The 115,343-nt window shown below is 47.3% G+C and carries 110 protein-coding genes and 5 pseudogenes (2 of these 115 running past the window's edge); 20 read left to right on the top strand and 95 right to left on the bottom strand.

Features of this window, described 5'->3' with window-relative positions; all coding sequences use genetic code 11:
* The 3 genes in view from L0M14_RS05985 to L0M14_RS05975 are tightly spaced (at most 6 nt apart) and all read left to right on the top strand, a layout consistent with a single transcriptional unit that may run on beyond the window.
* On the top strand, positions 1-462 hold the end of the coding sequence (locus L0M14_RS05985; RefSeq protein WP_235121290.1) for a YheC/YheD family endospore coat-associated protein. Its footprint begins 906 nt before the window's first position; only the last 462 of its 1,368 coding nucleotides appear in the window; its start codon lies beyond the left edge, outside the window; the stop codon is at positions 460-462.
* On the top strand, positions 462-1,592 hold the full coding sequence (locus tag L0M14_RS05980; RefSeq protein ID WP_235121289.1) for a YheC/YheD family endospore coat-associated protein: 1,131 nt from the start codon (positions 462-464) through the stop codon (positions 1,590-1,592). Before L0M14_RS05985 ends, L0M14_RS05980 begins: the two co-directional genes overlap by 1 nt.
* A 6-nt stretch (positions 1,593-1,598) precedes the next feature.
* Positions 1,599-2,720 carry a YheC/YheD family endospore coat-associated protein gene (locus tag L0M14_RS05975; RefSeq protein ID WP_235121288.1) on the top strand — a complete coding sequence of 374 codons (1,122 nt, stop codon included), beginning with the start codon at positions 1,599-1,601 and terminating at the stop codon, positions 2,718-2,720.
* A 102-nt stretch (positions 2,721-2,822) separates the two neighbouring features.
* Here L0M14_RS05975 and L0M14_RS05970 read toward each other — a convergent pair whose 3' ends face one another.
* From L0M14_RS05970 to L0M14_RS05955, 4 genes are all read right to left on the bottom strand, one after another.
* The gene (locus tag L0M14_RS05970) at positions 2,823-3,188 is read right to left on the bottom strand and encodes an ArsR/SmtB family transcription factor (RefSeq protein ID WP_235121287.1); all 366 of its coding nucleotides are present in this window, start codon (positions 3,186-3,188) and stop codon (positions 2,823-2,825) included.
* Positions 3,189-3,203: 15 nt separating this feature from the next.
* A complete protein-coding gene (locus L0M14_RS05965) occupies positions 3,204-4,301 on the bottom strand; it encodes a cation diffusion facilitator family transporter (protein WP_235121286.1) in 1,098 nt (365 codons plus the stop codon).
* A gap of 154 nt (positions 4,302-4,455) precedes the next feature.
* On the bottom strand, positions 4,456-4,680 hold the full coding sequence (locus tag L0M14_RS05960; RefSeq protein ID WP_235121285.1) for a spore germination protein: 225 nt from the start codon (positions 4,678-4,680) through the stop codon (positions 4,456-4,458).
* An 83-nt stretch (positions 4,681-4,763) separates the two neighbouring features.
* A complete protein-coding gene (locus L0M14_RS05955) occupies positions 4,764-5,432 on the bottom strand; it encodes an HAD family hydrolase (protein ID WP_235121284.1) in 669 nt (222 codons plus the stop codon).
* Positions 5,433-5,667: 235 nt separating this feature from the next.
* Here L0M14_RS05955 and nagA point away from each other — a divergent pair.
* A pseudogene (gene nagA, locus L0M14_RS05945) lies at positions 5,668-7,565 on the top strand (N-acetylglucosamine-6-phosphate deacetylase).
* 569 nt (positions 7,566-8,134) lie between these two features.
* Positions 8,135-8,884, top strand: coding sequence for a YdcF family protein (locus tag L0M14_RS05940; RefSeq protein ID WP_235121282.1), 750 nt, complete (start codon positions 8,135-8,137; stop codon positions 8,882-8,884).
* Positions 8,885-9,125: 241 nt separating this feature from the next.
* Here L0M14_RS05940 and L0M14_RS05935 read toward each other — a convergent pair whose 3' ends face one another.
* The 3 genes and pseudogenes from L0M14_RS05935 to L0M14_RS05925 form a co-directional block, all read right to left on the bottom strand.
* On the bottom strand, positions 9,126-9,695 hold the full coding sequence (locus L0M14_RS05935; RefSeq protein ID WP_235121281.1) for a manganese catalase family protein: 570 nt from the start codon (positions 9,693-9,695) through the stop codon (positions 9,126-9,128).
* A gap of 18 nt (positions 9,696-9,713) precedes the next feature.
* Positions 9,714-9,978 (bottom strand): annotated as a pseudogene (locus tag L0M14_RS05930) (spore coat protein CotJB).
* Positions 9,975-10,202, bottom strand: a complete 228-nt coding sequence (locus L0M14_RS05925) for a spore coat associated protein CotJA (RefSeq protein ID WP_235121280.1) — start codon at positions 10,200-10,202, stop codon at positions 9,975-9,977. Before L0M14_RS05925 ends, L0M14_RS05930 begins: the two are co-directional and overlap by 4 nt.
* A 194-nt stretch (positions 10,203-10,396) precedes the next feature.
* Here L0M14_RS05925 and L0M14_RS05920 point away from each other — a divergent pair, with 194 nt between their 5' ends.
* Positions 10,397-11,080 carry a C40 family peptidase gene (locus tag L0M14_RS05920; RefSeq protein ID WP_235121279.1) on the top strand — a complete coding sequence of 228 codons (684 nt, stop codon included), beginning with the start codon at positions 10,397-10,399 and terminating at the stop codon, positions 11,078-11,080.
* A gap of 76 nt (positions 11,081-11,156) precedes the next feature.
* Here the strand turns inward: L0M14_RS05920 and L0M14_RS05915 are convergent, their stop codons facing one another.
* From L0M14_RS05915 to yfkAB, 4 genes are all read right to left on the bottom strand, one after another.
* Positions 11,157-11,855 carry an HAD family hydrolase gene (locus L0M14_RS05915; RefSeq protein WP_235121278.1) on the bottom strand — a complete coding sequence of 233 codons (699 nt, stop codon included), beginning with the start codon at positions 11,853-11,855 and terminating at the stop codon, positions 11,157-11,159.
* A gap of 25 nt (positions 11,856-11,880) precedes the next feature.
* A complete protein-coding gene (gene ytvI, locus L0M14_RS05910; RefSeq protein WP_235121277.1) occupies positions 11,881-12,927 on the bottom strand; it encodes a sporulation integral membrane protein YtvI in 1,047 nt (348 codons plus the stop codon).
* 27 nt (positions 12,928-12,954) lie between these two features.
* Complete coding sequence (locus tag L0M14_RS05905) at positions 12,955-14,232, bottom strand: hemolysin family protein (RefSeq protein ID WP_235122827.1); 1,278 nt, start codon at positions 14,230-14,232, stop codon at positions 12,955-12,957.
* 68 nt (positions 14,233-14,300) lie between these two features.
* The gene (gene yfkAB, locus L0M14_RS05900) at positions 14,301-15,434 is read right to left on the bottom strand and encodes a radical SAM/CxCxxxxC motif protein YfkAB (protein ID WP_235121276.1); all 1,134 of its coding nucleotides are present in this window, start codon (positions 15,432-15,434) and stop codon (positions 14,301-14,303) included.
* Between the two features lie 170 nt (positions 15,435-15,604).
* On the opposite strand from yfkAB, the gene L0M14_RS30905 reads away from it, so the two are divergent.
* Positions 15,605-15,730: a hypothetical protein gene (locus L0M14_RS30905; protein ID WP_260115442.1), complete on the top strand. Its 126-nt coding sequence runs from the start codon at positions 15,605-15,607 to the stop codon at positions 15,728-15,730.
* Positions 15,731-15,740: 10 nt separating this feature from the next.
* Here L0M14_RS30905 and L0M14_RS30900 read toward each other — a convergent pair whose 3' ends face one another.
* The 7 genes and pseudogenes from L0M14_RS30900 to L0M14_RS05875 all read right to left on the bottom strand — a co-directional run bounded on the left by L0M14_RS30900 (position 15,741) and on the right by L0M14_RS05875 (position 22,388).
* On the bottom strand, positions 15,741-15,866 hold the full coding sequence (locus L0M14_RS30900) for a hypothetical protein (RefSeq protein ID WP_260115441.1): 126 nt from the start codon (positions 15,864-15,866) through the stop codon (positions 15,741-15,743).
* 48 nt (positions 15,867-15,914) lie between these two features.
* Positions 15,915-18,119 (bottom strand): MMPL family transporter, encoded by a 2,205-nt coding sequence (locus L0M14_RS05895; RefSeq protein ID WP_235121275.1) that lies wholly within the window; start codon positions 18,117-18,119, stop codon positions 15,915-15,917.
* Between the two features lie 87 nt (positions 18,120-18,206).
* Positions 18,207-19,340 carry an HD-GYP domain-containing protein gene (locus L0M14_RS05890; RefSeq protein ID WP_235121274.1) on the bottom strand — a complete coding sequence of 378 codons (1,134 nt, stop codon included), beginning with the start codon at positions 19,338-19,340 and terminating at the stop codon, positions 18,207-18,209.
* 131 nt (positions 19,341-19,471) lie between these two features.
* Positions 19,472-20,284: an undecaprenyl-diphosphate phosphatase gene (locus tag L0M14_RS05885; RefSeq protein WP_235121273.1), complete on the bottom strand. Its 813-nt coding sequence runs from the start codon at positions 20,282-20,284 to the stop codon at positions 19,472-19,474.
* A 114-nt stretch (positions 20,285-20,398) separates the two neighbouring features.
* Positions 20,399-21,016: a 5'-nucleotidase C-terminal domain-containing protein gene (locus L0M14_RS31430; RefSeq protein WP_311198842.1), complete on the bottom strand. Its 618-nt coding sequence runs from the start codon at positions 21,014-21,016 to the stop codon at positions 20,399-20,401.
* A 274-nt stretch (positions 21,017-21,290) separates the two neighbouring features.
* Positions 21,291-21,791: pseudogene (locus L0M14_RS31425) on the bottom strand (bifunctional metallophosphatase/5'-nucleotidase); the annotation flags it as partial.
* 120 nt (positions 21,792-21,911) lie between these two features.
* The gene (locus L0M14_RS05875; protein WP_235121272.1) at positions 21,912-22,388 is read right to left on the bottom strand and encodes a molybdopterin-dependent oxidoreductase; all 477 of its coding nucleotides are present in this window, start codon (positions 22,386-22,388) and stop codon (positions 21,912-21,914) included.
* A 121-nt stretch (positions 22,389-22,509) separates the two neighbouring features.
* Between L0M14_RS05875 and L0M14_RS05865 the strand changes: the two genes are divergently transcribed.
* The 3 genes from L0M14_RS05865 to L0M14_RS05855 all read left to right on the top strand — a co-directional run bounded on the left by L0M14_RS05865 (position 22,510) and on the right by L0M14_RS05855 (position 25,446).
* A complete protein-coding gene (locus L0M14_RS05865) occupies positions 22,510-23,205 on the top strand; it encodes a molybdenum cofactor biosynthesis protein MoaE (RefSeq protein WP_311198841.1) in 696 nt (231 codons plus the stop codon).
* Positions 23,206-23,220: 15 nt separating this feature from the next.
* The gene (locus L0M14_RS05860; protein WP_235121271.1) at positions 23,221-24,300 is read left to right on the top strand and encodes a ThiF family adenylyltransferase; all 1,080 of its coding nucleotides are present in this window, start codon (positions 23,221-23,223) and stop codon (positions 24,298-24,300) included.
* 99 nt (positions 24,301-24,399) lie between these two features.
* Positions 24,400-25,446, top strand: coding sequence for an HD-GYP domain-containing protein (locus tag L0M14_RS05855; RefSeq protein ID WP_235121270.1), 1,047 nt, complete (start codon positions 24,400-24,402; stop codon positions 25,444-25,446).
* Positions 25,447-25,615: 169 nt separating this feature from the next.
* Here L0M14_RS05855 and L0M14_RS05850 read toward each other — a convergent pair whose 3' ends face one another.
* The 13 genes from L0M14_RS05850 to L0M14_RS05790 all read right to left on the bottom strand — a co-directional run bounded on the left by L0M14_RS05850 (position 25,616) and on the right by L0M14_RS05790 (position 37,076).
* Positions 25,616-26,005 carry a DUF350 domain-containing protein gene (locus L0M14_RS05850; RefSeq protein ID WP_235121269.1) on the bottom strand — a complete coding sequence of 130 codons (390 nt, stop codon included), beginning with the start codon at positions 26,003-26,005 and terminating at the stop codon, positions 25,616-25,618.
* Positions 26,002-26,670 (bottom strand): hypothetical protein, encoded by a 669-nt coding sequence (locus tag L0M14_RS05845; RefSeq protein ID WP_235121268.1) that lies wholly within the window; start codon positions 26,668-26,670, stop codon positions 26,002-26,004. Before L0M14_RS05845 ends, L0M14_RS05850 begins: the two co-directional genes overlap by 4 nt.
* Positions 26,667-27,863, bottom strand: coding sequence for a glutathionylspermidine synthase family protein (locus tag L0M14_RS05840; RefSeq protein ID WP_235121267.1), 1,197 nt, complete (start codon positions 27,861-27,863; stop codon positions 26,667-26,669). The genes L0M14_RS05845 and L0M14_RS05840 overlap by 4 nt, the downstream gene beginning before the upstream one ends.
* A gap of 8 nt (positions 27,864-27,871) precedes the next feature.
* Positions 27,872-28,528, bottom strand: a complete 657-nt coding sequence (locus L0M14_RS05835; RefSeq protein ID WP_235121266.1) for a hypothetical protein — start codon at positions 28,526-28,528, stop codon at positions 27,872-27,874.
* Positions 28,525-28,746: a hypothetical protein gene (locus L0M14_RS05830; RefSeq protein ID WP_235121265.1), complete on the bottom strand. Its 222-nt coding sequence runs from the start codon at positions 28,744-28,746 to the stop codon at positions 28,525-28,527. Before L0M14_RS05830 ends, L0M14_RS05835 begins: the two co-directional genes overlap by 4 nt.
* 106 nt (positions 28,747-28,852) lie before the next feature.
* A complete protein-coding gene (locus tag L0M14_RS05825; protein ID WP_235121264.1) occupies positions 28,853-29,998 on the bottom strand; it encodes a C40 family peptidase in 1,146 nt (381 codons plus the stop codon).
* Between the two features lie 475 nt (positions 29,999-30,473).
* On the bottom strand, positions 30,474-30,986 hold the full coding sequence (locus L0M14_RS05820) for a hypothetical protein (protein WP_235121263.1): 513 nt from the start codon (positions 30,984-30,986) through the stop codon (positions 30,474-30,476).
* Positions 30,987-31,142: 156 nt separating this feature from the next.
* Entirely contained in the window at positions 31,143-32,540 is a 1,398-nt protein-coding gene (gene sufB, locus L0M14_RS05815; RefSeq protein WP_235121262.1) for a Fe-S cluster assembly protein SufB, read from the bottom strand.
* Between the two features lie 20 nt (positions 32,541-32,560).
* Positions 32,561-32,992, bottom strand: a complete 432-nt coding sequence (sufU, locus tag L0M14_RS05810) for a Fe-S cluster assembly sulfur transfer protein SufU (RefSeq protein ID WP_235121261.1) — start codon at positions 32,990-32,992, stop codon at positions 32,561-32,563.
* Positions 32,979-34,205 carry a cysteine desulfurase gene (locus L0M14_RS05805; protein ID WP_235121260.1) on the bottom strand — a complete coding sequence of 409 codons (1,227 nt, stop codon included), beginning with the start codon at positions 34,203-34,205 and terminating at the stop codon, positions 32,979-32,981. The genes sufU and L0M14_RS05805 overlap by 14 nt, the downstream gene beginning before the upstream one ends.
* Positions 34,202-35,497, bottom strand: coding sequence for a Fe-S cluster assembly protein SufD (gene sufD / locus L0M14_RS05800; RefSeq protein WP_235121259.1), 1,296 nt, complete (start codon positions 35,495-35,497; stop codon positions 34,202-34,204). Before sufD ends, L0M14_RS05805 begins: the two co-directional genes overlap by 4 nt.
* Before the next feature lie 14 nt (positions 35,498-35,511).
* A complete protein-coding gene (sufC, locus tag L0M14_RS05795; protein ID WP_235121258.1) occupies positions 35,512-36,342 on the bottom strand; it encodes a Fe-S cluster assembly ATPase SufC in 831 nt (276 codons plus the stop codon).
* 158 nt (positions 36,343-36,500) lie between these two features.
* On the bottom strand, positions 36,501-37,076 hold the full coding sequence (locus tag L0M14_RS05790) for a DUF1802 family protein (RefSeq protein WP_235121257.1): 576 nt from the start codon (positions 37,074-37,076) through the stop codon (positions 36,501-36,503).
* Positions 37,077-37,238: 162 nt separating this feature from the next.
* On the opposite strand from L0M14_RS05790, the gene L0M14_RS05785 reads away from it, so the two are divergent.
* Positions 37,239-37,415 carry an asparagine synthase gene (locus L0M14_RS05785; protein ID WP_235121256.1) on the top strand — a complete coding sequence of 59 codons (177 nt, stop codon included), beginning with the start codon at positions 37,239-37,241 and terminating at the stop codon, positions 37,413-37,415.
* 39 nt (positions 37,416-37,454) lie between these two features.
* Here L0M14_RS05785 and L0M14_RS30895 read toward each other — a convergent pair whose 3' ends face one another.
* Positions 37,455-37,580, bottom strand: a complete 126-nt coding sequence (locus L0M14_RS30895) for a hypothetical protein (protein WP_260115440.1) — start codon at positions 37,578-37,580, stop codon at positions 37,455-37,457.
* Between the two features lie 92 nt (positions 37,581-37,672).
* The gene (locus L0M14_RS05780) at positions 37,673-38,122 is read right to left on the bottom strand and encodes a Dps family protein (protein ID WP_235121255.1); all 450 of its coding nucleotides are present in this window, start codon (positions 38,120-38,122) and stop codon (positions 37,673-37,675) included.
* A 204-nt stretch (positions 38,123-38,326) separates the two neighbouring features.
* Between L0M14_RS05780 and mtnK the strand changes: the two genes are divergently transcribed.
* Both mtnK and mtnA read left to right on the top strand, forming a co-directional pair.
* Positions 38,327-39,532, top strand: coding sequence for an S-methyl-5-thioribose kinase (gene mtnK / locus L0M14_RS05775; RefSeq protein WP_235121254.1), 1,206 nt, complete (start codon positions 38,327-38,329; stop codon positions 39,530-39,532).
* Between the two features lie 14 nt (positions 39,533-39,546).
* A pseudogene (gene mtnA, locus L0M14_RS05770) lies at positions 39,547-40,625 on the top strand (S-methyl-5-thioribose-1-phosphate isomerase).
* A 305-nt stretch (positions 40,626-40,930) separates the two neighbouring features.
* Here mtnA and L0M14_RS05765 read toward each other — a convergent pair.
* The 5 genes from L0M14_RS05765 to L0M14_RS05745 form a co-directional block, all read right to left on the bottom strand.
* Entirely contained in the window at positions 40,931-41,818 is an 888-nt protein-coding gene (locus tag L0M14_RS05765; RefSeq protein WP_235121253.1) for a M15 family metallopeptidase, read from the bottom strand.
* Between the two features lie 151 nt (positions 41,819-41,969).
* Complete coding sequence (locus L0M14_RS05760; protein WP_235122825.1) at positions 41,970-42,695, bottom strand: amino acid ABC transporter ATP-binding protein; 726 nt, start codon at positions 42,693-42,695, stop codon at positions 41,970-41,972.
* A 12-nt stretch (positions 42,696-42,707) separates the two neighbouring features.
* Positions 42,708-43,355 carry an amino acid ABC transporter permease gene (locus L0M14_RS05755; protein WP_235121252.1) on the bottom strand — a complete coding sequence of 216 codons (648 nt, stop codon included), beginning with the start codon at positions 43,353-43,355 and terminating at the stop codon, positions 42,708-42,710.
* Positions 43,356-43,440: 85 nt separating this feature from the next.
* Positions 43,441-44,244, bottom strand: a complete 804-nt coding sequence (locus L0M14_RS05750) for a basic amino acid ABC transporter substrate-binding protein (RefSeq protein WP_405030822.1) — start codon at positions 44,242-44,244, stop codon at positions 43,441-43,443.
* A 217-nt stretch (positions 44,245-44,461) separates the two neighbouring features.
* Entirely contained in the window at positions 44,462-44,764 is a 303-nt protein-coding gene (locus L0M14_RS05745; RefSeq protein ID WP_235121251.1) for a YunC family protein, read from the bottom strand.
* 186 nt (positions 44,765-44,950) lie between these two features.
* Here L0M14_RS05745 and L0M14_RS05740 point away from each other — a divergent pair, with 186 nt between their 5' ends.
* On the top strand, positions 44,951-45,463 hold the full coding sequence (locus L0M14_RS05740; protein ID WP_235121250.1) for a hypothetical protein: 513 nt from the start codon (positions 44,951-44,953) through the stop codon (positions 45,461-45,463).
* A 43-nt stretch (positions 45,464-45,506) separates the two neighbouring features.
* Here L0M14_RS05740 and L0M14_RS05735 read toward each other — a convergent pair whose 3' ends face one another.
* The 49 genes and pseudogenes from L0M14_RS05735 to L0M14_RS05500 form a co-directional block, all read right to left on the bottom strand.
* Positions 45,507-47,351, bottom strand: coding sequence for a putative bifunctional diguanylate cyclase/phosphodiesterase (locus L0M14_RS05735; RefSeq protein WP_235121249.1), 1,845 nt, complete (start codon positions 47,349-47,351; stop codon positions 45,507-45,509).
* A 22-nt stretch (positions 47,352-47,373) separates the two neighbouring features.
* A complete protein-coding gene (locus tag L0M14_RS05730; RefSeq protein ID WP_235121248.1) occupies positions 47,374-49,248 on the bottom strand; it encodes a PAS domain S-box protein in 1,875 nt (624 codons plus the stop codon).
* Between the two features lie 123 nt (positions 49,249-49,371).
* Complete coding sequence (locus L0M14_RS05725; protein ID WP_235122823.1) at positions 49,372-49,737, bottom strand: DUF423 domain-containing protein; 366 nt, start codon at positions 49,735-49,737, stop codon at positions 49,372-49,374.
* 103 nt (positions 49,738-49,840) lie between these two features.
* Positions 49,841-50,143 (bottom strand): hypothetical protein, encoded by a 303-nt coding sequence (locus L0M14_RS05720; protein WP_235121247.1) that lies wholly within the window; start codon positions 50,141-50,143, stop codon positions 49,841-49,843.
* A gap of 92 nt (positions 50,144-50,235) precedes the next feature.
* Positions 50,236-51,156: an AEC family transporter gene (locus L0M14_RS05715; RefSeq protein ID WP_235121246.1), complete on the bottom strand. Its 921-nt coding sequence runs from the start codon at positions 51,154-51,156 to the stop codon at positions 50,236-50,238.
* Between the two features lie 91 nt (positions 51,157-51,247).
* A complete protein-coding gene (locus L0M14_RS05710) occupies positions 51,248-51,577 on the bottom strand; it encodes a DUF1904 family protein (RefSeq protein WP_235121245.1) in 330 nt (109 codons plus the stop codon).
* Positions 51,550-53,220, bottom strand: a complete 1,671-nt coding sequence (locus L0M14_RS05705; protein ID WP_235121244.1) for a bifunctional diguanylate cyclase/phosphohydrolase — start codon at positions 53,218-53,220, stop codon at positions 51,550-51,552. The genes L0M14_RS05710 and L0M14_RS05705 overlap by 28 nt, the downstream gene beginning before the upstream one ends.
* A gap of 24 nt (positions 53,221-53,244) precedes the next feature.
* Positions 53,245-53,952: a SpoIIE family protein phosphatase gene (locus L0M14_RS05700; RefSeq protein WP_235121243.1), complete on the bottom strand. Its 708-nt coding sequence runs from the start codon at positions 53,950-53,952 to the stop codon at positions 53,245-53,247.
* Between the two features lie 155 nt (positions 53,953-54,107).
* Positions 54,108-55,112: a cache domain-containing protein gene (locus L0M14_RS05695; protein WP_235121242.1), complete on the bottom strand. Its 1,005-nt coding sequence runs from the start codon at positions 55,110-55,112 to the stop codon at positions 54,108-54,110.
* A 3-nt stretch (positions 55,113-55,115) separates the two neighbouring features.
* On the bottom strand, positions 55,116-55,517 hold the full coding sequence (locus tag L0M14_RS05690) for a DUF1987 domain-containing protein (RefSeq protein ID WP_235121241.1): 402 nt from the start codon (positions 55,515-55,517) through the stop codon (positions 55,116-55,118).
* A complete protein-coding gene (locus L0M14_RS05685) occupies positions 55,517-56,065 on the bottom strand; it encodes a SiaB family protein kinase (RefSeq protein ID WP_235121240.1) in 549 nt (182 codons plus the stop codon). The genes L0M14_RS05690 and L0M14_RS05685 overlap by 1 nt, the downstream gene beginning before the upstream one ends.
* A gap of 149 nt (positions 56,066-56,214) precedes the next feature.
* The gene (locus tag L0M14_RS05680; protein WP_235121239.1) at positions 56,215-56,655 is read right to left on the bottom strand and encodes a MarR family winged helix-turn-helix transcriptional regulator; all 441 of its coding nucleotides are present in this window, start codon (positions 56,653-56,655) and stop codon (positions 56,215-56,217) included.
* Positions 56,656-56,807: 152 nt separating this feature from the next.
* Positions 56,808-57,687, bottom strand: a pseudogene (locus L0M14_RS05675) (carbohydrate ABC transporter permease).
* 16 nt (positions 57,688-57,703) lie between these two features.
* Entirely contained in the window at positions 57,704-58,585 is an 882-nt protein-coding gene (locus L0M14_RS05670; protein WP_235121238.1) for a carbohydrate ABC transporter permease, read from the bottom strand.
* A gap of 27 nt (positions 58,586-58,612) precedes the next feature.
* Complete coding sequence (locus tag L0M14_RS05665; RefSeq protein ID WP_235121237.1) at positions 58,613-59,965, bottom strand: extracellular solute-binding protein; 1,353 nt, start codon at positions 59,963-59,965, stop codon at positions 58,613-58,615.
* A gap of 103 nt (positions 59,966-60,068) precedes the next feature.
* Positions 60,069-60,866 carry a response regulator transcription factor gene (locus L0M14_RS05660; RefSeq protein ID WP_235121236.1) on the bottom strand — a complete coding sequence of 266 codons (798 nt, stop codon included), beginning with the start codon at positions 60,864-60,866 and terminating at the stop codon, positions 60,069-60,071.
* Positions 60,863-62,623, bottom strand: coding sequence for a sensor histidine kinase (locus L0M14_RS05655; protein WP_235121235.1), 1,761 nt, complete (start codon positions 62,621-62,623; stop codon positions 60,863-60,865). The genes L0M14_RS05660 and L0M14_RS05655 overlap by 4 nt, the downstream gene beginning before the upstream one ends.
* A gap of 100 nt (positions 62,624-62,723) precedes the next feature.
* Complete coding sequence (locus L0M14_RS05650) at positions 62,724-63,206, bottom strand: hypothetical protein (RefSeq protein WP_235121234.1); 483 nt, start codon at positions 63,204-63,206, stop codon at positions 62,724-62,726.
* Complete coding sequence (locus L0M14_RS05645) at positions 63,175-66,609, bottom strand: coiled-coil domain-containing protein (RefSeq protein ID WP_235121233.1); 3,435 nt, start codon at positions 66,607-66,609, stop codon at positions 63,175-63,177. The genes L0M14_RS05650 and L0M14_RS05645 overlap by 32 nt, the downstream gene beginning before the upstream one ends.
* Positions 66,563-67,159, bottom strand: coding sequence for a hypothetical protein (locus tag L0M14_RS05640; RefSeq protein WP_235121232.1), 597 nt, complete (start codon positions 67,157-67,159; stop codon positions 66,563-66,565). Before L0M14_RS05640 ends, L0M14_RS05645 begins: the two co-directional genes overlap by 47 nt.
* The gene (locus tag L0M14_RS05635) at positions 67,143-67,898 is read right to left on the bottom strand and encodes a DUF6063 family protein (RefSeq protein WP_235121231.1); all 756 of its coding nucleotides are present in this window, start codon (positions 67,896-67,898) and stop codon (positions 67,143-67,145) included. Before L0M14_RS05635 ends, L0M14_RS05640 begins: the two co-directional genes overlap by 17 nt.
* Positions 67,888-69,411 carry a replicative DNA helicase gene (locus L0M14_RS05630; RefSeq protein ID WP_235121230.1) on the bottom strand — a complete coding sequence of 508 codons (1,524 nt, stop codon included), beginning with the start codon at positions 69,409-69,411 and terminating at the stop codon, positions 67,888-67,890. Before L0M14_RS05630 ends, L0M14_RS05635 begins: the two co-directional genes overlap by 11 nt.
* Before the next feature lie 127 nt (positions 69,412-69,538).
* Entirely contained in the window at positions 69,539-70,447 is a 909-nt protein-coding gene (locus tag L0M14_RS05625; RefSeq protein ID WP_235121229.1) for a Wadjet anti-phage system protein JetD domain-containing protein, read from the bottom strand.
* Positions 70,448-70,732: 285 nt separating this feature from the next.
* A complete protein-coding gene (locus tag L0M14_RS05620) occupies positions 70,733-71,578 on the bottom strand; it encodes a helix-turn-helix transcriptional regulator (RefSeq protein WP_235121228.1) in 846 nt (281 codons plus the stop codon).
* Between the two features lie 89 nt (positions 71,579-71,667).
* Positions 71,668-72,267 carry a response regulator gene (locus L0M14_RS05615; protein ID WP_235121227.1) on the bottom strand — a complete coding sequence of 200 codons (600 nt, stop codon included), beginning with the start codon at positions 72,265-72,267 and terminating at the stop codon, positions 71,668-71,670.
* A gap of 27 nt (positions 72,268-72,294) precedes the next feature.
* Complete coding sequence (locus L0M14_RS05610; RefSeq protein WP_235121226.1) at positions 72,295-74,031, bottom strand: sensor histidine kinase; 1,737 nt, start codon at positions 74,029-74,031, stop codon at positions 72,295-72,297.
* Between the two features lie 75 nt (positions 74,032-74,106).
* Entirely contained in the window at positions 74,107-74,940 is an 834-nt protein-coding gene (locus tag L0M14_RS05605; RefSeq protein ID WP_235121225.1) for a carbohydrate ABC transporter permease, read from the bottom strand.
* 13 nt (positions 74,941-74,953) lie between these two features.
* On the bottom strand, positions 74,954-75,832 hold the full coding sequence (locus L0M14_RS05600; protein WP_235121224.1) for a carbohydrate ABC transporter permease: 879 nt from the start codon (positions 75,830-75,832) through the stop codon (positions 74,954-74,956).
* Positions 75,833-75,904: 72 nt separating this feature from the next.
* The gene (locus tag L0M14_RS05595; protein ID WP_235121223.1) at positions 75,905-77,272 is read right to left on the bottom strand and encodes an ABC transporter substrate-binding protein; all 1,368 of its coding nucleotides are present in this window, start codon (positions 77,270-77,272) and stop codon (positions 75,905-75,907) included.
* Positions 77,269-78,747 (bottom strand): glycoside hydrolase family 32 protein, encoded by a 1,479-nt coding sequence (locus L0M14_RS05590; protein WP_235121222.1) that lies wholly within the window; start codon positions 78,745-78,747, stop codon positions 77,269-77,271. The genes L0M14_RS05595 and L0M14_RS05590 overlap by 4 nt, the downstream gene beginning before the upstream one ends.
* Before the next feature lie 239 nt (positions 78,748-78,986).
* Positions 78,987-81,971, bottom strand: coding sequence for a GH32 C-terminal domain-containing protein (locus L0M14_RS05585; protein WP_405030821.1), 2,985 nt, complete (start codon positions 81,969-81,971; stop codon positions 78,987-78,989).
* A gap of 108 nt (positions 81,972-82,079) precedes the next feature.
* Positions 82,080-83,039: a PfkB family carbohydrate kinase gene (locus L0M14_RS05580; RefSeq protein ID WP_235121221.1), complete on the bottom strand. Its 960-nt coding sequence runs from the start codon at positions 83,037-83,039 to the stop codon at positions 82,080-82,082.
* 5 nt (positions 83,040-83,044) lie between these two features.
* Positions 83,045-85,120 (bottom strand): methyl-accepting chemotaxis protein, encoded by a 2,076-nt coding sequence (locus tag L0M14_RS05575; RefSeq protein ID WP_235121220.1) that lies wholly within the window; start codon positions 85,118-85,120, stop codon positions 83,045-83,047.
* A 17-nt stretch (positions 85,121-85,137) separates the two neighbouring features.
* A complete protein-coding gene (locus L0M14_RS05570; protein ID WP_311198840.1) occupies positions 85,138-85,779 on the bottom strand; it encodes an ABC transporter permease in 642 nt (213 codons plus the stop codon).
* Positions 85,780-85,811: 32 nt separating this feature from the next.
* Positions 85,812-86,114: a hypothetical protein gene (locus L0M14_RS31420; protein WP_311198839.1), complete on the bottom strand. Its 303-nt coding sequence runs from the start codon at positions 86,112-86,114 to the stop codon at positions 85,812-85,814.
* Positions 86,111-87,034 carry a sugar ABC transporter ATP-binding protein gene (locus tag L0M14_RS05565; protein ID WP_235121219.1) on the bottom strand — a complete coding sequence of 308 codons (924 nt, stop codon included), beginning with the start codon at positions 87,032-87,034 and terminating at the stop codon, positions 86,111-86,113. Before L0M14_RS05565 ends, L0M14_RS31420 begins: the two co-directional genes overlap by 4 nt.
* Positions 87,009-87,668: an ATP-binding cassette domain-containing protein gene (locus L0M14_RS05560; RefSeq protein WP_235121218.1), complete on the bottom strand. Its 660-nt coding sequence runs from the start codon at positions 87,666-87,668 to the stop codon at positions 87,009-87,011. Before L0M14_RS05560 ends, L0M14_RS05565 begins: the two co-directional genes overlap by 26 nt.
* Before the next feature lie 109 nt (positions 87,669-87,777).
* Complete coding sequence (locus tag L0M14_RS05555) at positions 87,778-88,782, bottom strand: substrate-binding domain-containing protein (RefSeq protein WP_235121217.1); 1,005 nt, start codon at positions 88,780-88,782, stop codon at positions 87,778-87,780.
* Between the two features lie 568 nt (positions 88,783-89,350).
* The gene (locus L0M14_RS05550; protein WP_235121216.1) at positions 89,351-91,129 is read right to left on the bottom strand and encodes a sensor histidine kinase; all 1,779 of its coding nucleotides are present in this window, start codon (positions 91,127-91,129) and stop codon (positions 89,351-89,353) included.
* Positions 91,130-91,141: 12 nt separating this feature from the next.
* The gene (locus L0M14_RS05545; protein ID WP_235121215.1) at positions 91,142-92,746 is read right to left on the bottom strand and encodes a response regulator; all 1,605 of its coding nucleotides are present in this window, start codon (positions 92,744-92,746) and stop codon (positions 91,142-91,144) included.
* A gap of 37 nt (positions 92,747-92,783) precedes the next feature.
* Positions 92,784-93,578, bottom strand: coding sequence for a substrate-binding domain-containing protein (locus tag L0M14_RS05540; RefSeq protein WP_235121214.1), 795 nt, complete (start codon positions 93,576-93,578; stop codon positions 92,784-92,786).
* A gap of 2 nt (positions 93,579-93,580) precedes the next feature.
* Positions 93,581-93,781, bottom strand: coding sequence for a YajG family lipoprotein (locus tag L0M14_RS05535; protein WP_235121213.1), 201 nt, complete (start codon positions 93,779-93,781; stop codon positions 93,581-93,583).
* A gap of 159 nt (positions 93,782-93,940) precedes the next feature.
* Positions 93,941-97,582, bottom strand: coding sequence for an S-layer homology domain-containing protein (locus L0M14_RS05530; RefSeq protein WP_235121212.1), 3,642 nt, complete (start codon positions 97,580-97,582; stop codon positions 93,941-93,943).
* Complete coding sequence (locus tag L0M14_RS05525) at positions 97,573-99,114, bottom strand: choice-of-anchor I family protein (protein ID WP_235121211.1); 1,542 nt, start codon at positions 99,112-99,114, stop codon at positions 97,573-97,575. Before L0M14_RS05525 ends, L0M14_RS05530 begins: the two co-directional genes overlap by 10 nt.
* Positions 99,111-99,365 carry a hypothetical protein gene (locus L0M14_RS05520; RefSeq protein WP_235121210.1) on the bottom strand — a complete coding sequence of 85 codons (255 nt, stop codon included), beginning with the start codon at positions 99,363-99,365 and terminating at the stop codon, positions 99,111-99,113. The genes L0M14_RS05525 and L0M14_RS05520 overlap by 4 nt, the downstream gene beginning before the upstream one ends.
* Positions 99,366-99,442: 77 nt before the next feature.
* On the bottom strand, positions 99,443-100,333 hold the full coding sequence (locus tag L0M14_RS05515) for an NUDIX hydrolase (RefSeq protein WP_235121209.1): 891 nt from the start codon (positions 100,331-100,333) through the stop codon (positions 99,443-99,445).
* A 32-nt stretch (positions 100,334-100,365) separates the two neighbouring features.
* The gene (locus tag L0M14_RS05510) at positions 100,366-101,376 is read right to left on the bottom strand and encodes an AAA family ATPase (protein ID WP_235121208.1); all 1,011 of its coding nucleotides are present in this window, start codon (positions 101,374-101,376) and stop codon (positions 100,366-100,368) included.
* The gene (gene pnuC / locus L0M14_RS05505; protein WP_235121207.1) at positions 101,373-102,050 is read right to left on the bottom strand and encodes a nicotinamide riboside transporter PnuC; all 678 of its coding nucleotides are present in this window, start codon (positions 102,048-102,050) and stop codon (positions 101,373-101,375) included. The genes L0M14_RS05510 and pnuC overlap by 4 nt, the downstream gene beginning before the upstream one ends.
* Before the next feature lie 229 nt (positions 102,051-102,279).
* Positions 102,280-102,993, bottom strand: a complete 714-nt coding sequence (locus L0M14_RS05500; protein WP_235121206.1) for a TetR/AcrR family transcriptional regulator C-terminal domain-containing protein — start codon at positions 102,991-102,993, stop codon at positions 102,280-102,282.
* 107 nt (positions 102,994-103,100) lie between these two features.
* Here L0M14_RS05500 and L0M14_RS05495 point away from each other — a divergent pair, with 107 nt between their 5' ends.
* Positions 103,101-103,469, top strand: a complete 369-nt coding sequence (locus L0M14_RS05495; protein ID WP_235121205.1) for a VOC family protein — start codon at positions 103,101-103,103, stop codon at positions 103,467-103,469.
* A 123-nt stretch (positions 103,470-103,592) separates the two neighbouring features.
* Here the strand turns inward: L0M14_RS05495 and L0M14_RS05490 are convergent, their stop codons facing one another.
* Positions 103,593-103,988 carry a hypothetical protein gene (locus tag L0M14_RS05490; RefSeq protein WP_235121204.1) on the bottom strand — a complete coding sequence of 132 codons (396 nt, stop codon included), beginning with the start codon at positions 103,986-103,988 and terminating at the stop codon, positions 103,593-103,595.
* Between the two features lie 284 nt (positions 103,989-104,272).
* A complete protein-coding gene (locus L0M14_RS05485; protein ID WP_235121203.1) occupies positions 104,273-104,998 on the bottom strand; it encodes a Fic family protein in 726 nt (241 codons plus the stop codon).
* A 243-nt stretch (positions 104,999-105,241) separates the two neighbouring features.
* Here L0M14_RS05485 and yhbH point away from each other — a divergent pair, with 243 nt between their 5' ends.
* Positions 105,242-106,399, top strand: coding sequence for a sporulation protein YhbH (gene yhbH / locus L0M14_RS05480; RefSeq protein ID WP_235121202.1), 1,158 nt, complete (start codon positions 105,242-105,244; stop codon positions 106,397-106,399).
* A complete protein-coding gene (locus L0M14_RS05475; protein WP_235121201.1) occupies positions 106,396-107,823 on the top strand; it encodes a SpoVR family protein in 1,428 nt (475 codons plus the stop codon). Before yhbH ends, L0M14_RS05475 begins: the two co-directional genes overlap by 4 nt.
* 377 nt (positions 107,824-108,200) lie before the next feature.
* On the opposite strand, the gene L0M14_RS05470 is transcribed toward L0M14_RS05475, so the two are convergent.
* The 3 genes from L0M14_RS05470 to L0M14_RS05460 form a co-directional block, all read right to left on the bottom strand.
* Positions 108,201-108,434 carry a hypothetical protein gene (locus L0M14_RS05470; protein ID WP_235121200.1) on the bottom strand — a complete coding sequence of 78 codons (234 nt, stop codon included), beginning with the start codon at positions 108,432-108,434 and terminating at the stop codon, positions 108,201-108,203.
* A 540-nt stretch (positions 108,435-108,974) separates the two neighbouring features.
* Entirely contained in the window at positions 108,975-109,379 is a 405-nt protein-coding gene (locus L0M14_RS05465) for a GNAT family N-acetyltransferase (protein WP_235121199.1), read from the bottom strand.
* Between the two features lie 110 nt (positions 109,380-109,489).
* Positions 109,490-110,704, bottom strand: coding sequence for an HD-GYP domain-containing protein (locus tag L0M14_RS05460; RefSeq protein ID WP_235121198.1), 1,215 nt, complete (start codon positions 110,702-110,704; stop codon positions 109,490-109,492).
* A gap of 183 nt (positions 110,705-110,887) precedes the next feature.
* Between L0M14_RS05460 and L0M14_RS05455 the strand changes: the two genes are divergently transcribed.
* Positions 110,888-111,499, top strand: coding sequence for an N-acyl amino acid synthase FeeM domain-containing protein (locus L0M14_RS05455; protein ID WP_235121197.1), 612 nt, complete (start codon positions 110,888-110,890; stop codon positions 111,497-111,499).
* Positions 111,496-112,254 carry a ThiF family adenylyltransferase gene (locus L0M14_RS05450; protein ID WP_235121196.1) on the top strand — a complete coding sequence of 253 codons (759 nt, stop codon included), beginning with the start codon at positions 111,496-111,498 and terminating at the stop codon, positions 112,252-112,254. The genes L0M14_RS05455 and L0M14_RS05450 overlap by 4 nt, the downstream gene beginning before the upstream one ends.
* A gap of 84 nt (positions 112,255-112,338) precedes the next feature.
* Here the strand turns inward: L0M14_RS05450 and L0M14_RS05445 are convergent, their stop codons facing one another.
* The 3 genes from L0M14_RS05445 to L0M14_RS05435 all read right to left on the bottom strand — a co-directional run bounded on the left by L0M14_RS05445 (position 112,339) and on the right by L0M14_RS05435 (position 115,002).
* On the bottom strand, positions 112,339-113,757 hold the full coding sequence (locus tag L0M14_RS05445) for an RtcB family protein (RefSeq protein WP_235121195.1): 1,419 nt from the start codon (positions 113,755-113,757) through the stop codon (positions 112,339-112,341).
* 16 nt (positions 113,758-113,773) lie between these two features.
* Positions 113,774-114,556, bottom strand: coding sequence for a nucleotidyltransferase domain-containing protein (locus tag L0M14_RS05440; protein WP_235121194.1), 783 nt, complete (start codon positions 114,554-114,556; stop codon positions 113,774-113,776).
* Positions 114,557-114,822: 266 nt separating this feature from the next.
* Positions 114,823-115,002 (bottom strand): hypothetical protein, encoded by a 180-nt coding sequence (locus L0M14_RS05435; RefSeq protein ID WP_235121193.1) that lies wholly within the window; start codon positions 115,000-115,002, stop codon positions 114,823-114,825.
* A gap of 164 nt (positions 115,003-115,166) precedes the next feature.
* On the opposite strand from L0M14_RS05435, the gene L0M14_RS05430 reads away from it, so the two are divergent.
* Positions 115,167-115,343: the beginning of a hypothetical protein gene (locus L0M14_RS05430; RefSeq protein ID WP_235121192.1), read on the top strand. The gene runs 609 nt beyond the window's last position; 177 of the gene's 786 nt are visible here — the first part of the coding sequence; it begins with the start codon at positions 115,167-115,169; its stop codon lies off the right edge, out of view.

Genomic DNA, 115,343 nt, shown 5'->3' with positions numbered 1-115,343 from the left:
GGAATCCGCCTGATTGAGATTGACAGTTGTCCCATCGACTTCCGATTCCATATGACCAAGAATGGTACCAATAACTGGGTTGTTGCTGCAATTGGCGCTAAGAAAGCAGGGAAGGGCAGCGTAACCACCCATATCCGAAACGGCGGTCAATTGATGACCATCGAGCAGGTACTCCGGCAAGTCTATGGAAGCCGGGCCGAGCAAGTGCTTTCGAATGCCAAGGAAACGGCTATCAAGCTGGCTGAAGGGATTGAGAATAACTACGATCATTTACTAGGTGAGCTCGGCTTCGATATCGGTATTGATCAGAACGAGAAAATATGGATGTTTGAAGCCAATGCCAAACCCGGAAGATCGATCTTCAAGCACCCTTCCTTAAAAGAAGGGGATAAAGCTTCACTCAATAACGTGTACGAACATTGCTTGTATTTGAGCCGTTTCCGCCCAAGGAGGGAAAGTTAATGGCCTATATCCTTCAAGAGCGGAATCAGCCTCCTACGCTCGCCATCTTGACCGTCAAGGACAACAAACGACGAATCTTTCGCGGCAACCTGGATAATTTCATCGACCTCATTCGAACCGGAAATGAAATGGGCGTTGACGCTTACGTGGTAACAACATCCGACTTCTCGCTCTCAAGTTCTCGCATGATGGGCTATCGGTACGACTTTGAGAAAAAGAAATGGAGCAGGGAACTTGTTCCCGCTCCCCACGTTGTCTACAACCGAATCCCCTATCGGAAAATGGAGCTGAAGCCTGACGTGCAGCAGGTCCTTCAAACGTGCATGCGCAGCGGTCAAGTAGAAATATTCAATCCATCCTTCTTCAATAAACTGACGCTATTCGAATGGTTGAACAAGTCCAAAGAAGGCAAACCGTTCATTCCGGAAACCCTGCAATTAAATGCCGTCGGCGATTTAAACCAATTGCTTAGACGCCATACGGTCCTCTATCTGAAACCGGCTAAGGGTAAAGCCGGCAAAGGAATCATGCGGCTGGAACGTATCTCCGCCAAGAACAAGCAGGCCGAATACCGATTAAGCAGGCAGGAAAACAAGAATATGGAGATTTCGACCCACCAGTCCATCGAATCCCTTTGGCAAGCGTTTAATAAATATCGCGGCTATAAGGAATATATTGCCCAGCAAGGAATCACATTAACGAGATTTAAGCAGCGTGCTTACGATCTTCGGGCTTTGATCCAAAAATCGTCCAAAGGAACCTGGCTTGTATCCGGTATCGGCGCCCGGGTTGCCGGCAAAGCAAGCATCACCACTCACGTACCTCGCGGCGGTTCCATTGACAACCCTCTCAAGCTGCTGACTCAGGCATTTGGAGCTAAGGAAGCCGGGCGTATACTGAAACGTGCCAAGTCTGCCGCTGTTACACTGGCAAAGGCCATTGAGAAATCATCCGGCAGCCACTTAGGAGAAATGTCAATGGACTTAGGCGTAGATACTTCCGGACGTATCTGGTTCTTTGAAGCAAATTCGAAGCCGATGAAATTCGATGAACCTGAGATTCGCCGTAAGTCCTTAGAACGTATCATAGGATACAGTCTCTATTTAACTAACTCAGGTAAAAGAAGGTGAATCCGTTTGGCTCCACAACGACTGGGCATACTCGCCGTTTATTTAAGCAAGGCTCGGCTGGAGGAGCTGTCTTTTTTCCGAAAGCTAAGTCATGAAGGAAAGAAGTTGGGACTTCAAGTCGAGGTTTTTACTCCTGATGATGTTGATAGCAGCAATCAAGTGCGAACTCTGGTTTATGATGCCGAGCAAAAGAAATGGATTCGCAGAAAAGCATCCTTCCCGCCTATCATCTATGACCGTGCTCGCTACCAAGGCTCAGGCAAGTATCAGATTTTGAAAGCCTTTCGAAAAAAGCATTCCGATCTCATCTATTTAAGCAGACCGCTTGCGAACAAATGGTTCATGCACCAAACCCTCTCCGAAGACGAAGAAATTCGTAAGTACATTCCTGCTACCGTTCGTTTCAGCACAACTCTTGAGCTGATGAAGTTTTTAAAGAAGCATAAACTGATCTATGTGAAGCCAAAGAACGGTACAGGAGGAAGAGGCATCCTGCGAATTGAGCAGATCGGCCACGACTTGTACCTGCTCCAGGGCCGCAGCCAACAGCGCACCATTTTGACTCCCTACCGTTCCAATGAAAAACAGCTGATGATCAAGCTAAATACGATGAAGCTCACCCCGGATTATGTCGTCCAGCAAGGTATTCCTCTTACGCTGAAGGACGGGCGTGTACACGACTATCGCCTTCTGATTCAGAAGAACGGCAGTGGAGAGTGGGAGGTTACCGGCTGCGCAGGCCGGATTGGTCCTCACCGCAGTATCACCTCCAATCTTCACGGCGGTGGGAGCGCTGTAGCACTCAACAAACTGCTTACCAAGCGTTTTTCCTCAGCTGAGAAAATTGAAAAAATCAAAGAAGATTTGGATAGCTTTGCCCATAAGCTGGCCAAATTCCTGGAAGGCAAATTCGGCAAGCTGTGCGAGCTTGGACTGGATATTGCCATTGACCCGAAGGGAGAAATTTGGCTGCTTGAGGTGAATCCTAAGCCATCCCGTGAAATCTTTCGGCGTACAGGGCAAACCTTAGCGTATCAGAAGGCGATTATACGTCCCCTGGAATATGCGTTATGGGTGCTCAAACAGAAAGAGAATCAGTCCAAACAACCCAATAAAGTGGAGCCTTAGCTTCGAAGCTGATTCAGTACTTTGCGGAGAGCCCCGAAATAATAAATTCTAACATCACAAAAAAAACGGAACGAAGGCTGAATCAGCCCCCATCCGTTCCGTCTACATATGCTGCAAGTGCTGCAGCGTCTGCAAGAAAATTTGTTCAATATGACTATCATCCAGCGAATAATAAACTGTTTTCCCTTCCTTTCGCCTCTTGACGATCTGTAAGTTGCGCAAATATCTCAATTGATGGGATACCGCCGATTGCCCCATTCCCAGAACAACGGATAGATCATGTACGCACAGCTCACGGTTGAGTAGTGCATATATCATTTTGATTCTCGTAGCATCTCCTAATGCCTTAAATAGTTCAGCCATTCCGGCAGCCTGGGCCTCGTCAATTTGCTTGCGACCCGATAACTGCTCTGCAGCCCCGGTCCCCGAACACGATGCATCGCAAAGCTCCTGAATCAGATGTTCCATGAATGAAGCGCCCCCCTACACTTTCAATTCCGCATGTCTTGTTTGAGATGATTCAATCTGTATGGTGGCATGCTGGATGTGGAATCGCTCCTCCAGCACATGTATGGCTTTCTGCAGGACAACCTGGCTGTCCGCCGTATCCTCAATAAGAAGATGGCAGCTTAACGAATCAAGACCGGAGGTTATCGTCCAAATATGAAGGTCATGTACATTAATGACATGATCAATGCCCTGAAGCGATTGTTCAACATGCCTTGCATCGATGGATAGCGGAGCACCTTCAAGTAAAATGTGCGTCGAATGCTTGAGAACCGACCATGCTCCCTTAAGGATCAGCAGCGCAACTAGCACGCTGATGATCGGATCAGCTGCATACCAACCAAACAGCAGCATCAGCGCTCCAGCAGCTATAGCACCTACGGAACCCAATGCATCGCCTAGAATATGCAGATAGGCGCTTCGAAGATTCATATTGCCATGAACGTCTCCTTTGCGCATTAATGACCATGCGCTAAGCAAATTGGCCAGCAAGCCGACTGCGGCAATGATCATCATCGAGCCGCTCGCTACCTTGGGCGGATCCATGAACCGTCCTATCGCTTCCCAAATGACAATTCCGGCAATAATAAATAAGGTTGCCCCATTGAACAAAGCTGTGAGAATTTCCACACGGTGAAATCCATAGGTCTTCCTGCTTGAAGGAGGCTTCATAGCGAACCAAACTGCAACCAAGCTGAGAACGAGTGAAGCCGTATCGCTAAGCATATGCCCGGAATCGGAGAGCAGCGCAAGACTGTTCGTCGCCAGACCGCCGAAAAATTCAAGCAGCATGATACCGGCTGTAATGCAAAGCGCTATGAGCAGACCTTGCTTGTTCCCGGCATGGGAATGACCATGCCCATGGTGATGGTGGTGGTGACCCAGGCCATGATGATGGTGATGACCGGGACCATGGTGTTGATGACCGTGATCATCGGTATGATTGTGAGTGTGATCATGGTTGCTGTCACATCCGTGGTTATGAAGTGGGACATGAATGTTCTTGTCATGGTGGTCATGACTTTGACCTTGATTGTGCTGACACTTGCTATGGTCATGCTGATGATCGCTCATTTACGTATCCTCCCACCAATTGCAAATTCAACTTATATTGTGCAAACATATGAGCACATATTCATATGTTTATGATAAATAAAGGCAGCCCCCACTGTCAATGGATAGCTGCACAGAATATCCTGTCGCAACAAGCCGTTCCTCTTTCTGTATACTATGTCCCTGTAGCCACTTTGTCCGCCCCTGCATCAATTCCGTCGGGATCAAATGTCACGGTCGCGCTAAATACCGAATTGGACAATGTAAAATTTCCTGTAATGCCCCCGCCCGCTCCCGAGTAGGTTTTGCTTGCGCTCGTCGGAGCGACAACCGCCGTATCTCCGTTGATTAGGTTCCCTTCGACACTATTAATATTGAAAACTCCAACAAAAGAAGGCATCCTTATCAGCACCCTTATTATGAATTGTGCTATAGTGTATGCTCTGCGCCTAGATCCTGCGACAACTATTTTGTGAAAGCTCTCTATTCAAGATGATCCAGCAGTTCGGAAAAACGGCTTACTCTGATGTGTGCCCCGTCCAATTCTCCCGGTTCGCGAAAGCCTGCGTAATCGCAAGCGGCAACAACCAATCCGTTCTTAAGTCCAGCCTCCACATCGGAGGAACGATCTCCTACCATCCAAGCATGCTCGATGCCATATCTATGCAGCAATTGCTTCACCAGATCCACTTTGGATCTCGTTTGATACTGACCCGCACTATAAAGGTCTTCAAACAGCTCTCCTATGCCCATTGCCTGTACGACGCCTCTCACATAGCCCTCTAAGCCATTGCTCGCCACAAACAATCGAATTCCTCGTTCGTGCAGACTGGTAAGCGTATCTGCAACTTCCTCGTATAAGAGACCTTGTCCCTGCTCCAAGCCTTCCGTCTGATAGTGCAGAAGCAAACGATCTGCTTCAAGCCTTGCTTCGGCGGAAGCTTCCGGCATAACTCGCTGCCAGATATGCTCGAGCAGCATCCCCAAGGAGCTTAGTATCCGTTCTTCCGGAGGTGTTTCTCCTGAATAAAGGCCAAGTCTTCTTAATTCATCAAAAGTAGCATGGTATGCGGGCAATAGCAGCGTTTCCGTTTGAAACAGCGTCCCATCCAAATCGAATAGCATGGCCTCAGGCTGCTTTCTTTGATTCATCGTACGTAACTCCTCTCCAAGCCTAATTATAGTAAGTATGTATGTATGGTCTCAGTTAAGAATGTCAAACTTATCCATACAAGTCAATGAGCATAATTGGAAAAATGACTGTTGCCGATTGTTTTCATTTCAGTTATGATTGAATTAGATATAAAACAATCAATAAAATGATCTTTTTGATCAATTTTAAATAAATTTTCGAGTATTCACGTTAGGAAAGTGAGGAATTGATGCAATGAACCTTCATATTTTTCAAAACCAACAAGAATTGAATGAGGCGGGGGCGGGAATCATTACAAGTCTTGTCCAAATGCAGCCCCGCGCCGTACTTGGTCTGGCCACAGGTGGTACGCCGGTCGGCATCTACAAGGAAATCGTCAAAGCCTATCAAAAAGGACATATTAGCTTCAAAGGTATCACCACCTTTAACCTGGATGAATACGTAGGTCTCCCTGAGAATCATCCGGAAAGCTACCGCACTTACATGAAAAACCATCTATTCGACCACATTGATCTCCCCCTGAGCAAGCTCATATTCCTAACGGTAATGCGGCTGACCCGGAAGCGGAATGTATCCGATACAATGAAGAGCTTGAGAAAGCCAAGCTGATCGATCTTCAGATTCTTGGACTTGGCCACAACGGACATATCGGCTTCAATGAACCCGATCATTCTTTAATTAGCGGAACGCATCTCGTTGAATTGAAGCAGGAGACGAGAGCCGCCAACGCCCGCTTCTTCGCCTCCATTGATGACGTGCCGAGAGAAGCTTTAACCATGGGGGTTGGCACGATATTAAAGGCCAAGACCATTCTGCTCGTCGTGCGAGGCGCTGATAAGGCTGAAATCGTTCATCAAGCCTTGACGGGGCCAATTACTACCGAGCTGCCGGCCAGTCTGCTTCAGACCCATCCTCATCTAGTTGTGTTGATGGACGCAGAGGCGGGGAGGTTTTTTTCAATGAACAGCCTCGTCATTCAGAACGCTCAAGTAGTAACGGAACAGAGGACCCTTCATCGAGGTACCGTATACGTGCAAAACGGGCTGATTCAATCGATTTCATCAGATCGCGTGGCTAAATCGGATTTCGCCGAAGCCGTTGTCATTGATGCCGACGGAAGCTGGCTGCTCCCCGGCTTCATTGATGTTCACGTGCACGGCGGCTACGGCGCGGATTTCATGGATGCGAGCTCTGATTCGCTCGACACCATTACCCGCTTCCATGCGGCCAGCGGCACTACATCGATGCTCGCAACGACGATGACTGCGCCTCATGGAGACATTGAGCGCGTGCTCCAGACCGTGCAGCGCTACATGAGCGGTCCCATGCCGTATGCACAGCTTCTGGGCGTGCATCTCGAAGGGCCGTTCATCTCGCCCCGCTGGCCGGGCGCGCAGAACGTGAACCATATCACGCTGCCCCAGCGTGCATGGCTCGAAGACTGGCACGAGCGCTATCCGCAGCTCGTGCGGCAATTGACCCTAGCCCCCGAACGCGAGGGGGCCCTGGAGCTGATCGCGTGGCTGCGCGATCACGGCATCGTTGCCGCATGCGGCCATACGGACGCGAACTACGCCGACATCCAGTCGGCGGTTCGCGAGGGGCTCTCGCATGCGGTGCACACCTTCAACGCGATGAAGGGGCTCCATCATCGCGAACCGGGCACTGTCGGCGCCGTGCTCGCCGACTCGCGCATCAGCGGCGAGGTGATCGCCGATGGGCAGCATGTCCACCCGGCAGCAATCCGCCTGCTGGAGATGGCGAAGCAGCCGCACGGCCTGCTGCTGATCACGGACGCGATGTCCGCCGCCGGGCTCGGCGACGGCGCGTACGAGCTCGGCGGGCAAGCCGTCACCGTGCAGGCCGGCGTCGCCCGGCTCACGGAGGGCGGCGCCCTCGCGGGCAGCACGCTGACGATGATCGGCGCGCTCCGGTACATGGTGCGCGAGGTGGGCGTCAGCGTAGAGGACGCGAGCCGCTATGCGAGCGGCAATCCGGCTCGGCTGCTCAGACTGGACGAGCGGCTGGGCTCCATCGCGCCCGGCAAACAGGCCGACCTGCTGCTCGTCAGCCCGGAGCTGGAGCTCCAGCAGGTCTGGGTGCAGGGCAAAGCGATGCAGATGCAGCTTTGACCTACTGCTCTAGCTCTAGCTATCCTTGCAGGGCAAAGCGATGCAGATGCAGCTTTGACCTACAGCTCTAGCTCCAGCTATCCTTGCAGGGCAAAGCAATGCAGATGCAGCTTTGACCTACAGTTCTAGCTCTAGCTATCCTTGCAGAGCAAAGCGATGCAGATGCAGCTCTAGTTTCGCAAGGCTACGCCCCAGCTATCCTTACGAAACTGGAGCTGCTGTGAGCTGGATTCATACACATAAGCTTCAATAAGCCAGCTTATGATATGCCCCTTCATTTGATCCATTCACATTGCATATTGCAAATACAATTACACCCATTAAGACGCTTCCAACCACGCTTAATCGTGATGTTGGAAGCGTCTTTGCATAAGAGTAGCTCTTCCCTCACTTTGCATAGTCCATTAGTCGCAGCAGGAGGACAATGCCAGCATTTGGCGAACTTAAGTGAAGATGCGCGAAACTGAAGCGTTCAAATTACCAGGATTCGCATCTTCCACTGCATCTTACGCAGTCATCGTCGTACACGCTCATTCTTCTTCAGCTCAACAGAAAGGAACCACACAACCATGATTTATGTCATTAAAATCGTATATACCCTGCTGTTTCCGCCAGGTGTCTTTGTCCTGCTTCTGGTCATCCTCGCCGCTTGGCTGCTGCAGAAGAAGGAGTTCTTCAGCTCTTTCATCGTGATCCTCACCGCTCTACTGCTGTATGTCTCCTCAGCTCCTTACATGGGTTACACACTGCTGCACAGCCTGGAAGCCAGATATTCGCCTCCTGCGGATGTCAAGGGCGATGTGCTGGTCATGCTCACCGGAGGCGCCGTATTGGGCACACCCGATCCTTTGACGCAAGGTGAAGGACACCTGAGTCCTAACACGGCTGCCCGCGTGCTGACGATAGCAGAGCTCTACCGCCGTACCCAGCTGCCGATTGTATTGTCGGGCGGACAAGTGTTTGCCGACACAGGCAATGAATCGCAAATCGCCAAACGGCATCTGCTCGCTTTGGGAGTGCCAGAATCCAGCATCACGATGGACGATTCAAGCCGTAATACAAAAGAAAACGCAGCGAATACCAAAGCGATTCTGGAGCAGCACCAGTGGAAGCACCCGGTTCTGGTTACCTCCGCTTTCCATATGCCGCGTTCGGTTAAGCTATTTCGTGCCAATCACGTGGAAGTGCAGCCGTATCCCACAGACTATCAAGTCAGCAGCCGTCTGCAGACTTACACCTTCACCTTCATTCCTTCCTACTCAGGGCTTATGGCAACAGCTATGGCACTGAAAGAATACGTGGGGATGTTAGCCGGTTAGGAGCCCTGCCACTTCTCTTGCATTCGAGTCTAAACTCGCTCCACAAAGTGGAGCTTTGACTTCCAGACTGACGTCAGGTGCTTTTGCGAGGAACACCGAATTTATATAAAGCAAGGATAACCGAGTTCGTCGTACTTCAAGGACGAGCGTGTTTGTCAAGGTTGATGCGAAGAAAAGGATACAACTTAAAATTTCTCTAGTAAAACAAGCCAACCGGCATATGACTCCGGTTGGCTTTCGTTTAAAATACTTTCTTCGTCTGCCGATCGTCCTTCAAAATTTCCACAGCTTCCCGGAAGCGCATAGAGTGAACGATTTCTCTCTCCCTCAGGAATTTCAAGCCGTCCTGCAGATCCACGTCATCTGTCATATCAATCAGCCACTGGTACGTTGCTCTAGCCTTCTCTTCCGCTGCAATATCCTCATAGAGATCCGCAATAGGGTCACCCTTTGCTTGTATGTAGGCGGCCGTCCACGGCACACCTGCTGCATTCTGGTAAAACAAGGCGCTGTCATGACTTACATAATGATCGCTCAGACCTGCCGCCCTCAGTTGATCGGGCGTTGCGTCTTTCGTCAATTTGTAAACCATCGTAGCAATCATTTCTAAATGGGCGAATTCTTCCGTGCCAATATCGGTTAGTAATCCAATTACCTTATCCGGAATCGAATACCGCTGATTCAAGTATCGCAGAGCAGCTGCCAGCTCGCCGTCCGCACCTCCGTATTGCTCCAGAAGCAGCTTTGCCATATAAGGATCGCATTTACTAACGCGAACTGGATACTGAAGTTTCTTTTCGTAAATCCACATTCGGGTTTAGGCCTCCTCTCACACTTGCCATGGCCATGGCCCTTCGGCCCACTGCCACGGGTATTTCGTAAAGCTTTGACCGAAATGCTTTAACGGACCGAACTCCAATTCAAATTGATGGCACAGCTGCATCCTTTTTTTGAGCGAATTGATTATACTGCTCGATTGCCGCCAGATCGTCCGGGTGGGTGTCCAGATAGAGGGTGAGCTCAACAAGAACAAAATCCACAGCCTGCAAATCATGGAGCTGCTTGTAATATTCATCGGAACAGATCGTATTCATGAAGATGACCTCCCTCCGAAAGCGGCTTTAGGCTCATAAGGACCAAAGAGAGCAGGCCATAGCGTACCGATCTTCAGAGCCTCGTACGGGCTAAATTGCGGCAATCCCGGTGGCTGAAAGCCCATATACAGCTGGGGCGGCGTGTTATAGTACTTACAACCTATGGGTGGACACGGGTCAAAGGGCCCTGCAAAAATCGGAAATTCCTTGAATTGCGAATGCATAGTGTTCCTCCTTCTCGCAAGCATGCTTATAGCTCTGGCAGTATGTCAGAGGCCTATGTAAAGGTTATATGCCGCATAACTTGGCCAAAATCACACGGTTTCCAATATTTCTGCATTGTCCATCCGTCATCTTCGAAGATACAATGTAGCCAACCATTCCTTATTCTAACTACCATACTTGGGAGGAAATACCGATGATTAAACGCAACTGGTTACTCGCTGCAGCCGCCATGTTACTGACCGTTTCCGCGGGGAGTGTCACATACACCTCACCTGCAGTCGCAGCAACTTCAACGACCGCCGCTTCTCTTGCTATCGGCACTTCCAGCAGTTCCGTCACTCTGCTTCAACAAAATCTGAAGACTCTCGGCTACTTTACATACCCAACGGCTACCGGCTATTTCGGCACGATCACCGAAGCCTCCGTAAAAGCTTACCAGACCGCATACGGACTGCCCATCACCGGCATCGCTGACAGCACAACCCAGACGAGCATTGCCCACGCATTGACCAAGAAGACGATGATGGAAGACGCTATGAATTATTTGCATGTTCCTTATCTGTGGGGCGGGACTACGCCGCAAGGCTTTGACTGCTCCGGGTTCGTCTATTACTTGTTTAAAACAAACGGCGTCTCCACAACCCGGACGACCTCGAGTGCGCTGTACGGGCAGGGAATCTCTATATCCAAAACAAAGCTCATGCCGGGAGATCTTGTCTTCTTTAGCATCGCTCAGACCGGTGTCGTCGATCATGTCGGCTTCTACTTAGGAAATAATCAATTCATTTCCGCGACCCGTTCCGCCGGCATATATCCTCAAAACATGGACAGCTCGTATTGGGGACCTAGATATGTAGGAGCAAAACGAGTCTACTAATCGGCTGCAAGAAAGACCAAAAGACCGCTCCTCCCCAGCTGCAGTTCACATGCAGTTCAGAGAAAAGCGGTCTTTTTTATGATAATAAATCAATAAGTTCATGAAGCTCTTTGATGATAGCCCGTGGCACAGCATTCCGTCCAGGTTCTTTGCCATATTTGTTCAACCAAACCGCCTGCATACCGATCCGAATCGGACCGGCCACATCCGCCGGCCAGGAATCTCCCACAAAGAGGGCATCCTCCGGAGATACGCCAAAATGATCCAAAGCCATTTGGTAAATTCGAGGATCAGGCTTGGCCACACCGACTGCATTCGATATCCATACACGGTCAGCCTGGAAAAATCTCTTCAATCCCAGCTTTTCCAGCTTAGCCTCCTGCATATCATGCGGACCATTCGTAATAATGCCAAGCAAGTAGCTCTCCTCCAGCTTATGCAGCAAGTCTTGCACCTTCTTGTCGGGCTCTAAGCTATCTAGATATTGCCGGACAAATTCGAGATTAAATGCCATGGCTTGGCTCGTGCTCATCTCGCAGCCATAGTCCTTTAGTGTCTCTATCAATCTGCGGCAGCGGTATTCCTCAATGGTACAAATTCTCTGCTCATACAAAGCATACAATTCATCGCTCTTGCGCTGGAATGCCTCGAAGAAGGCTTCCGTTTCGTAAACTCGAGTCACGGTATGCTCAGCGAACATTCGTTTTAATACGATATCCCATGTCCGGCTGAAATCAAACAGTGTGTCGTCCAAATCGAATAATACAAGCTTCATACAGGAAGTCCCTGCTCCTTTATGTTCAATCTAATTTGATATTAAGCTTAAGCAGCCCCGCTTTTCGCATCGCTTGATAGATAATGACTACGAGCGGTCCGAGGAACAATCCCATAAGCCCCATCAGCTCAAACCCCACATACAGGCTGATTAATGCAGCCAGAGCATTGATGCCGACAGCATCGCTCAGTACCTTAGGCTCGACGATACGGCGGAAAATGGTAAGAATAAGGAATAGAACGAGCAAGCTGATTCCCATCGTTGTATGCCCCACGAGAAGCTGATACGAAAACCAAGGAATAAAGACGAGCCCTGTTCCGACAACAGGTACAAATTCCATCACCATAACCAGAATCGATATGGCTAGCGGATACTCCGTACGCAGAATCAATAGACCGACGAAGGTAACCAGATACGTGAACAGCGCCATGATTAGCTGAGCTCGGATAAAACCGAAGACCGCGAGCCGCAGGTTGAGCAGTACATGGTTCATTTTCCCTTTGGAACGCTCTTCGAACATAGATAGGAACGCTGCTTTAAGTGCGGGTAAGCTAAACGTAAACAGATAAAGAGCAATCAGATAGACAACCAGCCACATCAAGACGTTCGGGATTTTCCCCGCCACATTGATAAAATAACCTGATATGCCTGTAAGCACTTTCGTTAACGTTTCAGTCAGAGACGCCGTGCTGCTTTCCAGCCACGACTGCAGCTGATCGGCCATATCCGGCGATAACGACTCATAAAAAATCTGCGTCTGCTTGACGGCCTGGTCCGCATACCGATTCACTTCGTCCATATAATTCGGTGCCTTGCGTCCAAGCTCGATCAGCTCCGTTACTACATTCAGACCGATGAAATAAATCAGGGTCAGCGCCAGCAGCGTAAAAAGTGTGCTTACGATTGTAGCCGAAGCAACCCGATTCATTCTGGAAGTGCGCATAACAAGACGCGTAATCGGATCTAAAAAAATCGCAGTAACAAGCGCAGTGAGAAAAGGCAGTCCGATCGTAAACAATCCATACAAGAGCAGCAGTCCAAGAACCATAATAACCACGGTTTTCAAAGACATAGGAGTCCTCAACCTCTTTCGTTTCCTTTACTGAGCTGACTTGCTAATATGAACCCTTACAATTCGCAGTCGATCGACTTCGGAAACTTCGAAGATATGCTCTCCGAACTCGACTTTCTTTCCTTTGACCGGTGCGCCTTCAAGCTTCTTGAACAGCCACCCGCCAATCGAATCAACCTCATCGTCCTCAATTTCCAGTCCCAGCGTATCATTAACATCCTCGATCAGCATTCGACCATCTACCGAAGTGTACGTGTCCTTTACCTCTATGCCAGGTCGCTCATCAATATCAAATTCATCGTGCAGCTCGCCGACAATCTCTTCCAAAATGTCTTCCAGTGTTAACAGACCTGCAGTACCGCCATACTCGTCGATGACAACAGCCAGCTGCGAATGCTTCTTCTGCATCAGCTTAAGCACCCGGCTAACCTCCATGGATTCCGGCACGTTTAGAATCGGTCGAATGAATGTCTGCAAATCCTGCTCCTCATCGGGGTCAGCCGTCAGTAAATCGGCAATATGAACAAAGCCGACAATCTGGTCCTTATCCTCGACTCCGACCGGGTACCGAGTATGCTTGGTCTCATGCACCATTTGCAAATTTTCCAAAAACGATAAATCCAGGAATAAGCAGTCCATATCGGTCCGCGGCAGCATAACCTCTCTAGCAATGCGTTCGGAGAACTCAAATATGTTGTCGAACAGCACCATCTCATCTTGATCGATATGACCGCTCTTAACGCTTTCATCCATCAAGATGCGGATCTCTTCCTCTGTGTGCGCCGCTTCGTGCTCACTTGCAGGCTCTACACCGATCCATCTTAGAAATGCGTTGGCTGCTACGTTTAACATCCAAATTATCGGTCTAAAGATTTTATAGAAAAAAAGCAGCGGCGCAGACAGCCATAAGGAGGTGGTTTCCGCCTTTTGAATGGCAAACGATTTTGGCGCCAGTTCGCCAAGGACAATGTGCATAAACGTAATAAAGGCAAACGATACGACAAACGAAAGCGTATTGGTATACACGGAGGGTTCAATATGCAGGGTATGCAGCAGCGGCTCCATAATCAGCTCGGAGACGGCCGGCTCCCCGACCCAGCCAAGTCCAAGCGAAGCGAGCGTAATACCAAGCTGCGTCGCGGATAGGTAGGTATCCAGCTGCGAGGTTACCGTCATGGCATATTGAGCTTTTCCGCTGCCTTCATTGACCAGCTGCTGAAGCCGGGACTGGCGCACCTTCACCAGAGCAAACTCCGCAGCAACAAAGAAGCCGTTTAGCAGCACCAAAAAAATCACTAAGGCCATATTAAGAAATATTAGGTCGAATTCAAACGATGTATGTTCCAACGAAAAGGATCTCCTTCAGAAAAAGATTAGATGATTGCTTTTCGACTTTTGAAATCCACATTTCGATAGTAGGAATCCGCCACCAGCAGATTAGGACCGCAGCACGAGGCTGCACTGCAATAACAATTCACACGCTGATTCAACGGATTGCTGTCCCATCTGGCAAAAATCGTATCCAGGTCATCCTGAAGCACATTGCCCAGTGGAGGTTCATTGGCAAAATCGGTTACATACACTTCCCCGGTAAACAAGTTCAGATTCAACCGATTTCGTCCGTCCGGATCATTCCTCGTTGTCACATTGCGTTCATCCCGCATTCTTTTTACAAGCTCACGGTCCTTGATGTTGTCATTGCATGCAAAGAACGGGAGTGTACCGAACAGCATCCAGATGTCTTGATTTCGGTCATCAAGCAGACGATGTATAGCCGCACGCAGCTCATCCAGAGAGAGCATAGGCAGATGAGCGGCAAACGAGCTCGGGTACATCGGATGAACTTCATGGCGCAAACAGCCCATCTCTACTATTAGCTTATGTATATCGACAAGCTTCTCATGCGTGCGAGTATTAATCATGGACTCTGCGGATACGAATAGACCGCCCTTACTGAGCGCAATCGTATTTTCAACCATCTTCTCGTACATTCGCGATGCCGTCTCCAGTCCGACGGGATGTCCGCTGTTCACGAAACCGACCCGGTGAAAATCCTCTGCATTCAAATAATTAAACGAGATGTGCATCACATCTAAATACGGTGCGATTATTTCATATCGGTTTAAGCCTAACGTCAAATTGGAATTGATTTGAGAGCGAATACCGCGTTCCCGCGCATATCGGAGAACAGGCAGAATGTACTCTTTAACGGTTTTCTCCTGATAAGACGGCTCTCCGCCTGTAATGCTGATCGTCTCCAGATGCTCCACTTGATCAAGCCTCCGAAGCAGCTCGGTCACGGGAATCCGCGGCCCTTCGGACATCGTTAATGAATCTCCGACAGCACAATGCTCACAACGCATATTGCACAGATTCGTGATTGTTAATTCCACACTGGTTAGCACGTGCTTCCCATACTTTTGATACGACCGCAAGGGATCCCACGGATCGAATGCCGGTGACAATTCCGGCAGCGGCAAGCTGGCCGCTTTGGCATTTATGTTCATGCTGTTTACACCTGACCTAACATTTCCTGATTTAGCCGGCTACTTATTGTGCCTCATTCTATGTCCTTTATTGTAACTTATGCTTATAAAAAAGTGAAACCTGCTATCCTGCAGCCGGCGGCATCTCCGAAAGTCACGTGTCCCTCCATGACCCCAAGAGTTTTCTACACGTGCTGTTTGCTGATGCCCGCTACTCTGATTTGCCATTGCTTACTGCTGCTTGCTGCTCTGATTACCACTGCTTACTGCTGCTTGCTGTTCTGATTGTCTCTGCTTACTGCTGCTTGCTGTTCTGATCGTCTCTGCTTACTGCTGCTTGCTGTTCTGATCGTCTCTGCTTACTGCTGCTTGCTGCTCTGATTGCCACTGCTTACTGCTGCTCGCTGCTCTGATTTGCCATTGCTTACTGCTGCTTGCTGCTCTGATTGCCACTGCTTACTGCTGCTCGCTGCAACTGCTACAGCTTGCTGCTGCTTACTCCTACTTGCCGCCGCTGCGCCGAACGTTCCAAGTCAGCCATGCAGGAGCCCACCAGTTGGCTTTGCCAAGAAGCTTCATCAGGGCGGGAACTAACATGACTCGAATCACAGTCGCATCGATCAGTACCGCAAATCCAAGACCGAGGCCCAAAGCTTTCATAATTTCTATATCTGTAAAAATAAAAGATCCCACTACAACAACCAAGATGAATGCCGCACTTGTAATCAAGCTCCCTGTTTTCGTTAATCCACGTGCTGTACTCATCTCGTTATCGCCGCTCACTTCGTACTCCTCCATAATGCGCGATATGAGGAAGACCTCATAGTCCATGGAAATGCCGAATACGACACAGAAAATAATAACGGGCAGCGTTGCGCTCACATATCCGATTGAAGTGATACGAAGCAGATCCGCCATCCAGCCGTATTGGAAAACCAAAACAACGGTGCCCATACTTGCGCCTAGACTCAGCACATTCATCAGAACCGCCTTAAGCGGGAGCAGCACCGAACGGAATGCAATCAGCAGCACGATGTAAGTGACACCCATGACAAACGCAAACACCTCGAAGATTTTGCTTTGAATCCGGTCCATCATATCGAGTCGATAAGCGGGTCCTCCAGTCACAGCTGCAGTCAGCTCTCCTGTATCTACACGCCGAAGTTCCTTCACGAGTGAATCCGTTACCGGGTCATCCGGGTCCTGGGTGGGGGAGACCAGCAGCAATACTGTATTCCCTTTGGCCATACCTTTCAACTGTAGCTGAACGGCCGGGTCAGATAGCCTTGCCGACAGCTCTTCATCGGAAAGCTGACCCATGCTGCTTAGGTAGCTCCGGACCTTCTTCACTCCCGCTAGGCTGGCAATCTTACTTTCATATTCACGAATCTGTCGGATCGACGCTTGGGATCCCATGTCCGATTTGGTTTGAACGACGACTTGGATCGGATTCATTTCTCTGGTGTCATACGCTTGCTTCATGACATCTGAGCCATAACGTGATTCGTATCCCGGCGGGAGCACTTCCGCATTCGGGACGTTTAGCTTTATCTCACCAAACGGGATTAAAAACAGGATTAGCGCAGTCCCTACTAGTACTACTAAGAGAATGGAGCGTTTCATTACCCAATAGGCGATCTTTTCCCAAAATAGAGACTCATGCTGCTCCTGCTTCCGAAAGCGTGCAGGCAGCACCCGAAGCGAATTAATACGATGACCCAACAGGCCCAGCAGGGATAGCAGCATCGTATTCGCTGCAATAACAGAGATCGATACGACGATCGCACCGCCGAGACAAAGTGAACGGAAAAAGGTAAGATCAACGAACAGCATGCCTAATAACCCGATCAATACGGCTATGCCCGAGAACAAAATCGACTTGCCTGCCGTCTGACAGGTCATTGCCACTGCATCTGCTACGGTGGACTGTTTGATTAATTCCTCTCGAAACCGACTGACCAAAAAGAGGGCATAATCCGTGCCGACAGCAAGTCCCAGCATCGTCACCATATTGGGCAGGAAGTTCGATAACGAATGATGCTGGGCAATAAAATAGGTGATCCCTAGTGTTACTGTTACACTGATTAACCCGACAATCAAAGGCAGCATAGCAGCTACCAGGGTTCCGAATACAATCAACAGAACGAGCAGCGCAATCGGAAGTCCGATTGCCTCTGCCTTGGCGATATCCCGTTTGCTCGCTTCCTGCACATCATACAGAATAGCAGGTCCTCCGGTGATATAGACATTCATACCATCAGGAGCTTTGACTTGCTGTTGGATTGCCGAATATCGCTCTAAAGCTGCATCCGTAGGCAAATGCAGCGCAACCGTGACAGCCATTACGTCAGAATGTCCCGCAAGCCGCGGAGCATCGACAGGAGTGATGAAATCAACGTCAGGCAGGCTCTTCACACTTTCAAGAGAATCCATTACCCGCTTCTGATTGCTTGGCTCAGTCAAATCAATATGATTAGCCGTATACACAAGCTGAAGGGTTGATGGAGGATGACCTAACTCATTCTGCAGCTGAATCGAGCCATAATCGGCTTCGCTTCCCTTGGGCGTAAAACCATTATCCTTCAGCAAATCCGGGGCTTGATACGCGAATGGCGCAAAAGCCAGCAGCAGACCTAGCGAAGTCAAGGCCACCAACCATCTGAATCGATACATCCATATCCCCCACCACCAACATGCACCTTGCATCGTCGTCTCCCGCATAAGTCACCCCAACCACCAGAAATAACAAAGAACCCAGTTTCCCAGGTTCTTGGCGTTTAGGTATATTGTGCCTCAAAATATCATCGGTATGCCTTCGTCGGCAACAACGTCACCAATCCGGGCATCCCCGACTTCCGAAATCAGCACATTTAATCTCGTAGACAGGTCGATTTCATCCGGTTCCTTCAAGTCCTTGCCGGAAGCATCCTGCATGATCCGAACGATCGGTCGATGCGGAATCGTAATGTTCAGCTTGGAAACAATACCGGATTCCCCTGTACTGAGTTTTACCGGTATTCCGAGAGGATAAATCGCAATCTTATCACGGAACAAAGCGATCTTGCTCTGATCATACATCGTCCCCGAGCCTGCAAATAGTTGCTCCATCGCTTGATGTGGCAGAAGCGGACTTCGGTATACCCGTGTCGTTGTCATTGCATCATAGGAATCTACAAGCCCAATCCAACGGGCGAATTCGTGAATTTCATTGCCTTTAAGTCCCCTTGGATACCCGCTTCCATCCAATCGTTCATGGTGCTGGAATGCACAATGGGCCGTCACAAGCGGTATGTTCGGCTCTTGCTTCAAAATTTGGAAGCCATATGTCGTGTGATGCTTCATTTCGGTAAACTCATCATGTGTCAGTTGAGATGGCTTTTTCAGAATATCGACAGAAATCTTCGTTTTACCGATGTCGTGGAGAAGCGCGCCAAGTCCAAGGGCTACAAGATTCTCCCTGTCGTACCCGTAGCTGATCCCGAGCATGGTCGCATAGATACTGACGTTTAACGAATGCTGAAACAAATAGTTGTCCGTCACATTCATGGTGTTGAGCATGACCATGGCGTCTTGATGTCCGCTGACATCGTCGATAATCATCGTCATCAAATCTCTGAATTTTCTGCCTAGATCATAGTAACTCACTGCACTTCGTTTATTGGTGTCTTCCATCATCGTACGGAATGTATTTCGAATTTCTTTAATCGCTCTAGTTCTTGTTTCTTGTTGAATGTAATCCGGCAGAACGATATCCTCCGTTCGCGGATCAGCAATGTATACATAGTCAATGCCGTAAGAGAAGAGTCTTTCAATAAGTCTGCTTGTCAGCTCTACATCTGTCGCAAGCAGCACCATTCCCTCTTCATTATATATGTTCTTGGCAAGCCGCATACCCGGTTGACACATATGGATCGGCATCAAACGCATTTCTTTTCCTCCGCTAAGTGAGCATTCTTTTGACAAAGTAATCTTCTCATAAATGTAATAGATTTCACAGAAAAGAGCAATAGAAAAACCGCATCCTTCGACGCGGTCCGCAAGATTTCTACAAATTAAGCTTAGAATAGTAAATACAAGAGAAAGATAGCAGCGACGATAAAGCGATAGTAAGCAAAATAGGTCAGCTTCATCCTTTGAACGAATTTGATAAAGGAGACGACCGCAAGCAAAGCTACGATAAAGGAAACAAAGAAGCCGACAAGGAAAAAACCGAGATCGTTCATGGATAGAGCGTCGTAGTTTTTCAACATGTACACGCCGGAAGCTCCGAACATAACTGGAATGGCCATAATGAACGTGAAATCGGCTGCAGCCGCTCTGCTGACACCTGCCAGCATGCCGCCCGCTATTGTCGAGCCGGATCTTGAGAAGCCAGGCCAGATGGAAAGCAGCTGCCAGATACCAATGAGGAATGCCTGTTTGTAGGTCAGGTCATCCATTACTTCCGTTGTAGGACGTTCCTTCTGCTTTTCGGCAACAATCAGCAGGATGCCCCCCAGAACCAGTCCGATCAATACAGTCGCAGCTGAGAACAGCTTCTCATCGACAAAGTCATTGAACAGCACGCCGATAATCCCGGCCGGCAGGATACCGATCAAGATATGAAGCAGGTTCAGCTTTCTTCCTGTCTTGCTGTCACTCTTTCTGCGGATGAGTCCGAACAAGGATAAAATCCGCTTCCAATAGATAAGCACGACGGCCATGATTGCGCCAAGCTGGATAAAGAAATTGAACGTCTGAATAATCGGATCCTTGTCGTTGATGTTCATCAGATTTTGCGCTAGGATCATATGTCCGGTCGAGGATACCGGTAAAAACTCTGTAAGTCCCTCAATAATACCAATAATAATGGCCTGCCAAATGTGGTACATAGCTTCCCCCTCAGAATGGTTTACTCGTTATTCAAGATCTCCTGTCCAATTTCTCATTTTACCTTTCCCACTATGTATCTGACAATATCTTCGACAAACGTCGTCACGATCCGCCTATTCTTCTCTTCTGCTTATCCGACTCCGATCGGAGTACCGGGACTCCATGCAGCTTGCGACGGCGTCCTCGTCCTGCAGCTGGGAAGCAAGCACGTCCCGAAGAAATTCGGGAAGCATGTATTCAATGTGGGTGCCTTGACCAAGTGTCAAGTAACCCGAGCCGAAGGTAAACATGTCAATGGTGCCGACCAGATATTCGCGGTCGACCTGAAGCGGCTCACCGGCTACCGTAGCGGTGAGTATCCGGTGGTAAGGCGCGCGGGAGCTGTCTACTTCAATCTGCATCCCGTCCACGCAAAGCGCGCCCAGCACTTCCCCGCGGAAGCCGAAGCCCCGGATCGGCTTCTCCATGAACTCGCCAAGCAGCGACTCTTCGAGCGCTTGCAGCAGTTTAGCCCCGCTGAGCCGCAGGCGGCAGGGGTTAATCGGCCCCGGGCAGATTTCGAGCAATCGCCCGCGGGTAATGCAGCCCTCCTTCAAGCCTTGAAGGAGCTGCCCGCTGTTGACCAGCCCGATCTCGGCGCTGGTCCATCGGCGAAGCCCCTCCGCAAGCAGGTTGCCCAGCGGGGATTCGCCATACCAATCCAGGCGCAGCGGCTGACGCAGCCGCGCCACCGCTTGCCAGCGCGGCTGCGCCCGCGCTGCGGAAGTGCTCCAGCAGCGCCGCGACGCTGCTGTCCTCCGGCGCGCCGTCCATCGGCACGACGCACCCTTCAAGCCGTGCGATCCGCCGCTGCGCCGGATCGTAGGCAAGATCGATGCGGCCGGCGTAGGCGCCGAACTTGCCGGCCGCAGCTACGTAGGTGCCGCGTATCAAGAGCGGCTCCTCCAGCAAGTGATGGGTATGACCTCCCAGTATGAGGTCAATTCCATCCAGCTCTTCCGCCATCTGCTGGTCGCTCCGCAGCCCCAGATGGGACATCACAATGACGATATCCGCTTGGTCCCTAAGCCTTCTAACCGTATCGGCCACGGCCTGCAGCGGATCAGTCACGTGCCAGCCCAGCAGCTCGTAATAGTCGTTGTAAGCAGCCGTCACGCCAATCAAGGCAATATGCAGCCCGGATTTCGTCACGATCGCATAAGGAAGCATCCAATCCGGCGTTTCACCGGTTGTCTTGTCCAGTATATTGCTGGCGATAACCGGAAACCTCGCCCTGCCTTCAAACACACTTCGGAGCGCTTCGGGCGTATATGTGAGTCCTTCATTATTGCCCACAACCATCGCTTCGTACCCGGTCGCATTCATAATATCCACGTTGGCCAGACCGCCCGTCCCTTCCGTTTCAGGTCGCATCCGGTCCATGTGGTCTCCGATGTCCAGAGTAAGCACTTGATCCGCGGGCAGCGATTCCCGCACCTGACGAAAATAGGCGCTGATCTTCGGCATCTGCTCAAAATGGCTATGAATGTCATTCGTGTGTAAAATAACTAGCTCTCGCAGCTCGTCGGACAAATCCTTCACCTCCAAGATCGAAGCATGTCTAATCCTATGCGGACAGCAGCAGACTCATTTCTTAAATTTCATTTCTTCTACGGTAACCGCATTTTTATAACCATATGTAGCTTCATTTCCCAAATTTTGATCATAGAGAAAGCTGATCTTGATTACGCTTTTCACATTCAAGCATTCACTGCTCCCATTTGGAACGTACAACCGAATCGGAAATCCCTTTTGCAGCGGCTCGCCATTCTGCGCATATAGGATGAGCGCCTGATCCAGCTCCGCCCAGGGGATGAGCGCCTGAAATTCATCAACGGCCTCAACTTTAAGATGAGTAGGCTCCTCCTGGGTTTCTACGGTACTACGGCTGTCTCGCCAATGTCGGTACCAGGATTTCAAATCAAAGCCTTCTCCTTTCACCTCCGGCACACGTTCTGCCAATGAAAGCTTCCACGGAGCTGTTTCTGCCATTTGATGTACCGTAACTATTTCACTGCTTCCTCTATGTTGGTCCATAACTTGTATGTGTGCTTGTTTGTTCATCTATCGATTCTCCCCTTCCATCTCCCAGGCAAGCCTGGCTCGCCTCACTCATTATACCATTTTCCTTTCAAAATATGATATGCTGATGGAATGAACATACCGCTTTAAGAGGTGAGCCGTCATGAAATTATCGATCCAGCTCTTTGCAGGTCTTGTCGACCTGCTAGAGTCTTCTGTACTTACTATTCAAGTCGAACAAACTTCCGTTACGGCCGGCCAACTCAAACAAATCATCGCTGAGCTGCATCCCGCCGCTTCCGATCAGATATTCACCTGCTTTGTCGCCAAAAACCAGGCCTACGCCGGTGACCATGAAACTGTTGGCGAGGAGGATGAGATCGCCTTGATTCCGCCCGTATCCGGAGGGCAGCCTAGCAGATGCAGCATCACCTATGACAAAATTGACACCGAGCGCGTTGCGTCTCTAGTCAATCATCCTAATCACGGCGCTTCCCTTGTATTTATCGGAACCACCCGCGAAATGACTCACGGTCAAAGAACCGTACTCCTTGAATATGAGGCTTATGTGCCTATGGCGCTGAAGACAATGGAAACGATAGGGGAAGAGATCGATCGGAAATGGCCGGGGACTCTGTGCGCCATCACCCATCGGCTTGGTAAAGTTGAGATCGCCGAAGCAAGTGTGGTTATTGCGGTCTCCTCTCCTCATAGAGCCGACTGTTACGAAGCAAGCCGCTATGCAATCGAACGTCTCAAACAAATCGTCCCAATTTGGAAAAAAGAAATCTGGGAAGACGGGTCCGAGTGGAAAGGCAGTCAAACCGGCCCATGGAACCCGTTAGAATCGCAAGGATAAGGAAGTGATGACTAGATGGAACAATTACATACGGGGCTTGTACCTGAAACAAGCGATCAACCAAACGTGGATCCACGCTATTCCAGGCAGATTCTATTTGCTCCGATTGGTGCAGCAGGTCAAGCAAAATTAACGAAAAGCAAAGTAGCTGTCGTAGGTATGGGCGCGCTGGGAACGGTCCTCGCCAATCATATGGTTCGAGCAGGTGTCGGCTTCGTTCGCATCATAGACAGAGACTTCGTCGAGGTGAGCAATCTGCAAAGGCAAATGCTGTACGATGAAGACGATGCCTCCTCTATGATGCCAAAAGCGATTGCTGCAGCTAAAAGGTTAAGAAGCGTCAACTCTTTAGTCGAGATTGATCCCCACGTCACTGATTTGAATGCACTTAATGCGGATGAGCTGCTTCAGGATGTCGATCTCATTCTTGATGGTTCGGACAACTTTGCCGTCCGTTTTCTGATTAACGATGTCAGCAGCAAGCACAGCATACCTTGGATCTATGGAGGCGCCGTTGCGTCAAGAGGCGTTGCCCTCGCCATACTTCCAGGACAATCTCCATGCCTGCGCTGCTTATTTGCGCAAGCGCCAAAAGCGGGCACAGCCGATACGTGCGATACGGCCGGCGTCATCGGCGGAATTATTCACGTTGTCGCCTCGTTCCAAGCCACGGAAGCGATTAAATACTTGATCGGCGACCTGGAGCGTATGAACAAGGGCATGCAACAGTGGGACCTTTGGTATAACCAGCACTCCTCTATTCAAGTTGCAAACGCGCGAAAATCGAACTGCCCAGCCTGCGGACTGCATCAATATGAATATCTGGATGCCGAGCAGGACAGTGATGTGATTCAATCCATGTGCGGGAGAAATTCGGTTCAAATCCTTCCAGTCACTCCAACAGCTCTATCCTTAGAGCAATGGGAAGATCGCTTTAAGCCCCTAGGCCATACCGAAAGAAACCGTTTTTTACTCAAATTTCAGCCCAATTCCGAAGTTACTATGGTACTCTTTCCTGACGGCAGAGTCCTCGTACAAGGTACGGATGACCTTACTGCAGCCAAATCGCTCTACAGCCGATTCATAGGTATGTAAGTCCCCAAAAAATCTAAATAGCCCTTATTGCCAACTAATAGGAATAGCGATACTATTACATTGTATCCACATCTATTCAGGCTTGGGAAAGGACTTGCTATGCGCATACACGTGTTGCAGCTTTTTGTTGGCGACAAATTAATCAGTGATACCTACAATTCGTCAGGACTGCACCTTCTTTCGGCGGGGACTGTTCTTGATTCAAGTGATATCCTCATGCTAAATCGGCATCATGTTGAGTATGTCAGCATCGAACCGAGGCAGGATGAGGCTATACCGCAAAATGTAAACGCTGACATTAAAGCCAGTCCAGCTCAATCCCTTGCTTTCGAAAGTGCAATTCAAGGGATTAAGAGCTTATTTAGCAATGCAGGAGCCGGGGATACGATCGTAAATGAAGTGATTGAAAAAGCTTTTAACCCGCTTATTGATTCATTTCAAGGGGAAAAGGACGTCGTATCTCTGCTTCTCTCTTTAAATAGTAAGGACGATTACACCTATCAGCACAGCGTGCAGGTTGGTATGCTTTCTTATTACATCGCTAAATGGATGGGGAAATCTGAGCTTGAAGCTCTTCATCTAGGCAAATCAGGTTATCTCCATGATATCGGCAAAAGCAGAATTGATCAGAACATTCTTCAAAAACCAGGCAAGCTTACTTCCAAGGAATACGATGAAATAAAAAAGCATACCATCTACGGCTACGAAATCTTACGCAGCTCTTTGCAAGATACTGCCATGGCTTTAGCGGCCTTGCAGCACCATGAACGTATGGACGGCAGCGGCTACCCGCTGCGCAAAAAGGACAAAGAGATTCATCCCTTTGCCCAAATTGTTGCCGTTGCCGATGTATACAGCGCTATGATATGTCATAGAGTTTACCAGCAAAAGCGGGACCTGCTGATCGTCTTGAAAGAACTTAACCGGATGAGCTTTGGCGAGCTGGACCCCCAGATCACACAAGTGTTCATCCGGCAGATGATACCGAACTTTATAGGAAAAAAAGTATCACTCAGCGACGGAAGAACCGGTACGATCGTCATGACGAATCCTTCGGATTTTTTCAAGCCGCTTATCCGCATCAATCAGGAATTTTTCGATTTATCGCAAATTGGTCATGTAGAAATTACAAATATCGCCATGTAGCTTGTAGCTTGTAGCTTGTTACACGTAGCACGTAGCTTGTAGCTTGTAGCTTGTAGCTTGTAACATTTAACATTTAACATTTAACATTTAACACATAACACGTATCATGTAACATGCAGCTAGTATCTAGAATAACATGTAACTTTGCAGCCAACTGTGAAGCTGGCAGCTACACAATCAAGCTTCCCACGGTTAAGGCCATTCCGACATATACCGAAGCCAGCAGCGTTCCAACAGCCACATTTCCCTTCTGGAGCTGCTCAGACAAACGAAAGCCCGGCGTCAGCCAGTCGAATACCCAGTACGCGGCAATTAAGCATACGTAACCTACCGCGAACCATAAACTCATGTGCCATATCGAGGAATTGGTATAGGCTGCGATCGCAAGTACGATCGCTGTAGCTATAAATTTGCCACCCATTGTGATGCCGACAGCTACATTGCCGTTCTTGATCTCCTCCATATCGCGGTAGGGCGTCATCATGCTGAATATGAACATTCCCGCGAACTGCAGCACGACAATCACCAATAAGCTGATTAACAAGTTTCCAATAATCAATTTGCCCACCCCCTGAATTTCGCCATCACCTGGTCATAATTACTGTAATCGTGCACCTCTTCCAAAATTACCTCCACTTGCTGCTTATCCTTGAAGGAGGCATACCGCTCCTCGCTAATCGGCTGCTTGACCTTCTGTCCTGTTGGCATATCAACTACCGCAAAGTAACGGAATTTCCCATTCAACTCCGTTTTATAAACGCCGACCAGATTGACTTCTGTGGTCAGCTGCTTTTTCAGCTCCGATATGTCTTTATCCGCTTCTTCTTTGGTCTTAAAGGTTTTGATTGCTTTCCACTGGGACAATGTCACATCATTGCGTCCTTGACTGTCTGTTTGCATATTCGCGCTCATGGAAGTAAGCACCCAGACCTTATCGCCGGTTGCGAAGTTCTGATCGTTAGATATTCGCTCGTTGTTCGGAAGTAGCACCATATCCCCGTCGAGCAAATCGCCCACAGTGCTTTCTACAACCTGATAATCCCATGGTAGCTCATTGCTTCCGCTTGATGTACTCGTATTGCCTTCGGTCACTGATCCTGTCGCATAACCATTATTGGGACTTAACACGGATGGTTTACTGTTAAAAGCCGAGCTTATTCCCCAAATGATAAGTATGACGCCGACGACACATAAAGACATGATCCAAAATCTCTGTTGTTTCAAGCCCTCCCCACTCCTATCGCTACAAAATGACTTGTATTTCCTGTAATTATGCCGCCAGCACGGCCTAATAACCCGCACGGCGTTCCGTTTAACATAAACAACCCGGTAAGCAGATGTCGTTCTCCCTCAGCCAATTTCACTACAGGCAGATCCGCTCTTTGCTGATATACTCTTTGAAAAAATACGCTCGTGTCAAAGCCATCCTCGTCTTTGTGCTCAATCTGACCGCCCGCATCGTATAATTCCACAGAACCGCCTTCCCGGCCGAACATCGACTTGGATACATATTCACCTTCCCATACTGGCATCGTATAAGTAGGCAGCATATAGGCCCTAATTGCGTTATGTTCCTCTTCTGAGAATAGATCGGCTCTGAGCTCGTGCAGCCCCCATATCACAGCCTGTAAGCCTTTGGATTGTAAAATCACCGCATGCAAGGAATTCACAAGATGAAGATAACCTTCTTCCAAGGAGTAAGCTAACGCTTCGCCTCCATCATCTACTCCCATCCATTCCTTCGGATATAAGGCAAACATCCGCTTAATGGTATGGTCCTCACCGGCATGAACAACACCCTCATCAATCCACAAATCAAGGCAATCTACGCATGTCATCTTCCTGCCGCTGTGTGCCACTAAAGCCTCGATAGTTCCGGAATCCTCTACATGTGTGCCATATCCGATACACGCGGCGAAATCAGGCTGCTCCACTTCCCAAGCTGCTCTTATCAAATCTTTCATATGGATATTCGATGTATCCACGTCATATTGCTCACACATCCACGGAGTAACTACCGCTGCTTCCACATAGCCAGTGGGCGTATCCGCATTTAGTTCCAATAGCTTAATCTCTCCACTGTGCTGAACAGTAAAGTCAAATCGGGCATAACGGCTCAAGCAACCCGGCTGTCCAGGCTCCAACCCGTCGAGTCCATCCCAGAGCACTTCGGGAATCGATAACGCCTCATAAAGGTCTCTACGACCGATTACGAACCTTGCTGCCTTGTCAAATACCATCCAAAGCATACTAGCTGCTTGATGCAGCTCCTCACACACGGCTGCGTCCATTACAACGAGCTGATCGACCCAGTAAGCTTCTCCATCGATATCAGCCCACTTAAAACCAAGCTCCGACAGCTGGCTGACTCGACGCTCACGATCGGGATGCGGAGTTCCTATTACTTCAAAGATCATGAACCTGCCTAGCTTCCCGAGCTCGAGCTGGAGCCGGAGCTAAAGCCGCCCGATCTGCCACCTATGCTGCCGGAAGAGGTGGAGCTGGATTTGGAAGATGAAGACGTCGATGATCTGCTCGTCGTAGAGGCGCCGGATTTATTGGTTGTAAAAGATCCTGTACTGCTAGATGTCGTCGGCGTTTTGGTTTTGGAGCGATTTGCAAAGGTGTCCGCTGTATATGTTTTCGCCACATAGGGCTGTTTCGTTCTATAGTCATAGGATGGATGGCTGCTTACCCACCGGCTCGATGAATACGGGCTTCCAGAATTTAATATTAGATGGTACAACAATAGGTCATCCCACCCAAAGCCCCCTCCATAATGATTGACGATGACCGGGGAAGAGCTTCCTCCAACACCTGAGCTCTGACCGGACGAATCAGTTGGCGTGGGACTTGGAGATGCAGTTGCCCCTAAATCTGCAGGAACCGGCAAATTCCAATCCACATTTGCATCAAAATACTGCTTTACTGCGTCTGTTGACCATTCCACCAGCTTCGCGGAGCCCACCTGACCATTTTGCTCCGGTACTGCGGTCTCAGCTTGCCCGGATTGGGCGAGAAGCATATGTCCTACTAGCATAAGTCCTAATGATGTCGATAGTACCTTTAGAGGCTGCTTCACTGTAGTCCTCCTTCCTCTTGCCCTCCTACTCCCGTCAGCAGCAGCTCAAATACATTGCCGTCTAGGTTTAGCCTTCCTTCGATCATTTCATACTCTTTGCCACCGGCAAGTAAGTAATTAGCGGCATCCAGGGCTTGCATAAATTTCTCATCCCAAGGGCGTTCGCTTAATTTTTCGAGTTCACCGCTTGCTTTCTTTTCATACAAAATGATGTTCATCGTACTCCTCCTCTTTCATTCGTCTATAAAGTAAAACGCAGCGAACACGAATATGTTTCAAAAAATAACAAAAAAGGCCTGTCCATGGGACAGAACCTTATCCATTTTAATATGCCACACGTCTTGCACGTAAGAAGGTTTCTTTCCAATACGCTTTATTAATACTTGATATTTGAACGCCGTTTTTAGGTTCCGGAGATGCGTGCAGCATTTGCATGTTTCCGATATAGATGCCCACATGACCTACGGTCTTGTTGCTTTTGAATCGACCCGGCACGTAATAAAACATAAGATCGCCTTTTCTTAAATTTTTTCGGCTAACCAATGTTCCATGATTGGACTGCTGACGAGCTAATCGCGGAAGTTTAACGCCATACTTGCCGAAAACATACTGCGTGAAGGTTGAACAATCAAATCTACCGGAAACGGAGTAAGGTTTAGCTCCGAATTTATATTTGACTCCGAGATATTGGCGTCCTTTGCGAATCAACCCATTAATATCGATATTTTTTAGTACAGGTACGTCTTGAGTGTCGCCTTCTGCGGCCCAGACCTCCAGGTCTACAGGCTGTCCTGTTCCATCTTCCACGGATGCAGGATTGACACCAACATCTCCGCCTTTAAATGGATCATTCGGATCTTCCCCGAAGTCTAACTCTGCACCGGCTGCTTTTGGACTTGGATCATCTTCATGCTCAATAGTCGGTTCAGAAGAAGGATGTACTAGAAGGTTGCCGTCCTTCACCTCATAGGACATATCTTCTTGGAACAAATCGCCAAGCGCTGCGATTGGGATATAAGGTGTGCCTCCCTCTTTCACGAAGGGCTGACTAACATGTATTTCGCTGCCGTCTTTCATAGCTTTTGTACTATTCATGGTAATTTCATAATTCGCATCATTGTCACCAATCAGAAAACGGTCTGCATTTGCTTCGTCCCAGTCCGTCTGAAATCTAACTGTCTTGGCGAGATCGATTGCGGATACATAGTTTGCATTCCCAATAGCTTTAATCGGAACGCTTGCATCGCTTGCTCCCAGCATGGTCATACCTTGATTATTTTGCGCTAAACTCCGCGGTCCTAGGGATGTATCTGCATTCATTTGCGCCGAAGGGGTTTGGGTAACGGAAGCTCCGTTCGGGTTGTTCGGGTTGTTCGATTTCGGTGAGGCTTGATTGCTCCCGCATGCAGTCGTTGTTGCCAATATGACGATCATACTTCCAATTGCCGTTGACCTCAGCTTATTCCACATTCGCTCTCTTCTCCTTTGAGGTTACAATGTAATCCCTCATAGGTTGAGGCAAGCGGGAAGCAAATATGCATAGATTGAAGGCATCCTGGCTTGTATACTCTTGGAATTTAACTGATAGCCGCCGCGTATGCTACAATGAATTTAATTAAGTGCTTCTTTATAGATTTCGTAGAAAGGTCGGGGATTTTAGCGTGGATAGAACCGCTTCACTTAACCTATACAGTGTGATTTTCGGCTTGATTGCCCTATTCCTTAATATTTTCCTGTTGACTGCTCCTATTGGTTTCCTATTAGGAATTCCTGCGTTGATCTGCGGATTTATGTCTAGATCTAAGGAAGGTAGGAATGGAGGTCTATATATCTCGCTGCTTTCATATCTTGTTTTCATTTTTTGGGTGGTTAGCATACTAATTCCTTTGGTAGCAGATCCTACCTTACAGTTCTCTCTACACGGCTCATAACTAAAATATACCGCTTACAGCCCTCCAAATAATCGCCTTACAAATTTGATAAAGTCAGCCGTGATTGGGATTAAGCCAAACCCATGACTTCCGACGACAACGATACCGTAAACCGTTTCTCCAATTCCGATCACCCCTAAAGCAGTTTGCGCTATCGAAACAGCACCTATTGCGTATCGGCCAATCGCCACCGCTCCAAACGCCAGCCACGATGATATGGCGACAGCTCCGCCTGCGAGGTCGGCCGATATGGCCACTGCTCCCAAAGAAAGCAACCAACTAATTGCCACGGCTCCAAATGAGAAGATTCCCACACTCACTGCACCAAGTGAAATAGCCCCAATTGCAACATCTCCTACAGCTATTAGCCCGATTGCAATCCGCTGTTTTCGCTTGCCATTCCGCGGCCCGCCTATACGGATATTAATCAACGGCAAACCTCGGGATGGCCATTGATAATCGATTTCGCGGTCTCCCCAGCCTCTGCTTTCCCACATTCCATCATACCAGCGTTTTGGGTTCATCATCTTCCTCCGGCTCCGCGCTCAGCGCTTTCATTAGTATTAGAATATCACGCGATATCCGAGTATAGAACAGGCTTAGGATGGATCGGGATTAAGTCTGTAGTCTGATATAAAAAGATAAAGAAAAAGAAGACCCATAGGGGTCTTCTGAGTAAAGATTTAACCGATCGAACCTTCCATTTCAAACTTGATTAATCGGTTCATTTCAACCGCATATTCCATTGGCAGTTCTTTTGTAAACGGCTCGATAAAGCCCATAACGATCATTTGTGTAGCTTCCGCTTCCGTTAATCCACGGCTCATCAGATAGAACAGCTGATCCTCAGAAACCTTGGATACTGTAGCTTCATGCTCAAGCACAATATTGTCATTCATGATTTCGTTGTATGGAATTGTATCCGATGTGGATTCATTATCCAGAATCAACGTATCACATTTGATGTTGGCTTTGGAGCCTTGGGAATTACGTCCGAAGGATGCCAAGCCGCGATACGTCACTTTACCGCCGTGCTTCGAGATGGACTTCGAGACAATTGTCGAAGTTGTATCCGGAGCAAGATGAGTCATTTTAGCGCCTGCATCTTGATGCTGACCTTTACCGGCTACAGCGATGGAAAGAACCATACCTTTTGCGCCGCGGCCTTTCAGTACAACTGCTGGGTATTTCATCGTCAGCTTGGAGCCGATATTTCCGTCAACCCACTCCATCGTCGCGTTTTCTTCAGCAACCGCACGCTTGGTAACCAGGTTGTAAATGTTCGGAGCCCAGTTCTGAATCGTTGTGTAACGAGCACGGGAATTCTTTTTACATACGATCTCAACAACCGCGCTGTGCAGGGAGTTCGTGCTGTAAATTGGAGCTGTACAGCCTTCTACGTAGTGTACGAAGCTGTCCTCGTCCGTAATGATGAGCGTGCGCTCAAATTGACCCATGTTCTCGGAGTTGATGCGGAAGTATGCCTGAAGAGGCACTTCGCACTTCACACCTTTTGGTACATAGATAAAGGAACCGCCAGACCATACGGCACTGTTCAGTGCTGCAAATTTATTATCACTAGGAGGAATAACTGTTCCGAAATATTCTTTAAACAGCTCAGGATATTCACGAAGAGCCGTATCGGTATCCGTAAAGATAACGCCTTGATCTTCCAATTCCTTTTGCATGCTGTGGTAGACAACCTCTGATTCATACTGCGCGGATACACCGGCAAGGAACTTTTGCTCAGCTTCAGGAATCCCCAGCTTGTCAAAAGTTTCCTTAATTTCAGTAGGAACTTCTTCCCATGTTTTACCTTGCTTCTCCGAAGGCTTGACATAGTACTGGATATCATTGAAATCCAGATCATCCAAGTTGCCGCCCCAACGAGGCATCGGCATTGCAAAGAATTGCTCCAAAGACTTCAAGCGGAACTGGAGCATCCAGTCCGGCTCGCCCTTCATCTTGGAAATTTCTGCTACGATCTCACGAGTTAAGCCTTTTCCCGATTGGAAAACGGCTTTATGCTCGTCTCTAAAGCCATATTTATACTCATCGAGTTCGGGCATTTGTTTCGCCATTGTAGTTACCTCCCTTTCAGTTAACCGTTCTGTTTCGTGTGCTCAATGCCCTTACGCAGCGCGTTCCAGGCGAGCGTAGCACATTTAATTCTAGCTGGAAATTTATTAACTCCCGACAATGCTTCAATGTCTTCATATTCAAACTCTACCGCTTCGCCCTTCATGAGTCCAGAGAATTTCTCTGCCATATCGAGCGCTTCTTCCAGTGTCTTGCCTTTTACAGCATCCGTCATCATTGAGGCGGAAGAAAGAGAGATGGAGCAGCCTTCGCCGATAAACTTGGCATCGCTGACCATTCCGTCCTCAACCTTCATCTGAAGCGATATTTTATCCCCGCAAGTAGGGTTATTCAAGTCGATGGTAACGGCTTCGTCAGCATCAAACTTACCGCGATTGCGGGGGTTCTTATAGTGATCCATAATGACTCTGCGATATAAATCATCCAATTGCATGACCGAAGTACTCCTTTGTTTTTAGTAAGGCTGCTACAAGTCGGTCAATATCGGCTTCGGTATTGTATAAATAAAAGCTGGCGCGCGCCGTAGCTGATACTTCGAGCCATCTCATCAGAGGCTGGCAGCAGTGGTGACCGGCACGAACAGCCACTCCTTCCGCATCAAGTACAGTCGCCACATCATGAGGGTGTACGTCCCCAAGATTAAAAGTGACTAGACCGGCACGGTCTTTCAGAGGGCCATAAATCGTAAGGTCTTCTATGTCCGACATCCGCTCAACAGCGTAATTGGTTAGGTGCAAGTCATGCTTATAAACTGCATCCATTCCAATTTGCTGCAAGAAATCGATAGCAGCTCCTAATCCTACCGCTCCTGCGATAATCGGAGTTCCGCCTTCAAATTTCCAAGGGAGATCTTTCCATGTAGACTCATAAAGTCCCACATGGTCAATCATCTCGCCCCCGAATTCAACAGGTTCCATCTGCTCGAGCAAAGCCTTCTTCCCATAAAGTGCCCCGATCCCAGTAGGGCCACACATTTTGTGTCCCGAAAGGGCATAGAAATCGCAGTCCAAATCCTGCACATCCACTTTCATATGAGGGGTACTTTGAGCACCGTCCACAACCATCTTAGCTCCATGTTTATGCGCGATAGCAGCGATTTGTTTCACCGGATTGACAACGCCGAGAACATTGGACACATAGACAACGGAGACAATCTTCGTCCGATCTGTAACCGTAGCTTCAACATCGGACAGCGATATCGAGCCATCCGGCTGAAGCGGAATATATTTCAAAACCGCTCCAGTAGCCTTAGCCGCTTGCTGCCATGGTATTAAGTTCGCATGATGCTCCATCGGAGTAATGACAATTTCGTCGCCTTCCTGCAGTACCGATCTTGCATAGCTGCTTGCTACAATATTCAGAGCTGTTGTTGTACCGCGGGTAAAGATAATCTCCTGCTCACTGGACGCATTGATAAACTTGGCAACCTTCTCCCGTGCGCCTTCATAGGCGTCGGTAGCACGTGATCCAAGCGTATGAACTCCACGATGAACGTTAGCATTATCCCACTCGTAGTACCGCTTGACGGCGTCAATTACACTTGCAGGCTTCTGCGAGGTCGCTGCGCTGTCCAGATAAATCAACGGATGGCCGTTGATCTCCTGCTTCAGAATGGGAAAAAGTTCACGTATCTCCGCGGTATTCATTGTCCCAGCTTCCTCTCTACAAAGCTTTGCAATTGATCTTCGACGCTCTTGATCGGGATTTCGGAAACGACCGGCGCAAGGAAGCCGTAGATGATCAGGCGCTGCGCTTCTTCCTTCGAAATGCCGCGAGACATCAAATAGTACACTTGCTCAGCGTTTACTTGACCTACGCTCGCCGCGTGTCCGGCTTTTACATCATCTTCGTCAATGAGAAGAATAGGGTTAGCATCTCCGCGTGCTTTCGGACTCAGCATGAGAACCTTCTCCGTTTGCTGGCCGTTACAGCCGGTTGCGCCCTTCTCAATCTTCGTAATGCCGTTAATGATAGCTGTAGCACCGTCTCTCATTACTGCACGCGTAATCATATCACTGGTGGAAACTTTACCGAAATGAACCGCACGAGTCGTGATGTTCAGCTTTTGCACATCCGTACCTACGCAGATGACCTTTGCGTCGGAATCAGAGCCGTTTCCTTTAAGAATGGATGTCGTGTCGGACATCGAGTTACCGTAGTTCAATTCACCGACAACCCATTGTACAGAGCCGTCATTCTCTACAATCGCACGGCGGTAAGTCAGGTCTGTTACAGACTCACCCATATTGTGAATAGAAGCGTAATTTACTTTAGCTCCTGCTTTCACGAATACTTCAACAACACCGTTTTGCACCAATTGACCGCCAGTATGCGATGACACGAAGTTATCGACATAGGTTACCTTGCTGTTCGTATCAGCAACGATCAGTACGTGAGGAGCAAAGCTTGCATCCGCATCGTCGGTTACAAATAGTGCTTGAAGCGGAATATCTACTTGAACGTTCTTCGGCACATAGATGAAAATACCGCCATTCCAAAGTGCTGTGTGCAGAGCTGTCAGTTGGTTTTCATTAACTTCAACAGCCTTCATGAAATATTGTTTAACAAGATCTCCATGCTGCTGTAGAGCCGTTTCCAAATCTTTAAAAATAACACCCTGCTGCTTCAATTCTTCAGCAACCTTAGCAAAGACAATCCCGGAGTTTCTTTGAACAATCAAGTTATCGGGATTGGATAACCCTTGTGCGGCTGCAGGCAGCTCCTCCAAAGATGCTAATGCTGCTTGTGCTTTATAGGAACCGTGCGAGCTAATGCTCCAACGGTCGATTCTCGTTTTTTCCAGTTTCGGCAGTTCCAGTGATTCCGCCGTTTGGAGCGCCTCGCTGCGAAGTGCCGTCATCCATTCTGGCTCTTGCTTGCTGCGGGACAGCTCGGCTACTGCGCCGGGATCTATGGAAAGTATGGTTTGTGTACTCATGGTATTCCTCCTGATTAGTACTTCGGAGCAGTCGTGTTCATAGGAACTTTGAATTCTTCCGTATCTTGACCAACGGTTTCATCCACGATGCCCAATTCTTCTTTGACCCAGTCGTAACCTTCTGCTTCCAAACGCTCAGCGAGCTCTGGACCGCCGGATTTCACGATACGACCTTGCATCATAACATGTACAAAATCAGGCTTGATATAGTTCAGCAAACGCTGATAGTGAGTGATGATCAAAAAGCCGCGATCTTCATTACGCATAGCGTTAACACCTTCAGCTACAATGCGAAGCGCATCGATGTCAAGACCGGAGTCGATTTCGTCCAGAATCACGATCTTAGGCTCGAGAAGCAGCATCTGCAGGATCTCGTTACGCTTTTTCTCACCGCCGGAGAAGCCTTCGTTCAGGTAACGGTGCATGAATTCCGGATTCATCTCCAGCTCTTTCATTTTCGCTTCCATTTGACGAATGAATTTGATTAAGGAGATCTCGTTGCCTTCGCCGCGGCGAGCATTAATCGCACTGCGCAGGAAGTCAGCGTTTGTTACACCTGTAATTTCGCTTGGGTATTGCATAGCGAGGAACAGTCCGGCACGGGCTCTTTCGTCAACAGCCATGTCTAATACGTCTTCGCCGTCCAATGTTACAGCGCCTTCTGTTACTTCATATTTAGGATGACCCATTAGCGCGGAAGCCAGCGTACTTTTACCCGTACCGTTCGGACCCATGATCGCGTGAACTTCGCCGCCTTTAATTTCAAGGTTCAATCCTTTGAGGATTTCCTTTCCTTCGACGTTTGCCTTCAGCCCGTCTATTGTGAACTTTGGTGAATTTGCCATCTCATAAGCCTCCATGATTTGAAATTAACTTGTATATGAAAATCATTATTAAATGATTCTCACTGATTCTCATTAGAATAATTCTATTATAACTTACCATCTGAAATCAATAAAGGGCATTTCCCCGAAAAGAACGCCAATTCGTGAAAATAGTTCCTTTAATTTTCAAGCTTTTGTCGAATTTGCGACAAGCGTGCTGTGAATTCCTCATCACTTAGAACGGGCTTCATTGACGGCTCAGCGGGTGCGTCAAGAAGCTGAATCCATGATTTACAGCCTAGATAAGCATCTTGTATAGATACCTGCATAGGCTTATCCAATTTGTAAACTCTTAGCACCATCAAATGAAGCGGATTTTTGCGTTTCCATTTCAGCCGTTCTTCCGTAAAGTTCTCCGTCCAGATATGATCAGTAAGCAAAGCCTGAAGCTGTGCCTGCTCCATAATTTCAAAATCATGAACCAGTTTGGCATAGGTACGGATATCTACGGTGGAATCCTGTATACTCCAGCTTTCCAAAGACTTATCAATCATAGGCTGAAATTCTTCTTTTAATAATGCCTTGCGCTGGTGCTCATAGGTAGGATAAAGATAAAAGGCATCAGCCTCCACCTGAAAATCCCGTGTTTCTTCTACGATACCGCCTTTTCTCATTATGAAGATCTGTGTTCCATTTTCCAAAGCTTTAATTGCCGAAGCCCACTCCTTCAATGCAATTGGCTTGTCGACGGCCATCTTTTGTGCACCTCTATTCCTGCAAGTTCATGCTCTCCATTATAAGGAATGTCGACAGGCAAAACAATGCAGCCGCGTTTCGGATGATTTTGCACCTTCCGGTCCATCCTAATGAGGTAATACCGCTAACTTCATTACAAATTCTGCGAAGAGGTGACTATCATGCGCGAAGGTTTAATTCCTACAGTTCTTGGTACGGCCGTTACAGCGACTGGCGTTGCTCTGCGCGGAAAAAGCCGCTATAAGACTGCGGCCACAGCAGCAATTGGCTTTGGTCTGGCACATGTTGTGCTCGGAGCTATTGACCTTGTGGAACACCGCAATCAAAAGTGGGGATAATGAGGAAGCAGGAAAGGGATGGCCTAAGCGCCATCCCTTTCACTTATTTAGATTGATTTTCATCGGGTTAGGCTGCCAATCCGGACCTGCCGGCTCAGCATAATAAGCGCAGAGAAGTAAAATCGAACAAGCAGCGACAAGCAGAAGCAGTTGAACGACCTTCATGAAGGATCCCTCCGGGTTATTCTTACTGCTTCTAAGTGTAACTGAGAATTGTTAAACCAACGTGCATTCGAGTTAAAGCATTTGTAAATCAGTCAGCCAACAAATGATTGAAGCATCCAGCGGTGCTTCTCAAGTGAAGTATGGATGGCAAGCAGCATATCGGAGGTTGTTTCATCCTTTTGCTCCTCACAAACCGCCATACCATCCTTCAGTTCATTGATTAAAATGCTGAAATCTTCAATCACAGACTCTACCATCTTCGTAGAGGTTTCCGTTCCTGAAGCTTCTTTCAAGCTGGAGAGCTCCAGATAGGCCTTCATGGTTGCAGCAGGCTTGCCTCCAATGGCTAACATCCTCTCAGCAAGCTCGTCGATATGAGCTGCCGCTTCGTTATATAGCTCTTCGAACTTTTCATGCAGTGTAAAAAACTGATTACCTTTCACAAACCAATGAAAATTATGAAGCTTCACAAACAGTAAACTCCAGTTAGCAATTTGTTGATTGAGTACCGTTTGCACAGATGCAGCAGTCGCTATAACCATTCCTACATAATCCTCCTCTAACAAATCAAAGTTAAGATTAGACTCCTGCTAATTTGTACAAAAACTGCATTTCTTATGTAAATCACAGGGGATTTCGAAGATAGCTATTTCATAGCCGTACAATTTGTCTTATACTAGGGAATGATGTATGAATACATAGTAAATAGGTTGGAATTAAACCTGTACCTTATAGGAGGCTTGGACATGTCAAACTATCGTCCGCTTAGCGAAGCAGAAGCCATCGAGTATGCCCGCCAAATTCCCGAGCTTTTCTCGCCTGGAGCTGAGCTTGTAAGCAGAGAAATCGGAGATGGCAATTTAAACCTGGTATTTCACATTTCGGAACCCTCCACGGGTAAAAGCATTATTCTCAAGCAAGCGCTGCCTTACGCTAAAGTAGTCGGTGAATCTTGGCCGCTTACGTTGGACAGGGCCCGAATTGAGAGCGAAGCCTTGCAAATCGAGGAGTCCTTGTGTCCGGATCTTGTGCCGCATGTCTATGCGTACGAAAAAGATCTAGCACTTACCGTCATGGAAGACTTGAGCGATCATGTGATTATGCGCCGTGGCTTGATTGAGGGCAATCGGTATCCGCTGTTCGCTGAACATATCAGCCGTTTCCTCGCAAACACGCTATTCTTCACCTCCGACCTAGGTATGAATCAGCAGGCGAAAAAGCTTCAGCAAGGCCGCTTCATTAACCCGGAATTGTGCAAAATAACGGAAGATCTGATTTTCTCCGATCCTTATCGTGATGCAGATACAAACAATATTGAAGCGCACATTCGCGACGCCGCTGAACAGATTTGGACGGACAACGAGCTTCAATTGGAAGTCTCTCTGCTACGAGAGAAGTTCTTGACGAAATCGCAAGCGCTCCTTCACGGTGATTTGCATACCGGCAGTATCTTTATTAAACCGGACTCTACAAAAGTAATTGACCCCGAATTCGCTTACTATGGTCCAATGGGCTTTGATATCGGTGCAGTTTTAGCTAATCTGCTATTGAACTTTGCTGCACAAGAGGGCTGGAGTAAGGATGCAAGCAGCCGTGCGGACTACCGTCAATATCTGCTGCAAACTGTAAGAGATGTCTGGACTGGCTTTGAACGAAGCTTCCGTCAGCTGTGGACCGAGAGCGGTGTAGATGTGATGTTCAGCTCAGAAGCGTATCAAAATCATTTTATGAGCGAGCTGTTAAAGGACGTGTTCGGCTATACCGGAGCAAAGATGGTTCGCCGAGTATATGGTCTGGCCCATGTCGCTGATATTGATAAAATCGAAGATACTGCGGCTAGAGAGCGCGCACAGCGCATAGCCTTGGCCATCGGTACTACACTGATTCGTCAGCATCGCAAAGCTGCAACTATCGAAGAAATGATTGACATTGCTGCGAAATCCGTATCCTAGGGAGGACCAATCAAATGAGCAATTCTACGCTGGAACAAACTGCTGGAGAGGGCGCATTGCAGTCCCTGAAATGGAACGGCGCTCAGCTTGACCTGCTGGATCAGCGTCTCCTTCCGGAGGAGATCGTTTACCTACCGCTTGAAACACCAGTGGAGGTATGGGAAGCGATCCGACACTTGAAGGTTCGCGGCGCTCCTGCGATTGGAATCGCCGCCGCGTACGGCGTTTACCTCGGATCCGCGGGGTCGATGCCGAGATGGATCAGCTTCTGAACGAAGTACAGAAGCAGGCGGACTATCTGGCGACGTCGAGACCGACGGCAGTGAATCTGTTTTGGGCGCTCGATCGTATGAAGGATCGAGCGAAGGAGTTGGCAGCGTCCGGCGTAGGCGCGGATGCTTTCAAGCAGGCGCTCCTGGACGAAGCGAAGAAAATTCAAGCGGAGGACGAGGAGACGAACCGTTTGATCGGCGAACATGCGCTCACGCTGTTCGAGGACGGCTTCGGCGTGCTGACGCACTGCAACGCCGGCGGTCTTGCGACAGCCAAGTACGGCACGGCGTTAGCGCCGTTCTACTTGGCTCAGGAAAAAGGCGTGAACATCAAGGTCTTCGCGGATGAAACCAGACCCGTGCTGCAGGGCGCGCGGCTGACTGCTTTTGAACTGCAGCAGGCCGGCGTCGACGTGACGCTGATCTGCGACAACATGGCCGGCGCGGTCATGTCGAAGGGCTGGATCCAGGCGGTCATCGTTGGTACGGACCGCGTTGCGGCCAACGGAGACGTGGCCAACAAGATCGGTACCTACAGTGTTGCTGTGCTCGCAAAGGCTCACGGCATTCCATTCTATGTAGCCTGCCCGCTGTCCACGATCGATTTGAACACACCAACCGGTGCGGACATCCCGATAGAAGAACGTCATGAAGACGAGATCACCCAAGGCTTCGGCAAACGCACGGCACCGCAAGGCGTAAAGGTGTACAACCCGGCGTTTGATGTGACACCGAATGAGTATGTCTCGGCTATCATTACCGAGAAGGGCATCGTTCGCGCACCTTATACAGAAAGCTTGCGCAGCTTGTTCGAGAAGTAGGAAATTGGCTTCATTCCGGGGCCAATCATTCCGTACGCCCTATAGGAAGCAGCCTGTTAGTTACCATTGCTGCAGCGCAAAAATATAAGCTGCATAAACAAAGAAACCGCACATCGTCAGGAAAGCTCTCTTACCTGCTGATGAAGCGGTTCTTTGTTCTTTTATTGAGTGATTTAGTGTTCTTTATAGATTGTTTCTTATTTTATTAGGAATTGATTCTTGTACTACATTGGTAATCTTGAGTTTGGCCTTAACCAACTGGCGCATTGGCATTGATCCTTTATAGGACTTAAAGCTCGTAAAGGCTATTGCTTCGTAACCGGCACTGCATTGAAATATTCTTCCAAGGTGATGCCTTTATCATGAATCTCTTTGGCAATGTTCGTACCGACGAAACGAATGTGCCACGGCTCGTATTGGTAGCCCGTTATCGCATCCTTACCCTTTGGGTAACGGATAATGAATCCATACTCAGCCGCATGCTGCTCAAGCCATTTGGCTTCCTTGGTACCGCCAAAGCAATCTTCCGCAGCGCACTTTCCGTCACTGCCGCTTACGTCAATAGCAAGGCCGGTTTCATGCTCGCTTGTGCCGGGAACGGCACTGTAGGTTTTCGCTTTCTCTTCCCCGTCTTTAGCGACATATCGCTGAAAGACCGACTTCTGTGTCGCATAAGAGCGGTAAGCAGACACACCTGCAAGATAAATACCGTCCTTCTCTGCCCCGGCAAACAACTTCTCAAGCGCGCTGGCCGCCTCTTTACGCATTTTACGCTTCTCAATCTTCTCTTTAAACACAAAAGGAACATCGGGATAAACGAGATCAGCCGGCTCATAGCTGTCTGGCAGGGAGTTTTGCTTATTAACAAGCACGGTTATGCTTTCCGGTTTGGCCACAACCTGAACGGCATCATTCTTGGCTCCTGTATTCGAATGACTGGAAGGCGATGATGTCGCCTTGGCCGTTGCCGTTGGCTTCACGGATGCCCCGGGTTTTGTAGAAGACGCCGCGGTGCTTTCAGCAGACGGTGAGCTCTTCGAGGCATCTGACGCCGACTTGGTCATGGGACTTGCTTCCGTTTGTCCGCTGCTTGGCGAAGGCGAAGGAGCCGCTCCCTCCTTGTTCCCCCCGCAGCCCGTACAAATAACAAGCGCCGCAATTACCGCTATGGCGCCTTTGACATACATGTTCATTTACGTGAATCCTCCTTCATCGAATCAAACATCTTCCTAGCATATGACTCTTTATGTATCTAAAAAGTTTAAAAAAAGAGAAAGCTGCGAGTCGGCATGTTCGCCACCCGCAGCCTTTTCCTATTTTATGCGATACAAAATGGAGTTTCAACTACAAGACCTTTGATAGAAACGCCTTCGTTCTTTCTTGCTTTGGATTCTCGAAAATTTGCTCCGGCGTTCCTTCTTCGACGATCAATCCTTGCTCCATGAAAATAACCCGATCTCCGACTTCCTTGGCGAAGCCCATTTCATGCGTAACCACGACCATCGTCATGCCTTCTTGAGCCAGCTCCTTCATGACACTAAGCACCTCTCCCACCATCTCCGGATCCAAAGCGGATGTGGGCTCGTCAAACAGCATGATCTTCGGCTCCATTGCCAGCGCTCTAGCAATAGCTACCCGCTGAGCCTGTCCACCAGACAATGAATCCGGCAAGGCATCAGCTTTGTCCGTCAGACCGACCTTATCGAGCAGCTCCATCGCCTTCTTCCTGGCCTTCTCCATCGGCCATTTGCGGACCTGCACAGGGCCTAGCGTAATATTGTCGATTACTTTCATATGCGGAAACAAATGAAATCGTTGAAACACCATGCCCAGCTCCATACGAATCTCATGGATATTGCTTCTATTGCTCTCCATGATCGGTTGACCGTCGATGAGTATACTGCCGCTGTCCGGTTGCTCCAGTAGATTCAGGCATCGCAAGAACGTAGATTTCCCTGAACCTGAAGGTCCGATGACAACCACGACTTCCTTGCTTTGAACATCTGCATGAATATCTCGCAGCACTACATTGGTACCATAGGATTTCTTTAAATTACGCACTTCAATCATTGCGCCCATCGGTTACACTTTCCTTTCCACGTAGCCAAGAAGCTTACTTAAAGAATACGTTAGGATAAAATAGATAAGAGCTGCCGTTAAGTAAGGCTCCCATACTTTAAAATACTGGCTTCTCATCGCATTAGCCCAATACATGAGCTCCGGCGCCGCGATAACGGCAAATAGCGAGGAGTCTTTGACAAGGACGATAAATTCGTTACCGAACGGCGGAATCATTCGTTTAATAGCCTGCGGAAGGATGATAAGTCGCATTGTCTGAAAATGAGTCATCCCCAGAGAATGCGCTGCTTCCGTCTGCCCTTTATCAATCGATTGAATCCCTGCTCTAAATATTTCAGCCGTATAGGCTGCAGAGTTTAACGAAAGCGCCACAATCGAGGCTACAATGGCGTTAGTCGTTCCTAGAAACAAAGGAACAACCCCGAAATGCACGAGCAAGATTTGAACGAGCAGAGGTGTTCCTCGAAAGAAGTTTACATAGATGCTCATCGGATAACGTAAAAACCATCTGTGTGACATTTTACCAAGTCCTACTCCCAGACCCAGCACGGACCCGAACAGAATGGACAGGATCGAAATGCCTATCGTAAGCAGCGTACCCTTCAACAGCAGCGGAAGATACTCTACAATGATGTCAAAACGAAAATTCATAATTCACTTCCCTTTCATGTATGGTGCTTGTATTCATACAGAGGAAAAGCATGCGCAAAGCTTTTTTACGCATGCTTTTGATGTCTTATTTTTGTTCCAGCAGCTTTTTCACATCAGGCTCTTGGCCGAACCATTTTTTATAAATGGTTGCATATGCGCCGCCTTCAATGACCTTCTTAATGGCCGGATCAAGCTTTTGCTTCAGTTCACTGCCCTTCGGAAGCAGAATACCGTAATATTCGGATTCGAAGTTCTTGGAATCAGCAATAGCTACCAGCTTCTTATCCGGGTTGTTTTTTACATACTCGCGGATAATAGCAATATCAGCAACTACAGCGTCTACGCCGTTATTTTCAAGTTCCATAATGGCTAGTGTGTTGTTATCCATACGCTTCAAGGACTGATTATCGCCGCCCATGATTTTGGTCATGAGAGTGTCAGCTGTAGTCGAAATTTGCACGGCTACCTTTTTGTCTTTCAAATCATCCGCGCTCTTAACTGGGCTTCCTTCTTTCACCAAAATCATATTCGTGGATTCGAAGTAAGGGATTGAATAATCATAAGTCTGTTTACGCTCATCCGTAATGGATACGCTCGAAATACCAGCCTGGTATTCCTTGCCGGCTTGTACACTAGTCAGCATTGTATCCCAACCGGTATTCGTTACATCATAGGAAAGTCCCGCTTCCTTCATGACAGCATCCAAGAAATCGATATCAAACCCGGTGATTTTGTCTTTATCCATGTACTCCATTGGCGCGTAAGCCGCATCTGTTGCAAATTTAATCTTCACTGCATTTCCGCCAGCGGCATCCTCTTTCTTAGCTCCGCAGCCTGTGATAGCTACTGCAAGTATAACTGCAGAAACGATTAACGATAATTTCTTCAATTTTCATTCCTCCAACATAATTGACTATGTAAAATACATCAAATATATTAACACTGGGTCAATTAAATAACAATAACTTTGTCGAATTTTTATGTAGGAAAATACAGGTTACGCCAAATTTTGTGCAAGCATTCAAACGTATTCTTGATCAGAAACGGAAATTAAAAAAAGGCGCTGGGGGACAATTCCCGCAGCGCTTACCATCCCATTTCGTTCGTCAAACCATTTTCAGTATAGCCTCCCGACCTGTCATTCCTGCATGGATGCCTAAATCTTCAGCCGTATATGTGACCGATTCAAGCGGCGCATCCAGCAGCTCCTGGATCGTGCGAACGCCTGTCGCTCTAGCCGCAATAATATTTCTGTCCCTTAATCGCTCGTTCAGCAGGGCAACGTCGAGTGCCCCGCACATGATATATCCTTTGTCCGTGGTAACGACAAGCAGCGTTGTTTTGGGCAGTTTCACTTCAATGGCAATTACCGTGTGCCCGTCAAGGAGTATCGGTTCTACGCGCATCATGCTCAGCACAGCTCCTCTTCGCAGTCTTACGAGTAGTATATGCACCGACAGCTAGTATGGTGTGAAGACATTTATTTAGGTGCATGTATTTTTTCTTCTTCTCGCCGCGCAAGTCTATGTTTGATATTCGAATCGTGATATAGTTAAACTAATACCTATGTTTACTACGTCAGTCAAGGAGACCTTATGAATCAAGGAAAAGTGAACTCGAACCTTCACGGACACTTATTCACCGTGGAAATTTTAATTGAGGAAGCCACCAACGGTCTTGCTTTGGAGCAGCTGCTTCATCTACTCAATTCCCAACCTAATCTCATTAAAGATTACAAAGTATTGCAAGGCATTCAACTTGGCAAGCTGATTGAAGCCAACACAGCTGGAACGCAATCGAGTTCGAGAGCTACTGCCGCTAAGGAGACAGAGAAGTTCAAAGCACCGGAGATCTCCAAAGAACCCGAAAAGCCGAAAACTCCTCAGCCTGCATCGGAAAATATCATTCAGCAGCTCGAACAGTTTAAAGCCAACAATACGTTAATCCGACTCACGATCATCAAAGGTAAGGGTATCAAATTGAGCCTTCCTTGCCGCATCCTTAATTACGATGGGGCAACGCAGAATGTAACTGTATACCATGTCGATGAAAAGAAGGTTTATTTGTTTAAGCTTAACGAAATCGATGATTATGTCGTTACCAAATGAAACAATAAAATGGGTATCTCCAGTTAAAGTGGAGATACCCATTTTATTGTTCAAGCTTTGCTGCAGCAGCTTGGGAACCGCCGACCAGCATGACTTCCATCTGTCGTGCATCCACAGGAGGGCTGAACCAATAGCCCTGAACTTCGTTGCAGCGGTTCTGATGAAGGAAGCGAAGCTGGTCTTCCGTCTCTACGCCTTCCGCGATGACCTTGAGATTCAAGTGATGCGTCATGGCAATAATTGTTGCAACAATGGCCGCATCATTAGGATCGGTCATAATATCACGGACAAAGGACCGGTCAATTTTTAGCTTATCAATTGGGAATTTCTTCAAAAAATACAACGAGCTGTAGCCCGTTCCAAAGTCATCAATGCTTACATTAACTCCCAGATCCTTGAGTTCAAGCAGCGATTGAATGGCGTGATCGACATCCATGGTCATGCTCTCGGTAATTTCCAGCTCCAAATATTGAGGCGCAAGCCCAGTCTGCTCCAAGACATAGCTGATTTTCCCTTTCAGGTTGTGCTGAAAAAATTGGCGCATCGATAAGTTGACAGAGATCGGCATTGCCGGAAATCCTTGCTCCTGCCAAGCTTTGTTCTGCTTGCAAGCGGCGCGCAGCACCCACTCACCAATCGGCACAATCAGCCCGGTCTCTTCGGCAAATGGAATGAATTGATTGGGCGGAACTAAACCTCTTTCCGGGTGATTCCAACGAATGAGCGCTTCGGTCCCGACGATTCGACCGGATTCAATATCTACCTGAGGCTGATAGTACAAAGTAAATTCATCATTCGTAAGCGCTTTCCGAAGCTCATTTTCCAGCTTGATACGATTAATCGAAATTGACTTCATATCCGAGTTGAAAATTTGGAAATCATTACGGCCCTTCTCTTTCGCTCTAGCAAGGGCGATGTCTGCATGCTTCATGAGCGTCTCTGCATCCTCCGTCTTGTCGGAAGATATAGCAACGCCAATACTTGCCGTAACATGCAGCTCATACTGCTCCAAGACGAAGGGCTCCTCCAGAACCCGGTTAATTCCCGCGACCAAAGCAATTACATCGTTGCTATCCGCCACATTGGTGAAGTAGAGAGCAAATTCGTCCCCCTCCGTTCTTGCAAGGAAATCGTTTTCTGTAATGCAGCGGGTAAACCTTTCTGCGAGCTGCAAGAGCAGCATATTCCCGTAATCGTGTCCAAAGCTGTCATTCACTAGTTTAAATCTATCGATATCCAAATAGAATACGGCAACCTTTTGTCCTACGGACCTGCTCATCGCTAACGTAGCGCTAAGATGATCTTTAAAAAGTCTTCGATTCGGTAGACCTGTCATATCATCGTAATAGGCCATGTATCGAATCTTCTCGTCCCCTCGTTTGCGTTCTGAGATGTCCTGACAAATCAGCATATAACTGTGAGGGCTATCGTTATCTTCTGCCGGCAATGCCGTTACATGTAAATTAATTCGGTATCCCGTCTTATGAAACACCGCAGTTTCAAAGGAGACCGGATTCCCTCTGTGCACTTCCTTCAAGGATGATGAAATCAATTCGTATTGATCCTCCGCAGCCAGTGAGACAAACGGTTTATGAATTAATTCATCAGAGTTGTAACCCAGCACTCTCTCCGATTCCAAATTCACACGAATAAAACATCCCTCTCGGTTCAGTATTCCCACAACATTCGGATTATGCTTAAATAAGGTCTGCAGATGAGGATCCTCTGCTTCTTCAAACTCCCGCTCTCTCAGCAGATTGCCCCTGCTCATTACCACAAGCAGCATAAGGGAGGCTAATATACAAATCCATCCTGCATAGGGCTTTATGTATAGGCTTGCCATTATGACGAGAACGCTGTACCCGCCTATATAAAACCACTTTCTCACTAGTTGCCCTCCTTTATTCTGCTCAATCCATCGTGACTGGAAGCGATACACTAATGACGGTACCCTCTCCTACTTTACTTTCTACCATCATATGACCTCTATGATCCTCAATGATTTTATAGCTTATCATAAAGCCCAAGCCGGTGCCTTTTTCCTTCGTCGTATAAAAGGGCTCTCCCAATCGGGCTAGTACTTCTTGCGGTATTCCGCAGCCGTGGTCCTTCACGGTAATCTTGAGCCATTCCCCGCGGTCTGAGCTAACCTTAATATCAATATGCCCACCTTCCGGCATAGCCTCCATGGCATTCTTGATCAGATTGATAAACGTCTGCTTCAACTGATTCTCTTCGCACCAGATATTCGGAAGATCGGGCTCGATCGACATGACAAATTGTACATCGCTTAAGTTAGCCTGGCTCTCCAGTAAAGTTACTACATTGTGCAAAATCGCTTCCACGCTTTTAGGCTGAAAATTTTGCATTTGAGGCTTGGCTAGAACCAGCATCTCTGTAATAATCAGCTCGATTCGACTCAGCTCCGAAAGCATGATTTGAAAATATTCTTCTTTGTTTGGAGCACCTGCCTGTAAAAATTGAATGAATCCCTTTAGCGATGTCAGCGGATTGCGGATCTCATGAGCTACGCCTGCAGCAATTTGCCCCACAACAGACAGCTTTTCCGATTTGCGAAGCAGCTCCTCCGTCTTTAATCGTTCCGTAATGTCCTTGAAGGTAATGACGACTCCGATCATTCTTCCATGATCATACATCGGAGATGTCATATATTCGACAGGAAATAGGTCTCCATTCTTTGTATAAAAGACTTCACTCGCGTTATGGTAGTAAACGCCTTCATGCATGCTTAGCAACGACGGGGATTGCCCCTTCTCTGCAGCTTCCTTATCACCTTGCGTTCTTGTTAATATCTCATAGGCATTCTTGCCGGTCATATCCTCGTAGGAGTATCCTGTAATACGTTCAGCTGCTTCATTCCAAAATATCGTTCCATGATGCTGATCGATACCGAAGATTCCATCGGACACCGCATCCAGAATCAACTGGTTTTTCACATTTAATTTTTCAATGGTCGCATCACTGATTTTTCGCTTGGTGATGTCTTTGGCCAGAAGGTAAATCCCATTCACGTATTTATGTATAATCATTGGAACAAAGCTGACTTCCAGTACGATCGGTCTGCCGTTCTTATGCATGAAAGTAAGCTCCGCGCTCCCGATCTTCCCTTGCTTTGCCCTTCCAAACAAGCTCCAAGCTGTCTTCCAATCTTCAACCGCGATAAACGGTAAGGCAGAATGCCCGATCAGCTCTTCCTTCGAATAGCCGGTTGTTCGGACTGCCGCTGGGTTTACTTGCACGAGCGTGCCATTTTCGTCCAGTGTACAGATCATGTCCGGATTATGCTTAAGTAAAGATTGATACCGCAGACCGCTTTCCTCTAGATGCTGTTCGTGAAGCTTACGATCCGTAATATCTTGGATGTGGAACACGAAGTACAGCGGAGTCCCTGAATCATGACGCACCAGCGAAAATCCTGCCATGCCCCAGACGATTGTGCTGTCTTTACGCACATAGCGCCCCTCAAGCTGAAAGGATTCCCTGGCTCCATCCAGAGCCTGACCAAGTAATTGATCTCTCACATCGATATCATCGGGGTACGTAAGATCCCGCAACAATTGTCCGCGAAGCTCATCACCCAAATAACCTGTGAGCGTACATAAAGCCTCGTTCACTTTTAGAAATTTGCCTTGCAAACTAACGATCGCCATCCCGATTGCCGCTTTCTCAAAAGCATGACGAAGTAACTGATCATGGGCAAGTCGTTCCAACTCTTCTTGAACAAGCTCTCTGATCTCCGAGGAATGTCCGGTGAATTTAGCCATACTCCCCATCCTTTCGAGTTACGGAAGAATGATCGTTTCTATGATAATTAACTTTTTCTACATAATAGAAGCTTTTTCCTGCTAAAGTATGAAAAAAAGAGTCGGATTTTCCCGACTCTTCCCTTATTTCCATGCGGCAACTGCCAACAGGATCCAACCGATGAGAAAGCTCACACCGCCAAGCGGCGTAATGGCTCCCAATATTTTGATACCTGACAAGCTTAACGCATATAAACTTCCCGAGAACAACACAATTCCGATAAACAAGGCCCAGCCTGAGGAGTTCACCAGCGAGCTGTTCCCAAACTTATCCGACAATATGGCGATCAAGATGAGTCCAAGTGCGTGAATCATATGGTACTGGACACCGGTGTGGAATACGCTGAGCATATCAGCTGAAAGCTTTTGCTTCAAGTAATGTGCTCCAAATGCTCCGAGTGCAACCGATAAGAATGCATTCAAGCTGCCCAGCGCTAAAAATGTTTTCATCATTGCAGGAAATCTCCTTCATTCATCAAATTATTCCTACCTATCATAGCTGATTTTGGGCTGGGAATCCAATTTGATGTCTCAAGAGCACATGCAGCATCTATTACCCAATTAGACCGATATCATGCTGTCCGACGATGAGCTTCACAGGCTCAACATACACTCTCGTAACAGTAGGCTGCTTAAGAAGATCAATCTCAATATCGACGATTTTGGCGCGGGTCGTTTTTCCTTCACGTTTGTCGTAGACCACATTAAATTCCTGCAAACCGAGCTGATACGTTACAACGGATGCGCCTACAGAAAGCGCAGGTGAATCAAATTCTCCATGCTCAAACAGCACTTCAGACAAAATTTCTTCATTCATATCTACAATCGTTACAGATTGGCAAAATTGGTAGCGCATATAAGTTGCCTCCTTAAGATAAAAAACTTACTGTTTCTTTTCTCTAAAATAACGTCAAAATCCTTCATAAACAGTGCTAAACCTACATCTTTCTACATGAAATCAAGCAGGTAAATCATGACAGGAATCGTCACCATACTGAATAAAGTCGAAGAAAATACCACCTGGGAGGAAAACTCCGGTTCATTATCGTACTCGATCGCAAGCAGCACACTGCTTAGCGATGTAGGAACCGCACAGGATAGCAGTAAAGCTTTGGCCGTAAGTCCGTATAGACCGAGCATCCAAATAACCAGAAAGCCAAGAGCAGGGCCCGCTGCCAGCCTCATGATGTTGGACGTCAGCACATCGAATAGCTTAAACTCCCACTTCATCGCTCCAAGCTGAACGCCAAGTGTGAGCAGTGCTGTGGCCATAAAAGCACCGGAGATGTACTGAAGAGGAAGATACACCGAGTGTGGCACCTGCAGGTGAAAATATCGCAGTACAATAGCTGCAGGTATGGCATAGATCACCGGCAGCGACAGCATCATTTTCAGAATCGCTTTCAGGTTCGATTTATGAGCGTTAATGCTGTAGACGCCAAACGTGTTCGGTATCAAAGTCTGCAAAATCATAATGACGATTTGCACCGATAAGGTATACGCATTACCGCCAAATACGGTCTGATTCAGTGGAATCGCATAATTAGCGCTGTTGTAGAACAAAACGCTGTTGCGCATAGCGCTGCGCATCCCGCCCTTAATTCCTTTGATCCGTATAACAACCTCAACCATCGCATAAAGCAAGCTAAAGAATAGGAGAAAGAAAAGCAAAATTTGCATCAACACTTGCAGGTCAATCTCTGATTCATACAGCTTGGTAAATACCAGTGCAGGTGAAAATACATAGAAGTTCAGCTTGGAAAGAGTCTTAATATCTAGCCGAAAAGCTTTGTACATCACCACTCCGATGCTAATCATAATACCAATTGGGACGATATTGTTTATGAGAATATACCAAAAATAGCCCATGATTACGTATCTCTTCCTTCTGTCTGACTTATTAACCAGGGATAGACGACTTCGTCGTCCTTACTTTCTTATCAACTGAAAAACCCCAAGCCTACGCTTGAGGTTGCCCATTGATGTAGTAGCTTTCCTGGGTATAGGTTGTAAAGGCCACCTCTATTTCCTCATATCCGAACGTTCTCACGCTCTCTGTTACCGCTTGCGCGAACTGGTTCCGTACCTCTGTGCCGCGCTCAAACCATGCTACCTCAATGAAGGGATACGAATCAGTTACTTTGCCTTCGAAGATAGATATAAAGTTCACACATTCATAGGTAAAGTTATCTTCACCGCATTGGCAAATGTCTGCAAGCTTGCGGGTAAGGGGTTCACTCATTTCACAAATTTGCTCCACGGTCAATCCGCGGATCGTGATTCTTGGCACTGTCTTTCCTCCTCTACCGGTAAGCTCTCTCTCATGTAATCCAGGAACGCTTCTGCCATGGAAGGGTCAAACTGAAAGCCGCTTTCCTCTGCTATGTTCTGCAAGGCTTGCTCCTTACTCATCGCTTTGCGATATACCTGATCATGAGTCATGATATCATAGCTGTCTACAATCGCAAATAGTCTAGAGAGCATTGGTATTTGATCTTCCTTCAGACCGTATGGGTAGCCGAGACCGTCCCATCTTTCGTGTAAGGATAAGATGGCTTCCGCCAGTGCCGGTTCCCCCAAAGATAGGGCCATCCGATAGCCGATCTCACTGTGAGAGCGCATGACGTCCCATTCCTCTTCGGTTAGCGAGCCTTCCTTTTCTAGAATATGGGATGGAATGACTACCTTACCTACGTCATGCAGGTTAATGAGCAGCTTCAGATTCATCATCTGAGCAGATTGTGCTTCAACCCCTACTCTACCGGCAAATCCGACTGCCAGCTTCTCGACTCGATCAATATGTTTGGCATCTTCGATATCTCGGGCATACATCGCTTCATTAATATTGGACATCAAGCTTCTTCGTACCATTTTGCTCTCGATCAGCTTATTCTTATACATTTCCTTCTCCGCAGCTTGGAACATCGATAGGAACTCGCCATCCTCATGCCCGGACGTTACACAGCCTATCGCCATACTCACTTGAATCGGATAGGGTTTCTTTACCTGGCAGGCTTGCTTAAGCTCTCCAATCTTGCTAAGACAGGCCTCCTCCTCCGTTCTCGGTAGGAGCACGATAAACTCATCTCCGCCCCACCTTGCAGCGACTGCCTCATCTCCAAAGGTCTCTCTAATTAATTGGGCGGCATCTGTCAGCAAGCGGTCGCCAAGCTGATGACCGAACACGTCGTTAGCTAGCTTCAACCCGTTCATATCCAGAAGCACTAGACTGACGGGAAACTGATCATTCTGAAAGAATTCAGCAAGATTCGTCTCTACGTATGCTCGATTCCGAAGTCCTGTCAAGCTATCGAAATAGCTGAGATATTCCACCTTTTCCTGCGATTTCAACTGTACGGTCATATCCGTCATGACCACCATAACAGCTTGCGTTTCCCTCTCACCCTCTGCTTGCTGAATCCACTTATATTCAAGCTGAATGTGCCGATCTCTGAGGATGACCAAATTAGGGAGCTCAGCTAGTAAGGATTCCTTGCGATGCCCCTCAGCCTCTTTGAACATCATGGCTAATAAAGCCTTGACTGCTTGGCTCTCTTCACCGCTGGCCTCCCACAGCAGCTCCGCGAAATGCATGCCGCTCGGCTTCTGATTACAGATGCGGTAACAAGCCTGGCTGTACTGTTTATGCACAATTCCACTTTCTCCGAAGGTCAGAAAGCCCTGGCTGGCGTTATTTAGCAAAGCCTTCATTTCATCTTCACATCGTTTGAGCGCCACACCCTGCCTATCGCTGATCGTTAAGATTTTCTTGGTAACGCGCAAAAGTTTTTCATAGCCGGACAGCAGCCTTCGGTACTCGGACATGAGCCGCTGGTCCTGATGCTCATACTGATCAGCCAGTTTTTTGGCGTCTTGTAGCATGTTTAGTTCGCTCTCAAAGCCCTGCTGCTGATCATTTCGATAGCTTATCACGGTTACCCGGCCCCTTTTTGTCTTCTATTTGAACCTTTGCTGCAGTAGCGGGCGAAACGCCAAAAGCGTCATATCGTCACGCTGGTCTTCTTTCCCTTGATATTCCGAAAGCTTAGCAATAAACAATTCGCGCTGCTTGTCGAGCGGCAGAGCAGCATGAGCTTCAATAAATTGCTTGAATCTGCTTTTACCAAAAGAAAATCCCTTTTCTCCGCCGCTTTGGTCGACGATCCCGTCCGTTAGCATGTAGATCGTCATCCCTTCATTCCTGGAGATAATCGTGCTCGTATATGGATAGTCATCCGCTGTTCTGCGGTAACCAAGGCTGGCTCTATTACCCTTGTAAACCGTTAATCCCGTTTCTTGATCCATGACAAACAGCGAGCTGCCGCCGCCGGCGAAGATCAACTGTTCATGTCCCACATAGCATAAAGCGATATCCAATCCGTCGTCTGCAAGCTCCGACTGATCCTGCTGATTCAGCGTTGCTTTGATCGATTGATTCAAATTATACAAGATACCGGCTGGGTCTCCTTCCTCACACCGTTCTGCGATTTGATTCAAGTGCGAGATGCTGAGCATGGTCATGAATGCTCCCGGAACTCCATGTCCTGTACAATCGCCCACCGCAACATAATATCCATGCTTTGTTTCTTTAAGCCAATAGAAATCCCCGCCAACACCGTCTCTTGGAGCCCATAGCACAAAATGCTGCGGCATTAAACGATCCATGTCCGACCTGTCAGGAAGCGCCGATTCCTGAATTCGCTTTGCATAATCGATGCTATCCAGAAGCTCTTTGCTTCGCTCAGCAACTTCCTTAGTCCGCTCGCTGACCTGCAGCTCCAGCTCTTCATTCAGCTCTAGCGCCCGTTTGAAGGGATTCGCTAGTTTGCGAGAAACATAGAAAAAAAGAAAACGGTAGAAAACAAGGCGATCAAGATGGCAATAGCCGTATTAATCTTAATACTGTTCAGGAAATACACCGTATCCGAACGCGGGATTTGAAATAAGAGCCTCATATTCATGGTTTGAATCGGATAACTGATCATATCAACAAGCTCACCGTTAAGGTTGTACGATTCCAAAACCTGGACATCCCGATGAAATCCATCCATAACCTTGTCATACGTTTCTCGGGACACGATATCCGACAGCCTACTGCCGGTAAGCTCGAATCGGTCCGACAAATGAATGGTGCCTGACGCGTCCACCATCCACATTCGGCTGTCAGCTGAATATTTATAAGACTCGAAATCGTCCGACAAATCTTTCAAGCTTAGTCCTACTCCAGCTACGCCAATAGGGCTGCTAGCATCACCGATCAGAACGTTGACGAAAACAAAGGATTGCTTGCGGGCATCATTGTAATCGACGATGACGTCCGCTTTCTTACCGGAGATTAATGTTTGGTAGAACCAATCGTCATCCGGGTTATCTTTAGACATGATCTCCAGTACTGTACCGTTCTCCGACCAGTATTGACCGCTTACCGAGCTAACAATAAAGGAATTGCTGTAATCCAGCTTCTGGCCGTTCATTTTGAGCTTTTCCAAAACGATCCGCGAGAGCTCCTCGTTTTGTTCCCCGCTGCGCACCCATTCAACAACACTTGGATCATCAGCTAGCAATAACGAAGTCTCCTTAGCCCGTTCAATACGCCCTTCGACCTTCGAAGCAACAGACTGCGCAATGTAACCAAGTTCTTTGTTCTTAAGCTTCTTAATTACTTCTCTTTCGGTAAAATAATAGGACAAGAAGCCGATTAACAGCATAGAAAATACAATAAGCACACAAGCTAATGCAATGACTTTAATCACATTCCGGTCATAGAAAGGCGTGCTGCGGATGGATGACAATTGTTCAGCCGAATTGCCGGATTCACGCTTCATCCCCTACGTTGTTTCCTTACAAATCAAATGAAATGGTAAATTCAGATCTTCTTTGAATTCCTGCGCGCACTCGAACTCACTTTCGTTCTCCATATCGTAATACCAGAATAGTTGGACATTCTTGCCAGCGGCATGAGCCTCATCCAGCTTCTCCAGCAGTGTCATAAAGCACTTCGTGCTGCTCGTATTAATGTAGGGAAGCATCAACTCAAACTTAACCGTTACTTCCTGCTGCAGCTGCTCCAGATACATGTCCAGCCAAGCGAGAATCGGCTCGTAAAATTTGAATGCATTCTCTGGAAACGATTGCCCTTTTACAGATAAAGTATTAAGAACTGGATCGAAATGGATTTCCGGCGTACTCCTTGAACCTTCTATATGTATGGCTTGCATATCCGTCATCATCAAACAACCGCCTTTAGTGTAAAGAATGACAATTGATCATCAATAGGTGTTATAGAATACTCCAACGGGCAGCTGGCTTTACGAGCCATCTCGATCAAACCGATTCCTGCGCTGGATTGGCCCTCCGGAAGCTCTTGCCTCAGCTTCTCCTTGTAAAGCTTCCTTAGCCCCTCTTTATCCAAATCAATGATAGCTTGAATATTCGCAACCAACTCGTCCATATCGCCATTCTCGATCAAATTACCGCAGCACACATAATTCCCTGACTCCCATTTGCCGATCGTAACAATAGAGGATTGCTCGATTCGTTCGGCGGAGCTGCTGGTTGCTTTTGCTGTGCAGTAATTCTTAATATTTTGCGTTTGCTCAATAAATATAGAGAATATATGGAAAATTTCTGTTTTGGGACGATTATCCAGCTCCATGTACCGTTTGACGGCTTCGCCATACTCTTCAATAAGTCCTTGGGAGAGCCGGCCGGAGAAACTGATGAGAATGCCTTTACTTTGAAGCATATTATGAACATGAAACAAATCACTGTGAATCAAAGGAACACCTTCCTCAACAATTTTATACAAAATGTGACTTTATTTTATAGTTTACCAAAGAGTATAGTTCCAAAAAAGGCAAACATCAAAAAAGTTTGCAAACCAGGTCTGCAAACTTTCGATTCGTCATGATTTTTTTAAAGGGAACACTACTCGAATTCACTCACGCTTTTTAAAAATTGCTTTAACAGCCTGTTGAACTGAACGATTTCTTCCGGCGTCATTTGACTGGAAGCTAGCAATGTTTGTGGAATACATAAGGCTTTATCGTATAAGTCCATTCCTGTATCCGTTATGGTAATATCAACCACCCGCTCATCTTCCCGTGACCGTTGCCTGACAATCAGCTGCTGCGCTTCCATACGCTTCAGCATGGGGGTAAGGGTCCCAGAATCGAGATCCAGCTTCTCGCTCAGGTCCTTGACGGTACTTTCCTTCTGGTCCCATAAGACCAGCATGACCAAATACTGCGGGTATGTTAGGCCCAGTTCATCGAGCATAGGGCGGTATAATCTCGTAATTGCCCTCGAGCTGGCATATAGGCTGAAACATAGTTGGTTCTCCAGCTTTAAGAACTCACTGCTGCTCATGGTGAGACTTCCTCTCTATTCCTGCAATTTGCAAACAATCGATTTGTTTACAATGTATAAAAATTCAATGTTCCTGTCAATCAGGCTATAGATATATAGAAAGAACCCGCTAGGGGTTTGAAAATCCCTAGCGAGTTCTTGGTAAGTGGTTATTACCCTTTGACTGAACCAGCTGCGATACCTTCTACAATTCGATTGCTCAGCAGGAAGAAGGCGATGAGAATTGGCAGAATGCTGATCATCAAAGTCGCACCGATCGCGCCCCAATCCGTTGTATACTGGCCGATAAAGTTTTGAACTCCTACCGTCAGCGTCTTGAACTTATCGGAGCTGATGAAGGTATTGACGAAGATAAACTCATTCCAGTTATAAATCATATTAATAATGGCTGTAGTTGTGATCACGGAGGCAGTCATGGGAAGTGTAATTTGAAAGAATATGCGGTTGATGGAACAGCCATCCATCACGGCAGCTTCTTCTACCTCGCGAGGTAGCGTGTAATAGAAACCGAGAAGAATCATAATGGTAATCGGCATATTAAACGCGATATACGAAAGCAATAAGGATAACGGATGATTAATCAGATGTGCTTTATTAAACATACTAAACAGCGGAATCAGGGTGGAATGGATTGGAATCATCATCCCGATCATGAACAAGCCAAGGACAAGTGATTTCAGCTTCCATTTCATCCTTGTGATGGCGAAGGTAACCAAGCTGGCCAGTACCACCGTTAAAGCAACTGACAGCACCGTAATCCAAACGCTGTTGAAGAAGTACAAGCTGATATTGCCTTCCGTCCATACTTTCGCATAGTTTTCCCAACGGGGATGCGGAGGAAGCGCGAACGGCGCGAGATTAAAAATTTCTTGATTGTTCTTCAGCGAGAACAACAGAAGCCAGATTAGCGGGAGCACTTCGAAGAGCCGCTACCCCGATCAGGATCAGATATAGTAGGCCGTAGCCAATCTGAACCGAGATCCGAGAGACTCCCGCCTTTGGCTGCGTGCCCGCAGCAGTAGCTGTTTTCATGGAAAGTCTCTCCTTCTTAGGAATATTGGATCTCTTCTTTGGATGCTGTCGCTTTGCGGATCAGCCAAGTCGCCACAAGACAGATAATGAGCAGGAAGAAGCTGATTGCGCTGGCATATCCGAAGTCATAGCCTTTGAACGCTTTTTGATACATGTAGGAGGCCATAACCTCACTTGAGCGGTTAGGTCCGCCACCTGTCATGACGTAGATCAGATCAAAATATTTAAGTGATCCGACGACGGCAAGTACGATGGTTACTTTCACTACCTCAGTTACGAGCGGCAGCTTAATGCGAAGCGCGATTTGCCAAGGATTGGCACCGTCAATTCGCGCAGCTTCAATCAAGGAAGACGGAATATTTTTTAAAGCTGCATAGTAAATGAGAATGTAAAACCCTGCGTACTGCCACAAAATAGGGATGAAAATTGCGTACAGTACAATGGACGGATCGGACAACCATTCCGGTGTATGTTCCACCCCGAGCGCCTCGAGGGTGGAGTTGAGTACACCATTAGTAGGATGGAAAATCTTGAGCCACAACTGAGCGATGGCTACCGAGGAAAGCAGCATCGGAATCAGGTAAATTTTACGAAACAGGTTCGCTCCCTTGATCTGACCCGACAATACAAGTGCTACCAGCAAGTAGATAGCCAAGCTCAAAGTGGAGAAGAGAGCGAGCAGGAAGGAATGGCCCGCACTCTGCCAAAAGAAGCTATCCTTAAAGAGCTGCACGTAGTTTTCCATACCGATAAACGTCATAGCTCCAACGCCGTCCCACTGCATCATCCCGTAATAGCCGGTCAGCACGATCGGGATATAAATCAGCGCCATAATCATGATGAGCGAAGGCAGCACGTAAAGCGCTATGATTTTTCGGTTGGACATGACTTTATCCATATCTGTTCGACTCCTTCGTGCTTTTCTTTATTTGCCAGCCTCTTTGGCTAACGCTTCTTCGTGTTTCTTAGCAAATTCTTCAGGTGTGACTGCTTTGCCGTACAGAGCTTGAATCATGTTCAAGTGTGTCTCAGCTGCTGCAGGCTTCATTTGAACGTCAGCGAACAGTGTGATGTTGCTTGCTTGGCTCAATTCATTCAGCAAGTCGATGTACATTTGCGGAAGCTGGATCTTGGAAGTGTCCACCTTCGTAGCTGGAATAACGCCCGCTTCTGTTACGGAGTGCTCGCCCCACTTCGTTACAAAGAACTTCACGAAATCTTTTGCAGCATCTTTAACCTTGGAGTTCTCGGATACGAACATACCTACGCCCGGTCCGCCTACCCAACTGTTGATATCGCCTTTACCGCCTTCAACCGTAGGGAATTTGAAGAAGCCGATCTTGTCTTTAAATTCTTGAGGAACATCTTTGTTTGTTGTGTAGTTCGGAAGCTCCCATGTACCCATCATGTACATCGCTGCTTTTTCATTCATAAACTCAGCTTTACCTTCATCATTGGACAATCCGTTAAAGCCTTTATTAAAGGCATTCATGCCTACAAGATCCTGAATATCCTTTGCCGCTTCGATCAAGCTTGGATCTTCGAATGTGCCTGTGCGGTCGATTGCTTTCTTCAGTGTTTCTTTGCCGCCGATACGGTCAGCCAGGTACATATACCACAGGGAACCGGTCCAGCGGTCTTTGTTTCCAAGTGCGATTAGGGCAACGCCTGCGGCGCTAAGCGTTTTCACAACATTTTTAAATTCCTCATAAGTCTTAGGAACCTGCAAGTTGTTTTTCGCAAAAATTTCTTTATTGTAGTAAACCGGCGTGATATTCAGCTCTACTGGAAGCGCATACGTTTTGCCGCTAAATGCAAAAGCCTCTGTAGTTCCTTTTACGAATTTATCCTTTAATTCCGGACTTCCCAAAACGTCATCCAAGGATGCGAACAAGTTACCCTTCACATATGGATCCATGTAGCCTGCTGCCCAAGTCATCCCGATATCCGGAAGATCGTTGGATGTGGAGAGGATTTTCATTTTATTCTTATACTGCTCGTTCTCCAACACTTCTTGTTCAACTTTGACATTCGGATGATCCTTTTGATATTCGTTGATGATATCGTTTACAATTTTATTCTGTGTTGCAGAGCTACCTGCCGGCCACAAGTGCATGAATTTAATCGTTACCGGTTTTGCTGCGTCTGTTTTCGCTGTTGCAGTTGCTTGCGGTGCACTGCTTGCTGCTGCATTATTTTCTTTAGGGCTGGAGCAGCCTGCCAAGATACTGCCCATGGAAACTGTAAGCATTACTGAAAGTGTAAGCGCTTTTTTCATACTGAGTGAATCCCCCTTGATTAATTTGTGTTTCTGTTATTTATTCTATCAGCTGCCTAGGGGCCGGATAAGGTAACAACGTTTAGGGAAAGTTCCACTATTTTTAGATTTCGCTGCCCGTATCCAAATTTTCTTTCCGGTATTGCGCAGGACTTTTGCCTTCGTATTCTTTGAACAGAGTTATAAAATATTTGGCTGTCTGGTAGCCCACGGCCTCGGCGATTTCCGCGATGGGCAGCTTGGAATTCAGCAGCAGCTCCTTCGCTTTTTGCAAGCGGCTGCGGGTGACATATTCGCTGAAAGTTAGCTCCATTTGTTCCTTGAACAACGTGCTTAGATAGCTGGGATTCAAATGGATATGCTCCGCCACTTCACGGAGTCCGAAGGCTTCTCCGATATGCTCTTCCACGTAGCGAATCGCTTCACTCACCGGTGCTGCTACATTCGGATGGTCTGTCTTGGCGTCAAGCAGCTTGGTATCCACCAGCTTCTCCATGGTACCGACTCTTTCTCGCTCGCCCTCGATCTGCAGAGCCTTTTCAACGGCATCAATCAGCTTCTTCTTATTCAGCGGCTTCAGCAAATAGTTGACTACGCCAAGCTGGATCGCCGTTTGGGCATAATCAAAATCCGGATGTCCAGAAATAATAATGACAACCGGCTTGTGCCCGGTATCGTTTAGCTTTTCCACCAAATGCAATCCATTCATTTCAGGCATACGGATATCCGTAATGAGCAAATGAACGGTTGACTCCCTTAGTATGTCCAAAGCCTCAGCTCCGCTATCCGCAGCCAAAATTTGGTATCTTCCGGCAGACCAAGTCTCCAAAGTCTTTGTTAAACCTTTACGGGTTAACGGCTCATCATCTACGACCATAATCGATTTTCGGGTTGGGCTCATTCCTTACCTCCGTGATTCATCGGTATTACAAAACTGACTTTCGTGCCTTTACCTTGACAGCTTTCAATACGCAAGCTTTCTTCCTCAGGTGACGTACCGGCAAAATAGAGCCGGATTCGGTGGGCTACATTGGATAATCCCATGCCGTTGCCTTTCCTCGAAGGGACCTTGCCGGACTTCATGGATGCACGGAGAGAATCCAGCGTTTCCTGGTCCATCCCAGGTCCGTCATCTTGAATGATTATCTCTACATGCTCGCTGTCACGGCATTTGGTCACAGATAGGGACACAGTTCCCTGGCCCGTTCGACCTTCCAATCCATGCTGGATCGCATTCTCAACTAAAGGCTGGATCAGCAGTTTCGGTATCGAAACCATTTTCCATTCCTCCAAGCACTCCAAGCTCCAGGTCAGACGTTCTCCGAACCTCATCTGCATAATGAGCAAATATCGCTCAATGTGCTCAAGCTCGTCCCCAATGGTCACCCACTCGTCTTTGCTTGGGTTTCCAATTATATATCGGAATAGATCCGACATCGCTACCACATATTCCGCTAATTCTTCCTCGTCTCGCTCTTGCAGCGACCAATATAAGGCTTCCAGTGTGTTGTACAAAAAGTGCGGATTGATTTGAGCCTGAAGCGCTTTCAGCTCCGTGCGGCTCTGCATAACTTCCTTCTCATAAACGAGTTCTATCAAATGATTGATGTTGCCGACCATTTGATTATACGTATAGTTCAAATCGTTGATTTCGATCGTGTAGGATGTAATCGGATTCGGTGTGAGTACCCCTTGCCTTGTATTGCGCATAGCTTTGATCAGCTTCAGAATCGGCCTTGTAATCATGGTTGACAGCAGGAAGGACATAAGCAGGAATAAAAGAAAGCCTACCGCTCCAGAAGCAATAATAGCCGTACGAAGAACTGAAATCCCTTCCGTAATGCTGTCCACAGGGTTCAGGATCATCAGCGTCCAGCCTGTTACAGTGGTTGGCTGTTTGACAACGATATATTTCTCCTCGTCGATCATGGCCGTCTGTTCATCGGAATTCATCAGGGTATGAATGTCATCCGTCTCCTGATTATCAGAAACAATCGGTCTATAGTTCTGATCTACCAAAAGCATGGCTTCATGATTTTGCTCATCCGTCAGAATTTTGCTGAACTCAAAATAATTGCGGTTAATTCGAATCAGTAAATAGCCGCCATTGGAAAACCAGCGGTCGATCAAGCTGATGCGCCTGATTGCCAGAACGGAGTCAGAATCCTTCGGGTCTATACCGATCCAGACGAGCTTCCCTTTCTCCTGATTGGCTTGCGCGATCCAATTCGTGTCCACCTTGTTAACCAGCAACTGACCGTCCAAAGGAAACAATCGGATATAGTCGCTGTTGTATACCTCTACGGCTGTAACCCCGCTTGAATAGCCTTGAATTTCGTTAGCAATTTGCGCCAAGCTCTGTTTTTGATAAATATCCGCTTGTATGCCGTTGAGCTCGGAGAGCAGAAGCTGCTGCACGATCGGATCATTAATCGCTTGGGTTGTCAGCGTATCGACCTGATTGATAAGCGCTTCCAATCTGCCGCTTGCTTGTATCGCGGTCTGTTTAATCTGCTTCTCCGCTTTATTTTTCAGCAAGGTAGATACGGAATTAAAGGTGATGATGCCGACCAAACACAGTACAATCATCATCATAAGCAGGAATCCAACCAAAATTTGGTTGCGGAGCGTATTCCATTTGTTAAGTCGCGGCCACAAGTCTATCAACCTTTCCTAAACGTCTAAGATTCGTCCTGATTATAGCATAAAAGCAGCCATCCTCCGCTAGCTTGCTGAATTTGGCTGCTCTCTATGCTTTCTAGGTAAACAGTTCCATCTGCTTCACGTCGCTGAGTCTCTCCAGCGAAATCGGCGCATGGTCCCGGAAATACGCTTGGTTAATCTCCTTCTCCTTCGTCATCACCTGCTTGCTGCTGCCCGATGCCTGACGCAGCCTGCAGCTAAATACTACAGGGAAATAGTCTTTGAGAAATTTGCCTTCTGCATGGGCAGTCAATGCGATCATTTGAAAGCCTAACTGCTCGGCGATAAAGAAGACCGGACTCAGTACATGGTCACTGGATGCTTTGCCAAAAGGATTGTCGAGAATGACGGTACGATGCCTTTTCATGTGGGCCTGAATGTGCTGTCTCTTCTCCGCTACATAATTGAGCAGTCCGAGGAACAACGTCATATTCTTACTCCACTTCTCCCCGCCGGACCAGTTATTGGACTGCTCCCAGGAGAAGGACGCCTTCGTAACATTGTTCTCATTCGTCACCTTGCGGCAAGTGACCTTCATGGGACGCTCCCTGCATGACAATCTGGAGAAGCTGCTTCGTATCCAGCCATTTTTCGATATCCTTGCGTACCGTAGTTTTGAACTCTAGCCCGCTGTCATCACGGTAACGCTCTTTGTCAAGCTCACCTAGAATCCACTCCACATACTGGCGAATTCGATCCTTCGCCTCCATTTCATCCCAATCCGGCACCTGAAAGGTGAAAATCGACTTCCACTCCTCTTCCACTTTCACCCTTGTTTTGTTCGGAATCTCCCTGAGTTCGGAAGCGATCAGCTTCAGATGACTGTGTACGTACACGATGAATTGCTCCAGCTGCTGATTGTGCGTCCTCATGGATTCTTCCGCGATATGGTTGACACGCTCGATGCGCGTCTTCATCGTCTGCCAGAATGACTCCACTTCCGCGTATGATTCCCTCTGTTCGATCCCCTGCTCGGTTGTTTCTCTTGTCTTGACGTCTTTAATCTGCTTGCGGCAAAAATCAATGAAACGCGACTTCGCTCTTTTGAGCGTTTTCTCTTCTTCCTGCATGGCATCTGTGCATGCCAGGAGACGAGTCATGGCGCCTTTGGCGATATTCATTCGGTCATACTGGAATTCAGTCAATGCCTCTTGAGTGAGTTCGATCGACTTCGTCTGGCGATTCTCAAAGCCATGCATGATTTTATATGGAGTCAGGAAGTCAATGACTTGCTCCACTTTGTTCAGCTGCTGAAGGAGCTGCGCATGCAGTTTCGATAAGGCCTGTCTCTTATCTTGAAGTTGCTGCTCTTCCTGCTCGATCTGGGCGCGAATGCTACGCAGTGATTCTATGAACAGCATCGGCTGCGCCGCATGATCTTTGGCATATTGCTCGGTTAGATGATGGATCTTCGCCTGCCAGATATCAGCCTCTTTCTCCACTTTTCGGCTTGCTTCCCGCGCACGTCCCAAACGCTGCTCCTGGTCGCGCTGCTCTTGGAGCAGCTGATCCATCCGTTCTTCACTATATGTGACAGCCAGGCTGGACTGCTCATTCAGCTCAAGGTCCGCATGCTCTTGAAGCAGCTTGCTCATTTCTTTCTCCAGAGCGGCTTTCGTCTTGCTCGCATGCTGCGCTTTTTCTTCCAGCTGCTGACGGCCCTGTGAGATACGGTTCAGCTTCAGATGAAGATCCTGCCGCTCCGTTCGCAGCCATTCCAGACTATGCTCAGCCGCTATAGGCTCAGCTGCCGCTACGGCGTTATACAATTCCTGCCTTTGAAGACTCGCCAGCTCCACATTGATCACATCCAGCTGCTGCCGCAAGTCATCCTTCAGCATCTCGGCGTACGCTTTGGCGCGTTGGTGGCTGTTCATCTTGCTTTGCAGGGCATCCACATGCTCCTGAAGCTGATCGTTCTGAGCCTTAAACGCCTGAATTTCCTTGCTAAGCTCCAGATAGGCATGCCCTTTCTCGATCCATTGCTGAAGAACAGACATTTCTTCCTTCTGCTCTTGCATGCTCCTCTGGTGCTGTTGAATATCTCGGTCCGCTTGTCGGAGCTTCTTGGTAAGCACCTCTGAAGCAGCTTCCAGCTTCCGAACGGCTTCACGTGTATTCGCTACTTGCATCTCTAGTTCTTGGGCTGCTTCTAATGGATACTGCTCCATAAAACGGTAGAATGCCCCCTGCATCTCTATCGCCTTGCCAAGTTCATGCTCCTTGCTTTTGCGCTCCTCCTGAATGATGCCGCCCTGCTCTTGAATGGCCAGCTTCCAAGAAGCAAATAAAGCCGGATCGGCATTACCGGCCCAATGCCCAGGCTCGATCCATACCGCAGTGTCTTCGAGCTTGGTCACATCTTGATTAGCCAGAATCGCGGCCTCCTGCGCAGTTAAAACCCGAATGGGGAACTGCAAATGTGCTGATTCCTTGCGGAGTCTCTCGGTCAGTTCGTCTACTTCCCGGTCTGTTGTGATCAAGGTCACAGACCAAAGCGGATGAGCATGAGCTGTCTCAGACACTTGACCGACGCTCTGCAAATAACGGGTTCCCGTCTCCAGCAGCGAAAAGCGGTTCCTCCATCTTTCAAGCAAGCGTGATACAACTACATCGGCAAAAAATACATCCTGTCCGGCATAATCATCCACAAAGCGGAAGGCGATCCGCTCCTTCAGCAGGATGGCTTCTTTATCTTTGGCAAGCTTGGCTGTATCGTCTCGCAGCAGTTCTTCAATCGTACTTTGTTTCTCGTAAACGGAGGTTAACCGGCTCCATGCCATCCGGTATTGCGCAAGCTCGGCAAGCAGGCGTTCATGGTGCTGTTTGCAGGTATCCAGCTTCACTTCCCAGTGTAAACGCCCCGACAGCTCCTGCTTCATGCTCCGCTCATTCTCTTCGAGCTCGTGAGCGTCCTTCTCCTTAACCGCCAGCAGTTCTTTGCTGAGCTGCGTCAGCCGCACATTGTCTTCATCCAGCTTCTGGTATCGCTGAATCCATTCCGGCAGCTTCGACTCGATGCTGTCCACAGCAGGATTCGCAAGCACTTGCTTGCGGAGCTGAGCCTGATCTCGGTCCCTGGCTTCTACCATGGATCGGTTCGCGGCAAGTCGGGCCTTGAGCTCCGCCAGCTCCTGTGAAAGCTCACTCATCATACGGTCTTCCAGCTCGATTCGGCTCTGCTGCGCCTTCTGCTCCGTAAGCAGCTTCTGCTGCTCGGCTTGACGATCTGCTTCCAGCTTGGCAAACAAGCTGCGAATTTGCCCGCTGTTGCGGAGCCATGCCGCCTCAAGCTCAGACTCCTCCAAGCTGCTGCCCAGCAGCTTCAGCTCCTGCTGCACATACTTGTAGGTCTCTTCCGCTTCCTTCCACTGCTGCTTGTATGCCGCTAAACGCATCGAATAGTAGTTCTGCTTGGTTGTGCGCAGCTGCTTCTCCATGCGTTCAGCATCTTCTTCCGCAAGCCGAAGCTTCTCTTGGATCACCGTAAGCTCTTGCTTCTGCTCTGCAATGTGCAGCGAGTCACGCTTTTGCATCCATCTTGCAGTTAGCTGCTCAGACTCCGCCAGCTGCTCCCGCAAATGAAGCAGCCTGGCTTCTTCCACTGCCTTTTGCTCCACAGCCAGCATAAAATAGGCTTTCGCCTCGGATTGTGCGGAGGCATAGTCACGCTGTTTCTCGTCAAGCTTGGAGCAGGCCTGTACATAGCTCCCAAGCTCCTGCAGAATGAGCTGATTCTCCTCAATCTTCTCCTTCAGCTCTTTGTACTGTTTAAAGCCTTCCCGATGCGCTTCAAAAGCGTCGGTGAACTCACCGTGCTCGTAACCGGACATCGCATCCTCAACGGTAGGAATCAGCAAACGGTCGAATAGCTGCCCCGTCGTCTTGCATTCATCAAAAAAAGCTTTCGACTCCGCCTTCAGAGCCGTTAATCTTGGCAATCCGTTCCCACTCCGCCGCGATAATATGGAAATCCTTTTCCAAGATCGCCTTGTATTCCTTGATCGCGGCCGGCATCCTTGCATTCATTTTTTTATGCGTCATCGCTTGATAATAATCGTGTATTTCTCCCTTATCTGCAGGACGCAGCCGGCCTGATTGCTCCTTCACGAAAGGAATCTGTTCAATGCCATCCGGATCCAAGGCAGGATAATCGTAGACATACCGGTACGAATCAATTCCGGTCGCGGTCAAATATAAGCTGACACAGGTGACCGCATATCTTCGGGGACGCTCATGCAGAATCCATTCCACTGCAATGTGGGCAGGGCCATTCTCCAGGCTTAGCGTATCCTTCATCTTGCGCCCGGCCAAGTCCGTGTGGGGAAGCACCGCCTGCATTGCGGTTTGGATGAATACCGTCTTCCCACCGCCGTTCTCCAGCAGAATCGCTCCGTTGTGCCCGTCGAAATGGAAGAGCTCGTCGTTGTATCTCTTATTGCCGTCTTCGTAGACGACGTTCGTAAATCGAATTTTAGAAATCGCCGGCACGTTCGCTCTCCTCCTTGTCACCCGGATCAAATTGATACAAAAACTCCAGAATGCCGCGATTATACTCCAGCTCCATGAAATACCGCTGCACGATAATTTTCGTCTTCTCCGTCAAGGCGATTTCATGATTACCGATGTCTTGGGCAAGCCCCTCCGCCACCAGAAATCGGCGTACCGAATCCATAAAGCTGATTCGGCTGATTGTGTTGCCGCTCTGCCGGGACGCGGTTTCCTTGATATCGTCCATGGCCTCCCATTTTTCAACCAGAGCCATCCAGTTGTAGGAGAATTCCTTTTCCATGTCTCGAAGCTCGTTCTCGGGAAGGCGTTTCAGCGATGCGATTCGTTCATTCACCAGCAGTGTCCATTCATCCAATTGGATAAAGCTCCTCGTAGGCTCCATCGTCTGGTAGCTGTCATAAAAAGCGCCGATCCATACAATGATACTGACATACATCAAATATAAATCGGCATTTACGGCATTCGCGCGCATGTACGTGCGCTTCAGCGTTTCGTTGCTTACATGAAACGGCGACAGCTTCGTCTCCGGAATCATATACATCTGATCGCCGACCGTAATTGTCACGCAGTCTACCTCGCGGGCAAACTGGTCGACAAGTCCTCTCACCGCATCATCCGCCAAATATTCCTGCAGCATCTCCTTGCCGACAGCTCCGTCACGGGCGAGCAGCGTATAGATGCGAAATGCTTTCATGATCGTCTGATTCTCAACTGCCATTCTCTTCTCCTCCCCAAGCCGCCAGCATGTTCTGGATCGTAAACCGTTCATTCACGCGCAGCCTGTCCGGCAGCTCCGTAATGATCAGAGTACGACTCTCCAGGAGACTATACATCTCATCCAGCCACGCGCTTCTTCCTTCTTCCGCTTCTCCCAAACGTCCACTTCGATGAAGCGGACTCCGCTGATGCAAATAAATCCAAAAATCATAGAAAAACCGGCGATCCAATATGTACCCGTGCTTACTTTCCCGAAGCTTCTGCACCAGATCGCTTAAGGACACGCGGCCCTCCGCCTCCATCAGGATGAGCAGCTGCTCCATCAGCAGCTTAAATGCCTTTTGCTGCTGCGCTTGATACAGCTGACCCTCCTGATCATCCCCAAGCTCCAGAAAGCGGTCGTCTCGTGCTTCTTTATCCCCGTCTTCCTGAATGTTTTGCTCGGCAAAAACAGTAAGCAGCGACCAACGCTTCGTCTCTTGAATTGGCAGGAACGGCGACAAGACCCCTTTCATGCTTTCAAGCGGCAGCGGGGTGCTAAAGATGAGTGAGCCAATATCCTGTTCAAAATTAAAGGAGTCCAGTCCGGTGTAATACAGCGATTCCTTGGCCGCATGTAAGGCCTGTGTTTTCAGCACCATACTTTGCTGGAATAGAATCGAGTGTTCGCCGTGCACTTTCTCCAGCTCGTTGGAAATTTGCAAAATCAGCTCGTAGGGCCTCTGGTCCTGCTGCCACACCGACTCCGCATGAACGCGGTCCTTTGTTTCCTTCACAAATTGACGAAGCTCCTCGAACTCTTCGTTCTCCATGTGCAGTCTGAGATAGATATCGTCCAGCAGCGACTTGTAACGGCTGAATGTCTCCTCCGAAACAATATTGCGTTTGAGCTCATGCTCCAGCTTCACCATCCGCTCTTGCAGCGACTCTACATCGATGCGCATCTCATTGATTTGGCGGAGCGCTCCTTCAAATTCACCTTTTTCCAGCTGCTTGCGCAGTACCAGTTGATGGATGGAAAGCTGGAATTCCATATAAAATTCCTTGGTTGCGAAGATCAGCTCAAGCCCATCTTCATCCAATGTGTAATATTGTGTATTTGTTTTCAGATCGAAAGAATTTGCTTTCAAAATGGAGATGTAGATGTGCTCCGTCTGTCCGGTTTCCCAATTAAAAAAAGAAAAATCCCGCTTCTTTCCCGTGGCGGGGCGGAAGGTTTGAACCAATTGCCTGGCCAGCTCCTCGAACTCGCTATCGTCGATATCGATAAAAATGCCCGTAACCTTCATTAAAAATTGAGCAAGGTCCTTCACGCCGGCCTTCTGATTGCGCATCAGCTTCTGTTCAAAGAAAAAGAGCAGCGTCAGCAGCCCCAGCTCCATGAAATCTATGGCTTTTCCCGAACGGTCCGTCTGTCGCTTACGCTGCAGCTCGTACAAAGGGTCGAACAATGCCAGCTTGGACATCCGCTCCCTGAAGCCGGCTACCAATTGACCGATATTTAGTAGTTCCATGATGCACTCCTCCAGATTGAACGCAGCTCAGGTGACTGCAATGACTCTTGTGGATAGTAGCCGTCGTCATGAAGACAGCCTCTTAGTAAAATTTGTTCTTGCTGTTGAAAATAGGGAAGAAACGCTGTCATCGCCTCTTCGTCCTTCCGCTGATACTCCTTGCCCTTGGCGTATGGTTTATGCACGAATGCTTCATAAAAGGAAGCGCCGGTTGCAGAGGCACATCATATAATTGTCGAACCCTTTGATCCAAAGCGTACCAGATGTTCAAGCCTTCCCTATCCACATCTCCGAAATAATAAAAATGATGCCCGCTCGCACAATCAAGCGGAAGCTGCATCGGCAACAGCTCGATACTCTTGATAATCTTCTTGCCGCAGCCATAAATGAGCGTGCTAAATGGCATGAACGGCAATTCCTGCAGCAGCGCTTGGTACGTCGTCTTATTCTCCACGATAAAATGAAGATGATGAGCGTTCGCTAAGCTGCGCGGATTCACAGCCATCATTAGAGGGTCCGCCGCCGGCACGATCCGCAGCTTGTCCCAAATTTTAATGCGTTCCAAGAGCTCTTTACCCTGTCCCTCTGAGATCCATTTTTCATTCCGAACCAGTTCATAGCTTCTTTCGGGAGCCGGCACTGTTGTGCTTGGCAAACCATGCCGCTTTAAGTAATCGTCAATTTGCTGCAAATAGGGAAGGTCTTGAAGCCATTCTGCTGCATCCAGGGAATAGTAAGCATCCAGGCTGATAGCTTCATGCATATGGAGGCGAGCGCGGTGCACCTGTTCTCGCACATCCTGCATGAGTACTGATCTTGCTAGTTTATATTGATAGGCTAAGGAAGGCTGCCTCCCCGTTCGCCCCTTACTCTTCATGATTTCTAAAATCCCATCAGCCTCAAGCTCGAGCACGGCTCCCGCAAACTGATCATACGAACAGGCATTGCCAGGAAACAATGCTTCCAATTCCGTCAAGGAGATCTTGGCTTTCTTATATGATTGAAGGAAATGAATAATCTTTGGCTTGGGGTTCATCTAGTACGTCTCCTGTACGTGAGTTTAAAGTACAGTCTATTATAACAGAGTTTTTATCATGGATAGGATACGATTCGAAGGGATTTTGTGGCAAGGGATTGAAAACGAGCAAGACATAGATTCATATGCCCATCCAGATTACAGTTAGCCTCTAACTGGGACCCATATTAAACCGAAAAAGGAACACAGCCTGATCTGCCGTGTTCCTGTCCTATAAGAGGGCATTATTTGATCCCCAGACTTGCTGGATCGGGATAGATATGATTTGATATTTATTTTTGTGCTTCACTGTTGAATCATGTGCTCTTCCCGATACTGACCTGGGCTGATGCCGACATGCTTCTTAAATACATGACAGAAGTACCTTTGGTTATCGTATCCAACAGATTTTGATATTTTTGATATTTTAAGGCTGCTTTCCCTAAGTAATTGCTTCGACTTTTGGATTCGTAGAGAAGTAGTGTACTCTAAGATCGTTTGTCCGGTCGGTTTGGAATATAAATTGCTGATATACGAGCTACTTAGGTCAAATTGCTCCGCCAGTTGATCCAACTGAAAATTTTCACAGTAGTGTGTCTCGAGATATGTTTTCATTTCTTGGACCAATTTTTCCTTAAGGGTCGTTTTCGTTACATTCAGAAAGAACTGCACATGATTCATCAATTCCTGGCATTCCTTCATCAATAACGACCAGTTCGAAGCTTGCAGCATCGTATCAATGAGCTTAGAGCGGTCTCCAATCACTTTTTCGATGTTAACGCCATAATCTACCTCGATGATATCCATCATCCGGTTTGCCCACTGCACGGCTGTCTTCTTCATGACCGGAGGAGTGATCCAACCACTCGATCCCTTCTCCTTCCATAACTCGAGCATGTTTTCGAAATTTCTAGAATTAGGGAGTATACCCTCAGACCACTCCGATGCAAATTGATCGGATACACAAGAGATTTCCAACCATCTATTACCATCTACCACCGTAGTATCAAAAAACAGCCCCATTTGGCATGCTCCATCAGCTGCTAAAAAAGATATATGAGCATCCATAATATCTCTGACTACCGTACCGGTTCCAAACACGAGTGACGAGCAATCCGGTGTAACGTCATACGAGAACGTGGTTACTGCCATGTTCAGGGTTTCCATGAATTGTGCCGGATCATCCAGTGAATTCATACAGAATAAGATGATTTTTTGCTTTTCATAAAGAAAATCAACCTTTATTCCCTTTGTAGAGAAAAATCCAATAGGGAGTCTGTAAAACCATTAGCTTTCAGACGTTCAAGCCAATGAGCCGCTGTGCTGCTTATCACAATAACGGAGAATAGGGTATAAGGCTCTAACGGCTTATGATTAAACGAGGGACACGTTCCGTGGACTACAAGATCTGTAAGTACGGCCCGGTCCAATGCTTCAGCAATCTGACGTTCCGGCTTTTCTAATTTCCGTTCTAAACGGCTAATGGCCTTCTTCACTGTATTGGCGACCTCATCCAATTCCACTGGCTTTATGAGGTAATCAACAGCTTCCAATTCAATGGCTTCCTTGGCATAAACAAACTCAGAATACCCGCTTTCGATAATGAACTCCGCCTTGCTTCCATGTTCCTTAGCCGCTCGAATTAGCTCAAGTCCGTTTAAGCCAGGCATCCGAATATCCGTTAGCACGATATCCGGCTCCATTTGGATAATCTGATCCAGGGCATGTTTACCATTAAACGCGGTTCCCACGATCCGAACTCCGTAATCATTCCAGTTAATGATGGTTGATAATGCTTCCACAACCAACTGTTCGTCATCCACTATGAAAAGTTTATACATGATGTACGCCTACCTTCATTTCATGATTCATTTCATAATGCCGATTACAAGTGTTACTTTGGTTCCGACGCCTGGTACACTGTCCACGGAGACTCCATACTCCTGACCGTAGTGAAGCTGAATTCTTTCCTGAATATTCTTCAAGGCATATCCGCTTGGTCGAGCTGTGGTTGAATCAAAGCCCACCCCATCATCCTCAACTTCAAAAACGAGTGAATGCTCATTTTTTCGTCCCCGGATGTAGATGTTCCCTTTTTCTTCTTTCAACTCGATTCCATGATAGATAGCGTTCTCCACGAGGGGTTGAATCAGCAGCTTCAGCATTCTGTCCTTCTCAATTCCCGGTTCCAAATCAATCTCGACATCGAATCTCCCACTGTAGCGGATATTCTGAATCTCCAGATAGTTCTTTACTTGATCAATTTCATTGCCGACTGTTGTAATATACTCGCCATTATTTAAACTGAGTTTGAAAATGTTGGACAGCGACATGACCATCTTCGAAATGTTCTTAGCCCCGATTTTCTCCGCCATCAAATAGACGGAATTCAGCGTATTGTAGAGAAAATGGGGGTTAATGTGACTCTGCAGGGCAAGCAGTTCCGCTTCTTTTTCTTTCAGCTTCGCTTCCATCAGCTTATCCATCAATTCCGAGTTATTCCGAAAAATCCGCACAAACTGGTTACCGATCCTGCCGATTTCATCTTGTTCTTTAAATCGAATTCCTTCTATTTCTTCCCGCCTTGCTGCCTTCCGTGCCACGGATGTCAGGATAGTCAGCTGCTTCGTAATTCTATCGGATATGAGGAAAGCGCCTCCAGCCGCCAGTAAAAAAGCCAGCAATGTTAATCCAATCGTCAGATTGCGAACGAATGCGATTTCCGAATTGATGCTGTTATACGGAATCATGCTGACTACTTTCCATTGAGTACTGGCGTTCGTATCGAACGTGATTACGTATTTTTGTCCATTCATCTCTTCGATGCGAGTCCCTTTGTCAGGTAAAGAGGATATAATGTTCAAATCGTGTTCGTTTAGCGGATTTTGCAGCCCGATTTGGGAGTTATTATAAATCACTCTGTCCTGCTCCAGAATCAATAAGTTCCCGTTAGCGGGTTTATTGATATCACGGAACATGTCGTCGAATACCCGCCGGTCTATAGAGATGATGAGCAAGCCGATCGGTTCCAGCGTGTCCAAGTTGTTCAACCTCTTGCCATAAAGCAGCAGATCAGGCGTTTTGAGAATCTGGAACTCCGTATTGTTTAGCCATATTCCTCGACCTTGCAGTGTATCAACTTGACGGTACCACTGGGAATGGGTAACAGCCCCGTAGATGTTTTCATTTGTTGTCGCATCCCACTGATTCGTCACGATTAAATCCCGCTGCGGACTGCCGATATACAAGTAGCGGATATACGATTTATTATTGGTCATATTGATGGCAAAATCCCGAGTTACGGTCTGCAAACGATAAATTTCCTTGAAATTCTCTTTGTTATACGTCAGGAAAGACTGCACGTCCCGCGAAGACAGCATCAGCTTGGAAATGCCCTCTACATCGTTAACGAACGTCTGAATGTTCCAATTGATCGAGCTGAGCAAATTGGTGGTCGTATCCGAAAATTTGTGCTCGATGACCTTACTTAGATAAACAAACGTGAAAGAAGCGATCAAAATAAGCGGCACTAACGAACTGATGACGCACAAGATAATTATTTTGCTTCGAATGCTACTTGCAAGCAATGGACGGGTCCATTTCATAATAATTCCCTCTCGGCTGTAGATGGATGATGGTCTTTTTACTTATTATAACTCCAGCCGCAAAGGTTTGGGATGTCAACCTTTGGTAGCTCCTGCCGTCATCCCTGAAATCACGCTTTTGTTAAATACGAAATATACGAGCAGCGTCGGAATTGTGGTTAAACTGATCACAGCAAATGTCGCACCCCAATCCGTCAATCCATACTGACCGATGAAATCCATCAATCCGACGGGGATCGTCCGAAATTTCAAATCGTGGATAAACGTGTTGGCGAAAATGAACTCATTCCATATAAAGATCAGATTCATAACAGCTACCGTAACGATCGTATTGCGGGATAACGGGAAGATGATTCGCAAAAACAGCTGATAGATCCCGCATCCGTCCATGACAGCAGCTTCCATAATCTCATTGGAAATATATTTATAAAAGCTGACGAACAGATACACGGAAATTGGCAGCGCAAAGCCAACCTGCGGCAAGATTAAGGAAGTCAGCGTATTAATGAGCCCCGTCTTGTTATAAATCATAAACAACGGGATCAGAACTACCTGAATCGGAATCATGATGCCGCACAGAAAGAGGAAAAGCAACCCTTTATTCCATTTGAAACGCATCTTCTCCAGCACGAAAGCCGCCATCGCACTTAGCACGATAATGAACACAACCGACGAAACGGCAACGATCAAGCTGTTCAAAAAGTACGTGCCGAGATTCCCTTTGTTCCAAACGTTGATATAATTCTGAAGAGTGAAATGACTTGGCAAACTGAGCGGATTATTGCTTGTAAATTTGCGCGGGTCTTTAAAGCTGGATATAAAGATCCAGACTAATGGGTATATTTGGATGATTAACAAGGCTAAGGAAACGAGCAGCAGGATAGCCTTAGACTTTCGGGAAAGTTTCATCTTCCTTGTCTCCTTAAGATTTTTCGTCCATCATTTTGCGTATAAAAGCAACTGCGAGCAAACTTTCGATTACAATAAACACAGCCATTGCGCTGCCGTACCCATAGTCCAGGCGTGAGAAAGCCGTTTTGTACATGTAAGTTGGCAGAAGCTCAGTCGCTCGGCCGGGGCCTCCATTTGTCAACAAGTACGGAATGTCGAAGCCTTTGAGTGCGCCCGTCGTCGCCATGATAATCGTTACCATCAATACCGGCTTGATCATGGGGAACTTAATATGGAAAAACAGATTCCAGCTAGAAGCCCCATCAATGTGCGCTGCCTCTTCCACATCCGATGGGATCGAAATCAAGGCGGTGAATAAAATAATCATATACAGTCCGATAAATCTCCAGCCTTCCGGTACGGATACGGCAGTGAGCGCCCATTTTAAATCGGTCAGCCACGGCCGGGTCCAGACTTCCAAACCGAATTTTTGCAGGACATAATTCAGTATACCGATCGGTTCGAACGAAAATATGCTTTGGAACAACTGGGAGATCGCGACGGATGTAATAATGGCAGGTGTAAAATAAAGTGTCTTGAACAGTTCTCTCCCCTTATGAATCGTAGTCAGGAGCATCGCAACGAGCAGTCCAAGGCAAACTTGCATAAACACGATAATCGCGACGTACACCATATTGTTCTCGAAAGCCTTCCAGAACGTCTTGTCATGAGTCAGCATTCTAACGTAATTATCAAATCCGATGTACTTCATCGGCGAGATGCCATCCCAAGAGAAAAAGCTGTAATACATGGACCATAGGATGGGAGCCAATACGGTAAACAGATACACAACAAGCGCCGGAAATAAGAAGACAAGTATCGCTTTCCGATCTCGAAGTATTTTTTCCATGCCCTCACTCATTCCTTTTCGAATATCTTGTATGGAGGCCAACCCGGATAGCCAGGTTGGCCAATCCCATTGCTATTTGAAATATTTCGGCGCGTTTTCTTTAATAGCCTCGTCCATCTCATGAGCGAAATCCTTCGGGTCCATGGCGCCCATGCCTAAGGCGTTCAATTCATTGCCCAGCATTTCGTTTGTCGCAGGGTCGAGTCTTGTATCCCAAGGTACGGCGAATACAGTACCGGATTTCGCAATTTCATCTTGGATTTTGTAAAAGATATCCGGCATACCGTCCATTTTGGCTAGTGAGTACTTGAATGGGGAGAATTGACCTTTCTTCGTATAGGCTTCCGGATATTTATCGAGCAAATACTTCACGAATCCTTTCATATTATCGTCGAAGGTATCCTTGTTGAACGCGAGACCGATACCCGAGTTAATGAAATAATCATTAGGAGCCGTTTTTGCGCCGTCAAGTGTCGGCATCAGGAAGTACCCGATATTGTCCTTCATCTCAGGACTAATCTTATCATTGGCAAAGCTCATCGTTTCCCAGGATCCCATGTAGTAGATTGCTGTTTTGCCTGCTAAGAACAAGTCCCGCGCCGCCGTGTAATCGGTCGAAGCAAATCCTTGCTGGAAGTATCCTTTCGAGCCGAGATCGTGAACAAAATTAATTGCTTCCATACCGGCAGGATCTGTAAACGATGCTTTTCCTTGCTTGACGTTCTCAATGAAATCGTTGCCCGTCATGCGGAACGGTTTGAGGGCCAAGTAACGCAGAACCGGCCATTTATCCTTCCCGTCTACAGCGATCGGCGTAATATTGTGAGTCTTAAGCGTGTCGGCGATTTTCATGAATTCGTCGAACGTAGTCGGCGGCGTGATACCGAGATCCTTAAACATCTTCATGTTATACCAGAAAACCTCGATGCCAAATTCCAGCGGAAGCGTATACATGCTGCCGTCTGCAAACTGCTGATATTGAAGAGCGATTGGACGGAAATCATTAGATTTACCGAGATCCTGAAGCAGCTGCTTCGTGTCAACGAGCTTCCCCCGCTCGACCAGCTGGGCGGCGTAAGCATCGGAATCTGTGTCGAACATATCCGGCATCTCGTTGCTTGCGATCAAGGTTCGAAGTTTCTGTAAATAAGACGGTCGGTCACCGGTTCCTTCAATAACAAGTTGAAATTCTGGATGCGTCTTCGAATATTCCTCTGCAATTTCTTTTACGGTAACGGCTGGAGCGCCGTTGACATCGCGTCCTACAAACCATTTGTATGTTTTCTTTGCAGGTTTTTCGTCAGCAGCGGCTGGGCTTGCTTGTCCTGAGGCCGCGTTCTGTGTTGCATTGCTTGCATTGTTTGCATTGCAGGCGCTAAGCAGAGGAATGACGATTACAACTGACAGGGCAAGCGCATACCATTTCGCATATCGTTTCATTGGGTAACCTCCTTATGATTGAGAACCGAAAGTTCAACTTGTTCAAAGGCTGCTCGGCCTTCTTGGACAAAGAAACCCCAGTTGCCTTCTTTCATGTTGTAAAGTCTAGTGGTCATCGCTACTTGATGATTCAAATATACTACGCATACGGAATTTTCGACGAGAATCTGGATTGTATACGTAGTGCCGGCCTTCAGATCGATCGGTGTTTCCAACTCCACTGCATAAGGCTTATCTCCTGCAATGTGCCACTGCGCCTCACCCTTAACTCTTCTGGGCCAGCAATCGAATACGAGGCGGTTGTGCATCGGTTCGATGCGAATGTAATAGCATTCATCCATATCGTCACTTGCTCTTAGCATAACACCACATCCACGAGTGTGATCTGTGAACGTCACATTCGCCGTAATCTTGCAGGTGGAGGGCATCGCTCCTGCCGAAATGCAAGCAAACGTTTCATCTGCTTCCACGGCTGCGGAATTCCCAGCGGTTCTCCATTCTCCAATCCGTGAATGAAATTGAAAATGTTGCTGTGTCCCAAAATGCTGGTCCAGCGTATCCGGAATACGGACAGTCAGCGTCCCGTCGGGCTGCTGGACTACCTCATGTACAACCAGATTGCCGGCCCACTGCCAATCGCTGAAGTCATTTTCATTCTCCTTGCTGGGTACCCAACCGAAGGCGTACCTTTTTTCTCCATCGCCCCACGTCTTGGCGGCGTAAAATGCGCGCCCGTCGAACGCGTCATGTTTCGGAGCCTCCCATGGGCCGCTAAGAGATTTACTCATCCGGTAATGGGTGACAAAACGGTCCGAGAACGTAGAATATACTAGGTACCACCATTCACCGATTCGAAACAGGTCCGGACATTCATGGGTCACATACAGCTTCGGATCCCAAAACGGCTCGCGAATTTCCCACGACTTCAAATCCTTCGACGAACAAAGCGCAATGCAGCCTCTACGTCTCGATGGTCCTTCCTTGAGTCTAGCGGCAAGCAGCATCCAGTATTCCCCTGCTTCTTCGTTCCAAAACACGAACGGGTCCCGCCAGTCATGCCTCTCATACCGAATCCCGTCGGAATAGAACGTGTCCTCCGGTAGCTTCGTCCATGTCTCCATATCTTTGCTGACAGCATGCATCACACATTCAAGCGGTACGCCATCCTCGCAAAATGGACTGTAAAGATTTTTCCCGGTATAGAAAAGATGATATTCGCCATTCGCTTCAAGGATAGAACCTGTATAGCAATTCATATCCTGCTCATCGATTCTGCCGTGTTTGAGTGTTTCCCCCATCTCTTCATACTTAACAAAATCGCTGGTACGCAGTTCGAACCAAGAAGTTCCTTCACCGTACGTTTCTTTATTCTCTCTCCAATCGTGAAGATAGAACAGTCGGTAAGTCCCGTCCTTGTAGAAGGGAATTAAATCTCCCACCCAAGCTTTATCAGGTTTGTAGAATAGGTTTGACATGTAGCGACCCCTTTCTGTTGTTGTACCTTTATTATAGAACGACCTAGAAAGCGCTTTAAATTCAAACATATTTGTTATATGTTCAATATTTTTGGATTTACTCTTCAGAAGTCGGTAAGGAGGAATAGCCAACAAGAATTGCTGTGAATATTTGTAACACTCAATAAGAAAGCAGTACCCCTGGCTCTGATTCGTAGCCAAGAGTACTGCAAAGTAAGATTATTCTATAATCATCAGTGCTACTTCCATACAGGTACACTCACATCATCCAGATTAATATGCCCCCAACCTCCGCTAGCGTTATCAACTAGCTTGATATAGCAGCTTTTTCCAATATATGGCCAAGCGTCCCAGGAGTACCTATTGTATCCGTCCCAATTCATGCCGGTTGTCTTCATCCATTCAGTTCCTGTAGCCGCATCAACTAAAGCGGCATACAGATGATTGCTATCGTTGCCCCCGGCAAGCAGGAAGCTGATTTGACCGTTACCGCCTAAAGTAAAGGTCTCTGAGCGGAGCTCACCTACAGGCGAATCGGCGCCTGCGCCGTTATTAAAGCCCCAGAGATGATAGTTCCCCTGATGATTGAACGGGCCTCCCCAGAAAGTGGCGGCGGAGGTAACATCCGCGTTATTGAAGGCCGTACCGCTTACAACGGTCCAACCCGATAAATTTCCTGTTTCAAAGCCCGAATTGGTCAAATCCCGCGTTGCTGCTGCATATAAAACATTCTGGAATATAGACGTTCCGTTCCATACATTCAACCCTAATCGTCCGCTGCTGAATGTTGTATCCGTTACATTATGAACAAGATTGCCGTTCAAATACACTTTAATATTGGCTCCATCGGCAACTACCCGCAGTTGGTAAGCGGTATTGAATGAGAGAGGTGTTGCATATTGACCAAGAACCGTAGCACTGCCATTTACAAATTTAAAAAGCTTTACAACCTGATTCTGAACATCGACATTCGCCACATAAGCGTTGGCTCCAGTTGCATCGGACCGGAATACCAGGGCTCCTGCGCCTCCCGTAGTCACCTTAATGGATGCGGAATAATCGACATACCAGGCAGTTTGAGCACTTAGTGCAAATGCATCCCCCGTGTTGGTTCCCTGCTTGCCTGAAGCCGTATTGCTCCAAGTTCCGCTTTGCACCGCCATGTTAGGGAGGTTGGATAGTAGCCCCGTTACACCTGAAGTGTACACATTCCTGAATTCCGTGCTCGAATTCCAGACGTTAAGTCCGAAGTATCCGCTATCGTAAGTTGAATCATTCACATTCAAGGCAAGCGTTGTCCCTAGGTAAACCTTGATATTCGTTCCCGAGGCAACTACTTTCAAATGATAATCGGTGCTTGTGTTAAGCGGTGTTGCAAACTGGCCGATCACGGTTGTCGTGCCGTCTCCGTTCAGCTTGAACAGCTTGACGACATCACTCCGCGTATCGATGTTAGCGACATAGCCTCGGGTTGCATTACTGTTCGCCCTGAAGACGAGGGCGCCTGCTCCATCACTGCTGCCTAATACTTTCACATCGGCTTCGTAAGTGAAGTTGCCACCCATTTGCGAGCTTAGCGTGAAAGCATCTCCCGTGCTCCGGCCGCGTTTTCCCCCGACCGTATCCGCCCATTTGCCATTGATCGTCACCCAGCCTGATAAATTGGATACAAACGGGGTCGTACCCATGCTTTTATTCATCGGATAGATGTGTAATGAATTCAAGGTCACATTCCCGCCGATTGCATACAGTTCCATGCCTTGACTGGAACGGTCGGGGAAAATGAGATCGGATATCGAGACTTTGCCGTCATTGCCAATCGCTTCAACGGACTGACGATCTACAAAAAAATGCATACGTATCTTACCATTCGAATCAGGAGTCAGAGGCGCCTCATGCTTGTAAGCAAATGTCGGTTGGAAGCCGGTCACGCCGGAGAAGGAACGATCTACAAACAGCTTTGAATTTGTTTTGTTGTAGCTGATCGAAGTGAATTGAGTGCCGCCTTTGCGCACTTTAAAGCCGAATTCGGATGCTGTCGCCGTATTGGCCTGGAATTCAGCGATCACCTCAAAGGCATCTCCGGATTTTGCAGAAAGAATGTTCGTTCCCGGGGAAATCGTCGTCGGTCCCCAAGCGCTGTCCGTTCCACGAAGTGTGCTAAGCTCTTGGACAGGAACCTGCTGCAGCCGTATGCCCTCAGGATATGTCTTCAGCTTTAATTCTCTTGGTATGCTCATGGAGCTTCTCCAGGTAGACGCTGGAATGATCGTGGCATAGTTCCAGTTATTCATCCAACCTAGCCAAATTCTTCTACCATCCGTCGACGGAATATCACTCCAGCTTACTCCCGCATAATAATCAGGTCCGTAATCATTCCAAAGTACCGTTGACGCCGGATTACTGTTCGTAAATACGTTCCCGTTGAAATCACCGATAAAATATTGCATGCCTGAACCGCCGGCGACCCCTCCGTTGCCGATACTAACCTCCATCACCCATTTCGTGTTGGCCGGATTGCCGTCTACCGCAAGCGGAAATAAATCAGGGCATTCCCATACACCGCCATGAGAACCCTGGTCGGCACCGAAATCACTGGCAAATGTCCAGTTCTTCAAGTCGGGAGACGTATAGATTTTGACCCGGTCATTCGCTGCAAGTGTCATGATCCATCGGTTCGTCGCTGCATGCCAAAACACCTTGGGATCGCGAAAGTTATCAATGCCCGGATTGGGAATAACAGGGTTGCCGGCGTACTTCGTCCAAGTACGTCCTTTGTCCGTGCTGTAAGCGATGCTCTGCTGCTGCGAGGTGCCGTTATGTGTAAAAATAGCAACCATCGCCTCCGCACCGAAGCCTGCTGTGTTATTCCAATCGATGACGGCGCTGCCGGAAAAAATATCTCCTATGGAGTCCGGATATAGCGCAATAGGAAGCGTCGTCCAATGTACCAAATCCGTGCTCACGGCATGCCCCCAATGCATCGGTCCCCATACCTCTCCATCCGGGTAGTACTGATAAAAAAGATGGTACTCACCTTGGTAGTAGACCATGCCATTCGGGTCATTCATCCAATTGGCCTGTGGCGAGTAATGATACTGCGGGCGGTAGGTCTCATCGTAGTAATTGTAAGGATTGTCAGCCGCATAGATTGGCTGCGCCAAGAAAAGCGTGAGCCATAAGAACAAACAGGTACCTGCCAGCTTATAAAGATAATCTTTCATTCATATTCCTCCCAAAATGTATAATTTGTAAGCGGTTACAAATACCACATATAAAAAGGAGGTCTGAAAGCTATCCAGCACATACAGACTTCCTTCTTGTTGCTTATCTTACATATTTCCCAGCATACGCTGAACCTCTGACAAACCGGGCATAGCAGGCAATGCACCTTGCTTTGAGGCTACAATCGCTCCCATCGCATTTCCAAATGTAATCATGCTTTCCGTATCCGCACGACTCCATTCATTCATAGGCTTGCTCATCTGTAAAACTTGGAACAGAATACCTCCCAAAAAAGCATCACCTGCCCCGTTTGTATCAACAGCTTTTACACGAAAACCACGGACATGACCTGTGATCTCACCGGTACGATAGAAGCAGCCTTGCTCCCCCAGAGTGACCAGAATACATGGGGTCCCATATAAGCTATAAAGCTGCTGCGTACCGTCTTCCAGCACGTCCGTGCCTGTTAAGAACGTTAATTCCTCCTCAGAAACCTTAAGGATATCTGCATAAGGCAGGCAGCGCACAATTTGTTCTTTTGCTTCCTCAGCGTTGTCCCATAAATTCATTCTTACGTTAGGGTCGTATGAGATCAGCAGCCCCTTCTTCTTGGCATAGGAAACTGCCTCATGCGTTGCCGACCTGACAGGCTCATGAGTCAATGATACCGATCCGAAATGAAATATGTTAGCTCGGTCAATGAGACTGTAATTGATTTCATGAACCTGAAACATCATGTCTGCACCCGGCCTGCGGTAAAACGTAAAGCTCCGTTCCCCATTATCGCTTAGCGTAACAAAGGCAAGTGTCGTATTCACGTCCTTCGAAAATACCAACCCTGACGTATCAATCCGCTGCGCCTTCAGCACACTTTCCAGATAATGTCCGAAGTCGTCGCTGCCGACTTTTCCGATAAAGGCTGTTTGTCTACCTAATGCCGCAAGTGCCGCAAGCACATTAGCAGGTGCTCCCCCCGGATTTTGCTGAAATAGCGGTGACCCGGTCAGACCCGGCTGTTGCGGCGTAAAATCAATTAATAACTCCCCAAGTGCAACGACATCACACACCCTGATCACTCCCCTTCTGTCTCTTTATACAGCTTAAATGAAGCAGCTAATCGTTCCATAGCCTTCGCCATATGAGCCAACTCGCTAGAATAGGAAGCGACCTCTTCAATGGCTGCCGTCTGCTCTTCTGTGATGGCCGACACGTATTGCGTTTCACTTGCAGATTGTTCGTATACATGCAGAATGGCCTTCATGCTTGCAGCGATTTCTTCTACGCTTAGCTGAAACCTTTTTACCTCACTCTCCATCTCACGGGACTCTCCGGAGACGCCTTCGACAAGCTGAAGAATCTCCGTAAAGGAATCCCCTGCTTTCCTGATCAGCAGTCTGCCGTCTTGGACCGAGGAGTCCCCTTCTTTCATAGCTTCTACAGCTTGAACCATGCATGCTTGGATTTCTGCGATTAATCTGTCGATTTCACTGCCTGACTTCGTGGAATGCTCCGCCAACAGTCGAATCTCCTGGGAGATGACGGCAAATGTCTTCCCATTAGCTCCTGCTTGGGAGGCTATGACACCTGCATTCAGTGCAAGCAACTTCGTTTGTTTGGCAATCGAAGAGAGAAGTCTCATAATCTCATTAATTTGTTTAGACTTCTCTTCCAGATGACGGATGAGGGCCACCGACTTGGCGGAATTTTGCGAGATCAGATCCATTTGGCTGATGGCGTCTAGTATGTCCGCTTTCCCTAATTGGGCTGCCGTTAGCGCATGCTGGGCCGATTGATTCGCGTGATCCACTCTTTGTGAAATGGAATGGATAAATCCCAGCATATCCGACGCTGCGTTAGCAGCTTCACTCGTGACATCCAGCTGCCGAAGTGTGCCACTAGCCACCTCTTGGATGGATTGGGCAATAGCCTCCGTAGCCTTGGCTGATTGCTCGGAATTATGCGAGAGCTGAACGGACGTTTCATACACACCTTTAGCACTTAAGGCTACCTGCGATAAAATGGTTTGCAGCTGATTCGTCATCGCATTCAAGCCTGTGCCCATTTGTCCAAATTCGTCCACGGATTCTACATGAATTTGCTTCGTCAAATCCCCTTCTGATATTGCCTTGGAGAGAATATGAACCTTCTTAATCGAATTGGTCATATACAAGCTGTAAACATAAATGACAAGGATAACAAAAGCAATGAAAAACACACTGACCATTATGGAGATTTTCAAATAGCGGTTGACTTGCCCGTAAAGCTCATCGTGAGGAATAACAATGGCCAGCTTCCAACTCGTATCCGGTACCGTTTGAAAGTAAACATTATTGATGCCGTTCTCGTCATGAAGGTTAAGTACCCCGCTGCTGCTCGATAGTATTGATTGGCTAAGCTGATTCCAGCTTGCTTGCGCATTCTCTTTAGCACTGGGATCCATACCATGCTCGTTATCTTTCCCAGCAATCAGATTCCCCTTACGGTCGAGCAAGAAGGCGTATCCGCTATTGCCCACATGGATATCAGCCACTTTTTGCTGCAAATTCGTTAAATTGATGGTTGCTGAGACGACACCTTGAAATTTATTGTTGTTGTAGAATGGAACGGCTGCCGTCAAGATCGTGGTATTGGAATTTGGATCAAAGAATGGGTCCGTCCATGCCACCCGCTCCGTCGTGTTCTTGCCAAGCAGATACCAGTCCTTCTCCGGATAATTATATTCTTCGGTGTCATAATCATTAGAAAATAAGATACGTCCGTTATCCCGATAAGCATAGGAGCTATAGTATTTCAAATAGCTTTTGTACTGATAAGGCTCATACCAGATGCCGACACCAAACGTATCCGGGTTGGTCGAGAGCAAGCCTTGAATAATTTGAAAATATTTCCCTTTATCGATCCGATCTCCTACCGGTTCAATCATGCGCGCCAAGCTTTCGGGAATTTTACTATGTGCTGTTAATATGGTTTGCATATTGTTAATCGTCGAGTGCAGCTGATATTCCATTTTGGAGTTAATTTCTTGATCGATAATACGCTTGGAATAGGTGTAACTGATTGCTGACAATGCGAACATGGACAGCAGCAGCCAGGGCACAATCGTGACCATTGTGCGGGTACGGATGCTTCTGAAACGAACCTTCACCATAGTAACAGACACACTCCCTACTTATCGCTGCGCAAACGATCCAATAGCACGGCAAGCACAATGACAACACCGGTAATAACGGTCTGCCAGAAGAAACTAACATTTAGCAGCGTCAAGCCGTTGCGGATCACCCCCAAGATTAAGACACCGATAATGGTCATCTGAATGCGTCCTGTACCTCCGGCTAGACTTGTTCCTCCCAGGACAACGGATGCAATGGCATCCAGCTCAGCCATATTCCCGGCATTCGGCTGCCCGGAAATCAAGCGTCCAGCAAGGACAACCCCGGCCAAACCCGCACATAGCCCACTGATTGCGTATACATTAATCAGTGTTCTTTCTACCTTAATTCCGGTCAATCTTGCCGCTTCCTCATTACCTCCTATAGCGTAAATATGCCGGCCAAACATGGTGTATTTCAGCATGATAAAAATAACCAGATACACGCCAAGCATAATATAGATCGGTGTAGGAATTGTCAAAAACTTGCCAGAACCAAAAAATTTGAACTGCTCGGATGTTAAAATCGTTGGCAAACCACCGCTAATCACATAGGCTGCCCCTCTGATATACGTCATACTGCCTAATGTAACAATAAACGAAGGCAGCTTGGTTCTTGCCGTCAAGAAGCCATTCACCCATCCAGCGAGAAAACCCACTGCAATCCCTGCGACCATGGAAACGTATGGATTTACCCCATTTTTGAGAGCAGCACAGAAACGACTCCGGCAAGCGCAATCGTTGATCCAACAGATAAATCAATCCCGCCTGTCAGAATAACAAGAGTCATTCCAGCCGCAAGAATTCCATTCACAGATGACTGCTTTAAAATGTTGAGAATATTATTCGTATCTGTAAAATTCGGTGCAAAAATAGCCAGAATGATACAGATCGCAACCAGTACAAGCAGCATGCCAAGCTGGTTCCAGATTTTTTTAAAGGTGAATGTGTTTTGATATTTTTTCCCGGCTAATACTTCCGTTCCCGCACTCATTTGATTTCCCCCGTTGCATAATACATGATTTTTTCTTGCGTGGCTTCCTCACGCTGCAGATTGGCCCGAATCTTACCCTCGTGCATGACGAGAATCCGATCACTCAGCGCCAAGATCTCCGGCAGCTCGGAGGATATCATGATCACAGCCAGGCCGTTCTTGGCCAATTTATGGATAACCTTATGAATCTCCGTCTTCGCGCCGATATCTACACCTCGGGTCGGTTCGTCCAGCAGGAGTACTTTCGGTTTAATGGACAACCAGCGTGCCAAAAGCACCTTCTGCTGATTTCCTCCGGACAAGCTGACCACCTTCAGCTCTTTACTTGCTGTTTTGATCCCTAATTCCTTAATGTACTTGTCGGTTTCCTCATTGATTTGATTCCAATCCAAGAGAGAAGCTTTTCGATATCGGAACATTTCCGCCATCATGATGTTTTCTTTCACTGACATATTTAAAAACAATCCTTGTTCTTTGCGGCTTTCAGGCACATGCGCAATGCCATATCGCATGGCATCTTCTGGCGAATGTATGTCCGCCGGCTTCCCGTCAATCTTAATTTCGCCGGCAGTAATTGTAGATAAACCAAAGATAGCCCGTACGAGTTCCGTCCTTCCCGCTCCTACCAGACCTGAAATTCCCACAATTTCCCCCGAATGCACTTCGAGAGAGATATCCTTCACCTGATGGTTATCACATAGACCTTTGACCTCCAGAACCGGAGTTTTATTCGCAATCCAGTTTGTGTGGGACGGGGGCTTTTGGAATAATTCATTGAGCTCGCGTCCTACCATTGTTTTGACAAGATGATCGGGATTCGTTTCGGTAATAGGCACGGATGCAATCCACTGTCCATCCCGCAATATGGTACAGCGGTCGGAAATTCTGAATATCTCATCCATCCGATGGGAGATGTACACGATAGCGACACCTTTTTTGCTTCAATTCGTTAATAATAATAAAAAGCTTCTCGATTTCTTTGTGTGTCAGAGATGCTGTCGGTTCATCCATCACCAATACTTCGGCTTCGATGGACAAAGCTCTGGCTATTTCCACCATTTGCTGCTGAGCTACGCTTAAGGTTGACACATACGCTCTAGGATCCAATTCGGATCCAATCGATTGCAGCAAGGTGCGGGCACGCTCGTAAACCTGCTTCCAGTCCACCATGCCAAACTTGTTTCTGGGAAATCGAGTGCCCATTAATACGTTTTCGCCAATCGTGATGTTGGGTGATAGATTTAACTCCTGATGAATCACGCTGATGCCATTCTCACGGGCTTCCATAGCATTATGCCAGGTAGTATTTCGCTCGCGATAGATCATCCTGCCGGAATCGGGACGGTGAATGCCCGCCATAATTTTCATCAAGGTTGATTTGCCGGCGCCGTTCTCGCCCATTAAGGCATGCACTTCACCTCTATACAAGTCAATATTGACATTGTTTAGTACCGTAACGCCTGAGAATGACTTGGAAATCCCCTGCATACTCAATACGATGGACGATGTAGACGTCTGATTTTTTTCATTTTCTGTTGTTCGTATAGCCTCCATACTCTCACTCCAGCCCAATGTTTTGTCTACCGTTTCTGGTTGATGGAAGATAGGTAATGCGATGCGGTACCTTAGAGGGCCCCGCATCGCAGAATGATTGGTATCGATCTTACCAGCCTTTATATTGGTTCACATTTTCGGTTGTTACGAATTCACAAGGCAGCTTAATAAGCTCATCGACCTTCTCGCCAGCTAGAATTTTAAAGCCGGTGTCTACCGCAATGGTGATCATATTGAATGGAGCTTGAGCGGATGAGCCGACAAAGCTTTTGTTTTCCTTGAGCGTCGTTACAGCATCTGGCGAACCGTCTACACCTACGATAAACATTTCTTTATCTCGTCCCGCTTGCTCTGCAGCAATTTTCGCTCCGATACCTGTTGGATCATTGATCGCGAATACGGCATCAATCGTTCCTTTACCGTTTGCTTGCAGGATGTTCTCCATTTTGGACAAGGACGTTTCACGATTGCCGTTACCATTTTGTTTCGCCACAATTTTAATGTCAGGGGAACCCTTGATAGCTTCCATGAATCCCTCAATACGGTCAGATACAGCAGAAACCGGAGGACCATCCAACACGACGATATTTCCTTTTCCATTCAGACGCTTCACCAAATATTCGCCTGCGATTTTACCCGCTTGCACGTTATCCGAGGTAACGCTGGCGTTCACTCCGCCTTCGGAGATGGTGTCAACCGAGATGATCGGAATACCTGCGGCCTTAGCTTCGCCTACTGCAGCAGCAATCCCTTTGGTGTCTACGGAGCTTAGAACAATCATGCTCACTTTTTTCGTAATAAAATCTTCGATTTGAGCAGTTTGCGTAGCCAGATTATCTTCTGCACTAACGGTAATTACTTCAGCGCCATGCTTTTTAGCAGCTTCAGTTGCTCCCTTGGACATAGCAACGAAGAATGGATTGCTCAGGTTTTGTACAGTGAGACCGATTACGACCTTCTTCTGCGGTGCAGGTGTAGGATCAGCTGCTTTCGCCTCTGCTGTAGGCGCTTGTGTTGCTGCCGCTCCGGATTGCGCTTGCTCACTCTGACTGCAGCCTGTTAACGCAAATGTAAAGGCTATAAACATGAATAATAAGATTTTGATGGATTTCATATGAGCATTCCTCCGAATTTTCGTATAATGAGTGAATTTGATTCGTGAAAAAATCAGTTAACTATGAGATAATAAGTGTGAAGTTGCTTAATCAGGAACATGTGAGAGAGTCCGTTCTGGCTACTACGTTTGCCGACACACTAGCCAGTAGAAGAACTCTTTTGCATGTTCTTTTTTTCCTCCCTCCTTCTCTTGCGGTCAACCCTTGCCCCCTCTAAAGATTGCACACAAACATTTACCGCACACTACTAGCATTCCTCACCTCCCTGCCAGAGAGCGATTGGTTAACTCTGTTCTCATCATACATTTGCACCGAGCTGAAAATAATAGAAAATCTTCTTGCGATTGTTGAATTTTTTCTACTTTGCTGAAAAATAAAAAGAACCTAACCTGATACGTGTGTATCAGAGTAGGTCAGACTATCGATAAAGCGATAATGGAGAGCTCAGTAGTTTTCGGAGAAGGTATACTCGGAGAAAAGCTACTGAAGCTCGTAATGAACGCAGCTTTATCCAGAAAAAAGAACCTAACCTGATACGTGTGTATCAGAGTAGGTTCTTTTAAACTCCTATTCCATAATCGGCAGCACAACACTCACCGTTGTTCCTCGCCCTAAGGCGCTATCAAATCTTAGCCCATATCGTTCTCCGCAATGAAGCTTAATTCTCAGATCCACATTTTTCACGCCGATGCCGCTGCCCTTCGAGGATGTCTGCTCCTTCTGAAATAGGCCTTGCAGCTCCTCCGGTGACATCCCGATCCCATTATCACTAACCTGAAGAATGATTTCATCCTTCGTTCGGCTGCCGCCTATAGTGATCTTGCCAATGCCCGGGTTATTTCGGATTCCGTGATAAATCGCATTTTCTACCAAGGGCTGCAAAATAATTTTGATCACTTTACAAGAATAAATGCTCGGATCTACGTTGATTTCAAAATCCACTTTGGATTTATACCTCATTTTTTGAATGGTCAAATAGCTCTTGATATGCTCAATCTCATGAAACACGGAGATGAATTCCTGGCCTTTACTAATGCTTAAACGGAACAATTTGGCAAGAGCAGCGGTCATCAGCACCACTTCCTTAGACTTTTCACCTTCTGCCATCCAAATAATCGAGTCTAGTGTATTGTATAAGAAATGCGGGTTAATCTGCGCCTGCAGGGCTTGAAGCTCGATCTTTCGCTTCGTCTCCTGCTCCTTGACGTTCTGCAGCATCAATTCCTTAATCTCTGTGGTCATTCGGTTGAAGCGGTTGCTTAAATGTCCAATTTCATCCGAGGCCTGAATTTCGACCTGCGTGTCAAAGTTCCCTTTTTCCACTTCCTTCATGGAGCGCTCCAGCTGTTTAATCGGTTTGGAAATACGCAAAGACAAAATAACTGAAAGCATCACGGCAATAATCAAAAATGCGATACCGCCAACAAATGTATACATTTTCAGCTCATATTTATTCGATACCAGCTCATCTACATAAGTAACCCCGACAATTTTCCAGCCTGTGCTTTGGGATGTTTTGATCGTATATATCCGGCTATTCTTTCCTTCAGAGGTGATAAAGCTGCTGCCAGGCGTATTCATGACCTGCGAAATCAGTTCTTTCTTCTGGTTCCCGTTGATGAGCTGTTGATCGGGATGGTACACAATGTTTCCGTCTGCATCCAAAATAAACACATATCCGCGATCCCCAAGTTTAATCTTGTTACATATATCGTTGATCACGCTGTAATTCAAGTCTACAAGCAGAACGCCGAGCTTCTCCCCATCAACATCGGTATTCAGCTCCCGGCTTAATGAAATAACGGAATTGTAATCGTTAAGGATCATATTCTGCATGTGTGAAGAAGAGATGACGACCTTTCCTTTTGCTTCAACCGCTTTCTTATACCAGCTTTGCTCGGTCGGAACAATGTTAGGATTCAATTCGATATAATCGTTATAAGGAATCACCTCGCCATTCGTGCCGAATATCAGGATGGAGGATATATCTTTTCTCGTATTTAGCACCGTGTTTAGCTGAAATGAAATCTTCTGCTTCAAATCTTCCTTGGCACTGGCACCCAGATAAACCTGTTTGAGAAGATATTCTTTGATGTCATAGCTGGAGAGAACCATTCGGGAAATATTATCCATATAAGTCATATAACTATCAATATTGGAGCTCAATTGCCCCATTAGCTGGTAGGTATAGTCCCGGGAATTTTTTTTCACAGCCTCGGTGGACAATGTATAAGACATCCATGCAATGACCGTTATGGTAACCACGATTAGGCAGGAAAAGGCGACTGCTATGGTGGATTGAATGCTTTTAAACTCAAAAAAACGCATGATTCGATGCCTGAGCAAATCCAGCCCTCCTTATAGCATTTTGCGAAATACAGTCGGAGTCATTCCCGTTGCTTTCTTAAAAATCAAATTAAAATAATGCGGGTCGGCATAGCCAATCCGATCTGCGATTTCATACGTTTTGAGATCCGTGCATTTAAGAAGTTCCTTCGCTTTTTCAACACGAATTCGAGTTAGATAGCTGATGAACGTTTCACCGGTGTGATTTTTAAAAATAAGACTAAAATAGCTCGTACTCAAGGCCAAATACTTACAAACCGTGTCCATCGAGATATCGGAATCCGCATAATGTGCTTGGATATACTCTTCCGCTCTTACCGCCTGCAGCTTATAAGAATTGTTTCTGGTCTCAGCGATAACACCCGATGTATGCAAGCAGTATGCTTTGAGCCAGCTCGCAATCTCATCAATCGTTTTTAACCGGTATATATCCGTCAAAGGACTTGATGCCTCATGCTGATGCGATTCGTGGATCTCAAGCTCCTCCAGCATATCCCATATCGATACGATTATTTGCTGAATATGAATATAACAGCGTTCCATTGAATGATAGGATTCCTTGAGGTTGCTGATCACTCGCTCAACCATCTCTTCAATTTCATGCGGGGTCCCTGATTTCAAGCCTGTAATCAGCTTTCGTTCCCAGTACCGCTCGTAGGGCACCCCCTCGTTCATTTGCCCTTCCACGTCGCCAATAGGAATGATTCGATTTTTCCCCAGGAAGAATCGGTATTCCAGTGCAGCAGTCGCCCTTCTATGCGAATGGTGGATAGCTGCTAACGAGTGGCAAATATCCCCCACACCAATGGAAATAGTAAATTTGAGATATGACGATACGGATTGATTAATTTCCTCCAGTACGGCTAATGCATCTCTGCTCAGCGTTTCTGCCTGATCGCCAAATAGAATGATAACCGTTTGATCGTTATGGTTTTGGAATACAATCCCGTTGTTATGCTTGGAAATAAGTTCACCTGCAATATTGCACACAGCAAAATAAAGCAGTTCGTTTTCGTTCTCCGGATAAAATAGCTGCAGCTCTCCATGATCATCTACATCGATAACAGCCACCATGAAATGACTTCCAGGTATTTGGATATTTAAAAAAGAGAGCTTGTCTTTGAGCTCACTTTCGCACACATCCCCATTTACCCATTGATTCAGAAACCGCTCTCTGACAAGCGGCAAGCTTTCCCTTAGCTGCTGCTTTAGCTTGCTGAGATCCTCCAACTGATGGTTCTCTTCATCTAGCTCCGCCTTGACCTTACGTAAAATTTGACGCAATTCCTCCGCGGTGTTCGGCTTAAGGATGTAATCGTGAACCTTCAGCTTTACAGCCTGCTGGGCATACTCGAATTCATCATACCCTGTTAAAATAATCACTTTGGTTTGAGGATAATGTTCAAACAAATAGCGTGTTACCTCCAGCCCGTCCATCAGAGGCATGTTAATATCGGTTAGCACGACATCGGGCGGAGCTTGATCAACAGCCTGCAGCACCTCACGGCCGTTCTCATAAGTCCCCATCACCTCGAAGCCCAGCTCACTCCAATTCAAGCTGTCCCGTATTCCTTCTCTTACAATGTCTTCATCATCCGCTATGATAATCTTGTACATTTTGAGCACCACCATACTGAGGGAATTAGCTGCAGCATTACCAGCCTTTGTAGGTTTCTACGTTGTCTTGCGTAATCAAATCAACCGGGATCTTGATTAACGGTTCAATTTTGTCGCCTCTCAGAACTTTAAAGCCTTCATCCATCGCCAGCTTAATCATTTCAAACGGATATTGCGCGGAAGTCGCGGCGAAGCTCTTCTTTTCCATCAAAGCTTTAACGGCATCAGGCGCACCGTCTACTCCCACAATGAAGATATGCTTGTCTCGTCCTGCCTGTTCTACGGCGATATTCGCTCCAACACCTGAAGGATCGTTGGTTGCAAATACGGCATCAATCGCACCAACCTCTTTGTCCTGCAGCAGTGCCTCCATGACTTTGGCCGTCGCTTCTTTGCTTCCATAGCCATTCTTGTTGGCTGCGATCTTAATTCCGGGAGTAGCTTGAATGGCAGCTTTAAAACCAGCGATCCGATCTGTCACCGCAGATACAGGCGGTCCGTCGATGATGACCACATTTCCTTTACCTTGTAATCGTTTCGCAACATATTCCCCAGCTAATTTGCCTGCAAGATAATTGTCGGAGGTTACAACCGTATTCACGCCACCCTGAGCTTCTACATCAACCGCGATAACAGGAATGCCGGCTGCTCTAGCTTCACTGACCGCTTCTGCTATCCCTACAGAATCCACGGCATTTACTAAAATGACGCTTACTTTTTTCTTGATAAATTCCTTTATTTGCTCGGTTTGCTTTACCAAGTCTCCATCTGCACTGACCGTGATAACATCCGCATTATGAAGAATGGCGCCCGCAGTTGCCCCTTTAGACATGGCTACGAAAAAGGATTGTTCAGATTTTGCAGCGTAAGACCCACCACAATTTCCTTCCCTTTTTTTACTGGCTCGGGGGTTTCTGTAGCTGCAGGAGTGACCGTCAGCTGCGGCCGATCCGGTATAGGGCTAGTAGAGCATGCAGTAAGCGCTATCAGAAATATGATAAATAATGCCGCGAAGACGAATCTATGAATCTTCATAGCACCCTCCCCTAATTTTTTTGTAAATGATTCGACAATTAAAGCTGTTTTCCTTTGAGCATTATACATCAGAATAAGGAAATGGATCGAATTTTTATTAAAAAAAAAGCCAAAGAGGCCGAGCAAATTCAAGCTTTGCCCAGCCTCTTGATTCGTTGCTTATTTGTTTATTGCTTTACAAATAATCGTTGCCGCTTCGGCGCGTGATGCATGTGCCGCAGGCTTGAAGCTGCCGTCCTCGTAGCCGCTAAGGAGGCCTTTGGATGCCGCAGCCGCAACCGATGCTTGTGCCCAATCGGAGATATCCTCTTTGTCAGTGAAGGATAGCTCCCCTGATGCAAGCGGCACATTCGCTGCTCTCGCCATGATCGCCGCCATCTGTTCGCGAGTGATCAGGTCGTCAGGGCCAAAGGTTGTATCACTGTAACCTGTTAGAATTCCGTAGGCTGCAGCCGTATGAATAGCATCTTTGGCCCAGTGGCCGGTGGTATCAGCAAATTCCTTACCGCTCTTCGCTTTTAATTGGTATGCTTTGACAATCATGGAAGCAAACTCGGCACGGGTTATCGTTTTTTCAGGGGCGAATGTTCCTCCTGGATACCCGTCGATGACGCCATCATTCACAAGCTCCTTGATCGCAGACTCCGCCCAATGCCCTCGGATATCTGAGAAATCAGCAGTGTTAGTTGGATTAGGACCCGCGGTTGGTGCTGGAGCTTGCTGTTTCTTCGTCGCCAGAACGGCGAATTTCGTGAAATGTTTGACCGAACCAGTCACGACAGATTGACTAGAATCGACTTGAGGCTGATCCAACTCAATCCATTTTTTAGCTGTTTCGTCATACCCGTAGATCGACACCTGCGATTTTGTAGGATCTACTTTTGATTTATCGAAAGGCAGAGTGATCGTTACTGATTTGAGGAAATCGCCTTCCTGGTCTTTTTTGATCTCAAACACATCGCTGACTAGCTTGACCGTGCTGTCTGTCATCAATTCTGCTGTGTCTATCACTTTTTCAACTTTCACGGCGAAGTCCGATTTCCATGCATCGGTAGGTATGACGATGGTTACGCCGCTATCCGTAATGGTACCGCCTGTTTGGGCTGATACGGAATGAGGATAGCTTGCGGATGAGCTGGAGCCGCCGCTGCTCGACCTACTGCCGCCCGAGACAGGCGTATACGTCACGAATTGGGTAAAATGCTTTGTCCAGATTACCAGATCACTGCCAACGTTGATTGCCGCTTCACCTCCGGCCGAAATCTCGCTGTCTGCAGCAGCCCCAGAATCTGCACTAATTGTATTCGTAATCGGCGTAAACAGACCCGCACGTACAAACCCGGCTTTTTTACCCGCTTGATTCGGAATAAGAATTCGTACCGCTTTATCAAATGTGAGGGATACGTCCGGTGAGCCCACTTCTATGACGGTATTCACATTTCCATGATGGACACTTACCGTATTGTTTGCTTGAATAACCGGAAGTTGTATCGCACCGCTCCAAGATGCAGGAGCCGATATCCGTGTACCATCAGGAATCGATACCGTCACATCTCCGATCGCTGTGCTCGCCTTGATCTCTACAAGCGGCAGAGCAGCTTGTTTGGTATCTCCATAGGTTGCGGTCGTGACTTGAACATGCTTATTCGCTGCTCCGCTTGGGACGATCAAGCTCACCGGAGAGTCCGTCAGCGTGATCACATCGTCTCCAACCGTCACTGCAGCTGCTTTTGTGATGAGCACCTTGTACAGTCTTTGAGTGATGCCGTCTGGAGCAGTCACTTGAACTATGACAGTGTTTGCCCCTTCGCGCAATTCAATTTGCTTGCTGTTCCCAGCTTCTCCGTCAATCCATATGGTCGCCTGAGGCGCATAAGCTGCAGCAGTTACAGTTACACTATTGACGCTCGCACCGACACTAGCCGAATATTCAGTTTGATCTGCTGCCGAAACCTTCAATGGAAGAGAGCCTTGAATTGAGCTCGCCGTCAGCGCTGCAAGGTCCGCGTTGCTTGTGCCTGCATCGGGAGCTTCGACCTCACGAATACGGCCCTCCGATTCATAGTTGATCGGACCCTCGTACTGTTTCACAAAGTTAACGGTCGCCTGCAAATCTTCCGGACCTTGCACGGAATGCTGGCCTAGTGTATGCATCTTCACATACCTAGCATCATTGCTCGTAAACATGAAGCTGTTGACGACGAGCGTATAAGCTCCGTCAGCCGGAATCGGCGTGCCGTCAGGGAATGTCAAATCAATCACCTTACGGTTTGAGCCGACCTGCGCCCAAGTATAACGGAATCCGCCAACATGTGAATCCGGTCCATAGAGCGGGTTCGTGCCCAGCTGAGCTTCTACGATTTGCCTCAAATCCGCTCCAGTCACTTCCACTTTAATCAGCGTGTTGCTGAAAGGCTGAATCGAGAACAGCTCTTCCCATGTAATAGGCCCCGCATCAAGTGTTGCCCGAACGCCGCCGCCATTCATCATGGCAAAGTCTGCATGCATTTCAGCTTTCATCGCATCGGCGATCAGGTTACCTAGTGGATAGTCGCTGTTTTTGCCGGTGCCTTTGCCCGGATAGTCTTTTGTCATCGGATTCACATTCTCGCCGACGACAGCCTGCAGCTTCGGACCGGCTTTCATTTTATATTGATCAATAATCGCTTGAACGGAAACAACGGGGGTTACGGTACGGAAGTTATAAATGACTTCTGCTTGCTTCGAAACCACATCGCCGGTCGTGCGGTCAATTTCCAAATCGGCATCCATGAGGGCTTTGCTGTATTCCCATGCAGATACCACCAACTTGCCGTCAATTGTCGTGTTCACCCGTTTATGATTATGTGCCGCGAAAATAACATCGACCTCATCATCAACTTTGTTGGCCAAATTCACAGCCTCTCCTGTGTAAGTACCGTCCGTTCCTTGGTCAGCACTCATATGAGCTAATACGATGATCGTTTTAACCCCTTGGGCCTTCAATTCGGACGCTGCTTCGTTGACCGCTTCCACCGCATCCGTAAACTCAAGGTCCTGAATGCCCGTCGGAATGACGATGCTTGGCGTTTCTTCCGTAACGACACCGATGAAGCCGACCTTAACACCATCCACTTCTTTTATTGCATACGGTGGAAGGGCATGCTCGTGGGTCGCTTTAAACTTAACGTTCGCACCCAGAAGCGGATACTTCATCCCCGCGTAGGTCGGTGAGCCTGTTCCGTCGACGTTGGCCCCGCCTTGAATCATACGGATCAGCTCAGCTGTCCCCTCGTCGAACTCATGGTTCCCTACGGCACCGACATCAAAGCCAATGTCATTCAAGATCTCAATCGTCGGTTCGTCGTGAAACAGGGCGGATAACGGCGGGCTCGCTCCGATCATATCTCCAGAATGCAGAACAAGTGTATTCGGATTCTCCGCTTTTTTGGCGTTGATATAGGCAGCCATGTACTGCATACCGCCAAAATCTTTATTTTTCAGGCTATCGCCATCCAGATCTTCATTGATCCCGGAATCTTTTTCGTTAAACACACTATCGATGTTGCCATGCAAATCGTTCATCGCCAGCAATTGCAATTTTAGTGTGCTGCTTTGAACAGATAGCGTGTAATGCTCGCTTAATTCTCCATAAACAGCGGTAATAACCGTATGCCCTTCCTTTTTAGCCGTGATGGCTCCTGATGAGCTTTCGATTTCAGCTACGGTTGGATCGCTGCTTGTGAATACAATGCCGGAGCTTGGGTTGAGCTGCAACCCACCATAAGTCGCTTCAACGACGGTAGACTCCCCTATGTGCATGGTAGACGGCCCTTTAAGCGCAAGTGTGTCCATATGAAGCTGTAGTACCGAAACAGTGCCCCTACCTCGTTCGCAACAAGTAGCAGAGGAAATCCATTCGGACTATCCGAAGCAGGAATAAATTCCAGACCTTCAGGTCCTGTATCGGTTGCCAAATTATTCTTAGGTGTAAACTCACGCGTGTTGATGTAACTGACAAAAATCGGATGCTGGACGTCCGTGACATCATAGGTCATAACTCCGCCGATTCTCTCCAGACCGACAAAAGCAAATACACGGTTTCCAACTTTACCAATGCACACGTATTCCGGTTCTGGTCCCTTTTTGGCGCTGCGGTCGTCCATCGCGGTCTTACTGTTACTGGCGTTGAAATTGTCAGGAAGCCGCTCGGCGGTTATTGTTTCAAAATCGTTGCCGCTGTCGTAAACCTGCCCCATCGTATCCGCGTTCCAAATGGAGAAGGATCTTCCACCGTATAAATAGACGTTATCCGTGCCCATGTCTCCAGCGATTTCAGTTTTGTCATACGCAGTTTTGCCATTTAAGAAGGCGGCTGCAGCCGAAGCCGGATTTAAGCCAGCTTTTATATCTCCAATGGATGTGCCGTTCATTCTTCCAGGCCAATCCGTTGCATCGCCTTCATTCGCCGTAAATACATAATTCTTACCGTCTACCGAATAAGAAGCAATACCATCGGGCATATACATGCCGAAAAACGGCACATTTTCTAGCTTTATCGTGCTATCCTTCACCAAGTCCAAAGAGTTTCCTGGTTTGTTAAAATCCTTGTAACCAAGGCCTTTGACAGAAAGCAATGTTTTGGTTGGAATCTGGATAGCGGCGATCGCATTATTCTCCTGCAAGCTGATGTATGCGATGGACTCATCGCCAGACAACGCGATATATTCAGGCTCCAGATCTGTAACTGCTTCCTCTTTTGAGCCGCTGCCCGTAATGTTACCGGACGAATCGGATGCTCCCCGAATATGAACAAGATCATCAATCAGCTCGGGCTTATCGAATTTCACGTGAGTGACGGTTTGATCTGACGTATCTACGATCGTCACGCTGCCTTGCGGATCCATGCCAGCTGTGCGAGGCTCTCCTTCGTCGGCAGTCAGAATGTAGCGTCCATCCGATGTAAACTTCACCATATCCGGTTGAACCCCAGCCTCAAAGGATGTTACTGGTTTGCCGTCGTAATCAAGCAGCAGAATCTTCCCGTTCTTGTTTGCATCTTGTTCCTGAACCACGATGGCGATTCTATGCGTAGCCGTGTTAATGTCAACACTTGTTAAATCTCCGTATGCAAATTCGTTTGAATCTACAAGAGCAGAGATATCAATCGATTTGTCTTTCGTCAGGGTCCCTCCGCTAGCGGGCAAGGAGACGATGTCCAAAGTCGGCGGCTCAGCGGAGCCGTTAACCAAATAAAATTTACCGTTATCCTTATTAAATTTTACAATCTCCGCTACGCCTCCATCGGCATTGGTTTGCCCAACGGAGTATGAAGCTATTTTCGTGATACTCAATGTATCCGGCTTGAGAGCTGCGAATTGGCGACAAAGGTGCCTGACGCGAATGCAAGCCCTTTACCGAACATTGGATTGTTAACTATGTGCGGTTCTGTAACGTCGTAAGCCCCATTGGCCTGATATGGCGTACCTGCCACAGGGACTTCTGCCGCAGACGCTATCGCGGTCGTCCCGGTTAAAAGCACACCTCCTAGCATGTCTGCTAGGGTCAGCAAGCAAACCCATTTTTTCAGCTTGAACGAATACACCTCAATCACTCCCTATCTTAGTAATCTACCTGTCCGTCTATTGTAGATTGCTAATGTTAGTGGAAATGATTGGGCGTCTAAAGATATTGTAAATTTCTCCGATACAACCGCGATGGCCGGTGTCCCGCATTTTCGGTATAATGATCGGTCTCCACTACAAGATCGGTTACTTTACGACGGAAGGCGGCTTTCAGCAGCTCTTTGTCCAATATCACCTCGTAAACCTGCTGCAGCTCCGTTAAGGTAAACAGGCGCGGCATTAAATGCAGCGCAATATCACTATCATTCACCTTTCCACGCAGACGTGCAATAGCGCAGCTGATGATCTTCGCATGATCAAAAGCGAATCCGTCATTGGATATGATAGAGGTATCTGTTTTAGTTGAGGTCTGCGTGACCATCACCGTACGCCTCACAACGGCAGTAAGCTTTTCTGCTTCACTGCTAAGCGTTAGCTCATATTCCAGTGTTTTTACATATCCCTCCTGGATATGCTCTTTCTGTTCGCGTAACAGCCGATAGGTTACGTTGAACCAGGCTGCATCAGATGCGTCATCCCCTGCTTTGAGCTGTACTTGGTCGCTGTTGATCAAGGCCATGTAGCTGCAGCTCATCACCCAGGTACGAGGGTCGCGGCCTATATCGCTGAAGGTGTACAGCTGCTCCAAATAAACCTCGGCCACACCGGTCTCTTCGCGGAGTTCCCTTGCCGCAGCCTGCTCCGTCGTTTCCCCCGGTCTCACGAAACCGCCTGGAAGCGCCCACTTGCCCAAGAATGGGTGACCTCCCCGGCGAATGAGCAGAATTCGCAGTTCTTTGTCCGGAAGCTTGCGGTAGCTGTCCGCCTCTGTGTTCGTCACTGTAAAAATGACCATGTCCGCCGCTACCGAAGGACGCTCGTAATCCTCAGCCCGATAATCCCCCAAAAATTCCCTTTCCGTGAGTCCATCACGATCCAGCATCTCCACCTTCGAAGCCTCCTTTCCACACATTCTTTACTCTAGTCCTTTAACTCCCCGAAAAAGTTCCCGTAAGGTTCAAACTTCGCCAATACCTCTTCCACTTTGTGAATTCTTTCTTCCAAGTTTCCCCGCAGCGTAATAAAGGGAATCCGCCGATCTTTCAAATCAGCAATAATCTGTTTGTGAAAAATATGGCGCTTCTGGTCCCCACTGCGGTCCCACGTATCTTCGTAAGGAATATCATCGTCGCACAGAAAAAATAAATCGTAACGCTGCGCATTTTCCAGGGCGATTCGGGTTAATCGTTCCGGTGCCCGGCCGTGGTAATCCAGAGCAAACATATAGGTCGTAATCGCATTGGTATCGACAAACAGATACCGGTTCGCTTCCAGCAAAGCCCTCTCTTCCCTCTCGATATGGCCCACAGCGATTTCATCGAACGCTTCAAAGCTGATCCTGCGATCAACCTGATGCTCCGTCCAATAATCGCGCCCATACTCACTAGCGAAGGTAGTGTGGTACCGCTGCGCCAGCGCTTCAGTGATCGTCGATTTGCCCGTCGACATCGCCCCTACGAAAACCACTTTCGTTATTAAGTCCCTATAGACGACTTCACTTACAAATTCGCGGTACTTGTAGGGGTCGGAACGAACCATGGTAGCCGATACCGGCACCCGCTCACGTGCTTCATCCACACGCCGGTCCAGAGCGCCTAAAGCGATGCTCATATGCTCTCCATAAAACTCGCTGGAGTAAAAATGCGTCACCTGCTCGCCCTTCAGCAGCCCTAGAATATACTGCTCTTCCCGGATTTCATGCTCCCTGTCGTTCGAGTACCCATCCGGTCCATCCCAGGCTTCGATCACCCGGACCGCCGGATAGAGCTTGCGAATCCAGTTGGCCCGGATAGAAAGCGGAACCCGGGTGACCGTCGTCTCGTAGATCACTACAATCAATTCATCAACCTCTTGCAGCGCCGTCTCGATCATGAATTGATGCCCTTTATGCAGCGGGGCAAACTTGCCCAGCGTTAAGCCTAGCTTTTTCATAGCGCTACCTCCCTTGCCCCTTTGCTCCAATTGTAGTAGCCGTATACCGCATTCACCAGATACGCGCTCCACATGACGATCATCAACAGTCCCTCAGCACTGCCCTCCAGCGTTCGAATTACCCACAGCAGCACGGTAAACAGGTTCAGGACTATATAAACCAGCCACTGCTCCTTAAACCTTTTGACCATTAACCATGTGGCTACGATCGATAACACCGTAGTTGTTGCGTCGATATAGGGCGAGTTCTGCCCCGGCACGAAAGATAAACCGATTCCCAGCAGAAGGCTGCCTATTGCGCAGATCCCTGCCACTAGGAGCACTCCCTTAAGCTCCATCCGGCGCATGGAAAGCTTGCCATCATGACGGTTATTTTTCCACATGTAGTAGCCAACGACGTTCATAGGAACGAAGAAAAGCAGATTCAGCATAACCTCTCCAAATAGGCCATTGACATAGGCTAAATACGCATAGCCGACCGTATTGTACATCCCGAACACATAGCTCATCAGGTTCCCTTTCGCCGCAAGCACCACACACAGCACCCCGGTAATAAAGACCGTAAAACCAAGAAAAGTGTCGTGAGAACTAACTGTAAATCCCACAGCCACCAAGGTAAATAAAACAAGCCAAGCCATTTCAAAAAAAGTCCAGCCACCCCATGTTTTGTTCATGTTCATCCCTCCCACTTTTATTCAATCTCCGATAGATAACATACTACTCTGTCACTTAGTACCATTTAGTTAATAACACATTGTTACTATCAAGGATAACAAATATTCTTTGTGGCTGCAAGGGGAAAAAGCACTCCTTCATCTACATGAACATATTCAGTAGTCTGAGTGTCCATTGTCGACGAATTGGAGTGCGCTCCATCCACTATATGCTCTATTCCGTTTATCATTATTCCTTCTTAAACTTTTCCGTTAAACCGCCTATAAGCACGTCCATCCCGAATTGAAACTCTTTCTCCCAATCGGTCTTTGTTGTATACGAAGCTAGGCGAATTATATTCGGATACCTCTCTTCCGGCAGCTGGCGGAAAAATTGGTCATACTGCTCGCTCATATCTTCATACGATGCGTATTGGCTGCTGGCAGTCGCCATGAGCTGAGCATTCTCAGCTACAAAACCAAGCACATAATTTTTTAGCATGGATGCAACCCATGGGACGTAGCGATCCGGAAATCCCGCATTAGTAAGAAGCTGATATAAATGCTCGATTTGAGTCAATCTTTCCAGGCCCGTCGCTATTGTTTGGTTGAACAATTCTACCGCATCTCTGTAAGAGAGAAATACCTTTCTGAACTGCTCCGCCCATTGAAGGATTTGTCCCTGCCAACCCAATGATGAATCCGGCCATACCATGTCTTTGCATATTCGATCAGACAGCAGCTGCATTAATTCTTCTTTGTCCTTGACATGATAGTATAACGATGCTGTTTTTACTTGTAACTGATCCGCGATTTTTCTCATGCTCAGCTCTTTGAGTCCAACTTCATTTAACAACTGAATCGCAGCTCCCAGGATCCGTTCCCGATCAAGGGGTATATAGCCCGAGCCCATCGTATCACCGCGCCCATCCTGCTGCTCAATAGTCCTTCGTCGTCTCGCCAAAGTCGCACACCTCATTTCACTTGAAGTATAACACGGCTTGACATTCTAATGCCATTAGATTATTCTAACACCATTAGATTAAAACTTGGTAGGAGCGTGATCTTGTTTTGAAACTTAATCATTTGAACTTGTGCGTACGTGATCTAACGGAAGCGATTGCTTTTTTTCAACATTTATTTGAATTTAGGCTCTTAGAACAAAAGGGGGATGCCATAGCCGTCATGAATGACGAACAAGGATTTACCTTAGTTCTTAGCAAAATGAGGGCTAACCTGGAAGACTACGATCGTTATCCTAAGGACTTCCATGTAGGCTTTTACGTCGACACTGCAGCTGAAGTGGATCAATTTCACCAAAAGCTTCAAGCCTTCGGAGTTGCATCCGAACATGAGCCTAAGTGGATGAGAGGCGGGTATACGCTCTACTTTACAGCGCTTGACGGCATCCTTTTTGAGGTAACATCCTTTAACGAATAGTCGTATAATAACTTCTCCGCACTGTCTATGGCGGCATGATTGAGGATCGTCTTTTTGTGGATCGGTCCTCTAGTGCTGCGCGGCATCACGAACAAAAATAGCGATGGATCGATTCCACCGCCGTTACTTACCAATTTCAACCTCACGAAAATAAATTTCATTAAATCCTTCATCTATAATTTCGCTCAGCTCTTCATCCTCATCGTCCATGTCGTATGTTCTTAATGTTACAAGTTCACCAGTCTCAGCATTCAAGAAAGACTCGATGCCATCCATATACATATCATAGGTTTCAACGAACTCTTTCCATTGATGTTCTGTTAACTTCAAGTCACTCATCCGTAACTCTCCTACATCTTTATTGATCCTATTTTCAAGTTCTTGCTGAGTCTCATGTTCTTCCCACGTAATTCCATACGGAAATCCGCCATCCGTGTAACCAGCAATAAAATAGAAGTTGATCGAATAGAAAGGCGCCGTCGCTCCGTTGCCAAAATCAAATGCGCCTTGAATTGCCAAATGCAGTTGATGTAATGTCCGATGACAGGAAATCCGAATGATGCGCCAGCAATTGGGACGTAATCCTATTTTCAGGTCTTACGTTTCATCAACTCTCTTTTCGGAAAATATCGGTTTAAGCGTCTCTATCCACCCGATAAGCCATCCCCATATTCACCTTTTACAAAAGCTTCTAGATCAGCCATATAGATTTCCCTACCATACTCGACATCTTTCTCGAGCTAAACCTTAGTGATAAGAAAAAAGTCTGCTTGAGCGTGTATGCCCAAGCAGACTTCTTATAGCTAAACTAACTTCAAATACAAATCAAATGTTCGATTCAAAATGGAGGAAACAAGATGAATAAATGGTTCATTATCTCCTGTAGTATGTGCTTCATCAAGTGCTGAATAGTAGTTAGCTCTTTCTTCTTTTTCAATGACAATGGGTGGATATCCATTTTTCATTAATTCAAAGTTTAGCAATAAGCGAGCTGTCCTGCCATTACCATCGATAAACGGATGGATTTTCACAAAATCACTATGCACCATAGCAGCCCTCGAAACAGGATGTAACCTTTGTCCTTCAGCCTGATACCAAGCAATAAACTGCTCCATCTGGGATGGAACCTGCATTGCGTCAGGAGGAATATGTCTAGCACCGCTGATGAGTACATTTTCCTTTCGGTAAATGCCTGCGTCTTCATCATGGATTCCTTTCAGAATTAATCTGTGGATGCTTTTTATTTGCCACTCAGACAGGGGCTCCTGTCTACCCACAATCTCTTCGACATAAACAATAGCTTCCTTATGATTAATAACTTCCAAATGTTCGTGAATGGTTTTTCCGCCAATTGTTATTCCTTCAAGGGCTACTTTTGTTTCCGATAATGTTAATGTATTCCCTTCAATTGCGTTGGAATGATAGGTCCAATTTACGATAAGATGCTCTCTGATGCTCTTTAATGTATGGGGAGGAAAAGGCCTCTTCTGATCTAAAACCTGCTTTTTTTTATCTATTTGTTCAAACAAATATGATCCCCCCACTGTCGATAATATCTCTTCTGATTATAGCCGAAAGTGAACTGTCAAACCAACATAACCAATATTTACGGATTATTGATTCACATATCCCCCGCACACCTGAATATATTTAGTAACAAGCTTTTTTTCGCTATATCCATTCCGCGTTTTGCTTTTCATATTACCTACGGAATACTCAGTTTATGCTTACAGAGTACTGTTTCCAGCAAAAAGTTTCAGGAGGTGTCCCGCATGACAGAGCCTTTATTCATTGTCTCCAAGGAGGACTGGTCTCTCCACCGCAAAGGATACCAGGATCAGAACCGGCACCAGCAGAAGGTGCGAGATGCCATTAAACAAAATCTCCCCGACCTGGTGACCGATGAGAGTATTGTCCTCTCCAACGGCAAACAAGTCGTCAAGGTTCCGATTAAAAGCCTCGATGAGTATCGATTCCGCTTTAACTACAATAAAAGCAAGCACGTCGGCCAAGGCGACGGAGATTCTCAAGTCGGCGATGTGCTGGGCACAGACCCGCAGCCTGCGCAGGGCCCGGGCAAAGGTGAAGGCGCTGGCGATCAAGCCGGTGAGGATTACTACGAGGCGGAAGTGAGCATGGAGGAGCTGCAGACGCTGCTGTTCGCAGAGCTGGAGCTGCCGAATCTGAAACAAAAAGAAAAGCGCAACATGACGACGACAGAGGTGCTTTTTAACGATATTCGTAAGAAAGGAATCATGTCCAACATTGATAAGAAACGGACGATTCTTGAGAATTTGCGGCGCAATTCCAAGACGGGAGAGCCGGGTATCCATGGCATATCGCCGGACGACCTGCGGTTTAAGACTTGGGAGGAAGTGGAGAAGCCTCATTCCAATGCATTGATTATTGCGATGATGGATACCTCGGGGAGTATGGGTTCTTTTGAAAAGTATATCGCACGCAGCTTCTTTTTCTGGATGACTCGCTTCCTAAGGACCAAGTACGAGAATGTAGAGATTGTGTTTATCGCACACCACACGGAAGCGAAGGAAGTGACTGAGGAGGAATTTTTCACCAAGGGCGAGAGCGGCGGTACAATTTGTTCCTCCGCGTATCAGGCGGCTCTGGATATTATCGACAAGCGGTACCCGCCTTCGCAATTTAATATTTATCCGTTTCACTTCTCCGACGGCGATAATCTCACTTCCGATAATGAGCGCTGTGTGAAGCTGATCAACCAATTGATGGAACGCTCCAACATGTTCGGCTATGGTGAAGTGAATCAATACAATCGGAGCAGTACGCTCATGTCAGCGTTCCGCCATATCCACGACCCCAAGTTTCTTCATTATGTGATACGGGAAAAGGGTGAGGTCTACAAAGCGCTCAAGACCTTTTTCAGCAAACAGGAAGGAGTGGCTTCCCCATGAGTACTTCCGAAATCCGCCAGCTTGAGTACGCGATCGACGAAATCACCGAAATCGCCAAAGGCTTCGGCTTGGATTTTTATCCCATGCGCTATGAGATCTGTCCTGCTGAAATTATTTACACCATCGGAGCCTACGGGATGCCTACCCGCTACAGCCATTGGAGCTTTGGTAAAAATTTCCACAGAATGAAAACCCAATATGACCTGGGTTTGAGTAAAATTTATGAGCTCGTCATTAACTCCGACCCTTGCTATGCCTTTCTACTTGACGGTAATTCCCTGATTCAAAACAAGCTGATCGTCGCTCACGTGCTGGCGCACTGCGACTTTTTCAAGAACAATATGCGTTTCTCCAAAACGAACCGCAATATGGTCGAGAGCATGTCCGCCACTGCCGAACGGATCCGCCAATACGAAATCGAGCACGGAACAGATCAAGTCGAGCAGTTCATCGACGCAGTTCTCGCCATTCAGGAGCATATCGACCCTGTGCTGACTCTTACATACCGTCAATCCCGCAGCAAGCAGGAAGGCAAAGCCAACGCACCTTCCGTACGTAAGGAAAGCAAGTTCGGCTATGAAGACCTCTGGGAGCTGGATGACAGAGAGAAGCCGAAATCAGAAGAAAAGGAAGAAGCCAAACGCTTCCCGCCCTCTCCTGAGAAGGACATTCTTCTGTTCATCGAGGAGCACGCTCCTTATATGGAGGATTGGCAGCGCGACATCCTGACCATGCTGCGGGATGAGATGCTCTACTTCTGGCCGCAGCTGGAGACGAAGATCATGAACGAAGGCTGGGCTTCGTACTGGCACCAACGCATCCTCCGCGAGCTGGATCTAACCGAAGAAGAAACCATCGAGTACTCCAAGCTCAACTCCTCCGTTGTCGTGCCGTCGCGCAATAGTCTGAACCCTTACTACTTAGGCGTAAAAATCTTTGAAGATATCGAAAAACGTTGGGATAACCCGACCGAGGAAGAAATCCGCAAGCTGGGCCGCAAGCCGGGAGAAGGTCGCCGCAAAATGTTTGAAGTACGCGAGTACGAGTCGGATACGTCCTTTATCCGCAATTATTTGCATAAATCTCTGACCGAAGAGCTGGATCTGTACGTGTTTGAGAAGAAGGGTCCCGAATGGAAAATTACCGATAAGACCTGGGAAAACATCCGCGACCAGTTAGTGTACTCCCGCGTGAACGGAGGCTTCCCCTATATCGTCGTCGAGGATGGGGATTACCAGCGGAGCGGCGAGCTTTACTTGAAGCATTGCTACGAGGGGATCGAGCTGGATCTCAAATATGTGGAGCGCACGCTCCCTTACATCTTTAAGCTCTGGAGCAAGCCGGTTCACATGCATACCGTTGTCGAGGAGAAACCGGTGCTGTTCTCGTTTGATGGGAAGAAGCATCACCGGCGGTTTTTGTAAGTCGAGGAAAACAATGATTGACTAATGAATAGATAAATGAAGACCCGTAGGTGAGCACTCGTGTTGGTGCTTGACTACGGGTCTCATTCATAGGCACGTTCATCTAAGATTGCGCTTCATCGCACCATGTTTGAATGAAGTTATTACGTACCGCTCTCCCTTGCCCAGAGCCTTATAAGAAACAATATAACTGTCAACCATACAGTAATAGGTGTCAAGATATTCACGCGAGGGCATCGTTGTCCCCATTTGAACAACCTTTTGCTCGACACGCCGGAGTAATTTATTTTATATTCAATCGTTTCTTGTTCACTGAAATGTTCGCTCTTGATTTGTCGGAATCGATTTCGCGCGGTTTCGGTCCACTGTACGGTCAATTAGAGCTCACCACGCTTTATCGCTTCAACCATCTCTTCTGTGGAAAACACTCTTCCTTCGATTAGATCTTGCTCGGAACTCTCTATCATTTGTCTGATTTCCGGATCAAAATCAAACTCATCGACTGGGCTGAAGACCTCATATTCCAAGCCTGCAATTCGGATGAATTCCTTGTGATCTTTCACGTATGAATCAATAACCGTTCCGTCTGGAGCTTTGAGACTAAATTGCATGAAGTTCGCCTCCTTTATGTATGAATTATAGCATATCAAATGACAAAGCTGCATTCATGCATTGGAAAAGGCCATACTCGAAATGACGAGATTCCTTTGTCTGATTTCCGGATCAAAATCAAACTCATCGACTGGGCTGAAGCCCTCATATTCAAAACCCGCAATTCGGATGAATTCTTTGCGATCTTTCCCCTTACACGTATGTTTTTCATCCTTCAACACAAATTAACAAGGCTATGATCATCAAGGAAAAAAGGAGGTATTCACCGTGTCCAAGGCTAAAACAAAAATTACTAAATCTCAGCGGACCGTAGATAAAGAGCTGCAATCCCGCAAATCACCTGATCTATCCGCACAAAAAAATCACCACGATCAAGTCAAGGAATAGTAAGGTGGCAGTGCTGGAAACGTTGCAGCGGCAGCGATAGCCAAGCTCCGCCGCTGCATGATTACTGAATCAAGCTTTTCACAAGATTAGCTTCATAGTTACAGAAGTACCAGACATCCCGCAAGCTTCAAAACCAAGCTTTTCGTACAGCCTTACAGCCCTAACGTTTCCGGATCTACACTCAAAGAGAGTGCTGGATACCCATCAGCTCGAGCTTGCTCAATCAGTTGGTTCATAAGCAAGGTTCCAACCCCCTTTTGCTGGCCATCCGGTCGAATGGCAATGCCGAGCTCAGGCGTGTTTTCATCCAAATATCCATAACCGGGATTGGCTTTACTAAATAATCGATACCATGCAGCACCTACTGCTTTACCGCCGTCAACAGCGACCAGCGCTCTGTCTCCCCGTTTCCCCCAGTTCTCGTGGTACTTTTTCATACTGGGAGTACCTAGAAGCTCTTCTCTTGTCGGCTTGTCCTCTACCATGTGAACAGATTCATAATGCATATCCAATAAAAAGTCAAACTCTTCCTGTTTCAGTTGTCGAATCTCTAACATATTTTTTGTTCACTTCCTTACGTTGTACAGATACCTGAACAATATCTTCTAATACCGATTCATACAAGGTAAAGAAAAGATATATGTATTCTTTCAGCACATAGCTCCAATCACTGCAGCGTCATCAACGTTTCAAACTCGCTGACCTCACTATTGGATTGCTTGCAAATGCTAATCCACGAAAACTGATGCGGTGTCAGGATATCGATGAGCCTGGGATCGTAGCAGGTCCCCCGCCCCTCCAACAAGCGCCTGAACGCTTGGCTCGGAGCCATCGCATCACGGTAAGCTCGATTGGAGGTCATGGCATCAAATGCATCCGCTATCGCTAGAATTCTGGCTTCGAGCGGAATCTCTTCCCCTTTCATACCGCTAGGGTACCCTAGCCCGTCCCACCTCTCATGATGATACAAGACCCCGTCCTTTAATCGGCCTAAGAGGGAGATTTTCTCCACCATTTTAGCTCCTACAACAGTATGTGTCTTAATGATCTCGTATTCCATATCCGTAAGTCTGGAAGGCTTGGTGAGGATAGACTCCGGAATGTTAATTTTTCCAATGTCGTGGAGTAAGCCCATCATTTTCAGCGTATGCAGCTTTTTAGGATTATTCTGGTATTCGGGCAATTTTCGTGCAAGCTCTACCGCATACTCACTGACTCTCTCGCTATGACCGAACGTATACGTATCTTTGGCCTCAACCGAAACAATAAAAGTCTTCACGACTTGCTCAAGAGATTCATCCGCTGATTTTGTAACGATAGATACTAGATTTACATAAAGACCTAGAAGCTTCTTATACAAAATGTGACTAAACGTCGCCAAAATAATATAAAGAAGAACACGATTGGATAAATCGATGATGTCGAACGTGGATCGGGGAACCAGAGGAAAATAATAGTCAAGTGCAACCATGCTGATGAGTCCGAGAATCGAATACACCGTCAGCGAAATTATATCGCCATAGAGTGCAGATACGATCGGTATCAGGAGAAAAAAGCTCCATGCTTCCCTATACCCTGAACCAAAATATAAAGAAACGACAACAAAACAGACAAACCACAGCGTAATATGCTTCAGCACCACCACTGGCAGCTTGGAAAATTTGATCAATACATAAGTGACCAAACACACACCCGTGCATAGCAATAAAGCTCCAACATCCGCTCTGGATAAGGAAACATTCAGAATTCGGAAGGCATAATTCCAAGCCAAGCTTAGCATTAGGAATATAAAACCGACCTGTACGATATTGTTATTCAGTTTGTCTTGATGAATGCTGTAAAAGGACATCAGAAGACGTCTGCTTTGATCGGAATTATCCATATATAAACCGTCCCACGTAAGTTATTTGATATTTATTGTAACAGTTTTGACCATCATAATCGATCAATTTGGAAATTTCTATAGTAAAATCGACCCAATAATGTTACAATTCGTATCACATAGCCCAGAATTATCTAAATAACGACAAATTTACTAAAATATCTAAAAAGGAGTAAACCTCTCATGCCAGAAATTGATCGCTATCGTTTCTATGAAGCTGCGGGTCCAATGAGGGAACGCGCCATCTGTCTCCATCATCTTCGATACCGTGAGGTCGGGTTCTTTAAAGAAGACGAAGAAGATCCTTACGAAGTTGACTCTATTTATTTTGTCGCAGAGGCTGCAAAAGAGTCTAAGATTGTCGGAGTGACCCGGCTTATTCTAACCCAATTAGATGAGCTGCCCACAATGAAGTACTTCTCTCTATTTGACTTGGAAAAAGCCAAGCTTAAAAATTTGGATCGGCTTCGTTACGCGGAAATCAGCGCCTTCACGAAACTGCCTGAGCATGATGTTGGAATGGGTCTCATTCGAACCGTTCTGCAATACTCCAAAGTAACTGGAGTTACTCATTGGATCTGCTGTATCGATGAAAGAGTGTACAAATATATGCACCGCATGTTCAAGTTTCCTTTTAAGGTGGTAGGAGCACCTAAAATTTACTTGGGCTCTACCAGTATTCCATGCGTGTTAAATCTCGCAGAATGCTTGGCTACTCTGGAAACTCACCGCCCCATGCTTCACCAATATTTAACGAATGACACTCATCAACCCTTGGAGGTCGTGCAATCGTGAACGAACAATTTAGCCGAAATCTCGGAATTATGACCGAAGAAGAAATTCTTACTTTGCAAAAAAGCACCATCTCCATCGCGGGATGCGGCTGTATTGGCGGATTTTCCGCTGAACTTCTAGTGAGAATGGGGATAGGCAAAGTAAAGCTTGCCGACCCCGACGTCTTTGATGTTTCCAATATCAACAGACAGTGTGCCGCAGCTCACGATACGGTTGGAATGTCGAAGGTAGAAGCGCTGAGAAATCACCTGCTGCGAATTAATCCGAATCTGATCATCGAAGAGTATACATCCGGCGTCACTGCGGACAACATTCAAGCCTTTTTAACAGGGGCGGACTATGTCATTGATGCCATTGATTATTTTGAGTTCCCGGTTTCGCTCATGCTTCATCAAGCCGCTAGAAAGGAGCAGCTGCACATCATTACTGCAGTCGCACTGGGATTTGGCACCTCCGTGCTTACCTTCTCTCCTTCAGGTATGACGCTGGAGGAATATTTGGGGCTGCCAAGCGACCTCTCTCCGGAAGAAGTAAGGAATCTTACATTTCCAGCCGGAAATTACACTAGCTCGCTTCCTTCCTATGCGACACAAGAGAAAATCGCCGGATGGATTCAATCCAGAACGATTCCTACCATCAGCGTAGGACAAGCCTTAGGCCCAGGCGTGCTGGTCTCTCAGCTCGTCTTGCATCTATTAAATCGCAAGCAGCCCTTGCTGGTTCCCGATAAGTTCGAACTGCAGTTCGAGCAGTAAATAAGAGCGGATTAGCTTCACCGGCAATAAATCAAAGGTCAGGCAAGAATAACTCCTGCCTGACCATTTCTATCTGGGTGCTCACTAGATCCCTTTTACAGCCGCCATAGGTTTGCATTTGGCTACAACGCGGGCAAGACCTGCACCAACGACACTTTCAATGATTTGGTCTACATCCTTATAGGCTTGAGGCGATTCATCAATCATGCTTTCCAGGGACTTCTGGTTCACGACAATTTCATCGTCTTCGCCGACTCTAAGTACGCTAGAGAACTCTTTCAATGTGACTAGCCGCTTAGTAGCGCTGCGAGAACGGATGCGCCCTGCACCATGACAAATGGAATAGAAGTTGTTCTTCCCTTCGTCAGCACCTACCATGATGTACGAAGAGGTTCCCATGGATCCTGGAATGAGCGCAGGATGTCCTGTAGACAAGAACGGGTCAGGATTATCTGTGTGCCCTGCCGGCAGCGCTCTTGTTGCTCCTTTGCGGTGAACAAAAAATGCCTCTCCCTCGTGCTCCTCCTCACAAGCATAGTTGTGCATGAGGTCATAGAGTGTTTTCATTTCAAATTTAGAGCCAAATACATCTCTGCAGGCTTCCCGAATCGCATAAGCTATCAAATGCCGGTTCACTACGGCATAGTTCAAAGCGGAGTACATCAAATTCACATAAGACTGTGCAACGGGATGCTCCAAGGGTGCGAATGCCAGTCTGGGGTCAGCGGTGCCTAGCCCAGCTGCGTGCATCATTTTTACCATGTTGCTGGTACAGTACTGGCTCACCGAACCACCCCAAGCGCGTGATCCGGAGTGGATCATGATGATTACCTGACCGTCGAAGAGGCCCCATTCCTCTGCAAGGCTTCGCTGATCCTCCGCAATCTCTACATATTGAATCTCAGCGAAGTGGTTCCCGTTGCCAAGCGTACCCAACTGTCGATGCGCGCGGTGCCACACCCGTTCGGGGAACAGATTCAAAGCGTCCTCATCCAGATGAAACCTGCTTCGTTCGACGTGAGTCAGGGAGGTAGCCTTACGGGGACTATACCCGTCAGGCACATATTTTTTCGGCAGTCCATGCAAGCCTTTCGTCACGACATGCTCCAAACGAATATCGGAGAAATGTCCACGTGCATGGTCTTCCACCGGCACATATTTCTCGATCGCTTTTACCAGCTTGCGGCGAAGCTTAACCTCTCTCAATTCATCTTTGTGCAAATTCGTCAAGTGTACTCTCATACCGCATCCGATATCACTGCCGACAATCGAAGGAGATACATACCCACTCTGCATCTTCCACACCGCTGTCGTTCCGATGCATGTTCCTATTCCGACATGAACGTCCGGTGTATAGCTCATATAAGCTTGATTCGGGATTTGCAAATTGTTATTAGCCATTTCAAACACTTTATAATCCAAAGACTGGAATAGCTCCGGACCTGCATACACGTGCACAACCCCGGAAGGAAGCTGCACTTCTCTATAATAATCTTGATTCATTCGAACTTGTTCCTCTCTATTCCCCCCAAACCTCCCTTAGTGCCTCACGGAACAAGCCATCTAATGCTTCATCCTGCTTCTCTCCTGCGGCCGGGATTTGTTTAGCGGTTTCTTCAAAATAAGCAATCTGACGCTCCAGGTATTCATTCAGATCTACAATTTTCGGTTCGTAGTCCAGCTCAATGCCAGACTTCTTTCTCTCTAGCAATGAATATACTTCCTGCTTCAGCTTCGATTCGGGCAGCAATTCGTCTACCAGAACCTCAAACTCCATAGGCGGCATCGTACCTTTCGTCTCGACCCATTGACAGGCCAGAATCGGACGCAGTACATAAAAGTATTTTTTGATTTTCACCTGATCGCCCTGCAAATACTCACGAAAATTTCCTTTGGCCATATGCAGGTAGTGATAGACGCAGGACTTTGGCGAAAATGTTAGTGGAGACATCTCTCTGATCTTCTGAGTGACTGAGAATTTCTCCAGATAATGAATCGGCGATTGCAGCCATTCAAGCAGCGGCGGATTCGATTTGCGGAACAGATTGAGTGCCTTCTTCAAATCCCATCCGTTAATATCCAATTGATCGCTGATCGGGTATTCAATCACATCTCTCTTTTCGAAAATAGATAAGTACCAATCAACCGGCCTCACATAAAGGAATCTCACATCATAATCGCTGTCCTTAGAAGGGAAGCCCCAAGCTCTGCTGCCTGATTCGCAGGCGAAGAGGATGCGTACCTGCTCCTCACGCTCGATCCGATGCAGTTGCTCCTGAATTTGTTGTCTATATTCGTTCATGTCAGTACCTCCTTCACACAATAAAAGCCACGGACGGGCTTCGTCCATGGCTGTAAGAAGTAACATTATTCAGAAACGTTTCATCCTTGCGGAGATACCGTCCTTTGAATTGTTCCTAGCCTGGTCGGGACCCATGATAAGCACCCCTGTGCGATTGTCGATACTTGAAATTGGATTACCATCATGATCTCCAGCCCCTTTCCATTCATTTACATTCATCATAGTGTCCATACCTATATAGTGTCAATTGGGGTTCACAAGATAAATTAGTTATACCCAACCTTCTTGTTTAGCTGCTCTTTCATAAACTGGATAAATTGAAGCGATTCAGCCTTTGAAAGCCGACGTCCCTCCAAAGTAAAATCAAATCTCTTCAGAAGCTCATCTTCCTCATCGTGTAAGTGATCGAGCAAATCCTGAATTTGATGATCAAGTAACATGTGCATACTGGAACCAGCCCCCTATTCATGTCTATGTCCCCTAGTATATCTCCAAATTGTTTGGAAACTTTTAGCAAGGAAAAATTTTCTATTATCTAGCAGTTATTTTTTCTACAATAGATTCATAGACTCATAGCAATTCATGATTTTACCGGAATAGGAGTGCAGCCATGCAAATTTTTAAAACTGTAAAAGTACGTCCGCAGCAAATTATTCTGCTAACTTTCATTATGATCACCAGTTGTATGTTTACAGTCATTCTAGCAACACATTTTTATCAAAAGAATTCCCTTCCCTACGTATACCAGACAAAGACCGCCTCCAATCAGGTTGAACTGCATACGATA

The sequence above is a fragment of the Paenibacillus hexagrammi genome, from assembly GCF_021513275.1.
In the GTDB taxonomy this organism is placed as follows: Bacteria; Bacillota; Bacilli; order Paenibacillales; family NBRC-103111; genus Paenibacillus_E; species Paenibacillus_E hexagrammi.
Note: the sequence above shows the minus strand (reverse complement) of the source record. Positions and strands in the feature narration are given on the sequence as shown.

Bases quoted from the DNA above. Each gene is read 5' to 3' on its own strand.
- L0M14_RS05820 (WP_235121263.1), bottom strand. From the start codon at position 30,986: ATGATGAACCCAAAACGCTGGTATGATGGAATGTGGGAAAGCAGAGGC.
- L0M14_RS05725 (WP_235122823.1), bottom strand. From the start codon at position 49,737: ATGAAAACATTTTTAGCGCTGGGCAGCTTGAATGCATTCTTATCGGTT.
- L0M14_RS05915 (WP_235121278.1), bottom strand. From the start codon at position 11,855: ATGAAGCTTGTATTATTCGATTTGGACGACACACTGTTTGATTTCAGC.
- L0M14_RS05615 (WP_235121227.1), bottom strand. From the start codon at position 72,267: ATGTATAAACTTTTCATAGTGGATGACGAACAGTTGGTTGTGGAAGCA.
- L0M14_RS05535 (WP_235121213.1), bottom strand. From the start codon at position 93,781: ATGAAGATTCATAGATTCGTCTTCGCGGCATTATTTATCATATTTCTG.
- L0M14_RS05530 (WP_235121212.1), bottom strand. From the start codon at position 97,582: ATGCACATAGGGGAGTCTACCGTCGTTGAAGCGACTTATGGTGGGTTG.
- L0M14_RS05545 (WP_235121215.1), bottom strand. From the start codon at position 92,746: ATGTACAAGATTATCATAGCGGATGATGAAGACATTGTAAGAGAAGGA.
- L0M14_RS05830 (WP_235121265.1), bottom strand. From the start codon at position 28,746: ATGAACATCATTTTGTATGAAAAGAAAGCAAGCGGTGAACTCGAAAAA.
- L0M14_RS31420 (WP_311198839.1), bottom strand. From the start codon at position 86,114: ATGAGTGCGGGAACGGAAGTATTAGCCGGGAAAAAATATCAAAACACA.
- L0M14_RS30895 (WP_260115440.1), bottom strand. From the start codon at position 37,580: ATGAAGGTCGTTCAACTGCTTCTGCTTGTCGCTGCTTGTTCGATTTTA.
- L0M14_RS05755 (WP_235121252.1), bottom strand. From the start codon at position 43,355: ATGAATTTTCGTTTTGACATCATTGTAGAGTATCTTCCGCTGCTGTTG.
- L0M14_RS05790 (WP_235121257.1), bottom strand. From the start codon at position 37,076: ATGGCCGTCGACAAGCCAATTGCATTGAAGGAGTGGGCTTCGGCAATT.
- mtnK (WP_235121254.1), top strand. From the start codon at position 38,327: ATGTCAAACTATCGTCCGCTTAGCGAAGCAGAAGCCATCGAGTATGCC.
- L0M14_RS05620 (WP_235121228.1), bottom strand. From the start codon at position 71,578: ATGGCAGTAACCACGTTCTCGTATGACGTTACACCGGATTGCTCGTCA.
- L0M14_RS05860 (WP_235121271.1), top strand. From the start codon at position 23,221: ATGGAACAATTACATACGGGGCTTGTACCTGAAACAAGCGATCAACCA.
- L0M14_RS05920 (WP_235121279.1), top strand. From the start codon at position 10,397: ATGATTAAACGCAACTGGTTACTCGCTGCAGCCGCCATGTTACTGACC.
- L0M14_RS05980 (WP_235121289.1), top strand. From the start codon at position 462: ATGGCCTATATCCTTCAAGAGCGGAATCAGCCTCCTACGCTCGCCATC.
- L0M14_RS05715 (WP_235121246.1), bottom strand. From the start codon at position 51,156: ATGGGCTATTTTTGGTATATTCTCATAAACAATATCGTCCCAATTGGT.
- L0M14_RS05720 (WP_235121247.1), bottom strand. From the start codon at position 50,143: ATGCGCTACCAATTTTGCCAATCTGTAACGATTGTAGATATGAATGAA.
- L0M14_RS05785 (WP_235121256.1), top strand. From the start codon at position 37,239: ATGCGCGAAGGTTTAATTCCTACAGTTCTTGGTACGGCCGTTACAGCG.
- L0M14_RS05470 (WP_235121200.1), bottom strand. From the start codon at position 108,434: ATGCAATTTAGTCTCAAAGCTCCAGACGGAACGGTTATTGATTCATAC.
- L0M14_RS05595 (WP_235121223.1), bottom strand. From the start codon at position 77,272: ATGAAACGATATGCGAAATGGTATGCGCTTGCCCTGTCAGTTGTAATC.
- L0M14_RS05445 (WP_235121195.1), bottom strand. From the start codon at position 113,757: ATGAATCAAGATTATTATAGAGAAGTGCAGCTTCCTTCCGGGGTTGTG.
- L0M14_RS05885 (WP_235121273.1), bottom strand. From the start codon at position 20,284: ATGTACCACATTTGGCAGGCCATTATTATTGGTATTATTGAGGGACTT.
- L0M14_RS05680 (WP_235121239.1), bottom strand. From the start codon at position 56,655: ATGAGCAGCAGTGAGTTCTTAAAGCTGGAGAACCAACTATGTTTCAGC.
- L0M14_RS05540 (WP_235121214.1), bottom strand. From the start codon at position 93,578: ATGTCTAAAGGGGCAACTGCGGGCGCCATTCTTCATAATGCGGATGTT.
- sufC (WP_235121258.1), bottom strand. From the start codon at position 36,342: ATGGCAAATTCACCAAAGTTCACAATAGACGGGCTGAAGGCAAACGTC.
- L0M14_RS05895 (WP_235121275.1), bottom strand. From the start codon at position 18,119: ATGCAAGGTGCATGTTGGTGGTGGGGGATATGGATGTATCGATTCAGA.
- L0M14_RS05600 (WP_235121224.1), bottom strand. From the start codon at position 75,832: ATGGAAAAAATACTTCGAGATCGGAAAGCGATACTTGTCTTCTTATTT.
- L0M14_RS05510 (WP_235121208.1), bottom strand. From the start codon at position 101,376: ATGAAAAAGCTAGGCTTAACGCTGGGCAAGTTTGCCCCGCTGCATAAA.
- L0M14_RS05475 (WP_235121201.1), top strand. From the start codon at position 106,396: ATGAGTACTTCCGAAATCCGCCAGCTTGAGTACGCGATCGACGAAATC.
- L0M14_RS05585 (WP_405030821.1), bottom strand. From the start codon at position 81,971: ATGAAAGATTATCTTTATAAGCTGGCAGGTACCTGTTTGTTCTTATGG.
- L0M14_RS05925 (WP_235121280.1), bottom strand. From the start codon at position 10,202: ATGCATTCGCAATTCAAGGAATTTCCGATTTTTGCAGGGCCCTTTGAC.
- L0M14_RS05940 (WP_235121282.1), top strand. From the start codon at position 8,135: ATGATTTATGTCATTAAAATCGTATATACCCTGCTGTTTCCGCCAGGT.
- L0M14_RS05435 (WP_235121193.1), bottom strand. From the start codon at position 115,002: ATGCACATGTTACTTGATCATCAAATTCAGGATTTGCTCGATCACTTA.
- pnuC (WP_235121207.1), bottom strand. From the start codon at position 102,050: ATGAACAAAACATGGGGTGGCTGGACTTTTTTTGAAATGGCTTGGCTT.
- L0M14_RS05665 (WP_235121237.1), bottom strand. From the start codon at position 59,965: ATGAAAAAAGCGCTTACACTTTCAGTAATGCTTACAGTTTCCATGGGC.
- L0M14_RS05875 (WP_235121272.1), bottom strand. From the start codon at position 22,388: ATGAACAAACAAGCACACATACAAGTTATGGACCAACATAGAGGAAGC.
- L0M14_RS05660 (WP_235121236.1), bottom strand. From the start codon at position 60,866: ATGAGCCCAACCCGAAAATCGATTATGGTCGTAGATGATGAGCCGTTA.
- L0M14_RS05865 (WP_311198841.1), top strand. From the start codon at position 22,510: ATGAAATTATCGATCCAGCTCTTTGCAGGTCTTGTCGACCTGCTAGAG.
- L0M14_RS05625 (WP_235121229.1), bottom strand. From the start codon at position 70,447: ATGAACCCCAAGCCAAAGATTATTCATTTCCTTCAATCATATAAGAAA.
- L0M14_RS05575 (WP_235121220.1), bottom strand. From the start codon at position 85,120: ATGGTGAAGGTTCGTTTCAGAAGCATCCGTACCCGCACAATGGTCACG.
- L0M14_RS05555 (WP_235121217.1), bottom strand. From the start codon at position 88,782: ATGAAATCCATCAAAATCTTATTATTCATGTTTATAGCCTTTACATTT.
- L0M14_RS05455 (WP_235121197.1), top strand. From the start codon at position 110,888: ATGCCAGAAATTGATCGCTATCGTTTCTATGAAGCTGCGGGTCCAATG.
- L0M14_RS05465 (WP_235121199.1), bottom strand. From the start codon at position 109,379: ATGTTAGAGATTCGACAACTGAAACAGGAAGAGTTTGACTTTTTATTG.
- L0M14_RS05960 (WP_235121285.1), bottom strand. From the start codon at position 4,680: ATGCCTTCTTTTGTTGGAGTTTTCAATATTAATAGTGTCGAAGGGAAC.
- L0M14_RS05745 (WP_235121251.1), bottom strand. From the start codon at position 44,764: ATGATGCGCGTAGAACCGATACTCCTTGACGGGCACACGGTAATTGCC.
- L0M14_RS05955 (WP_235121284.1), bottom strand. From the start codon at position 5,432: ATGAATCAAAGAAAGCAGCCTGAGGCCATGCTATTCGATTTGGATGGG.
- sufU (WP_235121261.1), bottom strand. From the start codon at position 32,992: ATGCAATTGGATGATTTATATCGCAGAGTCATTATGGATCACTATAAG.
- yfkAB (WP_235121276.1), bottom strand. From the start codon at position 15,434: ATGAACATAAATGCCAAAGCGGCCAGCTTGCCGCTGCCGGAATTGTCA.
- sufD (WP_235121259.1), bottom strand. From the start codon at position 35,497: ATGAGTACACAAACCATACTTTCCATAGATCCCGGCGCAGTAGCCGAG.
- L0M14_RS05965 (WP_235121286.1), bottom strand. From the start codon at position 4,301: ATGAGCGATCATCAGCATGACCATAGCAAGTGTCAGCACAATCAAGGT.
- L0M14_RS05650 (WP_235121234.1), bottom strand. From the start codon at position 63,206: ATGAAGGTCACTTGCCGCAAGGTGACGAATGAGAACAATGTTACGAAG.
- sufB (WP_235121262.1), bottom strand. From the start codon at position 32,540: ATGGCGAAACAAATGCCCGAACTCGATGAGTATAAATATGGCTTTAGA.
- L0M14_RS05855 (WP_235121270.1), top strand. From the start codon at position 24,400: ATGCGCATACACGTGTTGCAGCTTTTTGTTGGCGACAAATTAATCAGT.
- L0M14_RS05700 (WP_235121243.1), bottom strand. From the start codon at position 53,952: ATGGATCGTTTAATGCCGCAGCATTTTGTGCTATGGGCTCCAAGAGAC.
- L0M14_RS05765 (WP_235121253.1), bottom strand. From the start codon at position 41,818: ATGAACATGTATGTCAAAGGCGCCATAGCGGTAATTGCGGCGCTTGTT.
- L0M14_RS05905 (WP_235122827.1), bottom strand. From the start codon at position 14,232: ATGGCCTTAGTGATTTTTTTGGTGCTGCTAAACGGCTTCTTTGTTGCT.
- L0M14_RS05690 (WP_235121241.1), bottom strand. From the start codon at position 55,517: ATGATGACGGATATGCAAGCCATACATATAGAAGGTTCAAGGAGTACG.
- yhbH (WP_235121202.1), top strand. From the start codon at position 105,242: ATGACAGAGCCTTTATTCATTGTCTCCAAGGAGGACTGGTCTCTCCAC.
- L0M14_RS05590 (WP_235121222.1), bottom strand. From the start codon at position 78,747: ATGTCAAACCTATTCTACAAACCTGATAAAGCTTGGGTGGGAGATTTA.
- L0M14_RS05730 (WP_235121248.1), bottom strand. From the start codon at position 49,248: ATGGCTAAATTCACCGGACATTCCTCGGAGATCAGAGAGCTTGTTCAA.
- L0M14_RS05440 (WP_235121194.1), bottom strand. From the start codon at position 114,556: ATGAACGAATATAGACAACAAATTCAGGAGCAACTGCATCGGATCGAG.
- L0M14_RS05760 (WP_235122825.1), bottom strand. From the start codon at position 42,695: ATGATTGAAGTGCGTAATTTAAAGAAATCCTATGGTACCAATGTAGTG.
- L0M14_RS05670 (WP_235121238.1), bottom strand. From the start codon at position 58,585: ATGGATAAAGTCATGTCCAACCGAAAAATCATAGCGCTTTACGTGCTG.
- ytvI (WP_235121277.1), bottom strand. From the start codon at position 12,927: ATGTCTTTGAAAACCGTGGTTATTATGGTTCTTGGACTGCTGCTCTTG.
- L0M14_RS05805 (WP_235121260.1), bottom strand. From the start codon at position 34,205: ATGAATACCGCGGAGATACGTGAACTTTTTCCCATTCTGAAGCAGGAG.
- L0M14_RS05780 (WP_235121255.1), bottom strand. From the start codon at position 38,122: ATGGTTATAGCGACTGCTGCATCTGTGCAAACGGTACTCAATCAACAA.
- L0M14_RS05460 (WP_235121198.1), bottom strand. From the start codon at position 110,704: ATGGATAATTCCGATCAAAGCAGACGTCTTCTGATGTCCTTTTACAGC.
- L0M14_RS05825 (WP_235121264.1), bottom strand. From the start codon at position 29,998: ATGTGGAATAAGCTGAGGTCAACGGCAATTGGAAGTATGATCGTCATA.
- L0M14_RS05890 (WP_235121274.1), bottom strand. From the start codon at position 19,340: ATGCGTTTGATGCCGATCCATATGTGTCAACCGGGTATGCGGCTTGCC.
- L0M14_RS05840 (WP_235121267.1), bottom strand. From the start codon at position 27,863: ATGATCTTTGAAGTAATAGGAACTCCGCATCCCGATCGTGAGCGTCGA.
- L0M14_RS05970 (WP_235121287.1), bottom strand. From the start codon at position 3,188: ATGGAACATCTGATTCAGGAGCTTTGCGATGCATCGTGTTCGGGGACC.
- L0M14_RS05935 (WP_235121281.1), bottom strand. From the start codon at position 9,695: ATGTGGATTTACGAAAAGAAACTTCAGTATCCAGTTCGCGTTAGTAAA.
- L0M14_RS05740 (WP_235121250.1), top strand. From the start codon at position 44,951: ATGAATCAAGGAAAAGTGAACTCGAACCTTCACGGACACTTATTCACC.
- L0M14_RS05695 (WP_235121242.1), bottom strand. From the start codon at position 55,112: ATGAAGCGTGAATCCGGCAATTCGGCTGAACAATTGTCATCCATCCGC.
- L0M14_RS05560 (WP_235121218.1), bottom strand. From the start codon at position 87,668: ATGGAGGCTATACGAACAACAGAAAATGAAAAAAATCAGACGTCTACA.
- L0M14_RS05605 (WP_235121225.1), bottom strand. From the start codon at position 74,940: ATGAAACTTTCCCGAAAGTCTAAGGCTATCCTGCTGCTCGTTTCCTTA.
- L0M14_RS05610 (WP_235121226.1), bottom strand. From the start codon at position 74,031: ATGAAATGGACCCGTCCATTGCTTGCAAGTAGCATTCGAAGCAAAATA.
- L0M14_RS05635 (WP_235121231.1), bottom strand. From the start codon at position 67,898: ATGGCAGTTGAGAATCAGACGATCATGAAAGCATTTCGCATCTATACG.
- L0M14_RS05630 (WP_235121230.1), bottom strand. From the start codon at position 69,411: ATGGAACTACTAAATATCGGTCAATTGGTAGCCGGCTTCAGGGAGCGG.